This window comes from Neolewinella aquimaris, from assembly GCF_014197245.1.
GTDB lineage: Bacteria > Bacteroidota > Bacteroidia > Chitinophagales > Saprospiraceae > Neolewinella > Neolewinella aquimaris.
The window spans coordinates 689,643-804,985 of record NZ_JACIFF010000001.1; the positions used below are offsets into that span (position 1 = coordinate 689,643).

Consider the following 115,343-nt stretch of genomic DNA (forward strand, 5'->3'; position numbering starts at 1 on the left):
CCGGGACACGGACAGTAAATCCGTCCTGATTCAGGGAAAAATGTTGATCGATACCGCAGGTTGGAAAACCATTCACGATGTACTAGCCCTCCCGGACAGTGCGCGACAGTGGCACGTCACCGACGGTAAGCGGATCGACCTGCGCGACTATTACACCTGGGTGAAGTTTCGGCTGAAAAATGACGGACCCACCCCCAAGAACGTCCTATTGCGGCTTCACCACGATGCCGATAGCATTGGACTGTATCGGGTGGTAGGGGAAGCGATAACGGAGTCGAAGCAGTGGACGCGGGGCGACTGGTCGCACCGACCCTACGTCACCTTCGCACCCAACGTGTTTTCGGTGGGACTGGGCGGGGGAGAAGAAATTGATCTGTACGTCCGGCTATTTGAAGCCTACGGCTGGCCGGCGGACGATGTGGCTTCAGCCCGGCTCATACCCGAACGGGCCGCCGTGAACGCACACATCCGTTCGGTCGCCTGGCATTCTATCTACATCGGTCTTATGCTTGCGATTGCCGCCCTGGGGGTAGTGACCTACGGACTATTCCGGGAGCGGGCGTTCTTGTGGTTTGCGATGCTCACCGTCTGTTTTGCCTTTTACTTCGCCGACGAGAACCAGGTTACCTCCCTGATCGGAATCGGCAGCCCCACCGGTAACGGGTTCGGGTTGATTCAGTATACGATATCGGGGCTGATCATTTCGCTCACCTTCTTTCTGATCGCCTTTACCGACCTGAGAAATTTCTGGCCGCGGTACACCAATTTTTTACTGGTGATCGTCGCGGCGGCGGTAGCAGCCCAGTTTCTGTTTGATGTTAGTCGTTTGCACATTGCCACCTCCGTCCTTATCGCCAACGGGATGACCCTGGTGTGGATCGTGTTTACCGCAGCCCCGGTGTTCTTGCTTGCCCGCCGCGGATCTCATCCCGCCGGACGACTGCTGATGGGAACGGCCATGCTGCTGGTCCCCGCGGTGATCTACGTTGGGCAGCTCCTGATCTACGGTAAGTATTCCCCCTGGGCGCAGATCATTTTTGAAATAGGGACGCTGGGCTTTTCCACTCTCCTGTTTTTCGGGCTTTACAGTAAGGTGAACGACATTCGTATCAGGGCACAAACACTCACCGAGCAAAGTCAACTAAAATCACGTTTTTTTGCCAATATTTCTCACGAGTTCCGGACGCCGCTTACCCTAATCATGGGGCCGCTCGAGCAGCTGCTCAAGCAGTTTAGCGCACCTTCACCCGAACATAAGCTCCTGAAACTGGCCCTGCGAAATGCCCAGCGGCAACTGCGCCTGGTGAATCGCATCCTGGAGCTTTCGCGTCTTGAAGCGACCGAGGACAACGTTGACGTTGAGGTCATCGACCTCTGCAAGCTGGTGCGACAAACCACCAACTCCTTCAGTCACCTGGCCGAACAGCAAGGGATCGACCTACACTTCGTGGGCAAGGGGCAGCAGTTGTTGATGAGTGTCGACAAACAGAAACTTGAGGATGCAGTCAATAATCTCCTCTCCAATGCTCTGAAATTTACCGGTGCAGGGGGCCGGGTGACCGTGACGGTTAAGGAAGCGGGGGGAGAAGCGATCATTGAAGTGGTCGACACCGGCGTCGGCATTCCTAAAGAGATGGTCGGTGGAGTATTTAATCGCTTCTTTCAGGGCGCCGCCAGCCTGCACACCACCGTAGAAGGGAGTGGCATCGGGCTTTCACTTGTACGTGAGACGGTGCGCCTTCACGGCGGAAAAGTTGCCGTCGAGAGCGAATACGGTCGGGGTTCAACCTTTACCATTTCACTGCCCTTCACGCCGAACCAGCAGGGAGTAATTAAAGTCACTCAATCGAGTGAAGGGAAAGGCAGGGCAGGAGAGGCAGATGCGGAAATCACAGCGCTCGCATCTCCTCCCGACGGACCACGTGTACTCCTGGTCGAAGACAACGAAGAGCTCCGGCAGCTGATACGCTTCGTCCTGGCCGATACCTACCGGGTCGCAGAGGCGGCAAACGGAGCCGACGGCATTGCCAAGGCGATTGACTGGCAGCCCGACCTGATCATTACCGACGTGATGATGCCCGTTATGGATGGCTACGAGCTTTGTAAAACCCTAAAGTCTACCCTGGCAACCAGTCACATTCCAATCATCGTGCTCACCGCCCGGGCGTCTTCTACCGCCCGCATTGACGGCTATGAGACCGGGGCCGACGATTTTCTTACCAAGCCCTTCAACAATCGGGAACTGCTGGTGAGGGTGAATAACCTGATCCAGTCCAGGATCATGCTTCGGCAGCGGTTTGCCACCGCCATCGAGCTGAAACCCAGGGAGGTTGCCACCAGTCCGGTCGATTCAGAATTTTTGGAACGCGCCACCACCATTCTTGAGCAACACATATCCGACGAAGCCTTCAAGGTGCCCGATTTTGCCCGGGTCATTGGTATGAGCAGCACCAGCCTGAACCGTAAACTTCGCGGGTTGCTGGGACAGTCGACCAATCAATTCATGCAAATGTACCGCCTCCAGCGGGCTGCCGATATGCTGCGGGTGGGCGACCAGACCGTAGCGGAAATTGCTATTCAGACCGGATTCAGCAGCAGCACGTACTTCGTGAAACTGTTCAAGGATAAGTTCGGGGTGACGCCGGGGAGTTTTGAGAAGTCGGCCAATCGGTCGGATGGGGTTCCGGGTTGGGAGGAGGGGTGAAGGGGGAAGGGAATGAGGGAATGAGGGGGTGAAGGGAATGAAGGATTAAGGGGGTTAAGGATTGAGGGATTGAGGGGGTGAAGGATTGTTCACGATCTATGATGGGTCAGTAGGGGTCGAAGTTATGGGGAGTGGGTTGACAGTTTTTACAAGTGTGTCTATAAAGGTTTGGATGTTTGGCGAAAACGAATAAAGGCTATAACGTGAATTCTAGAAAATTTCTGTTGGAAATTGGCTTAGCGTTTTTACTAAGTTTGATCACAGGATTATTGTTAGTCCGCTGGGTAAGTTTCAAATCAAACGCCCAATACACTTATGGTAAAGTTGTTGAATGGAAAAGCGACGAAGTGTTCGTTCAGTATCCCGACACTGACGGGGACTCTATCATTTCCTCTCTTGATTTGCCCTATAACAAGCAGAAGAACATTTTAAAGGAAATGGCTCGCGTTCCGGTTGTGTACGATGCAAATCAGCCTCATTTCTTTGAAATTCCGGGCGTTTATCGCCACTCTCCGTTTGGAATCATAGTGCTGTTTATATTCACCACAATAGGCGTCATTCTTTGGTTTGTAAACCTAAAACGTGAAAGTGGATAATTGAGCTAATTCTTCGGTCCAAAAGAAAATACCAGCAATAGCGGTCTCAATTTAAAAAGGCGATCCATTAATCCATAAACAGCCCTGGCAGGAATAGGGATAATTCCGGAATCAGCGTCACCAACGCCAGTACCACTAGGCTTACCAATAAAAAGGGGAAGCCCGCCCGGCTTACCGCTCCGATCGACACTTTTCCGATACCGGCCGCTACGAACAAGCAGACCCCGAGGGGTGGGGTAGTGAGGCCAATCATCAGATTGAGCAGTGCGATGACCGAGAAGTGAATGGGGTCTACGCCGACCGCCAGGGCCACTTTCAGCAGAATGGGAAAGAGGATGAGCAGGGCGGCGATCGTCTCCATAAAGGTGCCGACGAAGATCAGCAGCAGGTTGATCAGCAGCAGCACCACGTAGCGGTTGTCGGAGAAGCCGAGGATTTGGGAAGAAACGATCTGCGGAAGTTGCTCGGTAATGAGGATGTAGCCGAACAAGTTGGCAAAGCCGATGAGTACCATCAAGGCCGCCGAGGTTTTCATGGAGTCGAGGAAGACCACTATGGCCCGCCGCGGGGTCAGCTTCCGGTACACGAATAGGCCGATGATGAGGGCGTATAAGACGGCAACGATCGAAGCTTCCGTAGGAGTGAACAGACCGCCAATAATGCCGTAGAGGATGATCACGGTCATCAGCAGGGCCCAAAAGGTGTCGATAAAGCCCCGGCCGATTTGCCGGAAGCTACTGCGGGGGTGCTTTGGATATTGCCGCTTCCGCGAGATGTAGTACGTATACCCCAGTAAACTCAGGCCGAGGAGGAAACCCGGGATGGCCCCCGCCAGGAAAAGTTTTCCCACCGAAAGACCCGTCAGTGTAGCGGCGATGATCATCGAAACGCTTGGTGGAATGATCGGTCCCACCGTAGATGAGGAAGCCGTGACCGCGCAGGCGAAGTCGGCATCGTAGCCTTCCTTCTTCATGGCCGGGATCATGACCGAACCGATGCTGGCGGTATCGGAAATGGCCGTACCCGAAATGCCGGCAAAGAGCATGGAGGAAGCGATGTTGGCAAGCGCCAGTCCGCCGCGAATGTGGCCCACCAGGTGGTTGCAGAAGGCGATGATCTTTTCCGTCAGTCCGCCGTGGTTCATCAGGTTGCCGGCCATGATGAAGCCGGGTATGCTCAGCAGCACGAAGACATCGATGCCCGAATACATCTTCATCGGCATGACAATCAGCGGCGTTCCCTCCACCAGCAGAAAAACTAGGCAAGACAGGCCCAGGGAAAAGGCGATGGGGAAGCGCAACAGGATACAGACGGCGAAGGTGACGAGCAGCAGTGCGATCATTTGCCAGGAGAATTGGTCGTGAAGTGCCGGCGGAGGCGGTGTACCGCGTACAGCAGCAGCGATAGGCCGAGCAGGAGCATTCCCGCGAATGGAATGGCCATCGGGAACTTTAGGCTGGGGGAGCGTTCCGCCCAGCCCATGATCGTAAACCCGACGGCGTAGTAAGTGAAGATGGCGAAGAGGACGACGGTGAACAAGTCGATCGCGAAGCTTAGCCGCCGTTGCCAGGCCGGAGACATCCGCTGGTAGAAAAAGTCGAAGTTGACGTACTCGCCGCTCCGCAGGGCCAGCCCCGCCGAGCAGCCGATGGCGATAACGAAGAAAACGCGGGCGGCTTCCTCCGTCCACGACGGGGCCGTCGCCAGGAATAGACGGGCAAAGATCTGGATCAGGATTACCAGAACGAAGCCTGACGTACTGATGAAGGTCCCGTACTTCAGGCCTAGTCCGACCACTTTGATGAAGCGACTCACTGCACGGTATCCTTTAGGGAGCGGTATACCGCCTGCATTTCGGGTGAGAGGGTACGGTAGATGGCGTTGCCGTGCTTTTGCTTGAAGGCTTCCCGGTCGACCTCGACGAAGGTCATCCCGCTGGCTTCGAGGGCGAGGCGGGTTTTGTTGTCGTTGTCCAGGAAGAGTTGGCGCTCGAAGGCCTGCATCTCCCGTGCGCAGTCGAGAAAGATCTCCTGTAGATCGGCCGGCATGCGGTCGAACTGCTTTTCTCCGATGACGGGGTAGGTCCAGCCGAACACGTGGCTGGTCAGGTTGACGTATTCCTGCACTTCGTACAGCGCAAGCATTTTGGTCAGCGGCAGGGGGTTCTCCTGGGCATTGATCACGCCCTGCTGTAGGGAGGTAAACACTTCGGAAAAAGCGATGGGGGTGGTTTTCGCTCCGAGCGCGTCCCAGGCCGTTACGAAGGCCGGCACGCTGGGGATGCGAATGACCAAGCCCTGCAGGTCGTCTGGGTGGCGCACGGGCCGGTTGGAGGTCAGGTGACGGGGGCCGGCCTGAAAGTAGCCGACGGGCCGCAGGCCGGTCTTAGTGACCATCTCATCGCGAATACGTGCACCTACGGGCCCGGTGAGCATCGCATCGACCTCTTCCATACTGTCCATCAGGAAGGGCATTTCGCAGAAAGTCATGATCTCCGTCCAATTGCTGAGCAGCGCGCTGGTGGTGGTCATATCGATCACCCCCGCCTGGATCATGCGGATGGCTTCGATCTCCTTGGCCAGCTGTTCGGAGGGGTACGTTTGGAGGTGGATGCGTCCTCCCGAACGTTCGTCGAGCAATTCACCGAAGTGCTGGAAGGCGCGGAACCAGGTGTGGTCTTCGGCGACCAGCAGACTGGCCCGGAGCAGGAATTCGGGTCGGGTGGGGGAATGGCAGGACCACGACCCCGTCAGGGTGAGCAGGACCAGAAGGTAGGCGGGTAGTCGCATGGAGGGGCGGCGCTTGTGGGGGTAAAGTACTAAGTGCTGCTGGGATACGGCGATCGTCAAAGGCCGGGCTCAACTAAATGAGGCGATTTTTCGCGGAGCTTGTATCTGAATAGTTAAAAGGTGAGAGCTGATATTAATGAGCAAAAGTTACTCATTCAAGAATTTCCTAACATATAAATAATGCATCTAACATAGTAACCCACTGAGAGAAAAAGGGTAGAAGTGGGAGGAGCCAATGGACAGTTGGCCGAGTGATAGCAAACGGGTGAAAGCGAGTTTAGCATTGGTACGGTGGGTACAGACGATTGCTGGATCGGTGCTGGTAAGTGTGGAATTGATGAGATGTCTTGAGTGTCGTGGTCGAGGAAGGATATGCACAAGTTTTTTCCTATAATTTATATTATGTTAAGTAGAGTTTCGGAAGGCTCTCCCGCTAGCCTCTGGAAATCAGGTATTCGGCTGCTGAAAGGACGGGGAGTTTTGCGGGAACAAAATCCCTTTGGTTACGCGTAATGATTACCTCCGTGCCGCTCTCCAAAGCGGAATAGTACTGCAGGGCATCCTCGAAATCGCTGAAGGCGTCGTCGTTGAGCGCGAGCCGCACTACCCTTCCGCTCAGATCGACCAGGCGTTCCACCAGCGGGGTGCAGGCGGGTGCCGCTCCCCTACCCTCCGGCTCGGTCAGTGATGCCAGATACTGCTCGATCATACGAGATAAACTGGTCTCCCGCTCACGCGCATACTGCTTGGCACGGTCGATGACCGCGGCGTTGAGGCTTAGGGTGAGCTTTCGGTCCATGAGTACTGATTTGTACGTACAAGTATGCCATTGCTATACGTAAAAGTTTACTGGGGTTCTGTGCGCCGCGTGGTGTCCAACCATCGGGAGTTCAGTTTGGCGGGCGCACGCCTACAAGTTCCGGGTCCGGCTGACTGATGCAAAGAGCAAGTGTCGTCGAACATCAAATCCAGCGGACGGTTTCGCCTACAATTGCCATCCATCGTTCGATCAAGATACCCTATGAAAAACCTACAAGAACTCCTCGAGCACCAATTGAAGGACCTGTACTCTGCGGAGGGACAGTATGCGGAAGTGCTGCCGAAAATGGTCGCTGCCGCCACCGATTCCAAATTAAAAGCCATGTTCACCGACCACCTGAAGCAGACCAAGTCGCAGCAGGATCGGGTACGCAAAGTTCTGGAGGATATCAACGTCAAACCGGGAGGCGTAAAATGTGAAGCCATGGCTGGCCTCATTAAGGAGTGCGAAGGAATGATCGAGGAGGATGCCACGGATGCCGTTAAGGACGCCGGGCTAATCGCCGAGGCCCAACGCTGTGAGCATTATGAGATTTCCGGCTACGGTACCGCTACGCAGTACGCGATGACCCTGGGCCACGATAAGATGGTCAAGGTTCTCGACGCTATTCTGGACGAGGAATCCAGGTTCAATGAGGAGCTGAATGATCTGGCCATCCAGGAGATCAACAAGAAGGCGGTGTAGGTTTGCCGGGCTAATTCAACTTTATTTGCCCAGGCAGATTCCACACTAGGACTTGACCGTTTAGTTGGGTAAAAGGCAGCATCCCCACCTTTTTCTTGAACAGGGTACCGAACGACTGCGGGTGCTCGATGCCCAGGTCGTAGGCGATGGCACTGACCGGCTCGTCGGACGCCAGCAGAATGTTCTTCGCCCGCTCGATCAAGTGGTAGTGGATGTGCTCCTGGGTGTTCTTGCCCGTCTCTTTCTTCAGCAGGTCGCTGAGGTAGCCTCCACCCGCTCCACCACGTCGGCCTGGTGGAGGCTGCGCGTGCAAAATTGCCTTTCGTAGAAGCGATTGCAGGGTGCAGCAGCAGTTCCAGGTTAGCTACGATGACGGTCTGGCTGTGCTGATCGATGTGTTGCTCGCATTCGTCTTCGATGGCTTCGATGCAGCGCGTGATCTTCGCTTTCTCCCGCTCGGAAAGATGCAGTGCCTCGTTGAAGGCGTTGTAGAAGAATCCGTAGGACTTGATCTTGGTGCCTAGGGAATGAGTAAAACCAAGTCCCTAAACCGGGAAGAGCGGATGTCCTTCCTGGAGGCCACCCGCCGGCACGAACAGAAAACTAAATTCTGGTGCCGGTTGCCCGCACGCTCGACCTCAAAACCTTCCGCAAGGACAAGAAATATTTTCTGTTAGATTTCTGGGGGAGCTGGTGCCGACCCTGCATCGAGGCCTTTCCGAAACTCCGTGATTTTCGCACTAATTACCAGGATTGGGTAGACCTGATCGGCATCAATGTCGGTGACACGGAGGAAACCTTTACTGAATGGGAAAGCCGCCTGGCCATCGACCGGCCCGCTTACCGCATAGCTGAAACCGCTGAACGTCAGCGGGTTTCCAACCTATCTGCTGTTTAACCAAGCCGGGCAATTGCTGGCCAACTCCCATGACTTAGATGAGATCGTTGAGGTGATGGTAAGTGAGAAATAAATGAGATGTTGATCGGCTCATCCCAATATAAATTCTTCCTATTTGAAGGATTGAAGATTGCCACTCAGAAATCGTCTCCTGCGTCAGCCCAATGTAGTACCGCCAGGTCGCCCCGATAATCCCAGGTCTTGCGCCTGCTAGCGTTCTGCGAAACAATTCCGTAGGTCGAGAAGGCTTTCCATATCCACCTGTTGGCGGCAGCCACCGAGATCGCCTTCTCGCGGTTGCCGTCACTCCGCTGACCAGGCCGGGGTATTCGGCGGAGGTCTGCAGCGCCCCCCCTACCCGACGGGCCAGCTTCAGGAAGTTGCCGTGGACGTCGACCGTTCTTTCTTTCCCGGTCTTACCTCCCTTAATGAGGAACTGATCCGCCTGGATCTGATCCCAGCGCAGTTGGAGGATATCCCAGATGCGAAGGCCAAGGTAGATGCCGGCACCGATCAACAGGGCGCTGTTGTAGCGGTGGTTACCTGAGCCAGTTGAACTTTGAAAAGCAACTATCATAATAATCAGCAACGAAGCCCTTACCCGTGGCGGGCCTTGACGTGGTATGAACCGTTTTCTACGCCCAAGCCCCCCGGTCTCCTACGGGGGCTTGTCCTAAGAAAACTCCCGCTGCGGTTAACGATCCGACTTAGCAAGACTCCTATTCAAATCTGTCCCAAATTACCCGACCACCTCCCTATGTCTCTTTATGGACCAAGTAGTGGTGCTTGCCTAATCAGTTACAATTTGTAGAAGTCTCCCCCTGGCCGGTGGGGGGGGCCGCATTCAGGGTAAAATGCAGTTTGTCCAATTGTGCCTTTTTTTCCCGATAGGCTATGTCAATGGTGTTGTAGCCATCCTGTAGGGAATAGGAATTGGATGTTACTTGCTTCCAGGCCCAGGTGGGAGCATCTATCCCATTCCATGTAACCCAATCTCCATCATTAATGCGTATCCAGAAGGAGTCCTCATCTACTCTCTGCGCCAAGACCCTTCCATATAGGGTATATACGCCTGCCCGGGCGTCGGTAACTGAAAAGCGGACTCGATTTTCCGGCACGTCGCCCTGAGAGGTAGAAGTGGAAGATGGTCCATAATAAACCACATACCTGCCTCCGGATGCGAGGGTATCGACTTCAATCGAGAAACCGCTACCTACTTCGGCGCATTCACTTTCTAGCCAAAAAGACTCAGTCAGGGCTATGGGAGTGTTGCACTCATACAGACTAGGATCACCGGCACCGGGTGGTGGGGTACCGGAAATGGCAAGGTGTAGTTTAGCAAGCTGAGTATTGGGCTCGCGGTACGCGAAGTCGATAGTGTTGTCCCCTTCTGTAAGGGTGAAGGGCCCTCCACTGACCTCCTTCCACTCAAAGACAGGGGCTTGTAATCCCTGCCACCACCGGATCCAAGCCCCCCCATTGACGCGCACCCAGTAGGAATCGGCACTTGAATCTGGAGCTCGCACGCGGGCAGAGAGTATATAATCTCCAGCCTGTGCCTGCTCGATCTGGAACCGGACGTAATTTTCAGGGACATCGGCCGGTGGATCACTGTTAGAATTTGCACCCTCGTATACAACATATTGTTCACCCGTGCCGCTGTCGGTACGAGTGACCCAGTTGCTGCCTACCTCGGCACATGCTACGGCCGCGTGGAATTCTTCTAGTAATGCTTCGCTTTCGTCGTCACACGGATCACCTATACCGTCGCCATCGGAATCGAGTTGATTGGGGTTGTAGAAGTAAGGACAATTGTCCGTCTTGTCCTCTACATACCGGTTGGGGGCAGTGGCGGCGTACGCGCCCGTAGCGGGATCACCGAAGCCGTCTCCGTCAAAGTCGGCGTAAAAGTAGTTTGGTCCGAACTCGTAGGCCCCGATGTCGCGCCTCGCGTTGTAGACTCTCCGCCCTAATTGATCGAGAGCATCGTTATCTGGATCACCTGCATCTATGGCTGGGCTGGTAGACTTGGGCTCGTGAATGAAAGCGTTGGTCACCGGCTCACTTAAAGGGTGTAGCCCAGGGTCGACATCGCGCAAATCCGATTGACGTTGCAGAAATGCATACTGGGGGTCTGGCCCTACGATGTTGAAGCCACCTGAGTTAGTATTATGTCCATTTGCAAGCATGATAAACTCACCCGTTGTCTTGTCGGCAACGTTTTGTGCAATGATCGAATTTTTGAATTCCACGGTTGCTTCACTTGTCTGACCAGCGTACCCCCCCCCTTGATACGTCTGATTGTTAACAATAGTACAATCGTAAAAAAGTGCATCTCCGACGTGTTGGTGGATGGCTCCCCCATAGCGTACGGCTGTGTTGCCTGAAATGGTCGAACTGTAGAACTCATATTTACCATCTGCATACATACTAATGCCCCCCCCGCGGGCATTGACATCCAGGGTGGTATTGTGTATAAAGGTCGAGTGTTTCACCACCGCGGAGTCACAGAGTAACAATTCCAAGCCGCCTCCGTACGCCGCTCCACGACTGCGTAGAACCAAGTTATTCCGAAAAAGGACGTTATCGATTACCACCTCCTTTGTGCCGTGAAAGTAAGCGCCGCCACCACAGTTGCCGGACTTATTGTTCTGTATGACGCCATTTACAAGACGAACTTTTCTTCCGTATGCCGTGAGCCCCCCTCCACAGTCCTGAGATTGATTGCCTTCTATTATAAATTCTTCTAAGTGAAGATTCGATGAATCATTTACAATAAATGCAGCACCGCGGCCGGATGCATTGGTCACGTTTGGAGCATAGCCGTCGAATACGGATAATCGTCGCACTATTATATCACTTCCGCTGACAATATTAAATACACGGGTCTTGTTTTGTCCGCTGATCAGGGTCGCATCTACCCCATTTCCTATAATTTTAATAGCCAGACCAGTTATCTTGAGCGTTGAATCCACCTTAATCATCTGTCCGTTCGTGCTGGCGTCAAAGCGAATAACATCGCCATCCGCCGCATCCTGTATGGCCTGTCTTAAAGTACCCGGGCCGCTATCCGCCGTTGAGGTAACGTATATATCCGCCGCGGCTGCCCGGTCGGCAAACACGAGAAAAAAAAATATCGTGGCGGCAAATAATTTCTTTGGTAAGTTCTTCATAAAACGTCAGGCTTAAAGAATAAATTAGGTAAGCTGAATAGAAGCAACCTGTAGTAGGTCACCATTATCGCTCCGCAATTCAACGTAGTAAAGCATGCCACGTTGCTGATTGGAAAGGTCGAGAGTGATGACTTGGTACGCCGCGAAAGTTTGTGGCTGCCCAACTAATTGCCCCGTCTGATTGCGGACAGTAACGGTTACCGCCTCCGCATCGTCACAACCCGATGGCCGGGGAATGGAAAAGTATCCATGTGTGGGGATGGGGAATGATTGGATACAGCCGTCGATAATATCGGGGAGGCAGTCGCCTTCCGAAAACGCTTGCGCCTCCTGCAAGACGGCCTGTATGGGACTGGTGAGCGTGAATGTAGGGATTGATGCCCCTTCGGATTGGAGGTAGATGGTGTGATCGGTTCCGGCGCTATTTTGCCAATTTGACTGGATGAGACAGTCCTGATCAAATCGTTTTGAGATACCACCTACTAAGGTCTGTAATTCGACCGATCCATCAGAAAGCCGACTATTTGCGTAAACAAGGTGGTTCTTATCGGCTGATGGTGCGACCACACTGCCACTCACGGACACTCCGCTTGCGGATTTGACTTCAGTTGCCGAAAACGCAAACTCCCAAGCCGGTGAACGGTAGAACGCTACGGTCTTGCCCAAAAATGACTTGCCCTGGGTGGTGCTACCGGTGAAGTAAGCAACAACGTTGGTGCTTAGCACTTCGGTCGTTACGGCATCAAAACGGGCGATGGTGCCGGGGGCATCGATTTTATGACTTCCCTGTAGGGTGACGGTATTGTTGTCCTTCGTAAAAAGCCATATTCGCGGCAACCTATCTCCCTGACTAGTGGAGCCATGTCCAAGCACTATATACCTGCCGTCGGAGGTCTGAGCAACGCGCTCAAAACTATGGGCATCCCCACTATACCGGTAGTGCGCTGAAAGGCTCCCATTGGAATTCAACAAAAAGATACTGGCTCCTTCGGTACCACGAATATTCCCGAAGACAACGATCTGGCCCAGTTCGTCAACAAAGAGATCGATGGCTTGGAAGGACCCGCTGGATGTTGCATCGGTCACGGTGCGCTCGAGCTCACCCACGGCACTAACTATGCCCGCACTAGTTACCTTAAGCAATAAGGGTATAGCATCCCCATAACTATTTACATTCAACCGGCGGCTTAGAAAATAGGCGGCCTTACCGTCGGTAGTCGCGGCTAAATGCTCGAAACCGGGGTAATTATACCGTTTGGTCCAGGTCGTGCTACCGTCGAAGCCTATTTTGTAAAGCGTTCCAGCATCTGCCTCGAAACCATAAGAAGTAAAACCGCCCGTCGATGTCGACGCACCGGAACCCGAAGAAGGGTCCCCGAGAGTCTGTGGCGGAGGTGGAAGCACTCCGCCGGTCACAACAAAACCATCCGTAAGCCTGGCAAAGGAACTAAATATCATATTGGACTCGGATTGCTTTCGCCAAACTACGCGTCCCCATTCGTCTAGCTTGGTAAACAGCCCGTACGTATTATTATCAGACGAGCTGAACAGGTTGCTGAGCAAGTAAGTAAACCGTCCATGTTCGGCGATTTGTACGACCCGCTCGTCTCCGCTTTCGCCGACGAGGCTGAGTAGCGACTGGCAGCAGGCCTCCGGGACGTAACGACGCAAGGGGGGACTGGCCGATGCCGCTGCGGCCGCCGAGGCGGCGAGGTTGCTACCGGAGGCAACCTCCTGGCCTGATAACGAGACCGTGCAAATAGCGCAAAGGAAAAGGGTTGATAACAGTGGGTGCATAAATTAAAATTGTTGCATTGTATTTAGCCGACAAAGGCCGCTTACGTACTATTTGCAGTATTCCCAAACAAGACTTCTTTCCTATGCGGTAGTAAACTATTGCCTGGCTACCATACATACTAGAACCTTGAACGTGCCCAGTAAGTGATTAAATTTAGTGTACTCCCTGATCATCAAGGAATGTACCTATCCGGGAATTAGTCACGCACAATAGTAGTTTTAAATAATTAAAGTAGAAGCATGGATAAAATAAATTTACTTGACAGTAAAGCCAAATCCAATCACATTTTTGTGCCGCCCAATAACCGCGCCACGTCAATCCCGCATCAAAGCGGCCCGGCGTGGCGCTACTCATTGGGCGGAAAAATTAACTTTTGATTACTCTTGATACAGACCGCAAGTAGCCTTCAAACACATCTAGCAAAGCCTGTCGTGCCCCCGCTTCAGAATTAGGATACTTTTGAAGAATGTAAGCCCACCAACTCGCACTAAAGCTGTGGTCCATCTCTCGACTCAACCATTCGCTGATTGTTGGAGCCTTTTGTTCATAATCAGGAATATTTAGCAAGGACATTTCGTACCCATTAATATAATTAATAAGACTTGATAGGCTCTCATGATCTTTTAAAATCATGTGCGGCTTCTCCTTTAACAGTTGCATTAAACTAGATATCATGTTAATCTCCATCAGGAAGTTCTGTTTTTTTAAGATAATCCCAATCAAGGAAGAGTTCTTTGTAGCTATCTGCATCTAAACCTTCTGAACCAGTTAATCCATCATAGAATTTCCCATCCTTAAATACGGCAAAGTGCTCTTTCCACGTATTGCCGGTAACAATTGTCTGACCTGACTGGTCTACGACATCGCCAATACCAGCTCGTCCAGGAAAAACTGCATTTTCTATTTTTACTATGATGCCCCCAATTTCTTCTTTTATCACTTGTGCGCAGGCTTTACACTGCCCTCCATCTGCTAGTAATTCTGATTTAGTAGCTAAATTTTTTGCAAAAGGCCACCATGCTGGACCTACCCTTGCACCAGCATATACTCCACTCCCTCCTGGAAGGGAAAGCATCACTCCGACTCCTGAAGCAGTATTTGATACTAACTTCTCCGTCAAGGATGGTTCAGCCTGAGCTTCCGTATATGTCAGCTCGAAATTGCCATAAGAATTACGACCAGCATGGTAGGTACGATATGGAGGTAAATCTTCATCATCAGTCCATAAGGCCTTTGTACCTCTCCAAACATTGTGAGCTAGTTGGCGAACGTTGACAACCAAAGATGGAATAATTTCATCCGCTATTGAGGGAGTTCTAAGCACACCATCGTCGCCTACACAGCAAGATTCACTTTTAGGTAAAAGTCCTTTTTTATCTATAAAAGAAATTGGATTATTGCTCGCGAACGAATATGGAGAAGATTGGGGGATTGCCGCAGATAACGGGTCTAAAGATAGGAACCTAGCTATCCCCGGGTTGTAGATCCTGAACCCGTAATCATAAGCCGTGGTGCCAGTTCCCCATTCTCCGCTATCGTCTTTCTCCTTCCCGTTAAAGGCGTAACGATAGCTACCTAACCCCATCCCCCGTTCCCGTTCCAGGCTAAGTCCGAACGCCAGGTAATCCTGGTGACTTTTCAGATCTGGCATCGCAGCCGTCCCCTCATCGTAAGCGACTAATCCTTCACCGAAGGTCGTGACCACGTTACCCAGATGGTTCGTCAGTTCGTAGGTCCGGGCCCCGAAAGTGAGGGTACGCTCGGTGAGTCCGCGGTCGAGAGTGACTTCGCCCAGTCGGCTGGAGCCGAAGAGATATTGCTGTTTCCACTTCAACTCCGCCCCGATAGCTATCGAGGCGTTCCCGCCCAACTCGTAGGTAGCCAGAGTATTTCCCTGAGCGTCGCGAACGTAGTAGGTCGCTTCCTCCAGCTCGTCGTCGTCAGGATTATCGGTGGCCCCGGCTCGATAGCGCAGCTTGGCCCACCTTTGCTGATCCGGCCCGTAGCCGAAGTCCGACCGGTAGGGGGCGGGGTCAAAGCCGTTGCGGTCGTGGGTCACGTCGGTTACTTTACCATAGGGGTTCCAGGTGATGGCTTTCCTGCCTGCGGGACTTGTTTCTTCGATCAAGTTACCGCTTTTATCGTAGTTATACGCATGTTCACCCACTAGGAAGGCAAACGGGCGCCAGGAATCGCTGCCCCCCGCCCGCGCGGTGACTGCTTCCAGCAGATTGGTCCTCGCTATGTAGGTATACTGCAGTCGGTTATGCCCGGTATTGGCCTCCGTGCCGAAGAAGCGGTCCAGGTGGCGGATATTGCCGTTGCCGTCGAAGGTCGGGGCCTCCACCGCCCGAAGTAAATGGGTACCCTCCGGCGTGGCGACCTGGCCGGGGCGTGTATCCTGACCGTAGAACTCTTGGCGTCCGTAGCGTAGGCGGTTGAGCTGATCGTACTCCCCCACCAGGGCGGCGGTGCGGAATTTGTCGGCGGCCGTCGACTTGTAGTGACGGACGATGTTCCCATTGAACAGCTCGTAGTCCGGTGGCAGTACATTGTCGAAGGGATTCGCAACGTTGGCATTGATCGGAGTATAGTCCTGGTGGAAATACTGGTTGGCGTAGCGGTAGAGATCGATGTTACCGACCTGACCGATGAGGTGGCTGCCGGTTGCGTCGCGGCCGTCCATATTCATATCCGGGGCCGCTACATCGGCGTAGTCGTCACCCAGGGAACCGTTGACCCCCTTGATCCACCCCTGTAGCGTGTAAGCGTAGTCCAACCCCTGCAGACCGTCCTGGCCCAGCACGGTGCGCTTCAGGGGGCCGTGGTCGTAGTATGTATAGGAGGCGTCGCGCTTCCAGATATTCGAGCGGGAATGCTCGGTTTCAATTTCGGAACTGAAAACCTCGCTCAGTCGATTGAGTTTGTCGTACTTATAATGGTAGGAAAATTGGTCGGGTTGTCCTAGCTGGTAGTGCAGGTAGTGGACGTTTCCGGAAATCAGATCGTAAGTATAGGCCAGGGTTTTGTACCGCTGTCCGTAAGTCCCGAGATCGGGAAAATCTTGTACCAACTTATCGACATTACCGGCGATATCGTAGTGGTAATGGCTGGCAAAGTCGTAGGTCTGATAGTCGTACCCGCTCCCTTGCGGAGCCTCGGGGTCGGGTTCGGCACGATAGGTGGTGGCCACGACCCGGTTCCGGCGAACGAAGGGGTCGTCGTTTTGAAACTGGTAAGAAAGCCCTGAGTTGGTATACCAGGTTTTGGTGACGTGGAAGCGGTCGGCACGGTCCGCCATCGCATTCTCCAGCTTATCGTCCCTGGCCTCGATAAGCAAGGCATCAAACTGTTGATCGTTTACCGGAAGTTCACCGACCTCCTCGGGGCGGCCCAAGTTGTCGTAGAGGGTGTAGCTCAGTAGACCGAGGGTCTGTTGTCGTCCGTCCATCGATAGCACGGGGCGTCCCAAACGATCGTACCAGGTACGGGCGGGGTCTTTGTCGGGGGCATCGCTGAGGGTGACTTCGTTGAAGCTGTTATACCGGTAGTGGGTCAGCATTCCATGCCCTGGCAGGGTGGGAGCCGGCAGTGCACTGTTACCGTATTCGTGTAAGTCGGGAAGGTAGTCGCGGTAGGTCTTAACGTCGGTGTGCTTGCTTTCGGGCAACGGCTCTACGCCGTCCGGGGGAACGGTCATGGCCAGGTTACCGGCCTGGTCGTAATAGTACAGGGTGTAGTGATATTCGCGCTCGGGATACCGTAGGTCGAGCCGGTCGTTTACGTTTCCGAGGCAGTGGTCGCGATAGCCCCGCTCAAAATCCGTACGGCGGCGGTCGAGGTAACGACTGTGCTGGGCCAGGGCGTCTTGCCGGGCGCGTTCGCGGGTCTCTTCCTCGCAATTAAGGGGCTGGTCTTCAGGATCGGCTGTAGCGGGGGGCTCAGCGCAAATCATACAACTCGAAGCCTCTGCACCGAGTACCGTAGCGTATTCTTCCCAGCTTCGGTTGTAGCCTAACCGGGCGTTGAGATGGTCGGCCCGTCGATCGTTGTTCCACGCGTCGGTAGAATCGGCACAAGTAACAGTGGCTGCCTGATCGTAGGATTGCAGGACAGACTTATAGGCGCAAAAATTGCCACCTGGATTGAATTCGGCGGGCAGCAAGAGGTCCTCAATAGTGGCGAACAGCTGATCCGGATCGGTGGAGGGATCCAGAAATTGTTCGATCATCGTAAGGGTATAATTGAGATCGGTGACCGTCATCCGGTTCAGCCGTGCCATATTTTCGATCACTTCCGTAGAGAGGCTCGTGCCAAGACTTTTCTCCGGCACGTCGCAGGTAGTGCATGCGCAACCGTCCAGCAAAAAATCCAGCCGAGACTGGAGAAACCCTCGGTTGAGAAACAGGAAAACCGGCACCTGTTCTGCTGGAATCCGGGCAGTTCCGCCATAAAAGTCCTGTCCGGCGGGCGGGGGGAAGCTAATCAGGTTACTACCGCAATTGCCGGGTAAGTTACAGGCATCGGACCCAGTATTATGCTTGTCGATATAATATGCCAGGACTTCTTGAAAGGTTGCCCCTCCAATACCTGGGGTAAACACTACGTTGGCGGGCACCGTGGAGCTACCGAAGGGCTCGCCCCCGACACAGCCGGCGGTGCAAATTGCACGTAGTTCGGCAATCATGGCGGCGAGATCCGCCGCGGGGAGGTTAGCCAAGACCGGACACTGGTTTATTTGGGCGCGCCAGCTTGCTTCGTACTGGGCACAGCGATCCTGGCAATCGGATTCGTAATTATCCGAGACGTCGGATATTTGCCGGCCGAAAGGTTTATCAGGGTCGAGGAGATCTTCTTCAGTTTTGGGAAGGTCTCCGGCAAGGATGTCGACTGCCAAAAAGTTGGTGACGCGGGCCTGATAATAGCCCATTAGTGGTTCGGTATTACAGGCACCGTCGTAGTTGCAATTGAATTCCTGACACAGCGGCTGCGGCAGACAAATCCACTTTAAGTTATCCCATGCTCGGGAAGCCGCTCCCAAGTTGTCGGCTAATCGCTCTCCCGCAACGAAGGTGCTTTTCCGCCCCAGGTATAAATCGCGTACGATCCTCCAGGCAATATCCTTCTGGTAATCTTTCAGTCCGGCCCACGTCCAGCTACCGTCGGTACCTCCGAATAATTCCGTCAGCCTGAGAGTGGCGATCGCGGCAATTCCGGTTTCAGCATCGTTGACTGTCGGATCACCAAGAAATGCGTCTCGACGCCCATTGAGATCCGCTAACATAAATGGATCCTTGTTGGCGATCGCCACTACAAAATTGTAGATCGCGGTCCCCTTAAGATCGGCGGAGCTTCCGTAATCACCACTTGCTGTCGCATAAGTCTGCACGGATCGCATCGTCTCGTCGAAATCGTGACTACCGACTACGGCGTCGTCACCGGAGTCGATATTATTGATGCACCAATCGTAAAGCTGATTTTCGGGATGGAGGGGTAACAGTGCCTTTACCCATTTTTCATCGAAATTGTCGATGAAATCGGACAGCGAGACGTCCGCTAAATCTTCCTTCGTTTCACCGTTGATTTTTATCTCTATACCGGACCAATCGAGGGATTCATCCTGGTATACCCGTAGATTGGGGTTGTCTGGATGGAGGTTCAGAATGGAAAATGTATATGTCTGCGCATTGTCTTCTTCGTCTACCGGATCGGGCGTCAGAACGTAATTTCCGTTCGGATACGCTTCGGTATACTCAATTCTGAATCGGGCGTACTGCCCCTGGCCGGGAGTCAGGTCACCCTCCATCACGGCATACAGGGACTCGCAGGGCGTAGGGAGTTCGGCACATAGATCGTCGCACGCTTGTGATCGGTCCGGGTCACTGCAATCACACGGCTGGCATCCCGATACGTCTGCACCGGCCACGTAATTATCTACATACGTATCCTGTGGAATGACGCAGACGGCGGTAGCCATGTATTCTTCTATTGCTGCCTCCACCGCCGGCTCGTGTAAAGTGACCGTTTTGGTAATGATGTATTCCCCCTGTGGAAGTTCTATGCCTGTCAGGTCGATCTCACCGCCGGCAAAGCAATCTTCGGTATTTCCCGACAGTTGTTTGTTAACCAGTTTAAGCGGCGCGGGGGCGGTAAAAGCCCCTGCGTCGCAAAGACTGACCGGCGCTATCGCAATTTCAATATCGTAGTAGCATTCGAAGCAGTCATCGATGTAGTTGGTGGTTGTCTGGCTGGCGAATGTCCCGGAACCAGCGGACGTAGGAGACTCCGGATGGGGAAATTCGGGATCCGGCTGTTCCTCTGGCGGATTAGGGTCTTCAATCCTGGGGCAGCAACCGCTCTCGTAGGTTGCTTCCTTAAGGGCATAACACAGGTCATAGAAGTCAGTCTGTGGCACGAGTAGGGCAAAGGTGGTCACGACCCGGTCGTCATAGACGACATTATTTGTAATATCTGTGGTGACGTAATTCGGTGTGCTCCCGGTTGCCGTACCACCATCAACGGTGGGAGTCATGACATTTTCCTCTCCGATGCCCAGGGGGCTGCGGTCCAGACTGCCTAGTTGGTATAGCTCTTCCCCGTAGACGGTACCGGCCAGGCCGCCATTCTCGCCACCGTTCTCCTCCAGCCAGTTGTCGCCATCGATTTGGCTACCGATGAGGATTTCGTATGCTTTCCCGTTCTCTACCGAGAAAGGCGCGGATTGATGGTATGCGGGACGATAACTCCAGTAGCGGCTGTTGAAAAAAGCGCGGGCAAAGGCTAGATTCCCTTCCCCGGACTCCAGTGAAGCAAAAAAGCTGACGGCATCCGTTGAGTTTTGGGGTAGATAGGCCACCAGGTTGATTCCGGGGTATAGGGTAGGTTGGAAGGCCGAGTCGATGGGAATACCCTCGACGGCAAAGTCCATATCCTCACTTACTCCGATCATGTATCCTCGTCCCGGCTCCATATGCGTTAAGACGTTTTCTTCCTCCGTTAGACGCGGGTTGAAGAGCGCAAGGCCACCCAGACTATCCCGCCCCTGTACGTAAATGAGTTTGTCCTGGGCGATCAGTTCCGCGAAGATCGCCGTGATGCGGTTATCGGCCGGTGCAACATCCAGGCTGGCCATATTAAAGCCTTGGGTCAAGTGCAGGGTATCAGATCGAACTTCCGGTGCAATCGCAACAGAAACATATTGACAGGTCGACTCTCTTCCCGTCGGACCGGCGGCCTCCAGACAGACCACGTAGGTACCAAGCTGTGGAAAAGTGAAAGATGGGTTTTCGTCGATTGAGGTGCCTAGATCCGCAAAGTTCCACTCATAGCTGTCGGCTGCCTGGCTGGAATTCTCAAAACTGACGGTTAGTGAGTCCGTAGGGTCTATTCTATAGCCGAAATTGGCCTCGACCTGACTAATGGGAATTAGGTTTGCGGGTGATTGCCCGGCGAGTGCAGTTGCTACCGTACGGCCTTTGGCATCGAGGTAGCTGATGGTGGCTTGCCCGTTAGGGTCGACGACCATTGTTTTCTGATAGTGGCTGGCTGACCCGACATTGACACCAAACAAGCGGTCTAATTCACGCTGGGCAGGTTTTCCGTAGTAATATTTCGTATCGTGGGCGCCAATTTGGAGCCGAGGCCCAACCCCTCCCTGGCGTCGGATACGACCGGTATTGTCGGGAGTGTAACGGGTAACGGCAAACGGATAGCCGTGTGCATCGGGGACATATGCATTTTCACCCTCACTCTTTTCATTACTTGAGCTAAAGAATTTCCCCGCTCCGGCATCCGTGCCCATGACTTCGGAACCGCACTCCCCTGCCGCCTCGACCTGGGCGGTACCGTAAATATGGAAAGGAATGTTGTCTGCGGTTTGCCCTACTGGTTTCGCAAGTGTCTTCGGATCAAAGCGCAAAGGGTGTGCCGCGTTGGCATTAGGGTAAACCGGAGCCGGTAGTATCGAAGCCGCCGGACGGCCCATCGCATCGTAGACTGTTTGCTGGCCGATTGCGAACTCGGTATTGGGATTTGGCTCGCCGTTTTTTTCGCCGTACTGGAGCACGAGGTTCTGCCGGGCACGCATCGTGCCATCGAGGTAACTGATACTGGGCAATTGCTTGGCCTCTTCGGCGAAATTGGTCGTCGCTTGCCAGTTAAAGCCCGTCTGGTGTCCTACTCGAAGGATTCCGAAGTCCGCGTGCGTCGTAGGGTCGGAAGGAATATTCACTCCAGAGGTACTCCAACGAGTATAAGTCCTCAAATCTCCCTCACCGTACTGTACGGCGCGGTAGCGTACAACTAGGTAGCCGTCCCGAAACAGGTTAAAAAGCCGAAAATTATTATCCGCGGAGGTAAGTCGTGTGCTATTGTTACGGAATAGGTCGTCGATCGGGATGTCGTTCCCGTTTCCATTGGATAAATTCCGTCCGCTTTTACTATTTTCATCATAGAAGACATACTCTAAATCGTACTCAGTTGCACAGCCCACACTCGGTACGGTAGCGACGATTTTACCTTCTACATCCTCCGAGGTGGCAAAAACTTTCGGGTCTAGTGACTGTGATAAATCTAATGGGCAAGGGGTTGCATTTTCCGATATTTCACCCATTAAAATCATCTTAGGAGATTCCGAACCTACCGGACCATCATTACGGGTTACGGAGATCACGTGTACATCCATCCGCCACTTGTTTTGTATTACATCGGCGGCTATGAGATGCGTCCCACCTGCGGGGGTAGCGTCAATAATAAATTCAAATAAGTGGGTTTCCGGATCTTCAAATCGGTCCGGCAGGGCCTGACGCGTAGTGACTTCTACCAAAACGGTGTAATCACCATCCGGAACGGGCTGGGTACCTACCTGAGCTAAAGAAAATAATAGGCGATTTCGTGATCCTCGAAACTGCCTGTAAGTTGGAATACTATTAGGGTCATTGTTCTCCTCAAGTAGATCGTTTATTTCTACCCTGAACTCCTGATCGGCCACTAAGGGTTCCCCTTCGATTTGGTTCACAAATGTGCCCGATTGTCCCGTTAAACCTCCGGCGGTACATAGAATAAAAAAGGCTATAAATAGGCGAACTGACATACGGAGAGGATAAGCTGGGGTAGAAATATTATTAGAGGCTATTGCGGGGACGCGGGTGCAAGGTTGGTGTGTTGCTCGGTAATCGTCATTACGCCGCGTTCCGTCTCCCGCTTCTGGCGGACAAGCATCCCCTCATCGTCGTATTCGTAGAAAACGGCGTAGCCGCGGTCATCGATTTGGGCCATCAACCGAAGGGTGCTGTTGTCGTAGACATAAGCTGTCATCTCTGATTCGTACGGGCGCACCCTTACGTCGTCGAAGTAAAAGGTCTCTCCGCTCGAAAGTGAAGATGGTGGGTCGACGCTAAAGACAATATCGCTGGCATCCTGGGGCACGGTGAATTCCAATTGTATTTGTTGCCAACCTTCTACTACCGGACCGGTAGGATGGGCCTGCCCCAGCAATTGTACCGTGCCGCCGTCCTGGATATAATTGACGGTAAGTGTCGACTCGTATTGTGCCCCCCCGCTCGTTACCGAAAGCCTGGGCTGCTGGCCGTAGGCGAGGCTCGAAGTGCTGGCCACCCAAATGCTCGCTAAATAAGTTTCGTTAGGGGTCGGACGGAAACCATTCACGCAACTGCCACATCCCTCTTCATCGGGACAGTATACCTCGGTGGAATCACAACGAAGGGTGGCGAAGGATTGGTTCAGCCCTAAGGAAGCATCGCTGGTATGGAAAGAATAGCGACCGGTGTGTGCAGCGGCGTCCGTAATGGTTGGGTAATCATTCCGCGTCAAGATCTCCCGGTCCAGCATGGCGAAATGTCTCAACCAATCGCCATTGTTACTACCGCGCTCGTAAAGATAATCCTCAAAATTATCAAAGCCGATATCGGTATGACGGGCATTTTGGGCTACGGATACGGGAAGGTTCTGCAGAAAACCGTACTGCGCACCGCTAAAAATATTGAGGGCATCTTTGGTTTCAAGTTCGTGTCCGTGCTCGTCAAATCGGTTCACCCGGTTTACCGCAATGTGATGTTCGCCTACTACCGTCTCCGTTTCACTAAACCAGAAAGGATAGTATTCTTCTAGCGTTCCTGCTTCGTGGAGAAGAGGTTGGGAATAATTATTGTCGCGCTCATCAGTAATGGGGGGATCAGCTTCTACGGCAGCGAAGCTTCGGTTAGTCTGATCGGGAATGTAGGTTGCTTTGACGCGCCAGTTGCCACGTCGGCCGTCGAGATAGGGGTTTATACCGGCGTCGGGGTGCCAGGGAAAACAGGAAGTAGTATCTTGAAAACCACTTGTCAATCTTACGGTAGGGGTCGCAATATAACTGCTCATAGCCATGCCTGAGGATTCAGGTTCATCGCAAAGCATCCTATTGTCAGGGGGGTATAATTGACAAGTAGACTCTCCCTGATTGATCTGACCGATGCGGACATATCCACCCCCAAAAATATCATGGGGGTCATTAATAACTTCAACGAATGCGCAATTCGCAATTAATGCTCGTTGATCGTCAGTCTGTGGAGTAACTTTTAAGTAGTCCCCGATCTGTTCACACTCGCCGTAAGCGCTTAAATTGCTGATAAAGCCCTGGCTGCTGTAAACATCGAACAAATCCTGGCAGGCTCCACAGTCTTTGATATCCTCGATCTGTGCTAGCCAATTTTCTCCTTGCATCGCAAATTTTTCACCCCCACAATACTCTATATATATAGGTGAATTATTTATTCTACTCATCAGCTCATCACAATCGCCTGCACAGGGTGGGCTGGTGCAAGGCTCATCTGGACATTGCAAACATTCCGGACACTCGCTGCAATCGATGCATTCAGCACAATTGTCGGTTGGAGTATATGGAGCAATTGGTGTACAAAGATTGCCCCAATCCTCGGAATATACCGAAGAAGAAGTAGCGATGACTGAAGAAGATGCCCCGGGTAGTTGGTTCTGGGCGTAATAAAGTCCCCCCGTACCATCTGGCTTTATCAAAGCCGTGGTTTGCTCTGATAGGGCATTCAAAACGTTGCGGAAGCCACTGCGAACCAATCGCAGATTAAACAGTACACCACTTGGTGTATCTACCAAATTTCCAGCATCGTCAATCAGGCGGATGTGATCATAGTATTTGACGGCGAAAACACGTAGCCGCTGAGCTTGCCCCAAATCCGCGGGGCTTGCTTCGTAAGCAATAAGTTCATCTCCCGGGACAAGAACTCCGTCCTCGTCTACATCTGTGCCCTGGAGACGACCATTTAGTATCGTGATCGCTTGAACGCGAAATTGTTGCTGCCGGTATGCAGGCCCCATTCCTTCGTGCCCCTTCATCCAGTATGCGGGACTGGCGAGTTGATAAACAGGTTGACCGAATTCATTTTGGGTGCTGGTTAAAACGGGGGCTCCTGTCAGCGCGTCAAAGCGATGATTAGTTGTTGTAAGGGTGGAGCCATTATTCATCACTAACACCTCTTCAAGGATACCGGTCCTATGGATATACTTCGTTACAGCCGCCGTTTGAAGGCTGGAAACGGAACTGTTAATATTTGGGTAGGGCGTCAGTGCGAACAAAAAGGGGAAGGATATATCGGCGTTCGCCTGGATACCTCCACCGTAACTGGTTGTCCTGTCGTGTGTTATTTCCATCCACACATTTGCCCGAAGACCTAAATAATCTTCTGTTAAGGCTACCGTATTTGATCCAGAGGGGAGGCCTGCCCCGGATTCGACTACGCTCACGCTATTGTTCAAATAATCATCTCCGGCATTTGGATCTGTAGAATAGTTGTACCTGGTAGAACTAATCGCTTCGGGTGCCACTCCGTATTCGAAGACTCCCTTCATTTTGCCATGCATATCGTTTGTCTCAATCGTAAAGCCCTGAGACAATGCAAGACGACTCTGATATAATGAGACGAAGGGAAGTAGCGATGGAGGAGTCGCTACTTTCGCCCGATCCAATTCGGTCAGATGCACTTTCACCGGGTAATCACGGGCGGTATAAAACTCATGAACGGTCCTTCCGGGAATGCTTTGGGCATATTTTTCATCAAGATCAGTCTGTACCGTCACCATACTATAACCGACGTTAGCGGCGGGAAAAAACGACAGGCCGGCAGGATTTTCCATGTAGGAAAAGCGGTTTGCCCCAAGAAACCGTGGATGGGGAGTTTTTCCAACATTGACGTAAAGCATTTCCTCTTTGCCGTGCATTGGTTCATTGGCTGCTACGCCTGTGCTTATCGATTGGCCGGATATCGGGTGTTGAGTTTGGTAGCTGTACGTCTTGGCATAAGTCATTCCGGGTTCAGCGACTTCATTTTCATTGGCCAACCAGTTATCCTGTAGTACTACTTTATTCACCCGGGAGCCCCCACCTATTTTTTTGTAATGCGGATCGCTCAGCCGTACATAACTGGCTTCGGGTTTAAAGAATTGTGCATCCGCGATATCTCGATTCAATCTCCACTTATAAAAGTTTTGCATCGACTTTCCAAGCCCCTTTGAGCGCGGGATAAGCGATTCGGGGTGCCGGCCCACATCTGCTTCTTCATAATCCCCGTACAAGAGCCTAGGCAGTTCGTACTGCATTTTATCTAGTGATGCAAAGGTTATAGGATTAATCGACCGCTCATTACCGGTATCGCTGTTTCTTTTAGTTAATCCAGTGAGCTTTAAAACGAGATAATAATCCTCACCACTTTTAAAAACTCTAGAAAAGTCTTTATCAAACCCGGCATATCCGGTAATTCTTTCGTAGGTACTGATGCCTTTTTGTAGACGAACTAAAGCACTGAAGTACAATTGATCAACGGACGATAGAAGTAAATCTTTGATTTTACCGTGGCTTAAATTATCCGGATCTTGCTCAGTTGGAATATCCCCGACTTTGATATACGCATATAATTTAGCATCTCCCAATCCTCCATCAGGCACGTAGAGCTGATCCCTTGTTTGAGGCAGCTGTGGAGCTATGTTATCAAATTCATTAGTGATAGCCGCCAACGTATACATTTTGCCAGCCCGGAAATTTTGTACGTAAGCATAATCGTCTGGTTCGTACTCAACTTCAATACTGGCTCCGGTAGGCAAATCGATCTTGATCAAGTTTCCTATATCGCAGTGCTCATCGGCTTTGCTAGCATCTTGTACAGCGTAGGGATACCTGATGGGGTCGAGATCGGCGACGTCGGAATTCATTTTCCGCGTTCCCCACCGATCCAACATAAACGGCCGGTAGGCCACTTTTTCTAGATCACCTTTAGCGTTCTCCGCTTCAACCTTGTACGTGAATTGATACTTATTAAGGGCTCCTCTATCGTTGTCCGCATAAGTAAAATGAACGGCCCGCAATGTAAGCTTTCCTTTTTCTCCTAATGAATTAGGCAAACCAGTACTTATCTGCTCTTGGCTACCGTGATCTGCATATTCGAAATGAATTTCTTTGATCGGTATCGGAGGAGTACCAGTGCTTTCGGCTCGGTTCAACTCAGCAAGTGTGAAAAGACTTATGTAATCCAGTTTTTGTAGTCTTTTGCTTTCGTTTTCAAGCCGTCCATCTTCATCGACAGGTATAGCATCCACCCGTGGGCTTGTATGAAAGACGGCTCGGTGAGTTTTTGAATCAATATGGTGAACGTAATAAACCTCTTTGGTACCGTAGGTAAAGGAAGCCTTATCATCCGTTGGATCGGCCAGGTTGCCCTCACTCAAGGCAGCTGAATTCTCGGCAGCAGGGGTCCGGTAGCCCAATTGAGCTGGTTGGTTTACATTCGGATCGGGATCAACTACGGTCGTGTAACCCAATTTCACGTAATTACCTAAATCATCTGAGGATATTCCATTACCGGTGACATCCACATAATCTGGCGACAGAACGGAAGTGAGTAGATGGGCTACAGGGTGCGCGGGAGTGACGACTTCATCAAATAAATGATCGTTCCCGCTATTGTTTCCTAACGTGAGCAGTGTTTCGCTACCTTCGTAATCAACTAAACCATAGTTTCCCTCCCCTTGTTTACCCGCTGTCGATGCAATCTGCGCGGCATTAAAGGTAACTTCTTGTTTGTGGTGATTATACACCGGCAGGCCATATTCATAGCGTTGACCGGATGGTCGCAGAACATTTATCTGACTAATGTGGTGCCCCATTCTACCCGTTTTGTCGCCGCGATCGCTCCAACTCTCTAATATCGGCACCAATGAAAAATACTCGCCAGGGGAAGTGAAGGGTTGGTATAGGACATTTGCACTATTGTTTGATATAGCGTTGGCTTCGGCGTGGGTGAGATAATTAACGACCGTGGCGGTGGACTCTTTATATAGTGGTTTGGCCAAATTCGATGAACCAATAGAAAATAGGCGCCCAACGCCCCTATTTTCAGTTTTATAAGCAGTGGTTAGTTTGATATTTGGGAAACTAGAGGCTACGTTGATGTGCACGGGATCAGGCCCACCGATTCGGTCGTATACTGTTTTATCAATGTACGAGGTTTGGTCAGATATATATCTTAGGTAGGATTCCGGATTGTTAACATCGATACCTGACTCGTAACTTTCTGTGAAGGTATTGTGAATGTTATCCCAGCCACTCAGTTCACTGGACAATTTTGAAGCACTATAATTAGCACCGAGATGGATGCCACTGCCTACGCCAATATCCCCGCCACTGCCAACAGAAACAGTGCCGGACCGTGTCTTCGCCGGCCGGAAAGGTGACATCCGGTTTCTAATAACTTCTATTTGACCTGACATACTCGGGCCGGTTACCGCGTAGACATCGGGGGTGCCAAACGGAACAGGGAGTCTTGTAGCATCTTGATTTAACAATCCACCTGTCTCGACATTGTAATCCATGATGGCTTCAGGATCGTCAATCGCTCCGTCTAAATACAAATAACCATAGGCCCTCTCTTTCAGTACATTTGTTGCCAATGATTGGGTCATACTGTGACCGCGGTAAACCGCATGCGCGGAAAGCGGCCAAACAGGAACACCACCTGCTTTCACGGTAAAGGTCCGAGCCGACAATCGCTTGGGAAGATTACTGGTTGGGGTATAGGTTATGCCGGCAGTACTATAAGTAACTCCGAAATTATGCATTCTCCTCTTGAGATTTGAACTCCAGGATATAGACTGGAGCCCGGCGCGCGAGGTAAAATTTGCGGATAGAAAGTGCACGGCTTTGTCTTGCTCAATTTGCCAGGGCCACTTGAGTCGAAAACCGGTTTTTCCGGAACTAGCAGTTTTTTCTGGTTTCTTGCCAAAATCGTCCGAGAGCAGCATCATAAGATTTATCGACGGAGAGTAATCTTGAGAAAAACTGAACCCGCTATAATTATTATAATTAAAATTTAAGGCCGCGTTCAAACCAAATGTCCCGAATATTTCCAAATCCGTCCCCAGGGATATGCCGGTCGTAACGTTTTCCTTTGAAGAATTCCGATGAATGACTTCCTCCCCGTTGAAATCATCGGGCAAACCACGCACTTGTCGAGAAATAGCTCCAGGATTCAGGGTCCAACCGAAGCCGACCCAGCTGGCCTCTTCTTCCTGACCTCCATCGGAAGAATAACTTAGGTTGATCGGATATCCGCCGACTTCAAACAGGGGTATTGAATACTGAAAATTACCGGTAAATAAATCAACCATATCATCAGATCCTACTACGGAAGGCTGTCCGAATTCTGGTTGCGTAGGCCCCCCCGACAATCCATATATAGGAGTACTGATTAATGACTGGAAGAGAACTAACAAGGATAGGAGAAGGCTTGTCCAGGAGGACGGAGAGGATGAACGCGTTAGCATGAGAGAACTATAAATTGTGGCAAAATATTAAGCTAAGGCCGATTGACTACCCTTTAGGGAAATACTTAAATTGCAGATAATACGACTGCTTATGCGGCGTGGCAATTGCTAATCTATAAACTCTGCCGGGCAATAGCCCTAATTTGTCCGTCGGGATGTCAATGGTGTTTAAACCGGGTCCTAAATCACTGATTACCGGCAAATTAGACAATTTCCGAGCATTCACGGAAATCCCATTAATCGTATAGGAAAGCTTTTCAATCCCTTCATTGTTATCAAATCCAAAATGGATATTCTTACCGAACCGGTACACTCGGCTATCAATTGCAGTGGAAACCATAGGATATGAAGGCTTGTCTGCAGTCACTGACTTAGCACTATTTTGGGCGACGGTAAAACTCCAGGGTTGGGAAACCAGGATCTCATCCTGGCCTTGAAGCACTCTCACCATCCAAGCATATGTGCTACCGGCCTCTAGTGGAGGCAACCCAACTGGATACTTAAGCATATTGCGTGTCAACCCCCTCCGGAAAAGCAGATTAACATTCGTTTCCAATGCTTGGGCGGTGGTTTGCCCTGGTTGCTGTTCACATAGCTGTATCGTATAGGTAATATTTCCGGTTCTCAAACCGTACTGTGACACATTTTCCCATACCAAATTTGGATATGCTTGCCGAATAGTTGACTGATCAGCGGGATGGACCAGAGCAAAATTGATGTCTAACTTTGCTTTCTTTTCTCCGCATAGCTTAGCGATTATTCCATTGGTTTGTAGGCTCTCAAAGGAATGACAAAGTACAAAGTCACCATTGTCCAATCGGCCCTGCCGACGAAGTTTATTTGCCAATTCTCCCGTTCCATACTGGATGGCGGTAGTCCAGGATACTGTATTGGCTGAAATTACTTGCCCTGGAGCTAGAGACAAGGGGAACGACTCTAAACGCACGATTTGGTTTAAATTGCCATCAAACAACTCAGCAATCAGCGTACCCCTGACCGTTTCTTTTTTGGTGCTATGTAAGTTTACCATCGTTAGCCGCTGAACATTTAGAGGACCGACCGTAGGTGACAAGTCTGTCAAAATCACCCCCCCCTGGGCGTTGCTGACAACTCCAAGCGCTAAAGAAAACATACATATTAGGAGAAAACGTATAATCATACTAGAATTTTGAGAACCAATTTTGTTGGCTGACAATGCTTGGTGCGCTATATTCACTCTGTGAGGTGTCTTGACCAGGTTGATACAGGAAACTCAGGTGTGCTGATGCCCACTTGCCTATTGCCACAGTTATGTCTAGTTCACCACTCCACGAAGGAACATTACTATAGAAAAGGGTGCCATAGCGAATTCCCCCACCAACTCGACGGTTTTTCCCCAATGATGCATTCAGTGCATACGTGAAACGGTTGTCAAGTGGTCGTGTAGCATCGTATAGTATGGTCTGCTGCACATCCGTTGAAAAAGATAGCGCCTCAGATACTGCAAGTGTTCCACTCAGTGTGCCTACGAGATTAGTAGAAGCAGAAGTTGAATCCGCCCACGTAATCCCCTGATTTAAATTAGTGATTCCGGCCTGTATATCCCAGGGATGATTATTGATATAACCAATTTGATTGTAAATTAATTGAAATATGCTACTTTCCGTTAGACCTTCCTGGCCAGTCACTTCGTAGCGGTACAAATTAGGCGAGGCCATAGCCAACAGATGCCCATTCTGGGCCACGCTTAGTCGAATCTGCCCTTGAGCGCGCAGTCGAAACTGATTTAAGGTTGCGGGAGTGGTTCCGTATCCTCCAGCCAAACTGAAGCTGCCATCAAGTGAGCCACGCGGTGAGGTAATTTTTAGGTTCGCTTCTAGGCCTTGATAGTCGTTGTAAAGGTAGGGATTGGCCAAGCTTTGGTATGCGAATCCGGTACGAAATCCACTTATTTCCGCCCTAATGAATTCGGTCTCATAACTCAAACCCGCGCTAGCCGATATTTCCGCCGCCAAGTCCTCACCCTCAACAACATCCGGTAGTAAGGAAGTATTTCCATCACGAGATTGGGAATGACTGATTTCCGAAACCAATCCGAATTTTTCCCCAAATGGTGTGCTTCCGTAAAAAGTTAGAACGCGGTTTTTTTTCGGTATAGATAATCGCCGACTCGAATCCTTTGGATCTTGTCGCCTCGTTTCCCTAGCGGAAAGTATCGACAATTTGTAATTCCCAAGATTGTTAAAGTGATAACCTACAGCTATGCGCCCTACCATAAAATCACGAAGGAAATCGTGGTATGCTATACCATCACGTGGCACGAACCGTCGACTGGCCACCCGCTTACCAATTTGTATATCTGCGGTGATTCCACCTTTGTCATACGCGTAGCTCAAACCTCGAATGGGAAGACCGATCGAAGTACTGCCGTCGTAAGGGAGCCGCGTATTGCCAACAGAAAAATCTTTTGTTGCCAGAAGAAAGCGCCGCCAGCCGGTCAGTTCCCCTCTTTCTGACAGTTTTCGGCGCGTCGCCTCTACTGGGTCTTCGTTGGGGATAAACCTGCGAAGTGAGTCCAATAAATGCTTGCCATGCATACGTTGAGCAGCTGGCAAAGACGAAACTTCCTCCCAAATACCGTCGTAAAACCTAGACAGCGAATCCAAGAGTCGTTTCTTGCGGACCAACTCCAACGAGGCCGGGTCGAACTCATCCTCAACGTACCCCTTGAGCGAATCAGCTACATGAGTTGCCTCAACATAAATACTTCGATAGGATTCGCTATTTACAAAATCGAGGTACGAGCGAAGACACTCGTATTTGTAGGCACTTAGAACTGAGGGGTCCAAGTTCGTGGATCTTTTGAGGAAGTCCGCACCATTCTGCGCGGCAGCAAAATCGGGCTTGATCTGTTCAATTAAGTCTCGTCGATCGAATGCAAACGTGACACCGGAACGATCAAGATCAGGCGAGCCGTCCTCAAGAGAAACCGTACCTCCAAGGGTAAATTCTACTCCAAAGATTGTTTGCCGCCGATTTATGGATGCTACCATATGATGCCTTATACTAGCCGATGAATCAGTGGACTCAAATGACTGGTAATAATTATCAATCGAAACTTCCGTATTAGCTGAGTGAACCTGCAAGCTGTCGAGTGAGTGTAGAGACAATGCTGACAATTCGGGTTGCGGGAGCAAAAAACTTACGGATTGCTGTGCCCAGCGCATTGAATCAAGAGGGATAGATTGGCTGTGGGCGAATTGTACCTTGACAAAGCTTACTACTACCACAAGTACCACCAACCGTAGCTGGTAGCGTCTGATATTTCTATGCAAGTGTGAAATCTGAGGCAAAACACAAGTGAGTATAGAACATCATTTCGTCGTTGACAATAGTAAACTTAGATGATGCGACGACAAGGTATAGAAAAAATCTTAATTTTAAATTTAACCGAGCAAATATTTTTGAGCTAGTATGACAACCAGCTTCTTCAAAATCCAAAGCTAGTCGAATATTTTTGAGGAAGAACCCAATTTTGTTGGTGATTGTATTTCACTGTTAAACTTTTTGTTCTAAGGGAGTCGTTCAAGAATACTACATAACCTTTCAGTCGTTGACTGTTAGGTGAGGAGATAAGGATTATGACCTGTCGCGCTAACGCTGGAAATGGGTGGACTTGAATATGTATTGAAGGTGCTCAAATAAATAGACAGTGACTTCGGCCTGGAAGGTTTGGTATATTTCAAATCTTCAACCCGACATCATGTCCAAACTACGAAAATGATTCACTTGGGAGGAGCGCCTGGAACTGGTAAAACAAAGCTTCAAACCGGATGCGGTGATCACTCATGTTGCCGATAAGTTCGGTATCGCGGCCACTACCTTAACCCGCTGGCGACAAGAGTTCGGCTTGGAAAACCAGGTAGAGCCATCCGGTCAGGGGATTAAGACCATGACCGACGAGGAGCGTCAGATTGCCCGGCTGAAAATGCAGTTACGCGAAGCCGAACTGGAACGCGACAACCGACGGTACAAGCAGATGGAGAACGTCGAACGGCGGGATGACCGCCTAGATGGACTGTTCCATCGCTCGTTTGAAACCAGCCGGGGAACTTACGGTAGTCCCCTGATCTGGCATGACTTGGCCAGGCAGGGCATCCGCGTCTTCCGGGCTACCGTAGGCCGACGCATACGGCGTAAAGGCCTTAGCCCCAAACGTAAGAAACGCTAGATTACTACAACGGACTCTGCGCACGATTCGCCCGTAGCTGGTAATCCTTAGATCGCAACTTCACCGCGGACCGGCCGGCCACTAGATGGGTCAGCGACATCACCTACTTCGAGATCGATCACCAATGGTACTAATTTAATATTGTATTGGACCTGGCGGATCGAGCGATCGTTAGCTGGGTGATCAGTGACGAGATGACCGCTGAGACCACGTCGGTGGCCGCCCTTAAACAGGCGGTAGCCAAGCATAAGCCGCAGGACGATTTGATCTTCCACTCCGACCGCGGCTCCCAGTATTCTTGTGGCAGCTTCCGGGAAGAACTAGCCTGCGCCGGGGCGACCCAGAGCATGTCTCGTAAAGGAAACTGCTGGGACAACGCCGTAGCGCAGTCCTTTTTCAAAAACGATCAAGACCGAATGCATCGACTTCCAGGAGTTTGCTAGCCGCCAACAAGCCTGGTGCGTCATCTTCGACTACATCGAAGGGTGGTACAACACAAACCGAATACACACGTCCCTTCAGGGGTTAACGGTACGACAAGCCTAGGAAAAGAAAACACAACAGACTAACTGACAAGCTTTCAGCGAAGTTGCTGTCCACTATTATGAGCACCTCCAGTTTTGAGTGTCCGGTACGTGATCCTGCCCAGCGGGGTTTTGTAGTCGAAGCTCAGCTTTGGGTGGTCGAAAGGACCTTCGGCTGGTCCAATCGGTACCGCAGAATCATCAAGGATTACGAGCGAACGGAAGAAAATTCCACCGGATTCGTTCTCCTAGCCAACATGCAGCTGGTTCTACTGTCGATCGCTAATTTGAGTCCCTAAAAATTTTCAGACATGCGCTTAAGTGGCTTTAGTCGTTCTTAATAAAGTACCCTTCATTCGACACGGCCGCATCACTCACGGTAATATTTGCCTCCTTAAACCAGACCTCGGCGTAGTTACCGCTTTCGTACTGCTTTTGCAGATCACCGCCGAAGGTTTCCGCGCCGGAACACCAGTTCCTGTTTACTTCGGGAGATTTGCCGTTGGTCTGGTTATAGCAACCCAATTTGAAAAAGAGGTATTCATCAGCGTAGGCCTCCTCGCGCTCCAGGCCGTCCTGACCGATGGGCACGAACAGCTGCTGGGTTTGCTCGGGGATGTCGGCCGCAGAGGTGTACTCCGAGTCCACCAGCGATTTGGTGAACTCCTTGGTCTCGTGTCCTTCACTCATGAACTTCACCCGCATCAGGCCGTCCTTTACCTCGATCTCGTAACCGAACGTTTCCCCCAGGGCAATGCCATCGGCCGGCTCCTCCGGGTAAGTATTTTCCTCACTGCCGACCACGGAGAAGTCGTGGCCCCACACGGCGGTCGAGTAATCCCACCTGCCCGCATTATCGGGGCCCGCCGTATTGATCTCGTAGTGCCAGAACACGGAACCTTTGGTATGACCGGGAAACTTCTTGTAAAATATCTTCAGCGGCTCGTTCTCGTGGCCATCCGCACTGTGAATCTGCCCGACAACGACGGAGTACGATGCCGCAACCCGCGCATCGCCCGTTGCCGATACATTCATGACTTTGAGCTGGGCGGACAGTTTTGCGGGGGTATCCGGAGACCATTTTTTCGTCTGCGCCAGTTCCGTGCGCGTGTTGTTGGACGTGCCGTGGGTGTCTCCGGCATTCGGCGATTTAAAGACGACCCAGTCACTTTCGGCCACGTAAAAGAAGTCCGGATGCTCGAAATCATTTGGATGACCTACGTTGGAACCATCTCCCAGGATCAGATTCCAGCGATCGGAAAATGAAAGGACGTCGCTGGCATAGACCTCAGCTGCTGCTTCCGATTCCTTCGGTTGGTTATTTCCGTCCGCGCAGCCGGCTATTAGGAGCAGCGCGCAGCAGATCGAGGGGAATGTTACGTTCATGGTGTCTTTTTTATGCGAATCTCAGCGGGCTGGGCTACGTATTGTAGGCCCCGCCATTAATATCCAGCGTAGCTCCGGTGATGAAGCCATCGTATTCGGAAGCCAGGTAGGCAACAGCCCGGGCGACATCATCGGCGTTCCCCGCCCGGTTGATGGGAATACCTTCAACGGTTTTCGCGGCCGACTCAGCGGTGGTGTGGGTGTTGTGAAATGCCGTACCGAGGATCAGACCGGGGGCCACTGCGTTGACCCTCACGCCGTGCGGTCCCAGCTCCGAAGCAAGGGCGCGTGTGAAGGTCAGAATGGCTCCTTTGCTCGTCGAGTAAGCCAGCGATCCGGCGTGGCCTCCCTTTCTTCCGGCTAACGAGGCCAGATTCACGATACTGCTGTGCTCATTCTTAATGAGGTGGGGCATGGCCGCTTTGGTGACGTACATCATGGAAGTAAGGTTGATGTCCATCACCTTGGTCCAGAACGTACCGTCCATCTCTTCGAGCTTCCTGCGGGCAACCAGGGAACCCGCATTGTTGACCAGGATGTCCAGCCCCCCCAGGACTTCGACCGTTTTCTCGACTACGGCCCGCGCATCGGCTTCCATGGTCAGGTCGCCCCGCGCAGCTACTGCTTTTTGCCCTTTGCCTACGGCGTAGTCTACCAGTTTTTCCGCGGTCTCCGCACTGGAAAAGTAATGGATCGCGACGTTCGCTCCGCTATCGATGAATAATTTGGTAATCGCCTCGCCGATCCCCTGGGCGCCGGCGGTGATGAGTACGTTCTTGTTGCGCAGTTTATCCGCCATGTTCGTTGATTGCTGGTTTCTCGGCACGGAATTGTTTAGAGGCTGGTCGTGAGCGTTTCTACCCTTATCCCGTGTAGTTTATTTTGGTTAAAGGTATATACATTCTCATTGTAGTTCTTAAGTGCGGCCGCCTGGGTGACTTTGAGTTCAGTCGGTGACTTCGTTCTTGTTCACTATTAAGGGTGAATTATAGCGATAACTCGCGGGTCAGGTAGTCCGTTACGGCCCACCAGCAGGGCCGAAACACAATTCTTTTGGGCTCTGGCTTCGCCCAATGAGGCCCGCTGTGTGGGAGTTAGTCAGGAAGGGCTGATCGTGGGATCCGTCGTTCGCGTCGCTCCCGGGTTTGGATACGTAGTAGTCCCGGGCCGAAAGCGTCAGGGAGCAGAGCAACTAAAGAAATGAGGCAAGGTGTCTTTGCATGGGTCGATTGATTAAACAGTTGACCCAATACTAGCGCGGGCGGGAAGCGTCTGACGGATAGTTGATCATATGTGGTAGCCCCGGAACCGTCAGAAGAAATGATTACCGTGCGGGCGGCGGACCTTGCCCCCGCGGCCATTCACGCCGCGGTATCCCGCGAAAACCATCCGTACTTATGAATCCTTTTCCCCCTTCAGCCCCGACCGGAAAAAGCCGCTTGTTGCGTACGGTCAATCTGCTGCTCGTCGGCCTGCTGCTCGTATCCTCCGGTTCGGCGGCCCAGCCGGAGGAGAATACATCTCGGGGGCGAATCTGTTTTGCCCTCTATACGGTCCACGAGAACACGCTGAAGCTGACGGCGCAATTTTATCCGATTCAGAACTACGAGCCTTTTTCCGCCAGCCTGCAGCTGCTGGAAGACGGCGCGTGGCGTACGGTACAGGATGCACGCATCACCTATCCGGGCTACACCGCCCACTTCCGGATCGAGGACTGGGACGACACCCGGGAGAAGAGTTACCGCGTTGCCTACGCCGAGCGGGATTACTACACGGGCACCGTACGCAAGAACCCCGTAAACCGCGAAGAAATCGTAGTAGCCGCTTTTTCGTGCTGGTCGAACGTGATCGAGCACGGGGGCCAGCTGCCGATGAACGATATCGTCGATAATATGGAACGCCTGCAGCCCGACCTACTCTTCTTTGCCGGCGATCAGGTGTACGACCATAGCAATCACCTGGACAACTGGCTGGCCTTTGGTGAGGCCTTTGGCGATATTATCCGCAACACCCCTACGATCACCATCCCGGACGACCACGACATCGGTCAGGGCAACCTCTGGGGCGACGGCGGCAGGCGCAGCGAAGACCGCAACGGGCAGTCCGGCGGATACTATATGCCGGTGGAATACATCCGGGAAGTGGAGCGCGCACAGACAAGCCACTTACCCGACCCCTACGACCCCACACCGGTCGAGCGGGGCATTGGCGTTTACTACACCAGTCTGACGTGGGGCGGAATCAGCTTCGCCATCGTGGAGGACCGCAAGTTCAAGTCGGGGCCGCAACGGGTGCTGACCGGGAAACCGTACCGGGATACCCGCGAGATGGATGTACCGGAAGCGCAACTACTCGGACGGCGCCAACTGGACTTCCTCGAGCACTGGACCACCGACTGGAAAGACGCCGAAATGAAGGCGGTCCTCTCAGCGACTATTTTCGCGAACTTGACTACCCATACCCCCACGCTGGAAAACAGGACTGCGTTCAGCTACGATTCCAACGGCTGGCCACAGTCCGGCAGAAACAGGGCGCTGTCCGTTATTCGCAAAAGCTTTGCCTGCATGATCGCCGGCGACCAGCACCTGGGCTCCGTCATCCGCCACGGCATCACGGACTGGAACGATGCGGGCTACTCCTTTGCCGTACCGGCGGTGGCCAACTTCTGGATGCGCTGGTGGCTGCCGGATGAACCCGGTCGGCACCGGCAGCCGGGAGCCCGGGAGTACACCGGCGAGTACGAAGACGGCTTTCATAACAAAATTACGGTGCACGCGGTGGCCAATCCCAGCGACACCAACAACACCGTAGGGGAGGACCCCCTCCACGGCCGGGCGGCCGGTTACGGCGTCATTCGCTTCAGCAAAGCGGCGCGGGAGATCACTTACGAATGCTGGCCGCGCGCCGTAGACATGTTCGCCCCCGGCAGCCGTCCGTACCCGGGCTGGCCGGTGACCTTTAGCCAGACCGACAACTTCGCGATCTTCGCCGGTTACGAATTGCCCACGCTCCAATTTACGGAGCCGGGAGAGGTGGAAACTATTCAGGATGAACACACGGGCGAGGTGATTTCCTCCCTGCGCATCAGGGGCACTTCCTGGCAGGCCCGGGTACCCCAGCCGGGCACCTACCGGGCCGCGGTAGGCGAGGGCGAAACGCTCCGGTACGTGTACGGCCTGCGGGCGGAACGGGAAAATACGCAAACCATCACCGTACGCTAATCGAAAAGTCCTCCAGTCACGCCCGTATCCTTACCGCAATGTTCACGCTTCTGCCCATTGCTCCCACCCCAGGTCAAGCAAAACAGATAATTGCGTATTGCTTTGAGGGCGGCGGCGCGCAGGAGCAAAGTTCCTCAATTCAGCTGCCGAAACCGGCTCGGCGGCATCCCCACCTTCTTCTTGAACAACGTACCGAACGACTGCGGGTGCTCGAAACCTAAATCGTAGGCGATGGCACTGACCGGCTCGTCGGACGCCAGCAGAGCATTCTTCGCCCGCTCGATGTGATAGTGAATGTGCTCCTGGGTGTTCTTGCCAGTTTCTTTCTTCAGCAGGTCGCTGAGGTAGTTGGGAGACAGATTGACGTGCTCGGCGCAGAACTTTACCGTGGGAATGCCGTGACGCAGTCCTTTATCGGAGTTGAAATAGTCCAGCAGCAGGGCCACTACCCTTTCCACCACGTCGCCCTGGTGGGGACTGCGCGTATAAAATTGCCGGTCGTAGAAGCGATTGCAGTAGTGCAACAGCAGCTCCAGATTGGCTACGATGACGGTCTGGCTGCGCTGATCGATGTGTTGCTGGCATTCGTCCTCAATGGCTTCGATGCAGCGGGTGATCTTCGCTTTCTCTCGCTCGGAAAGGTGGAGCGCTTCATTGAAGGTGTAGGAGAAAAATCCGTAGGACTTGATCTTCGTACCCAGGTCCGATTTACGGAGCAGATCAGGATGGAAGTAAAGTGCCCAGCTGTGTTCGCTGACCGCGCTGGGCTGATTCGTAGCCTCAAAGGCCTGCCCCGGTGCGGTGAAGATCAATGAGCCCTCGGCGAAATCGTAGTACTGCCGCCCGTAGTGCAGCACGCAATCTTCGAACTTCAGGGAGATCATGTAAAAATCCCAGACGTACCGGTGATTGAATAGCTTCTCCGACAGAATAACGTCCCTGGTGTGGACCAGGGAGATGGCGGGGTGAAGGGGTTTACCCAGGCCGAGCATCTCGTGGAGTTCCGTGATGGAGTTGATCTTTTCAATATTGGTCATGGTAGGAGAATTACTACACCTGCATTAGCTGTTCGTGATACTCGATCACCCGCGCATTCGCGTTGCTATCGATCAGCATCGTCACGGCCATCAGCGCGATGGTCGTAATGCCGATCGCCCGCCACAGCGGAGCGTCGACGAATACCGTCAATAAAGCCGCGACGACGATGATCACTGGAATAATCTTAAATATCGCCAATTCATATTCCCCCATGACCTTTTCCGCGCGGGCCACCTCCGTCCGGACAAAGGCAGTGGGGTTGGCCTCATACTGGGCGGGGAAGTTGGTCACCCGACCCTGATTGGTGAAAAAGAGGCCCAGCCCAGCGGCCAACAGCAAGGTCGCCGCCACCAAACTGGGGAAAATGTAGGCCCGGGCAATCTCCGTCTTACCAAGTTGCCAGAAGCCGATTCCGGCGGCCACGAAGGCCAGACCGAAAACGATGAAGAAAACGGAGGAAAAGACTTCGGCGCGCGCCCAGTCGACGGCGGCTTTCAGGATGTCCATGCGATTAAGAAGTTACGGTTACTGCATTAAGGTTCCACTTACATACTGCATTAAGGTTCCACTTACATTTGGTTGCCTGCTCACTCACGTCCCACAATTTAGCGGCTACCTTCCAATCCTGGGCGTGGGACTCCGGCGTGACCCTACCGACGGGGCCGCTCATGTTCATCATACCTGTCGGACCGTAGTAAGCCAGCGGATCCAGATCGGGCTCCGTGGCACACATCACCTCCGGGTAGGCTCCCCGTTCGGCCGACTGCACCAGGGGCGATCGCCGCATCAGTGACCAGGTGATGCGCGTCATCAGGGGGCTGTCCTTACGAATTAGGGAAGTACTGGAAGCCCCGGGGTGGCAGACGTAGACCGAAACGTTTCTACCGGCGGCCCCGCCCCGGCGCTGCAGTTCGTAGGCAAACAGCATCTGTGCAAGTTTACTCTGGCTGTAGACGGTATTGGGGCTGTAGTTTTCGTTGAAATTCAGGTCGTCGAACTGGATCGTCCTTAACCCCATTTTATATCCCTCACTGGCGACAACCACGATGCGACCGGCCGTTGCGACAATGCGATCGTAGAGCAGATTGACCAGCAGAAAGTGACCGTAGTGGTTGATGCCCAGCTGGCTCTCGAAGCCGTCCTTGGTAAACTCCTGGCTGGCCACTTGCGCCACGGCGGCGTTGCAGATTAGGGCGTCGATGCGGGGAGTGGTGGCGAGTACCTCCTCGGCGGCCGTGCGCACGGAGGAAAGATCGCCCAGGTCCATGAGGATGTAGCGGACGTTAGCACCTGCCCCGAGTTCCTGCTTCACGTCGTTTATCGCGGCCTGAGATCGTTCCGCACTGCGGTTGAGCATGACGACCTCCGCGCCCTTCTTGAGGAGAATTTTTGCCGCTTCGAAGCCGGTCCCGGCGTTGGCGCCGGTGATAAGGTAGGTTCTGCCGTTGAGATTGTGGAGGCGCTCGGGCGTCCAGCCCTGTTTGCCGAATTTGGTGGTAGACATAGCAAGAAATACGTTTAGTGGTTTGACATAGCAAAGTTGCGGATCTCCGGAGGGCGCTACCTAAGCGAATCACAGATTGTCTAAGGCGTTTTACCGAAGTGGCACCTACGCCGCCGCAGTGATTTCGCTCACCTCCAATCGCTTCTCAGACCGCGGATGAATCACCACGTGCCCCAGTTCGGTGGTGGTCGTTACCAAGTCCATTCGCTTTAGCAGCGGGAACAGTGGGCGGGTATGCAGGTACAGTACCCGGTACAGTGTGGTGCGCGATTTGATGCAGCGCTCCGGCAGGATCACACCGGGCCGAAAGGCACAGGCATCCCGGAAGCCCAGGTTTAGGACCGGGTTTAATTGCCTCTTCACCTGATATAACTAGGTAAAAAGCACCGCCTTGTGCACCATGCCCTGTTTCCACTGGTGCCCTCCCTTTCCATCAACTTCGAACTACTACCTAGTCGTCCCTGAAAAACATATTCCGCGGTCCGGTTTGGGGCTAAATCGCTCCCATAGCTGTTCTGCGATGGTATGCCGTCGACAGGTTTACCCGATGTAGCAGTTCAACGCAGGCGTAAAAGATGACAACTGCCAGCTGGATCAGCACCAGCATGACCATCACTGGCAGCATTTTCAACTGATTCAGGCGCTTGACCAGGTTGAAGGCCGCCCCAGCCAGCAGGCAGTTGACTGCATCACCTAATTCTCCGCTCAGAAAGTTGCGCCGCATTCGGTGATCATCCTTGAGGTGACCGATGACGGGCTCTATCCCCGCCCGGCGCCGGAAGCGCTTACGCTGCTTTTGTTTTTCGTAGTACGTCTGCTCTTTGGTTCCCCGGTCGGGGATGAGTACGTCGGTGCCGCTTAGGTGCTTACGGCCCCGGTAGCCGCGGTCCACCACGGCGGTAGTTGGTCGATCTCCCCCAACATTCTCCCGTATACGCTCCACTTGGTTTAGCGCGGGAGCCAGTGTATCGCCATCGTAAGGATTGCCGACGAAGCTCTTCATACCGACGATAACACCGGATAAGGCTGTACGGGCCACTGATACCTTACAGCCGAACTCGTACTTCCGGTGGACTTTACCCTTGGCGATACACCACACCGCCGGCTCGTGCAGACTGTAGCGCTTGTTCTTCGTGCTGCGGCGCTGCGCCAGCACCTGCTCGAACAGGTTCAGCGTATCGCCGTAGTAGGCCAGCGCTTCGTCCGGCAGTTTACGCCGTAGGTCCCGCACCAAGCGCCCGGCGATGGTTCGCAGTTTGCGCTGAGCACGGTGGGCCGCCCGCCCGCCGCCGCGGATGGCCGCCGTCGTAGGTCGCCAGGCGCAACCGCTTCACTACAAAGCGGTAGGACTGACGCCACCGGACGCCTTCCTGCTCTCCGTAGCTCCAGCAGTACTTGATGATCTTTACGGCCAGTTTGGTGTCGGTGGGGTAGGTCACATTCTTTTCCTGCACGGTGGTGTCCACCAGTACCTCCTCTTCCACCTCACTTCCGCAGTGCAGGCGCACCGACAGGCTCAAAATCTTTTCCATACCGTCCTCCCCGACCCGCTTGCGGAAGTAGACGAAGTCCGTCGGATCGAAGGGTGGGCGGTGCTGGAAGTAGGTCTCGCCGGTGAAGTACTGCCAGTAAGGATTTTCCACCCAGCGCGCCAGTACCGACTCATCGCTCTGATCGTACATCCGCTTCAGCAACAGCATACCCACCATGGTACGGACCGGAATGCTGGGGCGTCCCTCGCGCGCATAGTAGCCGTCCAGCTCCGCATCGATCCACTGCCAGTCGATCTCCCCGGCCAGACGGCAGAGTTCGTGGTCCAGACTGATGATCGAGGTCAGGCGATTACGGAAAAGGTCGGTTTGATCCTGATTGGGGAGGGAGCCCTTCATTTTTCGCAAGGTTTTGGCCCGGTTTGGCCGGTTTCTGGCGAAAAGTTAATATCAAATCCGCATTTATCATAGATATGATCCCGCTGGTTTTCAATACTTTGCAGCCTGTGAGAATACTTTTTCAGGGACAACTACCTAAATCGGCACAAAAATTACCATGAGTGCCCATGAAATAAAGAACACCAGGAAGGGCACAATTAAGTACCCCATCACATCCCGTGCTTGTATCTTGATACCTAATCCCATGATGGGAAGAATAATCAGTAAATAGAAAGGTTGCAGGCAATTGGTCAACGTTTCACCAAATGCAATGGCTAAGGACGCTCGAGCAATCATGTGGGTTACTTCTTGTTCTGGCAAGCCCATTCCAATTTCTTTGACGGCATTGATAATACTGGGGCCTATTACCGCAAATTCACCGCCTGCGGAAGGAATGGCAAAGTTGACCACCCCCCCCGCTGAGAAATGCTAGGATTGGATAAGTATCAATTGTTGCAACAGAAACCATCCAGGTCGCCAGTTCATTTCCTAATCCCGTATGGATCATTATGCCCATTATCCCCGCATAGAAGGGGTACTGAAACAGAATTCCTGAAATATTCATACTGGACCGTTTCATGGCTATACTGTATCGCATGGGTGTCCGGTGCAAAAACAAACCCAGTATGATAAAAACAAAGATCATGATATTTAAATTAATATCCATGCCTTTAGTGCTGAAGTGAAATACGATATAGGCAAGTCCCATGAGGCCAACCATTCCCTGTAGTATTGAGCTACTATTCAGCCTATCCGAAACTGCATTTGCCCTATGGTTCATGCTATCCGCTTCCGCTTCGATAGTCGTCTCCATAATCGCATTGCCAGCCGCTAACATATCTACAAGTTCTTGTTCCTTTTTGGGAATTAGCACCAAAAAAAGCAATGGCCCAACTATTAGTGAAAAGATCATAATGGATATATTCAAAAAGGAACTGAGCGTATAGGAAGTTGAAATTGTGCTCGATAAAATTCCGGCTTCAATCAGGTAATTGTTTTCCGTATTAAGCAATAGTGGTATAGAACTAGAAAGACCGGTTACCCAAAACAAGCTCGAGAAATATACACAGGCAATGAGGTATGGATAATTGATTCCTTTAATACGCAACGCAAACTCCCTCGCCAAAATGGCATTTATCACCACCCAACCCCAACTTATCGCACTTAGCAGCATCCCCATTACGATTATAAATGGGTATACATGCTTAGGTGTATGAATGAATTGGGTCAACTTGGAAATACCCTTCTTTACTAAAGGCGACAGCGCGATGGAAAACCCTGTAACCAGTATGAGAATCATTTGCATGCCGAATTCAAGAAGCATCCAAAATCCGGTATACCATGCTTGAATAATATCCATTGCGGAATCCCCTGTCCATGCAAAAGCCATACATACGACGGCAATAGTTAAAATCAGCGCAAAGACAAACGCATTCGGCATATACCGTTTGAATAAATTCGTAAATTTTTCACCTAGCTGCCTGATCATATTCTTTGTATTTATGTTTTTTAGATTCTCATACAAGCTGGATTCGTATGGATAATTTCTAAATCTGCAATTCGGTCTTCAGACTGTTTAATATGTCTCACGTCTGATTGAGCCGTTTAAAATGTCACAACCATTTACAGTTTCGGTAAATGACACCGAATAAGCGTATATCCTGGTATACCCAAAACCAAACTCAAGGATTACAGGGCTTTGAAGCGTCGTGCCAGAGCGCTTCATCAGTAAGGTAGGTCCCAGAAATCCAATGTGGAAGCTTCGGGAGCCGACAACGCTCGGTGAGGCGCTGAATCCATGGCTGTCAGCGTACGGCGGTGCGCTGGCACAGAATCTGTGCGGAGGTGTTGTAGTCTGATCCCGCAAACGACGGCGCATTGTTGCGGCGGAGCGCGGGAGCGATGTTAAATCCTGCCAACTAATTTTGCCCTCAACAAATCAGCATTAAGCGGGGCTCTCCGGCCTTTTCATCCGGCGCGCGGTGAATGCAAGGCGGCACCTTACACTCCGGGTGGTCGATCGCCAGCCTCCACAGGTTACCCCGACCCAGGCGGATGGGATGGGCGTCAAGTTTAGGACGATAATGGAGGTCAAAGAAATACTCGCTTAGGAAGTACTCGAAGCCATCCTCCGGGCCATCGAAGAGTTTCCTTAGCGCCTCGCGTATCTCGGGGACCAGTACCTTCTGTTCCGCCTGGGCGTTTGGCAGGATCTCACTGGACTCGCCGTGATAGGTACACAAAAAGGTGTCGGTCGGAATGGGGGAACGATCCACGTGGAAGGAATAGACGTCGGTCGGAAAGAAAGGGAAGCTGTCATCCCGCTCGTAGCAACGGATAAGATTGAGCGTGGGAGATGCTCCGTAAGTTTCCAGTGCCTTTAGATCTAAGATCAGAGTCTTGCGGGCAAGTTGCCCGGCGTCACTTAACTCCAGTGTACAAAGTTCCTCCCGACTGACCGTCGCCATATTCTCCTTCAGATCAATCTTTTGCACGATCTCGGAAAAGTCACCCGCCAGATCACGCGTCCAGCACATCGCATTCACTTCTCCCCCAAACGGGGTGGAAACCAACCTCTGGAAGGTCGGTACGTAGCGGATGTGCTCTTCAACATGGACGGAGGATTCTTCCATAGCAAATCCAAGATAAATGATCCGGTTTGATCCAGTTTTAACCATTATTGATCCAATTTTACGGTCCTCTATCATTGCTAGACTGCTTGCTATTATGCAACAGGACTCATTGTAGCATGTGTATTGTAACCGCGCTAGTCTGATTGTTGTACGGGTCATAATCATCCGACGGATAATCGCGTATGAAGTATCATGTAAAAGGCCTGCCTATATCCTCAATGCCACGCGTCATGTTCTGTTATCCAAAGTTTTCCTCGCTTTTATTAAATACTCTTTGAATATCTTTATGCGACTTTCATAACCACTATACTGATTTCCAAGTTGTTTATCCAACTCAATTGACAAGGACTCTATATAACTCAGTATTGCCCATTTATCTCGATAATTTAATTGTTCAAATTCAAGGCACTTTGGCAATTTTTCATTATATCCCATTCTATGGATGTTAGTAGTGTATTTTACATCTCGCTCCTGCATCCGGAGTACTAAATATTCGCTCAGTAATTGTAACAATAAATGCAAACCAATTAAATTATCATTCCTCATAAATTTCTTAATACATTCAAACAGCACAAACCATATTCGATTAATCCTTTCCAAGTTTTCACCATTGCGGCCCCCTTTAGATAGCGTTTCGTTTCTTTTTATACTCTTTGGGATGGATTTCCCATAAAGCAATTTACTTTGAGTAGTAGTTTGACTTTCGGTATTTATCCAGCCTTCATAAGTGATTATTTTCAAATCTATCTTCTCGATCAAGTTATTAAATGATACTACCAACCTTTGAATTATGTTGTCCTTTGTTCGATACTCTTCTTTTCCAACTATTTCGCCTATCCCCAATACTACTTTTTCTATTTGTTCTTTCTCTATTGCCTCTCCACGTTTCAAAACTACTATCAAATCTGTATCTGACCAAAAATCACTTTTTGAATCCTCCAATTTTGAGCCAACAAGAATTATCGAATTGATCTTGACATATTCATTTTTGCTGAATAATCGAACTGTTTTTTCCACAATCTGATCCATTATCATTGTTGTTTTTCAGAGTTCGCTGGGTACCGAAAGCAGCGTACAAAACGTCAAGATTGTCTGTACAATACTTTTATCTTAGGATAATATGGCGTTAACGACCTTCGTCCGCGGCGATTAAGATAAATCAGTTTGGTACAGAATCATCGTGCTTCCCCGGTGCCCTATTGGGCACTGTCGCCCAACAACTCAGGCGCAGTGCGCCTGAGTTGCTGCTACGCCATGCGCAGTGCAGTGGAGCCATGGCGTAGCAACGGGGGCGCCCACGCAGCCGGGGCTTAAATAATATGAAATGACCAACTCTATCCTCACCAACGAGCGGGGGCGGCGCGGCGGCATGGACTGAAACCGACCAGCGGAAGCTTTCGGGCCAGTGGCGGCGTGACGAACCTGCGGGCCTTCGGGTAACCAAATCAACATTCCCTTCCCGCAGCCCCGGTTGACACTGGGCGCAATGTTCGCCGCATTAAGATTTTGGCTTATTGCATCTTTTCCTCTAATTTAGTTAAGTCCACGTATTGCGTATTAAATCGTACTTACCTAAATAAACAAGTTAGTGGTCAATAGATGAAAAAAATAAAAATTCTATGTTAAAATTTTTTCGGAGAATAAGACGGAAATTAATTAATGATGGAAATCTAAAAAGGTATGCGATATATGCTGTTGGAGAAATTATTCTAGTAGTAATAGGAATTTTAATTGCTTTACAAATTAACAATTGGAATGAAAATCAGAAGACAAAAGCTGTTGAATCAAAAATTCTGTTAGAAATAGAAAAAAATCTTCATATGGGTCTCTCGGTATTAGATGAATCCTTTCACTGGGACTCTCTTTGTACCCAATCAGGTTTGATTGTTTTAAAGCATTTAGAGAAAAAACTAGCATACCATGACTCCCTTGACGAACATTTCGATTTGTTTCCCAATATTGGATTAGGAGATGTTCCATCTTCTGGATATGATGCCCTTAAATCTGTAGGCTTAACGGTTTTGGCAAACGACTCTATTCGGATTGGTCTAAGCAACTTATATGAAATCAGTTTACCTAAACTTAAGCAGACTTTTGAATATGATGTATTTGAAAGAAGAACAGAGTTTTATAATTCAGAACTTTATGAACATTTCTATATGAAGGACAAAATATTTCAAGATTCTGCAGTAGGCCGACATCCAATTAATTATAAAGAGTTATTAGACGATAGAAGATTTATAAATATGACTAGGAGTTTACTGGACAATAGAAAATGGTTTAATAGTGAGAAGGTAATGAGAAGGAATGAAATATTGCACATAATTCAAATGATTAACAAAGAGCTTTATGAATAAAACGGACCACCAACAAGATCTACAACGATCATAGCAACTAACCGCCGCTACACCGTGTAGCTACACGTTGCTACGCCATACTCCGCTACGCTCCGCATGGCTATGAAATAACCAAATTTGCTAATTATATCTTTTTTTGGATTAAAGACTACGTTGCTAATTCTATCATGCTTAACCATTGCGGCGAACGTTTAGGCCAATCGGCCTAGCGGCAAGTAATCACATACACTCTCCTATCTCAGCTCCACTTACAAATAACAAACTTCATACAATTCATTCATTCTCCTATCCGAGCTGCCACTATGATCGTATTGAGCCATTGTTGCAGTCAGTTTTTATTTCACCAATCGCAGTAATTTTAAGTCTCTGGTTTTGTAGATATCTGCAATGATAATTCCTATTGATTGCGCAGCATAAACCTTTGAATTTTGCCACTCGGTGTTTTAGGCAGTTCTTCTACAAATTCTATCTCCCGAGGATAAACGTGTGCAGATAGTCTTTCCTTTACCAAGTGACGCATTTCTTCAGCAAGAGATTCGGAAGGTGTGAATCCAGCTTTCAGAACTACAAACGCTTTCACAATCTCCCCTCGAAGTTGATTGGGTATGCCAACCACTGCTACTTCTCCGACGGCCTCCTGCCCCATCAATATATTTTCGATTTCATAAGGCCCTATGCGGTAACCTGAACTGGTGATTACGTCATCGTTTCTACCTGAAAGAAAAATATATCCTTCTGCATCTTGACTGCCAGCATCACCGGTAAGATAATATCTACCATTGTTGGTAAAGCGCTCCTTGGTTTTTTTCGGATTTTTGTAGTAACCGTTAAAAGCAAACGATGGCGAATTATGGGTATCAATAGCTAATTCTCCTTCATTCCCAGGCGCAAGTTCATCGCCCAAATCATTAACGATAACCGCCCTGAAACCGGGCATCGAAGGCCCTGCGGAACCTGGCTTGAGTGGGCGTTGTAGTTCAGGAGATTGAAGATTCGTCACTACCATCCCCAATTCGGTCTGACCATACTGATCACGAATAGAAACACCTAAATATTCTTGTCCCCAAGAAAGGATCTCTGGATTGAGTGGTTCTCCTGCACATGAGGCAACACGTAAACTGAGTTGATTTTCCCCGCTCTCAGATCTATCAACTTTAGATTTCATCACCCTAAAAACCGTTGGAGAAGTGGCAAGGTTACTTACTTTGAGGTTCTTCAACACATATAAAGCATTGTCAACATCAAATGGCGCATTAAATAGTATGGTGGAGTGCCCTATGAGTAAAGGACCAACGATTGCATAAAAGAGACCGTATGCCCAACCCGGATCGGCCATATTCCAATATACATCTTCCTTTCGCAGATCCAATCCAAACCGCATGTACACTTCTATTTGAGCTAGTGATTTGGCTAATATCTCAACGCCCTTGGGCTCTCCGGTAGTGCCGGAAGTATATATTAATATAAAGGGATCCTCTGCTGCAACTTTCACTACCTGAAATTCCTTAGTTGCCCTTTCCAACGATGCCCAAAAAGGTATATCGCCTGATTGTCCCTTATAATTATTGGCCCCTTCAACTTCAATAATATTAGAAAGATGAGTAAGTTTGCTTTCAACTTTGTTTCGGTTGTTATTATCGGTAATGAGAATAGATGTCTCACTATTTCTTAGGCGGTAATCGATAGCTTCTGGTCCAAAAGCAGTAAAAAGAGGAACATGAACGGCACCAAGCCGCCAGATTGATAAAGCGGCAATAACCAATTCCAATGATTTAGGCAATAAAGTAGCCACTCGATCCCCCTTTCGAACTCCTAAATCGGAGAGGACTGCTGCAAACTTTGTTGAATACGCTCTGAGATCTGCGTAGGTATAACTGATTTCACTATCAACACTTTCCTTATAGATCAGGGCTGACTTTTCAGCTGAGTCTATATGTTGATCACAGAGCAAGTATCCCAAATCGACATTCGTTCCTTCATACTTATTTAGTATCTCGATGATTTTCTTATCTGTTTCTTTTGAGGAACCAGCCCCAGCTTGGCGTTTTTCAGTCATTATAATGGTTGTTTAAAGTTGTGTATAAACATTTTTAAGTTGGCTGCAACGGGGGCGCCACCGCAGGCCGGCTTCCCCGACCAACTAACGGATCAGTAGGCTTCTTTCCTGGCCAAATAAACATACTCGACACCCAAAACCATCACCGCCGGCTTGTCGATCGCGCGGTGTTCGGCGAATTATTCTCTTAATTCGTCTATGGTATTTTCCACCCCAATGGTTTCATCTATATATTTCCAAAATCTCCATCCATTTGCTGTTACATCATCGCTACCCTTTACAATTGATTTGGCTTTCATCGCTGCCCCAGAGACGGTATATTCACTACCTTCAAAAAGCACCTTTTGTGTTTGTGGATTAAATGTTGCTTCAAATCGTGTACCTAAATATGTCCTATAAATTTTCATGCGTGAGCTTCCCTGTTTGGATGGCTCTTGATAAAATTTCTTTATAGTTACATCCTTTTTACTGAAGACAAGTTCATCTAGCTCATCGTATATTGCCTTACTTCGCTCTTCAACGAAGTCCTTGTAAAAGTCATCGTACAACCCCGATTTGAGATCTACTGGTAATGAATGCCGCTTCAAACTAGATTCAAGATTACCATTTTTAGCTTCTAGTTCTTTTAGGTATTCACTTGGTTTCTTTTTCCCTACTTTAATGTTTAATATTTTCGGGATAAGAGTTCTATTCACTACGGAGTCCCGTAACGACAATGCATCCTCATCATCCTTGTAATAGTTGTTAATATAGCCTTTGGGGAAAACATGGTGATCTTCAAGGTTGTGGCTATTGTAATCTAGCGCATTTGTATTCTCCCAACCTATTAATCCGCCATTAATATATGCTATAAAGTTCAATGTGCCTTTGTATATTCCGCTCCTCTTCGAATTATAGTTTTGTAGATCATCCGGATTGGTTACTTGATATTTAATTAGACGATTAAAGAAGCTTCTGTCCTTTATTTTGCCAATTTTAGCAAGTTGCTTTAATGCATTACTGTCCTGAACTATTACCTCGTTAGAAGATCGTGAATACCTAGTAGAGTATATTGATGACCAATACCAGAATTCCAACATTTCAGCTTGATCTTCGCTGACTGTGGAAAAATTCTTTTTTCCATTTTCAAAAGAAAAGATCATCAGTGGAATAACCATATTTTCATATGGAATCCACGATTGGCTTGTGACAAATTTATTATTGTATAGATAATTAAGCGCGTTCTTGTAACATATCAGTAGATCGTTCCAATACGTATTGAAGTGTTCATGGTTAAGGGTTTTCAATATGTATGATCGTTCAACGTCTCTACCATTACTTACTAAATATGAGATTGCTCTGACCATAACCTCCTGCATAAGAGGTTTAAATTTTTGGCTTGAACTTTCAAATTCTTCAATCTCTTTTCTAAGCTTGAAACCAACATACAATTTGGCTGAAAGCACGTCAATAAAGTTCAGTCTTATACCTAGGCTATTAGACCTTTCAAAAAACAAAGCAAATTTTTCTAGGCTCATGTCAAGCATATAATAATTAAATAGCTTATTATCTTTAAAAAGGTCTTCTAATTTTCCTTTATAACTTAAGTAAAGCGTAAACGTATCTTCGTCTTCTTCTGGCTCTATACTGCTAGTGTAAAGTAAGCTGTCATAATATTTTGTTTTTATGGCAGCTTCTCTAATCGAACTGTCCATTGTTTCAAATACATCCGAAAGCAAAATTGACAGTCTATCTGGAGATTCGTTTGCTGAAAATTCATAGAGCACGTCTTCGAGGTCTCTATCTTTTATTTCAAGATCGATTATCTCATCTTCTAATTCATTTTCATTCTTAAGAATCATCCATACTTTATCAACTCCCTTGAGAGATCTATAAATGGACGTACACCTCTGCTGACCATCAAGAATTAGCCGGAAATTATTTATTTCTGATTGCTGCTTCGCTTTTTCGGCGGAGATTGAAACTTCTTCTAGTTTTCTTCGACTTCCTTTCCCCCTTCTGGGTCTATCATCAATCTCCCTAGTCGTAATTTCAAAAGAAGGCTTACCATAAATAATTGCACCAATAAATATATCCTTTACTAGACTATCATATAGATCTAGTGTCCTATCTATTCCCCAAACGAAATTCCTTTGAAATTCTGGTAGGACAATATTCTTTTTGACTATGTTATCAAAAAGGCTTTTAATTGATTCAGAATTTTCTACATTTTTCATGGCCTGAATATAGCTAATATCTAGATAGTATAGCCTTTATTTCGCCGAACGGGTGCGCCCACGCAACCGGGGCTTCAATGATAAGACGTAAAGCACTTACCCCCACCGAAGAGCGGGGGCGGCGCGGCGGCATGGACCGAAACCGACCAGCGGGAGCTTTCGGGCCATTGTCCGACGTGACGGACTCGCGGGACAAATAGAAACTAACCGGCACTGCCTTCCCTTAGCCCCGGTTGACGCTGGGCGCAGTGTTCTGTGCATATTATTTTCACTTAATTTCTAGCGAAAGCTTCTTATTAAATCCAGCTTCAATAATCTTTTTTAGCGTCATTACTTCAATGTCTGATTTATTATTTTCTAACCGAGAAATGTAGTGTTTGCTCGTACCGCTTTTTTTGGCTAACTCCTCTTGAGTTAAACCTAATTGAAGGCGTAAAGACTTAATCTTTTCTCCAATATCTATTTTTCTATCTTCATCTACCGTTCCCGCTTTAAAAAGTAAAATAGGATCGATATCGTAGGAGTAAAACACTGATTCACCATTTTGGTCTTTACTATAAATCCCAATTCCTGGCCATCCTATAGTTGTGTCCATTACTTCTACGGAATCAAATATTTCCTGATTACTTAATATCTGCTCCCTCAATTCCTTGCGCCCAGAGGGGCTATCTCTGAAAAACTGTTCAATATCAATTATTCTGGATTGTCCATTGTTAAACAATAAAGATAGCTTGAAGCCATCAATTTTGTTAATCTTTAAAACTCTAGGGATACTTCGCAGGCCTTTCATATTATTGTTTGTTAAATTCTTTCCATTTAAAGTTCAAATAATCCTGACTTTTCTCTGCCCAGTCTATCACTGACTGGTACTGCTTTTTAGGCAATGAACCGTGCAATGTTTTAAGGGTCTTGATTTCAATTTGTATTTCATATTCATTGTAGATGGCATGAAAATGAGGAGGAGCATGGTCGTCGAAGTACATGTATACCTTGATTGAGTTGATTTGGGCTATAGTGGGCATCAGATTTCAAGTCTCCTTCAAAGATAATGCTTGTTGCTTAATTAGGCAACTTTTGTTTAGGTTCTCCTCAGCCCTGCGGTCTATTGCACAGAACACCAAAGTCAACACATTGCGTATAAAAGCCTTATAGGTACTCAATAATTGCCGTGTATACAACACCCATCTGGCCAGATCACGCAGCTCCGCGTACCCCTGGCCGGATGAGGAGCGCACACAAAGGGGCTGTGCCTTGCTTTCCAAACCAGCTCAAGCTATTCCGATCCAAGGACTGCCGGACACACCCGACCACACCAAAAGCCACCGTACGACCGCGGTCGTACGGTGGCTTGTCAGGCTAACACTTCCCGAAACGGGTCGGGCTTGCAACTCTGCTCGTATTCCACGTTTAACGGGGCATTATTCTTTAATGAAATCCCCTGCAGGATTGAGCGTGTACCCATTCTTCTCAACCAAGCTCTGCAGCTTGTGAGTGGCTTCGGGGTATTCTTCCAGGTGTGCTTGGAGCTTTGTGCCGATCGCCTGCTGATTCGCCGGCTCAGTGGGGGCCGCAGCGACTTCAGCTAATCGCCGGGCTCCTCCGGCGGGATCCTCCTTTAGGAAGATTGGACGCAGGGAATATTTCCAGACGGTTGGGGACAGTTCGTTCCCCGTTTGTTGAGGATGGTAACCTCGACCCAGGTCCACGGACCATCAGGTAGCTGCCAGGTCACGGCTGCGCGTGATGGAATCCTTACACCATCCAGCATTGCTGTAGATTCCACGTCAATGACCCAACAAATGCGCTTGGCAGTGAGCCTGGACTCATAGTAAAGCTGCGCAAATCCCAATTCGTAAACTTGCATGGCAGTCGGAAGGATTGCCCGCGTAGCGGTCCCGCTTCCTCTGCACCCGCGCGCCGCCGCATATTGGGGTGATGTCGAATCAAAGAACCCCCGCACGGAATTTATTCCGTGCGGGGGTTCTTTTTTCGGCCTATTCCGGCCGTAGCACCGAGTCTAGCGGTGCTATATCGTGATCACTGCACTATTCGATCGTAACCGATCCGATGGGCTTAAGAATGATCTCCCGTCCGGCGATGTCAATGCCGGCAGTGTGGGTTTCTTCGTCGGTAGTGGTATCGTCGCCGTCGGGGTTTACGCCCATAGCGCCCCGGGGCAGGTCGTACCGTTCGCCGACCATGGCAGCGCCGTAGCCCAGGTCACGCATGGACCCGGCGGTAATGCGGCTCAGGGGATTTTCGCCCAGGTTGAGGAAACCGGTCATCAACTCGTTCCGCAGCACAGACTCCCGCCAGTGACCCAGTCGGGTACCACGACCACCCCTATCTTCTACGGGCAATTCATGCGTGCCGCCCTCCGCATTCCAGAAGACGTTAGCCTTGCGACCGGCGAAGTAAGGATTCGTGTCTTCCTGGCGTACGAGGTCGCGGTCGGGGAATTCCCACAGCGTGCCTATACCCAGCACGTGACCCATTTCGTGTACGATAACCTCTTCGAAGAGGTCCACCTCGTCGAGTAAGTCAAGATCGGCGACGTCGAACTGCATGAGACCCGCCAGGGGCAGTCCATCGGATGTGCGCAGGTAGGTTGGACCCGCTCGACCCAGGATACCAAGGGGTCCGTCGATAGGAGAAATGACTACCTCGATCACGATATCGTCCAGGGTCCCGTCAACAACAGGGGGAAACCCCGGAAAGGCGGAGGGAAGTGTGACGGTAATGGAAGGTACGTCCTTGATAATGATGCGCTCCCAACGGGCCGCGGCGGCCTCGAAGACAGCGACTTGTTCATCGGTCACCGGGACGAGAAACTTCAGATCGATGTTGAATCTGCCGCGATCTACACCGGCGGCGCGGGTTGCACGGCCGTTCTTGGCTTTCGATTCGAATTCTTCGCCCGCGCTTCCCTTGATGATAACCCAGCTGGAGGGGGCGGGAGCGGGTTCAATGATCTGCTGCGGAACGGTCTCCGCTGGTGGAGTAGACATCTCGTCCAGCTCCTCGGCACAGGCCGTAAACAGTAGAGAAAAAAGTAGTAAGGCGGGTAGTGCCCGGAGCATCCGGCACGTAGTAGAGGGTACTGCTTTGTTTAGCATAGAGTATTCGCTTTGGTAGTTAGGTGACTAGAATGGTTCATGGAGCTTCCCAACGGCCCTGTGCTAGACTCACAATACCCTTGCAAAAACAACCTTTCAGGAAACAACATACCACTTTTGAACAGATTATTCTTGCCCACTGGCAAATTAGATTTGGTAAACCTGGTTTTTTGTCGGCTTACCCTACCCTTCCGGACCGTAGTGCTACACCGTTACCCAGCACCCAGCAGCGCGATGATCGCGGGGTAGCTCTCGGACAGAGGTTGACTACGGTTTTCCTTCACAAACTGCGTGAGGAATGCCCGATTGAAGTCAAGGAAACGTGGAAAGTCCCGCCGGACCATCAGCTGTTCCCTGCGGTCGATGACCAGCTCGGCTACTTCCGCTGGGTAGGTCTCCCGTACGTAAAGACAAAACAGGGCGTGGGTCACGTACTCGTTGAAGGTGTCACCGGGCGAATCGTAGTATCCTGACCCGGCGCGGTTATTCCAGTCAGTGAGGGTGCCCATCGCGGCCCTGACCGCGTCGTAGTGCTCACTCGTCATCGGGTTCACGTAGTTGTGGTCGATCTCGGTAAAAACAATGCCGGATTGCAGCGCCTCCCGGGTAAGTGAGTCGTAGGAACTAGGCAGCAGTTCATCCGGGCCGCTGACGAACATGATGCTTTCGTGAAAGCTGTAACGCTGATCGAACGGATTTTCCTGAAAGCGCTGCGTAGAGTGGGATCCGCCAATGAGGGGAGAAAAAACGATTGCGTAGTGATCCATCCGCTCCGGGAACTCGCGTTCCAGCCAGTCCCACATGCCGCGCACGGGCATTAATCGTTGTTGGCGCTCGATCTGCTCCGCGTACTCCCCTGCATGGTCTCGGTAAAATTGACGAAATCCGGATTGCAGTGCAAAGTCCTGGACCAGATAGAGGAGGTCGGCAAAGCCCATACCGGTGAAAGGAGCCAGGCCGGAGGAGTAGTCGATGCTCACCGGCAGGTGATAGGGCACGGGGGTCAGCCGGTCCCACTCGTCGAAGGTAAAGCCATAGCTGTTGTCCCGGAAGCTGTAGTACAGGCTAAAGCCGGCAGCGTCGGAGGCGGCATGCTTGTCGAGTAACCGCACCAGCGCGTGGCGGCGGAAGGGGGCAAAGTGCGCCGCGACGGCATCCGTATACGCCGTTCCCGTAGGGTGATTACCGGTGCTGTCGCTCAGGGCACTTAGGTAGAGGATGACGTTAGCCAGCTCAAACGCCTCCGGAATGGCGAAGGTCGTGGCGCCCCGGTGGGCGGCTTGGTAGTCTGACGGGTGCGGTTGTGGGGTGCCATTGAAGCGGAGGCGGTAAAGAAAAGTATCCGTGCGGCCTACGATGGGGATCAGCAGGTGCTGATCGTGAAAGGTGTTGACGGGTGCGACCGAAAGGGTGTCCAAAGTGGTACGTACTTCCATACGCCGACCGGGTTGACCGTCCGTCCCCCACGAACCCAGGTCGTTGAGGCTGATCCGTCCTTCATTCTGTAGGCTAGAGAAATAAACGCTCATACTGTCGTCCGGTGCGCGCAGGGTATCCGGATACACCATCTCCGACGGCAAGGTTTGGGCGCGGACGCAGGTGCAAGCGAATATCGGCAACAGCAGGGCGCTGAGGTAGGTAACGAATGGTTTCATATCCGAAAAATACGTGCCCGTTGCTTAAAAATTCTACGGTATTTAAATTATTACCCTTGGATAGGCATGGACATCCGACAGCGATCGAGAAAGCGTGCGGTTTCTGAATCGTTTTTGAAAATTAGCACCCGTTTGGTCTCACTGAGTTCAGTAAGCTTCCGGAGCATTGCCGTCCTCCGAAAAAGATTGTAGGTCGCTACGTAGTGATAAAATTTAGCATCGAAACGTTCGGGGCATCCCGCCGGCATATCGGGCCTGACCCGCCAGTGGTACCGGACGATACGCCTGGTGATGCGCCAGAGGCAGGTGATGGTGCGGTAGTCTAAATAAACTATTGTGTCCGCTCTCTCAATCCGCAAATCCAGAGTGCCGGCGAAGTTACCGTCCATGATCCAGGTGGGTTTGCTCGCGAGCGCACGTACTTTTTCGGTCCACTCCGCCTTCTCCGTCTCCTGCCAGCCGGCCTTCCAGTAATTTTCGTCAAGATGAATCACCTCCAGCCCCGTAACGTCACTGAGCTTACGGGCCAGGGTTGATTTCCCCGCACCGCAGCATCCGGTGATAAGTACGCGCTGCATGGTCATAGGTGATGAAGATAATAGTTCGATCGGTAGGCTGCCATGGAAGGACTTGCTCGAATTTACCTACGTTGCTCCTGCGCCCCGCCGCCCGGAGATTACCTTGTTACCCTACCCCGAGATATGTTCTTGCAATACAATATCGAGAGTTTAGTAGATGACTTTTGGGGACGTTTATTTATACATCTCAGGATTTCGGGTATTTGATAGTTGCGGAAAGCGCAGACATAATAAAAAGAAAATTTTGGATGAGTAATTTATCATGTACTGATCGTAGCTGGCGATCCGCTTTTCCCTACTTCCCGCGTGACCCAGCAATGCCTAAAGTTTTACCAACAACCTCAGCGAGTTTATGGGGTGCCGAAACCAGCACTCCCCCCTCCCCTAGCCCCGGTTGCCGGAAGCGCTGAGTGCTGTTACTAGGAGTTGACTTCCGTCAATTTCAAGGTAATTTCTATTTTATTGGATTATCGCGAAGGAATTTTCCTACGGCCCGATTAAATTCTACTGGGTTTTCACCTTGCAGCCCATGTGAGGCTTTCGACAGTACCTTGAGCTCACTGTTTGGCAGGATCGCATTCAACGAATCGGTAACCAAACGGAAAATCGCTGGGGAATATTCGCCTTCGATGAGCAAAGATGGTATATTTAATTGAGCAATATCCTTTCGTGCAAGTGATGCCATATCCTGGGTCTCTGCAATACATATTCCTTCTACCAGGTTTTGCAACCATTTATCGCGCCAAGCTTGAGGCACTGCGTCGTAGCTTTCATCCGAGCCGAACACCATTTTTATAAAGGTTCGCATGGCTGCTTCGTCTCTCCCCGCCTCATAATGACTGACGGCAAGATTGGCGCTAATTCTCGTGTCAGCAATTACGGAATCTCCAATATGGGTGCCAGATATTAAGGATTCAACAACCGGCTCTCCCAACACCAATGAATTAACTAATTCTGGATGGTCAATAGCTGTCCGCAGAGCAATCATCGCCCCGTACGAATGTCCGATTAAATGCGCCGATGGTATATCAAGTGCCTCCATAAAGGCAGCCAAATCATTAGAGTGCAGGGCGACCGTACAATCAAAGGAATCATCGCGATTTGGCTGCTGGTTTGGCCAGGCATACCGCCGGCTGATCGCGATTGCCCTGTGGGTGAGTGCTAAAGCGTCAATTTGTTGCCCCCACGCAGTGTAATCACCGATTGCCCCATGAATTAAAATCACGGGTTCGCCACTGCCTTTTTCGATGTAATGCATGGTATTACCGCGAACAGTGACCGATTTCGGCCGGTCTATCGCCGCAGTTTCAATTTCGGATACCTCACCTACGGCTAGATTTTGAACTTTGCAACCTGCCAATCCAAGTACAATCAGGAATAATACAATTAATGTCGATTTCATTGTTTGCCCATTTGGTACTTCTAATTTTCGTTTTGTCTTCACCCAACCGATATCAATTTATAACCTCTAGACTATTAAAGCCAGACAACCATCGCATTCCCAAATTGCGTAGGTACGACGTATAAATTACTGGTATTTAACCGTTTTTGCAAGCCGGTTGCCTTAGTGGGTGGATGGCATCTCAGTAGTTCTCATTCTCGGCAGGTTTAGCCAGCGATGTATAGGCTGTTGGTAGAGTAACCAGAGAAGTTATGAGGTTCTATCTATATCATGGCAACCAATCTGACCTACAGTAACGTCAGCTGATTTGGTTATCTGCCGCCCCGCCATGATAAATTCCACTACGTCAGCCACATTAACAGTTTTGCGGCATTAACAAACACAATGAAAGTAAGCGGATGCACGTATTTACCGGGCAGCATTTGCCGCCACTCTTCGCACAACACCACACTAGTATGAAATCTCATCTATTATTCGCTCTCCTGCTCCTTACCCTCACGCTGGCCGCCCAGGACCGGGAAGGCAATGTTTACCTCAGCGGCAACACCGGGCTAGAATACTCAAAGCTGGGCAGCAAGGATGCATCCATCTACGGGTACCCGACTAATTTGTTACAGCGATTTGCGGGGATACGGGCGCACTCCTTCCGCAGCGGATACTTCCTTAGCAATCGTTTTTTGTTGGGAGCCCGGGTGGACTACATAAACCCAACCGCAGATCCGACCTATCGGTACGACTACGAAGGCGCCCTGCGGGTAAAGCCCTTCCTGCGGTACTACTTCCTGGACCATAAGTCGGCGCCACTCTCTTTCTTCGGCGAACTCGGCTTCTCTACCCTGGGCCTTGGGAATGCCACCCGATTCGAAACCGATTTTCACCTCGGGCTAGGTGCCGAGCTGGTCGTGGGCCCCGGTGTACTAGGCACCGCCAACTTAAACTACGACGCCAACGCCGACGGGGTGAACTATACAAATCTCGTAGTGGGCCTCAACGCCCTGACCGGACAACTGCAGGGGGCACCGACGGTGGCATCCGTGCGCAAAGGAACCTTCTCTTCCCACGGACCGTACGGCCGCATCGCCTACGGGCGCAATCAGAGCGGCATTAACCTGACCGCCAATTTCAGCCTCGCGCTGACCCCCCGCATCGGCTACTTCTTGCTCGACGGCCTGATGGTGGAAGCAGCCATTGACCTGTTGCATAATCAATATAGAGTGGAAAGAGACCGCGCAAATTTTAACCAGGGCGACCTGTCGTTAACCGATACCGAACTCGGGGTGCTCCTTCACTACTATCCACTTCGTCAGGGTAAAGTACTGCCCTACGTTAATGCGGGTTGGGGGTACCTTGAGCTGCGGCAAAAAGTCGAAGGAATCAACGGACGGTTTGACGAAACGGTGTCCTCCCCGGTCTGGCAAGCGGGTGTCGGAGCGTTGTACTTCCTATCCTCCCAGTTGGCCCTCGACCTTGCGCTAAACTACAACACGGGCAACGCCAGCTTTAAGGACGGTACTCCCTTCGTCGACGGCATTCAGCAGCGGCAATTTCGCGGCGCAGTGGGCCTCCGCTTCTACTTGCCGGCACGGTAGGGTGTTCCGGCACATCCTTCGGCGCGTTCCGTATTTTTTTTTGGCGGGGGCGCAGGAGCGATGAATATTCCAATGAGCTATGCTCCAATGCGGTACCCGGCACCCATGGGGCACTGTCCTGCACGGAGGTGCTGAAGTGGTACGCATTAGCTGCCCTTGGTGAATCGTTGCTCCTGCGTTCCCGCCCAATGTGTGGTTGGCAAAGCCAGAAGAACGCAACGGCCCCTGGAGACTTACCTTGAGCCGATGAAGGAGTTTCTCTTTGTTTGTTTGGCCATGCTGGTCCTGGGCTGCGATAATGCGCCTGTGCAACCAGACGCCATGCCCGGTGCGAAAACGCCTGAATCCCGTCCGACGGTCAGTTTTACCTTCGACGATGGGAGCACCCGGCCGATCTTGGACTACCCGGCGGAGGAGTGGAACGAAATGATTTTGCGGAGCCTGGACGGGGCGGGCTTGAAGTCAATCCTCTTTGCAACGGGCCGGGATAAAAACAACGCCCGGGGAAGGGCGCTCCTCGATTCCTGGGCAAGCCGGGGTCACCTCATCGGTAACCATACGTACACCCACCCCTATCTGAATGACGCGCGCGTAACGGTCCAAGATTTTACCCGCGAATTGCTGCGTACCGATTCCCTGATCGCCGAATCTCCCGGGTACGTGAAGCTTTTTCGGTTTCCTTACCTAAAGGAGGGCGGAGATTCCAGCAGGGTTGCGGCTTTTCGCGGGGTGCTCGAAGCGCACGGGTATAAAAACGGCTACGTGAGCATCGATGCATCGGATTGGTACGTCAATGATCAATTAATCGAGCACCTAACGCGCGACCCGGGAGATACCGTCGCGATCAATCGCTACCGGGAGTATTACCTGGACCATATCCTCGACCGGGCGGCCTTCTATGACAGTCTGGCTTTCGAGCTGACGGGTAGGCATATTCCCCACACCCTGCTGCTCCACCACAACCTCACCTCGGCCCTGTTCCTTGACGACCTGATCGAACGCTTTAGACAGTACGACTGGATCCTGACCGATGCAGCGACCGCCTTTCGGGATAGTATATACCGCACGACCGTTCCCGCATCGGCCGCCGGTGAAAGTATCGTGTACGCCCTGGCTAAGGCAAGCGGTAACTATACCGGTTCTCTTCGCTACCCTGCGGAGGACAGTCGCTACGAAATACCTGTGATGCGACGGTATGGGTTAATTGACGCAGCGGAGGAGTAGTTACAGCCGCACGGACGTTCGCCGTGGGCTGCTATAATCCTACGAGACACTTCGCTAGAGGTCCTTTTGTATCATGCCAACTAGTCGTCCCAGTGCCGGCGGATAATTTCGCGGACCTCCGGGTTGTCGGCGTCCGTGTCGCCTAGTTCATCGCGTAGGGCAAGGATTTCCTCCTTCATCCGTTCGATGATGTCCCGGTAGCGGGGGTCGTCGTAGGCGTTGCGCAGCTCGTGGGGGTCTTCCTCCAAATCGTACAAATCCCAGTACTGGGTGGGATCCTCCCCGGGGCCATACTCATTTACGGCCAGCCCGTTGCCGTAGAAGAAAGCCAGCTTGTAGCGCTGGCCCCGAATGCCAAAGTGACCGGGTCGGTCGCGGGAGTGGTCCCAGTAGCGGTAGTAGGAGTAGTCCCGCCAGTCGTCCGGGGTGTTGCCCCGCAGGTTCTCCCGGAAGCTGCGGCCCTGCATGTCGGGGGGGTAATCGATGCCCGCATAGTCGGCGAAGAGGGCCGAGAAGTCGACGTTCTCGATCAGGTCGCGGTTGCGGGCGCCCGCCCGCACCTCACCGGGGAAACGAATGACGAAGGGCATGTGAATGGATTCCTCGAAGATGAGTCGTTTGTCGAACCAGCCGTGCTCCCCGAGAAAGTAGCCCTGGTCGGCGGTGTAGATCACCACAGTATTTTCGGCCAGACCAGACGCTTCTAAATAATCGAGGATCTTGCCGATGTTGTCGTCAGCGGCGGCGCCACACCGTAGGAAGTCCTTGACGTACTTCTGGTAGGTCTTCGCGCGGGCTTCGTCTGGTGTAAGACCTTCCACCGAAAAGGGAAGCTCGGGGTAGTTCATGAAATCTTTGCGTAGGGTGGAATCGGCGGTAGCGGCCAGATAGCGCATGGTCAGGTTATCGATGGACTGCCCGACGAACGAGCGTCCGGTGGTCTCGGGCCCGCGGTCGTAGAGGGTGGCGGGAAGGGGCAGTTCTACGTCCCGGTACAGGTGGCTGAACCGTTCCGGATAGTCGAAGGGCTCGTGGGTGGCCTTGAAGTGAGTCATGGCCATAAAGGGCCGAGTGGTGTCGCGCTGCTCGATCCAGTCGATGGTCATGTCGGCAATGATGTCGGAACTGAAGCCCGTGTAGGGTCTCCCCCCTTTGGAGTAATCCTGCCAGTTCTCCGCGGTTTTCATCACCGGGTTCCAGTATTCGCCCTGGCCGGGCAGTACGCAGTAGTAATCGAAGCCGGCGGGCTCCTGCTTCAGGTGCCACTTGCCGATCACCGAGGTCTGGTAGCCCCCGCGTTGCAGTTCCTTAGCAATGTTGTTGTACTGCGGAGCCAGCCCCGCCCCCAGGGTGGTCACGCCGTTAACGTGGCTGTACTGGCCGGTCAGGATGGTGGCGCGGCTCGGCGTACAGATGGAGTTCGACACCAGGCAATGCTCCAGCACGGTGCCCTCCGCGGCCAGCCGCTTGATGTTCGGGGTGTGAGCAATGTCTTCGAGAATGCCGCCGTAGATGCCCCAGGCCTGGGCCGTGTGGTCGTCGGAAATAATGAAGAGGATGTTCGGCCGCTCGCGGTCCTGGCCGTGTAGTGTGGCACTACCGATGCAAACCGTTGTCAGCAGTATGAGGGCCGCCAGTCGGGGGAGGCCGTAGATGGTGCGGGGCGTGTGGGGGCGAGTGTTCAAAAATTAAGATTTTAGGATTTCTAAAAGCCCTGCGAGGGATAAGGTGGCAGCTACACATTAGCGCTGTCCGCAGCCGGGGCAAGTAGGGAGGACCAAAATAAGACAAGTACGAAAGAAGACGGGGAAGGGCGGAGGTATTCGCGCATCAACTGCTCCCGTAATGTTTCGGTATGGACCCAAGCGAGCAGCTGACTTCCTCGGAATAAAATTGGATTGCACAAGAAAGAAGATTAGGGGCCGAAGCGGCGGAAAAGTCGACGGAAACGATTAATTTATCATAGCCGGGTGATTTTGCGGCGGTTACCGTGGTCATCGATGAAAAAGATCAACCCGCGGTATGATTTGCGTCACCCCCAATTAAATCACGGACTCCCACCTTCGGAAGTAACCAAATCATCGTACGCATGAAAACGATCGAATCAATCCTCGTTCCCACCGATTTTTCCGAGGTGGCCCTATCCGCCTACTGCTACGCCCTCCGGCTGGCCGATGCCCTGGACGCCAGCGTCGAGCTGATGTACAGCATTCCACCTACCACGTCGACGCCCGGCTACGGTACCTTTATCAACACCCTGACCTCGGTGATCAACGAAGAAGCGAGAAACAACCTGAACGCCTTCCTGCAGCGGGGCATCGGCCGGGTTAACGACAAGCTTCATCACGTACCCCGCGTATCGACGTTCATCAAGGTCGGTGACCTGCGCTTCTCCATTCGTCGCCACGTCGAGCAGGAGAACAATCAGCTCATCGTGATGGGCACGAAGGGTCGCCACGATGCCTGGGACGATTTCCTGGGCACCAACGCTTCCTATCTGGCCGGTCGCGCGCCCTGTCCCGTGCTGATCATTCCGCCCAATACGGAATACCGGAATATCGAATCGATTTGCTTTGCCACCGACCTCAACGACGTAGGCACCTTCCAGGCCGGTGAGGTACTGCGGGCCCTGCGCCCCTTCGAACCCAAGCTGGAATTCTTGCACGTTCATACCAACGACAAGGATGTGACGGACTTCAACATCAACCTGTTACGTGAGGTATTCGACCGGCCCGAAACGGGAATGCGCGCCAGCTTCACCAATCGCAAAGCCGAGGACGTGACCGGCGCAATTTTCGCTTTCGCCTTTGAGCAAAACTGTGACCTGGTGGTAATGCACCGCCCGGACCGGCCTTGGTTCGTCCGGCTCCTGCGCAAGAGCAACACCCGGGAGGCCGTTCAACGCGCCCGCCTCCCGCTACTGATTATTACCGCCCGGGATCTCGCCGCTTCCGACCTCCCCACCGAGCGTAACACGACCGAACAACAAAGCGCTTAAGGGACCGTGCTTTGCTACGGCTAACCGCCCAGTATCATTGATGCATACTGGTGTGCAGTAATGTGCAGTTTACCGGCATGATCGTCACCCGGGGGGTCGAACCGGTGATGTTGTCGCAGTTCGGCGAACGAGGGGGTGAAGGTGGAAATCACTATACTTTGATCAAATGTATTGCTTGTAATCCCATAACTTAAGTCTGAGAACAATATGTAGAACAACCACCACACCGACCCACCCACTATGCCCCCAGAATTCACCCTCTCCATTCGTGGCACCCGCACCACGTCCACAGAATTTCGGTCGGAAGTTTTTGACGAGTTGTTTGAGGTACGGGAGACGTTTGACCTGGCCACGGTCCGCGGAGGCGTCACCCAGTACGACCGGAGGTTGACCGACGAGATCGTCGGCCTGGTCGCTGAGGGAGACGTGGAATGGTTCGGCTACGCGGATGACCTGCCCGACGTATATGGGGAGGAGGTGCAAATATTCAGGAGCGGCCAGGCCGGTTTTATGGTGCCTACCACCCTGACCTCGCCGCAATCCGCCCAACGTTCAGTTATCGATCGGGTCAAGGTTAAACTACTTAAGATCATTAAGGGGAGGGCAGTCTCCAACGGACTGGCCGAGGTTACGGCGCGTACCCTGGCCCGGCGCATTGATGAATCCAACACGAAAAAACGCGGCTTACTCAGCGTGGATCGCACCGGCGGCTTGCGCGAATTGCCCGCTGATGCTTCGTTTGCAAAGGCACTCATCTTTATCCATGGCACGGCCTCTAACTTTGAAGGCGGCTTCGGTAACATCGATCCGGAGTACTGGCAGCGCATCCACGATCAATACCCGGGGCAGGTGTATGCCTTTAACCACCCTACCCTCTCCGCTTCGCCCGTACGCAACGCCCTGGACCTGCTTGAGGCCCTGCCGGCCGGGGCGAACTTCGACCTCATTACCCACTCGCGGGGCGGATTGGTCGGCGACGTGCTTGCCCGCTGCGACAGCCGCCTGGAGGTAAGGGGGTACACCGAGGCTGAGATCGCACTCGTTAGCAAGGATTACGAAGGAGAAGGAGCGAGTCAGGATTCGTCCATCCCACAAGAAATGCGGGATCTCGCCGGTATCGCTCAGGAGAAGGGTGTTTTCGTCCACCGCATCGTGCGGGTAGCCTGTCCGGCTCAGGGCACCACCCTGTTGTCCGACCGATTAGATCACTACCTGAACGCCATACTCGGGCTGTTGGGTAAGGCAGTCGGTGGCCGCGCCAATCCATTTTATTCTCTCTTCAAGACCTTTTTACTCAAGGTCGTCGAGGAACGGGAGGATCCCGCGAGTTTTCCCGGCCTCTACGCCATGGTTCCTGACCTGGCCTTCATCAAGGTGAACAACAATCCGAGCTTTGAACTCAAGACCGAGCTCATCAGCATTGCGGGCGATGCAGACATCGGCGGGGGTGCCTTGCAGTCCCTCAAGGTCATTCTGTCGAATCTCTATTACTGGCAGGAGAACGACCTGGTCGTTAATACGTCGAGCATGTCGGAAGGCATCGCGCGCCGACCCAGCAACTTGGTGTGTACCATCGCCAACGGGAAAGTAGATCACTTTTCCTACTTCGACGAACGCGAACACATGGCAATCGTCACGGCCATCCTGACCCGCGGCACCCTCCCCGCCGGCGCGGCATTGATCGCGCGGGAAGACCTGCCCTCGGCACGCCCGCAGCTACTCGGGCAGCTGCAGCCCGATGAAATTCACCCTAGGCAACCTTCCGGAATGCGTCCGATCGCAGTCCTGCTGCCCGGGATCATGGGGTCTAACCTCTACGCCAAGGACGAGCGGCAGTGGATGGATCTACGGGCCCTTCACGCGGGAGGATTCGTCAAACACCTGAGCGACACCTCTGCGGGAGTTCGGGCGTTGAGTCTGATCAAGACCTACTACGGCAAGTTCGTAGAAAAGCTGAATAAAAGAAACTACGATGTACGCGTTTTTCCCTACGATTGGAGAATGTCCTTAACGGAAGCCGCAAAAAAGCTCCGCGACGTACTCCAGGAACTCAACAAAACTGAGCAGCCCGTCCGACTGGTAGCGCACTCAATGGGGGGACTGGTCGTACGGCAGCTCATGATCGATCATCGGGAAGCGTGGGAAGTGTACCGCGACCGCCCGGGGGCACGGGTTGTGCTACTGGGAACACCGTGGCGCGGCTCCTACCTGATTACCCAGGTGCTGACGGGTCACGCGCGCAGTGTCCGCCAACTCGCCGTGCTCGACTTTTACCACAATGAATATGACCTCGTAAGTTGCCTTGGTCGCTTTCCCGGCATATACGAATTGTTGCCGCTAGACGATGCATCCCTCGCGGATCCAGCTACCTGGAAACAGCTACGAAACGCCCGGAATGCCAAAAAAATGGCCGCCATTCCGCAATCTATGCTGGATGCATTTCTCGAGTACCGCGACAACACGGAAAAAGGCATCTCGGCATTTACGGACCTCGATTGGGCAGTACTGTATTACGTCGCTGGAAACCACGCTGAAACGGTGGACGGCTATAAATTGCGGTCGTCGATGTTTCGGCAAGGTGACCGTCTCCGGTACCTCACGACTTCGGAAGGCGACGGTAGCGTCACCTGGAAACGGGGTATTCCGACCCGCCTGCCCACCAAGCAGGTCTTTTATACTAATACCCAGCACGGTCAATTGGCAAACGATCCTTCCCTGTTTGCCGGGATAATCGACGTGCTCGAAAAGGGTGATACTACGGACGTTGCGTTCAGTAAACTTCCGAAGCGACGTGGACTGCGCGGTGCCCCCCAGAGAGTCCGCAGCGCGCCTCCAACCCGTAGTGTCGCAATCACGGATCAGTCCGCAATCGATAACCTGTTCGGCTTATATCCTAGCGAGGAAATTTTCAGCCCTACAGGGACTAAGATCCACGTAGAGGTATTCAATGGAGATCTCAAATGGGCGCGTCATCCCGTGATGGTCGGCCACTTTGCCCACGACGGAATTGTGAGTGCCGAGCGAACGTTAGACAACTACCTGGACAATGTGCTCTCCGAGCGACTCTCCATGGGATTTTATCCGGCCCAAGTGGGGGACCAGGACGTGGTCATCGACTACGCCAACCGACCCCGCGGAGCCATCATCGTCGGCCTGGGCGACAAGGAGGAACTTACCGGTTACAACCTGGCGCGAACGGTGGAAAAAGGAGTCCTGAAGTACGCGGTCTTTAATCGCGACAATCAGAGCCACCCGGATGCGGCAAGGAACAGTCACGCTATCAGTACCCTCCTGATCGGAAGCAACTACGGAGAATTGCCGCTGCGGGAATGCATTCAAAGCATCGTTCTCGGTGTAATGCAGGCCAACAAGGTCATCGAGAGCTTCGACCAGCGCGGCAAACGGCTGCACCCCATACACTTTATTCAGTTCGTGGACTACTACGAGGACCGCGCATACGAATGTTACAAAACCCTGCTCGATATCGAAGAGGGAGATTCGTCCCTACCAGTAAGTTTGAACCGCCAGATCAAGTTTGGGATGGGTCGCAGAAAACGCTTCCTGCGCGAAGACAGCCGCAGTTGGTGGCAAACCTTCACCACCAGTGTGCAGAAGGAAACCGTACCCTGCGATGAGGACGGAGGGCGCGAATACCTGGACTTTACCACCTACAACCGCGGCTCCTCCATCAGTCAGGACAATGTCCACAGCAACCTGGAACTCGCCCGCTTCCTGGCTGAGGAACTTTCTACCGAGCAGCGGTGGGATCCAAGCGACGCGAAGGTCATCTTCGAACTCCTGGTTCCTAACCGCTACAAGGACTTTATCCGCAACCACCGTAACATTGCCTGGCGCATGGATACCGGCAGCGCTGCCTTCCCCTGGGAGATGTTCCACGATCCACTCTACGACAGCAGCCCAACCTTCACCAAATCCGGTCTGGTGCGGCAACTGATTTCCACCTCGGCGAATATCCGCCCGGCGCTGGTACGGGAAGCAACGGCCATGGTAATTGCCAATCCGACCTTTACCCGCGAAGACCTGCCCCCCCTACCCGGTGCGGAGGCGGAAGGCAGAGAAGTACTGAAACTACTGCAGCAGGCCAAGTTTAGGACTGCGAGTAAGATTTATCAGGATCCAGTAGAAATTACCAAAGCGCTCTTCGGGCAACGTCAGAAGATCGTCCACGTCGCCTCCCACGGAGAGTTCGACCCCGAGCGGGGACGGGTAGGCATTGCCATCGGCGGTGGGCAACTGTTGACGCCGGGCACCCTGCGACAGTTTAGTGCCATCCCGGAACTGGTATTCGTGAACTGCTGCTTCGTCGGACAGATCGACCCTAAACTCGAAGCGTACCGGCGCGGGCGCCACAAACTGGCTGCGAATATCGGTACTCAATTGATCGAGGTAGGCGTAAAGGCCGTAGTGGTAGCCGGCTGGGCGGTTGACGACGACGCTGCCAAAACCTTTGCGATCACGTTCTACGAAGCCATGCTGGACGGCTCCTATTTCGGGGAGGCCGTGCTACGGGCACGCAGCAATTGTTACCAGCGGCACGGAGATGTTAACACCTGGGGTGCCTACCAGTGTTACGGTGACCCGCATTACCGCTGCATCGAAGTTGTTGCGGGTGAAGCAGGCGGCGGTAAATCCACCCTGAAGCAGGAGATCATCCTTGAGTTTGATAACTTGATTTCCCGCTCAATGAGCCTGGAAGTGAACGGCAGTATCCACGGCCACATCGAAGAATTGCACGAACTGGCCGATACCTACAGCAACACCGCCCGCGAGTTGGGGATCGATTCTTGCGATCTCCAGCGGAGGCAGGCCAGGTTCTACATGTACATGGCCGATTACGTACGCGCAACCACCGCGTTCCGGCGACTCTTCGAGGCGGGCACCGGCAAATACTACGAGCTGGACCGCTTCGCATTCGAGAACATACAGGCCAAACAATTGGTCCGCAATCACCGCAGTGGACTGACCGATTCCGAAGAGGTGAAACTTGCAATCGGGCAAATTATCGAGCGGCTGACCGCGGCTGGGTGCGACCATCTTGGACCGGAACTATCCGCTACGGTAGGGAGCACGTATAAGCGTGCGGCACTTCTCTGCAATAAATCGCTCGCCCGTGACTATCTCGAGAAAGGTGCCACCTGCTACCTTAAGGCAGCTCGCCAGATCGGCATCAACGAACGTAACAGCATCTACTTTGCTACCCGCTTCCTAACCCTGGCTACCTTTACCAACCGGGGTCTAAAGGCCCCGCGGATCAACATCAAAGACGAATTCGGTGAAGAGCCGTTGAAGTACGTGGAAAAGACCCTTTTGCAACTCGACGGTCTACCCGATGCATACGATTCCGTTTATTCACAATTGGCCGAGATTCAACTGCGACTCTGTAAACTCGTGACCGGATCTGTAACCGGGCAGTTGAGCAAGCAGCAATCCAAGCACGAAACCGAGAGGCTCGTCAAGCTCTACCGCGAACAGCTATCGGAGTGCATTAACATCCGGGAATTTCACAGTGAGATCGAGCACCTCGAGTTTTTGCTAAGCATGTGTACGCTATTTAATATCCCCGCAGTAGCGCTCTCTACTTACCTAAATTCCGTACTGGAGCCACTGAGGCTTGTTCTGCGGTAAGGCCATATTATACTGCACCTGCGGGCCCGCCCACGTGTACGCACGCTGAACGAAATGCAATTTGACAAACTGACATGAACGGCGGGAACGCAGGAGCAATGTTCTGGTCAAAATAAGCCCTTCCCGATCTCTTTAGCGCCTGGGCCGGCCTGGCCGGGTCACCGTACCTGACTACCAACGGGGATCAGCCGACCAATGGAATACATTGGTTTCTCCAAAGGAACACGGCACCTGCGACCCCGCGCCGAATCAAAGAAGGCGTTTATCGCCGAGTCTGGCTGATCGAATAATGTCATCGCCGGGCACTTGCGGATTATCTCGTTTAGCGCACTTAACTCAGGAAATTACAAATCACGCGTACGAAGGCCCAGAATATTATTTTGCCTTCCGGCAGCGACATTCCGTCCCCTTAAATAGTGATTACCACCAGTAATATTATTAAATAATGGAAAAGATGAACAATATTTTTTATCTGCCGGGAAAGTAATGTATGTTTAGTGCATCCTTTAGTTAATTAGTTACGAGACACTCACACACAAGAACACCAAATACACTTTTTTTCGCGGAACCTTAGCAACCCGTACTTATACGTGTAATTCACGATAATGCGAGTTACCCCTTCCACCGGGCAATCTGCCCAGCTGTGGATAAGGTACCGTAATGCCCATAAAATATTGATGAGTACGAATCACCGTAATACGGGTAACCCGACGTAATGCGCGTAATTCACGTTTTATACAAGTTGTGACACCAATTTAATTTTATATAGTACTGGACTAACACACTACACTATGACCACACCATTACTTACGCCGGTAGGCAGGATATCCTCATGCCTATCAACTCCGATAATTCAGTGTATTATAATTGCTTTCCTGATACTTTTTGTGCACGGTCTTCCCGCGCAAAGTTTCGGCGAAAGCAGTCTGAATTTTGCCGGTAAAGGGGGCGTTTCCTCCGCTACTTCACTGATGTACGGGCCGGACAGTCGACTCTACGTACTCAGTTCAAACGGAACGATCGACATTTTCTCCGTGCAGCGAAATGGGGACAACGACTACGTCGTCACTGATGCGGAAGAATTACTGCACGTTAAAAATATTCCCAACCACAACGACGACGGAAGCTCGTCCGCCAATACCAACCGCCAGGCAACCGGACTGACGGTTGCCGGTACCGCGGCGGAACCGGTGATCTACGTCACTTCGAGCGACCCGCAGGTAGGCGGTCCTGGCGGCGACAAGGATCTCGACACCAACTCCGGGGTTATTACCCGACTGGCCTGGAAGAACGGGTCCTGGGAAGTGGTCGATATCGTGCGAGGCCTATCCCGCTCGGAGGAAAATCACGCGACGAACGGCCTGGAATTCGTCACCATCAACGGCAGCGACTACCTCATCGTCTGCTCGGGTGGTCACACCAATGCCGGATCGCCCTCGGACAATTTTGCCTGGACGACCGAATACGCCCTGTCCGCAGCGGTCCTGTCGATCAACCTCACCCAGTTGGAAGCCATGCCCGTGCAGACGGATGCTACTTCCGGGAGGAAATACATTTACGACTTACCCACGCTGGACGACCCCACCCGGTCAAACGTGAACGGGATTACCGATCCCGACTCACCGAACTACACCGGCGTTGACGTCGGTGACCCCTGGGGGGGTAATGACGGGTTGAATCAGGCGATGATCGTGGCCGGAGGACCCGTCCAGATCTTTTCGGCCGGCTACCGGAATTCCTACGACCTGGCCGTTACCGCGGACGGCAAGGTGTTCGTTACCGACAATGGGGCCAACGGAGGATGGGGCGGACTGCCCGTCAATGAGGGAAATGACGGCACGGTCACCAACGACTACGTCTCCTCCGAACCCGGCAGCTCCAGCTCGATCGGCGGTGAACAGGTGAATAATGCCGACCACCTGACGATGGTTACGGCCAATATTCAGAACTACACTTTCGGGAGCTTCTACGGCGGACATCCCGCGCCCATACGGGCGAATCCCGCCGGTGCCGGACTTTTCACCAACCCGACAGCCAACGCCAACAGCAATTCCGTTTTCCGCACCCTGATCTACGACCCCGACGGCTCCCGCGGTGCCGGTTACACTACCAACCCGAACATCGCGCTGCCCGCCAATTGGCCCCCGGTGCCCCTCGCTCAGGCCGATCCACGCGAAGGCGACTGGCGTGGTCCGGGAATCTCTAATCCCGACGGGGACGATGACGTACTGGTAACCACTTGGGGTACCAACACCAACGGAATCGACGAGTACACGGCCTCCAACTTCGGCGGTGCCATGCAGGGCGATTTGATCGCGGGGAAAAACGGAGGGGTGCTGCGCCGGGTGCAATTGAATTCCGACGGCAGCCTACTACAGTTGACCAATTCGTTTATATCCAACCTGAGCGGCAATGCCCTCGGGGTAACCTGCAATAGCGATAACGACCCTTTCCCGGGTACCATCTGGGTGGCTACCTACAACAGCTCCATTAAGGTGCTGGAGCCCCAGGACTTTGTAAACTGCATTCTACCCGGCGAAGCGGGCTATTCCGCAACGGCAGACAACGACAGCGACGGCTACACCAATCAGGATGAGATCGATAACAAATCAGCCGCCCAGACCACGGAAGATGTGATCTGTAATGGTGGTAACCAGCCGAATGATTTTGATAAGTCGGCGGGGGGATCCCTCGTCTCCGACCTAAACGATCCGGACGACGACAACGACAACATCCCCGACGCCAACGATCCCTTTCAGTTGGGCGACCCGACGGATGGCGGTAGTGATGCCTTCGATCTACCGGTACTCAACGACTTACTTTCCGATAATCCGGAATTGAAGGGCTACCTGGGGCTTGGCTTTACCGGGCTGATGAACAACGGCGCCGCCAATCCCAACTGGCTGAACTGGCTCGACCGCCGCGATGATCCCAATGACCCCCACCCCAATGACATTCTCGGAGGTGCCGTCGGCGCCATGACCATGCAGATGACCTCCGGCACGGCCCTCGGCAGCACCAACACCCAGGAAAAGGCCTTTCAGTACGGCGTGAATGTCGACGAGAACGCCGGCACCTTCACCGTCGAAGGTCGCCTGTTCAACTTCACCTCGACCCACCAGCTTTACGATCCCCTGATCCCCGATAACAGTGAACTGGGGCTATTCATGGGAGATGGAACCCAGAGCAACTACATCAAGCTCGTCCTGACGGCGGGAGGGCAGCTTCAGGCCCTGCAGGAGATCAACGACGTGCCGCAAACACCCGTTAGCGCCAACGTCACGGCATCCGATGATATCATCATGTACTTCCAGGTCAACGCCTCCTCCGGAGTCGTCACCCTCCAGTATGCGGTAGACGGCGGGGGCATCCAGACCCTGGGAACCATTACGGCTACGGGAAGCATTCTGACCGCCATCAAGAACAGCGGTACGCCCCTGGCCGTAGGCCTGATCGGCACCTCCTACGAGGCGGGCAAGGAAGTGGAGGGCACCTGGGATTACCTGTACGTACAGAGTACCCAGCCCTACGCAGAACAAAGCCTGCCGAACATCGACGTACTAATTGGCAGCGCCACTCAAACCATCAGTTTGGGCGACTACTTCGGTGACGACAACGGCGACGGAAATCTGACCTACACCGTCCAGACCAATACCAATACGGCCGTTGGGGCGAGTATCGCAGGCAGCACGCTCTCGATCGCCATCCCCAACGCGGCCGCCGTGGCGGAGATCACCATTCGCGCGACCGATGCCGGGGGGCTTTTCGTAGAACAGTCCTTTACCATCAGCGTATCCGACGAGCCGGAACCCATCCTGCGCATTCGGGCCAACGGGGCTACCATTACCGCTACCGATGCCCCCTATCCCGATTGGCAGGGCATCACGGCCACCGGTGCCCAGAGTGGTAGTTACAATAGCATTGCGTATGCCGTAAACACCGGGACGCATTCTACACATAACATGACGGGCCGCCATTCCTCCGTGCCCGATTACGTACCGCAGGATCTCTTCGCCAACGAACGCTGGGACGGTTCCGCCGCGCCGGAAATGGAGTGGACCTTCGGTCTGCCCAACGGCCAGTACATCGTGCGCTTATACATGGGCAATGGATACGGCGGAACATCCGCCGTGGGGGAGCGGGTATTCGACATTACCATTGAAGACCAGCTGGTACAGGACGATCTCGATCTCGTCGCCACCTTCGGCCACCAGAACGGTGGCATGCTGGAGTATCCCGTTACCCTGAATGACGGCAACCTGAATATTCTCTTCGAGCACAACATAGAGAACCCGTTGATCAATGGTATCGAAATACTGGGCGTAACCGGGCAGTCCGATCCGCCCATCACGGTCACCCCGATCCCGAATCAGACCAACCAGGAAGGTGATCTGATCAACATAACCGTAGCGGCTTCCGGCGGGGACGCTAACGCCAACTTTACCTACAGTGCCACGGGCTTACCCTCAGGCATCCAGATCGAGCCCACGACGGGATTGATCTTCGGCAATATCGCCACCGGGGCAGCGGCCGGAAGCGTCTACAGTTCCGTGGTCACGGTGAGCAAGCCCGGTAGTACCGCCGTTAATGTTCCCTTTACGTGGACGGTCACCGGTCCGGTCAGCAACGCAAGCTGGAACGACCAGAGCGACGACGAAAACTTCACCGCTCGCCACGAATGCTCTTTCGTACAGGCCGGAGACAAATTTTACCTCTTCGGCGGGCGGGAAAATTCCTCCACCCTCGACGTTTACAATTACCAATCCAAAACCTGGAGCCAGATCTCCGACTCCGCACCCGCTGAATTCAATCACTTCCAGGCGGTGGAGTACCAGGGATTGATCTGGGTGATCGGTGCGTTCAAGAACAACTCGTACCCCAACGAAGCGCCCGCAGATTACGTCTGGGCGTATAATCCCGCCACCGACGAGTGGATCCAGGGACCGGCGATTCCGGATGGCCGCAAACGGGGCTCGGCCGGATTAGTCGTGCACGACGACAAGTTCTACATCATTGCCGGCAACACCATTGGTCATAATGGCGGTTACGTGTCCTGGTTCGACGAATTTGACCCGGCCACCGGAGAGTGGACCGTTCTGAACGACTCACCACGCCCCCGCGACCATTACCACGCGGCCGTGATCGGTGACAAGCTATACCTGGCGGGCGGCCGCCTGTCGGGTGGCCCGGGAGGCACCTTCTCCCCCCTGATCGCCGAAGTCGACGTCTACGACTTTACTACCCAGTCCTGGTCCTCCGCACCCGTGTTGCCTACACCCCGGGCGGCTGCTTCCGTGGGAGTCTTCCAGAATGAACTGTACGTCATCGGCGGAGAGATTGAAACCGACCTGCAGGGCAATACGATCAATGACGCCGTGAAGACCACGGAAGCCTACAATCCCGTTACGGAAAACTGGTCGACGAAGGCAAACCTGCTGACCGAACGGCACGGTACCCAGGCCATCGTTTCCGGCGGTGGCATCCACGTAGTGGCCGGATCAAGTAGCAAGGGCGGCGGCGGAACGATGAAAAATATGGAGTTTTTCGGTACGGACAATCCGTCCGGCTCCACTCTTACCGCCAGCCAGCTGCAGGTGCCGTCAAGCGTCAGCGTTAGCACGAGTGGCTCTACGAACGTCACGGTAAGCAGTACCGGTGGGAACACCGGCCTCATCATCACCAACGTAGCGATCACCGGTCCGGATGCCGCCTCCTTCTCCCTAGATGCCCCCGTGGCGTTCGCCCTGTTGGAGCCGGGCGCCAGCCTGGACCTCGCCGTAGGTTTCGGCGGCACCGAGAGCGGTAAAACGGCAGTGCTCGAGATCGAGTACGGCAATGCCGGTATCGCCGTTGTCGCGCTGAATAGTACCGCGCAGACGCCCGGAACGGTCCTGTACCGGATCAATACGGGAGGCACGCTTACCGCTAGCAACGATTCCAACCCAACCGACTGGTCCGCGGATCAGGCGACCTCGACGGCCAACGGTGCCGCTACAACGGGTACCCCTTCGCCCTACTATAATACGACACCACCTGCCCAGGACCTTACCTACGGGGTTGCGTTCACGGGAACCAACAACACGGGCTATCCCGATGCACTGTTCTCCACGGAACGGTACAGCGCGGCACTAAATCCGAATAATATGCAGTGGGATTTTCCGGTGGCCAACGGGGACTACACCGTGAACCTCCTCTTCGCGGAGGTCTGGACCGGCGCCCAGACGCCCGGCACCCGGGTCTTCGACGTAACGATTGAAGGGGTTCCGGTACTGCAAAACTTCGACCAAACGGTGGCGTACGGCTGGAATACGGCCGGGGTAGAATCAATTCCGGTAACCGTCACGGACGGAAATCTGGATATCGACTTTCTGAAGATAACGCAGAACCCTAACATCAAGGGCATCGAAATCGTCAGTAGTGGAACGATCTCCGATAACGACCCCCCGGTTGTCACTAGTCCCGGGCCGCAATTCGGCACGGAGGGCGACAACGTATCCCTGCAGATTGCCGCTACCGATACCGACCCCTGTAGCGGACTGACCTACACGGCTACGGGGCTCCCGCCCAGCCTTTCCATCGACCCTACCTCGGGTATCATTTCCGGCACCCTCGACGTAGGCAGCGGAAGTAGTGTACCGGCGGGCGCGTTTATCGAGGACGGTGGAATCGTGGTCATTGAAATGGAATCGGCCGAAACTCTGCCGGGCTCCTGGAAGGATGCTTCGAACTACAGTACTACATTTTCTCCAAGTGTCAATAATCCGGCCGGGGCCAGCGACAGCGATTTCATCATCTGGCAGGGACCTCAGTACACGGGCTCGCCCAATAACGGATTGATTACTTACCCGGTAGTTATATCCACGCCCGGCGTGTACAAGTTTCAGTGGCGCAATCAGGTCGGCAACGGCACCAATGCTACGGAGCACAACGATACCTGGGTGAAGATCGAGTCCGACGCCTTTTACGGGCAGAAGACCGGAAGCACCGTCTGCCCCAAGGGGTCGAACCCGGCGGAGAACGATTGTACCGGTAGTGCACCCAACGGTTCCGGCTCGGGCGGTTGGTTCAAGGTCTACTCGAGCGGAGCGACCAACTGGAGCTGGAGCACGAGAACCAGCGACAACGACGCTCACGATATCTACGCCCGCTTCGACGCCCCCGGGGTGTACAACATTATGATCTCGGCCCGCTCCTCGTCGCACGTGATCGACCGGATGGTGCTGGCACACTCCAGTTACTCCGGCAACCCGCAGAGCCTCAGCTTACCGGAATCCGCCCGCACTACGGGCGGCACCGTCGGCGCCGCGGAAAACAGCCCTTACAACGTCATCGTAACCGTCACCGACGGTTGCTCCCCCGCATCCAGTTCGGCTACGGCCTTCACCTGGAATGTCGTGGACCAGCAGTCGGGCGGCAGTCTGGCGCTGACGGCTACCAGCCAGGGCCGCAGTGATCACGGTGGCGATCACACCGTCGAGTTGTACACATTAGGTAACCTGACCACGCCCGCCTACACCTACACGCCTACCGCCAACGCGGCGGGGCAGATGACAGTATCGGGCTTTGCCCCCGGCACCTATAAGGTCCTGGTGAAACGCAGTGGGTTCTTGCAGAGGGTGCAGCAACTGTCGCTGAGCAGCGGAAACTCGACCGCCAACTTCGCCGAACTCAAGGCGGGAAATCTGAATGCGGACAACAGCGTCAACATACTGGACTTCTCGCTGCTGGCGAATGATTTTGGGCAGTCCAGCCAGAGCTCCGACTTCAACGGAGACGGCGTGACCAACATCCTGGACTTCTCCCTCCTGGCTTCCAATTTCGGTCAGAGCGGAGATCCCCTAATCAATAACGACTAGTAAGCTCATTGCCGGGATAGGGGTGCCTCGCTCCTATCCCGGTACAATTAAAGTATCCCGCCTTCCGGCGATCAAATATTGCATATGAATACTGTACTACCTCTCTCGCCCCGTGTACTTACTTGGTTAAATAGCCGCTTGCATATTTGCCTTATGCTATGCTTGCTGCTGCCCGGCTACCTGTTGCAGGCGCAGGCCGACTTAGTATTATCCCCGGCTGCGCCGACCCTGAACGTGGGCGACAATCTAACGCTCACCCTACAGGTCGTTGCGGGGAGTCAGGAACTCGACGGTGTTGCCGCGCATCTGGACTTTGATCCCGCCTTCATAACCGTCAATTCGGTCGTATATAACGCAAGCTCCGAATTACCCACGGTCATTGTAGATCCCACCGACTTCAAGCCGTCGGGAATGATCGACGCGGCTACCGGCTTGCTGGGTGGCACCTTCGTTAACGGAACCTTCGATTACCTGACCATCAACCTGACGGCCATCGCCGAAGGCACGACGTCCATCGACTTCTCGTTTGACTCCGGACCTCCCGACCGCAAAACCCAGATCTCCAGAATTGGTGTCCCCGTTTTCGGCACCGCCACGGGCACCAGCCTTACGATCACCAGCCCCAATGCCCCACCTACGGTAAGCATCACCTCACCCACCAATGGCGCGGTGTTCAGCCAGGGTGACGACGTGGTCATTACGGCCTCGGCAAATGACTCCGATGGTACGGTGAGCAGCGTCGCCTTTTTTGACGGGAGCACTCCGCTAGGCGTAGACAACGATGCGCCGTATTTCGTGACGCTGCCGAATATATCGTCGGGCGCCCATACCCTGACCGCTGTGGCGACGGATGACAATGGAGCTACAACTACCTCTTCGGCGATAAATGTCACTGCCAACGATCCTGCGCCTTTTCAACTCTGTATCGCTTCCGGTTCTGCAGGCCTCGAAGCTTTCGGCCGGGTTTTCGAAGCTGATAACAGTTCTGCGGGTGGACATCCCACACGTACCAACGGTAAGAAGTATGCGGGATATAATGGTGCTATTGCAGGAACAAATAATTCGGCAGAGCTACTCTTATTTCAAGAGGAAATATACGGTGGAAAAACAGGTCTAGCAGGTACTGACCCCGCCTTCACTTACGACGTTCCCGTAGCAAACGGCTTTTATGCGGTTGACCTTTATTTCGCTGAGGTTTATCACCCATCCTCCGGTGGACGTATTTTTGACGTTTTCCTCGAAGAAAATCTAATTCTCGATGAATACGATCTGGTTGACCCGGTTAAGGATGGAATAAGCTCGAACCAAACAGCTATTACCCGTACCTACTTTGTACAGGTCGCCGATGGTGAACTCAGTGTGCAAATCGGACCGGCCACGGTTGATAACGGCAAACTTTCCGGTCTCTGTATTACCCGAGTACCGAGTGCTAATTTAATGCCATCCACATCCTTTGCCGCTTTGGAAGCCGAAGCGCTTATGCCGGCAGATATTGATCTCGGCATCTCCGACCCGGAAGGCGATAATCTTACTATTTTGCTGAGCCCATCTCTTCCCGCAGGTCTCACGCTTGACCTGACAAATTTGAAAATTACAGGTACCCCCGAAATTGCCACGGTTGGGACCTACACCATCAACGCGATTATTTCGGATGGCACCAGCGCCCCGATTACTCGGGAATACACTTTAGAAATTTCCGAACCGGGGCCTAATGATCCTCCAACTATCGGCGCAATTGCGGATGTTGCCGTAAACGAAGGCGATGCAATCTCAGTGAATGTAATCGTAACGGATGATAATTTACCAGCCGCAACCCTCCAGATCTTTGATAAGAGCGATGGGGGAACCAACCCCTTTATGCCGGCTACCGCGATATCTGGATATACTTTCACGGACAACGGTAATGGAAACTACACCCTTAATTGGACCCCTTCGGCCGGTGAAGGTCGATCGTATTATGCGGTCGTTGTCGCGGACGATGGTATTAATCCAGAGGTCAAGCAGTCATTTACCATCGATGTGGCCCAGCAAATTCCGGGTACGATCTTGTCCCGGACATTTAACAATCCTCTTCCATGGTACGGCAGTTCAACACCGGGAGCAGGGTTTTCCGTTGCAATAGAAACCAATGCCGCCAAAAATATTGGCTATATCGACAATGGTGATTTTGTTGAGTATTGGGTAAATATTCCTGCCGCCGGTGACTATAAATGGCGATTTAGCGGAGCTAAGGGCAATAACGGAACCACGACGGTCACTTTGTCCGAAGACGATGGTGGTTTCAGCGCAATCGGCACCGTCGCTGTTCCGAATACCGGATGGCAGACATACAATGATTACTTAGCGGACGTCACTTTTTCCAATCCGGGATTGCAGAAGATCAGGCTGGATTTCAACGGTGGATGCAACACCAATGAATTTGAGTTTACCCTGATTACAGCTGCCGACAACACCCCGCCCGTGATTGCCCTTCTTGGCGACAATCCTTTGGAATTAACCGTAGGTGATGCCTACACCGAATTAGGCGCTACAGCTTCTGACGAAACGGATGGCGACATCTCGGCAAACATCATTATCGATGCCTCCGCGGTTGATGTGAATACGATTGGTTCTTACAATGTAACCTATAATGTAAGCGATGCTGCCAACAATGCAGCCACTGAAGTGATTCGCGTGGTGAACGTTAATTCACTGACCAACACAGCGCCGATCGTTACGATTGGCAACCCAATTGACGGCTCCACCGTAACACGAGGTACCTCCGTCACCCTGACGGGTACGGTGACCGACGCGGAAGAGCCCGGCTTAGGAAGCAGTCTGGCCTGGACCGCTACGGATTCCCAATTCTCTACCACTCCGTCGAATGGCGTGGGCGCAAGTATTACCGGCCAACTGGTGACTCCCGGATCTCAGACCGTCACCGCCTCCGTAACGGATGGCGGAGGCCTCACTGATTCCGATGCCGTCACCGTCACGGTTTCCGCTCCCGGGGTCGCGATCACGGCACCTACGGCTAATGCCACCCTTACGAGTACCGGAGTACAATTGCAGTGGACCGCGACGGATATGCTCTACGGCCTACAGGAGCATTTCCACCTCTACGTCAACCCCCCGGACCCCAATAATATTGATACCGACACCCGGATATCGACCGCCTCCGCAAACGGGCAAACCTCCTGGAATCTGACGGAACTGGACGGCATCACCAGCGGCGCTAATACGGTCATCATTCGGGCAGCCAACCAGTTTCACGAGGAGTTTTTGTCCGACCCGAACGACGCGACCAGTTTTGTACAGGACGCGGTCTCCTTCACGGTGGACCTGTCCGGTCCGGTGGAGTTGCCCGATCCGTGCGAAAACACCCTTTACCGCATAAATGTCGGCGGTCCGGCGGTTGCCTCCGCCGACGCCACCCTGCTAGGCTGGAGCCCGGATACGGGTAATTTCGGTGATGCCGGTAACTCTCCGTATCTGGTTGCCAACTCCTCGGGGAACAGCACATTCAGCGGGAATTCCGGCGCTGCCCATTCCGGCCCGATCATTATGACCGATCCAACCGTGCCCACCTCCGCCTCCGCTGAAATATTCAATACGGAGCGCTATGATGCCGGTTCTAACCCGGAAATGAAGTGGGAATTCCCCGTGATCCCGAATACCGAAGTGCAGGTGACGCTGCTCTTCGCGGAACTCTACAATGGGATTACCGCTGCCGGTCAGCGGGTATTCGACGTGGCCATCGAAGGCAACGTGCTTCCCGCATTCGACAACCTCGATCCCTTCGCTATAGCGGGGCCCAAAGGTGCGTTCACCCGCTCCGCCACCCTCGTGGTAACGGATGACGTGTTGACTATTGAATTCATCCACGTAACGGAAAATCCAGCGCTGAAGGGCATTCAAATTTGCAACCTCTCCGGCACGGTGGATAACGCACCGCCCGTAATTGCTCTACTTGGTGATAACCCCCTTAATCTGACGGTCGGCGACGCCTATTCCGATCCGGGAGCTACCGCTTCCGATAACGTAGACGGCGACCTGACCACGGCAATCGTTGTGGGTGGTGACCCCGTCAATACCAGTGTGGCCGGTACGTACGAGGTTACCTACAACGTATCCGACGCGGCCGGCAACCCAGCACAGGAAGTTCTCCGCACGGTAAACGTCAACTTGCCCGACGAAGCTTGCGCCTACGTGGCCATCAATCCGACCGGCACCAATATTCTGACGGCAAGTACGTACTCGAACGGATTTATCATCACCAACAACTCTCAGGGCAGTCTCCAGATCGCCTCGGTGAGCTTCGATCTCAGTACCGCGATCTACCCCAATATGGTCTTTGATCCGGTCGGGACGGCCGGCGATGCCACGGCAAAGTGTCTGACCGTAGTGAGCGAGTCGGGCGGTAACGGTAGCGTCGGCCTGACCATTCCCGGCAACGGCGGGTTGGGCAGTGACCCCGATTGCACCACGCCCTTCCTCGGAGAAACGGAGGTAGGCAACGGCGGCTATTCGGTCCTGAACGTCGCGTTCAACGACTTCGAACCGGGTGAGTCCATCAACTTCGCCATCGACATCGACCCCACCAGCATCGAAGGCTTTAATAGTGCGGGGAACGCAGGAGCAATCAGCGGCCTGGAATTAGCCGGCACTACGGTGACCGTAGAATTCACCAACGGGCAAACCGTCACTACCTCCACCGGCGAACTGTATCGCATCCAGCCGAGCAGTATGGTGGGCGTAGAGAATTACTTCTACCCGGGGAGCGAATCCACCGCTCCGGACCTCACGGTGCTGGGGGTAAGCGGTGCCAGCACCGAACCGGGCTTCCTTGATGCCACCGTCGGCGGTGAAAGTCAGACCGTGCAAATCAGTGGTGCCCCGGGTCAAGCAGTGTCCCTGCTCATCCTGGAGAGTACGATCGAAGACGTCGGCCCCGGAATCACCCCCGGTACGTACGAAGCCAATAAACTACAGGTTATTCAGGAACTGGACGCCGTAATTGGCGGTGGGGGCACGGTAGATATTCCCATCACCCTGGCCGACAATGCCAGCGGTGACATCTATCACCTTGTTGCCGTCAAGACCCGGACGGACGATGGTATCTGCGGCATCGGAACGACCAACACTTCCGACGTCTGGCGCCTGAAGGTCGATCCTGTCTTCGGCGAACCCAGCGTGCTGTTCGAGATCAATCCAGGCCAGGGTCTCAATGCGTCCACCTACGGTGGCAACAGCAACTTCCAGATCACCAATCAGTCCACGGGCACGCTCCAGGTTACGGGAGTATCGCTCGATCTCTCAACGGGCATCCTACCGGATATGGTCTTCGACCCCACGGGTACCGGTGGTGACGCTACGGCGCAGTGCTTCACGCCCGGCGGTAGTGCCGCAACGGTGGGTCTGGTCGCTCCGACCGCCCCCTGCGCAAGTCCTTTCTCCGGCGTTCGTAACGGTGGGTTTGATATACTGTCGACCACCTACACCGACTTCGACCCAGGAGAGACCTTCACCTTCTCGGTGGATATTGATCCCAATAGCATTCAGGGAGTAGCCGGTGCGGGTAATGCGGGCGCTGTGTCGGGCTATGAGCTCGTGGGCGCGACACTCACCGTTACCTTCAATGACGGGTCTACCCTGGTCAGCAGCCTTTACGAAGACGGTAGCCTCGGCGGTAGCCAAGCGGTCGTCGCGGCAGGCGCGCCAGTAGCTCCGTCCATTGCGGTGGCGGGTCTTCCCTCCACCCCGGCAACGGTAAGCGATCCAAACCAGAGCATCACGGTAACGGGAACGCCCGGTGATCACGTATCCCTGCTACTGATGGACTCGCGACTGTTCATCGCCTCCGGCGATCCCCCCTTCGGAGTAGCGGACGAGACCTACTACGCTAACGAAGCCATGTCCGGCAAGACCCTGTATACGGGTGTAATCGGCGGCGGCGGTACGGTCGACATCCCCGTGACCTTACTCCAGACAGTGAGTGGTAACACCACTCCGGATGGCGGGCTAAATCAACTGGTTGCCGTTACTTCCGCTGCCCCCTACGCGGTAGACCAGCCCGTCAGCCAAACCTCCAATGTGGTCACGTTACTGTACGATCCATCCGCGGGTATTCCCGACCTAACCGTTTCGGTCACCCGTCAGGGAATGACGGACCACAGCGGAGACTATACCGTGAAGTTGTACGCCGTCAACGAAGCAACGCCGGTTTACGACCTGACCGCGACCGCCGACCCTACTGGCCAGATGACCGTCGATGGACTTGCTCCCGGCACTTACGAACTGGCCGTGAAGTACCCCAACTGCCTGCAGCGGGTTGACGTCATTACCATTACCGGGAATGGAGACGCCCACAATGTTGGTGAACTGAGAACCGGGGATATCAACAACAACAACCACGTCAATATCCTGGATTTTTCGGTCATGGTCAATTCATTCAATAAGGACATCAATGATGCTGGCTACAACGCTAGCGCTAACCTCAACGAAGTCAGTAAAGTGACCATCCAGGACTTCTCCCTTATGGTATCCAACTTCAATCAATTGGGAGAAATGCCTAGCGGACTGGTCCCCTAAGTTCTGCACGAATGCGCGCACAGTAGAATAGTACAGCGCCCTACAATGATCATAAACTATATACTAATGAAACACCACTTCTCCGCCCCACGGTGGGCCCTTTTCGCCGGGGACTTACATCTCATTAAGAATAGAATTCTCTTCCTGAGCATGTTCCTACTACTCGGCTCCTTGAGTGTTGCCGGGCAGGACCTAATTATCACGCCGGCAAGCTCCTCCATTACGGATGCGCTGCCCACGACTTTCACACTGACCGTTGAAGTGTCGGAAAGCCCTATTCCTATCGATGCAGTTTCCATGCACCTGCAATACGACCCTACACTTCTGCAAGTGGTGAGTACGCAGGCTATAGGGGGGTTTGTTCAAATCGTACCCCCAGCCATTGACAATGCCTCGGGAACGATTCAATACGACATCGGGCGCTTTTCGGACTTTCCCAGTGGTAGCTTTTCAATTGCTGCCATCACTTTTCAGGCGATTGCGCCGGGGAATGCCAGTATCGATTTCGTCACTTCCGGCAACGCCCCCTCCATGGTCGTTAATACCGGGATTGACTACTTAGTAAATGCTACGGGTGCCACGGTAACCATTGGCCCACCCGATATCGAATGCACGGTCGCCGCGAATGCAGACGGTTTACCCAAGCAACTAGATTGTGGTACTGGGAGTGTAAGCTTGAGTGGCCAGACCTCCACGGGTACCTATAGCTGGAGCGGCCCCAACGCGTTCACCTCCAATGCCCAGAACCCGACCGTGACCGTGGCGGGAAAGTATACGCTGACAACTACTACTGACGGTTGCGAACTTACCAGCGAAGTAACGGTCCAGGCGGCCGATCCGCCCCTGATGTACTACGCGGACGTGGACGGTGATACTTACGGAGACGATTCCAATACCATCACCGCCTGTGACCCTCAGGCAGGCTACGTGACCCGGGGCGGCGACTGCGACGATAGCAACCCGTCGGCCTATCCCGGCGGACCAATCCCCTGTAACGGCGAAGTTGCGGGCGCGGACTTGATTATCACACCGGCGACCTCTTCCATGACGGATCCACTACCCGAAAATTTCACCCTGACTGTTGAAGTGTCGGAGAGTACCGTTCCCATCGATGCGGCTACAATCCACCTGGAGTTCGACCCGGCACTGGTGCAGGTAACGAGTGCGGATCCCTTAAGTGGGTTCGTTCAGATTGTACCACCTGCCATTGACAATATTTCTGGCAACATAGCTTACGACGTGGGACGATTCTCAGACTTCCCCAGCGGCAGCTTCCCACTTGCGAATATAACCTTTCAGGCAACTGCTTCAGGGGTCGCCAGCATTGACTTCGTAACTTCCGGAAACGCCCCCTCCGCGCTCACCCGAGCTGGGACGGACGTACTGAAGAACACGACGGGTGCCACGGTGACCATCGGCCCACCCGATATCGAATGCATGGTCGACGCAAATGCCGACGGCCTACCGAAGCAATTGGATTGTAATACCGGAAGCGTTAGCCTCAGCGGCCAGACTTCCACCGGAACCTACAGCTGGAGTGGACCGAATGCCTTCACTTCCAACCAGCAGAACCCAACCGTGACAGCAGCCGGGAAGTACACGCTCACTACTACAACCTATGGATGTGCCCTCACCAGTGAGGTGACCGTTCAGCCGGCCAAAGCCCTGCAACTATTCTATGCAGATCGGGATGGAGACGGCTACGGTGACGTAAATACTACCACCTTAACGTGCGACCAGATGCCCGGCTACGTATCCCGTGCCGGCGACTGCGACGACGAGGACGCAAACGTGAACCCGGATGCTTCGGAACTCTGCGACGGAATCGACAACAACTGTGACGGGAACGTAGACGAGAACACCACCACCTCCACCTATTACGCAGATAATGATGGTGACGGTCTAGGAGACCCGAACAACGCGACCGAAGACTGCGCGCAGCCCGCGGGCTACGTAAACAACGCCCTGGACTGCAACGATAGCGATGCAAGCATTGGCGGTGCCATCATCTACTACGTCGATTTTGACGGTGACGGATACGGCGATGCAAGCTTCACAGTATCGGAGTGTTCACCTCAGCCCGGCTTTTCAACCCTGGACGGCGACTGCGACAACTTTAACAACCAAGTCTTTCCCGGCGCTCCGGAACTCTGCGACGGAATCGACAACAACTGTGACGGGAAGGTGGACGAAAACATTACCAATTCAACCTTCTACGCCGACACCGACGGCGACGGACTTGGAGACCCGAACAGCACAATTGAAGGCTGCTCCCTGCCCACGGGCTACGTCATCAACGACCGGGACTGCGACGATACTAACGCGACAATCGGGGCGGCTACCACGTACTACGCCGATGCGGACGGCGACGGCTACGGTAACGCAACGACATCCATAACAGCCTGTACCGCCCCGGCCGGTTACGTGTCGGACGCGACCGACTGTAACGACGCCAACCAGGACATCTACCCTGGCGCCCCGGAGCTCTGCGACGGTCTCGACAACGACTGCGACGGTAACGTGGACAACGGAGTAAGTTGTAATGGAACGGCCACTACCTTCTGGCTGGAGGCCGAGTGCGCGACCGTAGGTGGTGCCTGGACAACGGTTGCTAACACTGGTGCCTCCAACGGCAGCTACGTGACCCTGCTACAGGGTGGCAACGCCGGCAGTACGCCCCCGGGCGATGTACCGTCCAACCGGGTTCGCTTCTCGGTGAGCGGTGCCGAAGCCGGTGCGTACAAGCTGTTCGCCCGCATCGGTGCCCCCTCGGGCAACAACGATTCCTACTGGGTTCGGGTCAACGGCGGTACCTGGTACAAGTGGTCTGGCGGGATAACCCGTACCAGTGGTACTGGATTCGCCTGGAACGCATACCCGGGAGGTCAGCCTACGCTCTCAACGGGTAGCAATACCATCGACTTCGCCTACCGTGAAGACGGTACGCTGCTGGACAAGATCTACCTAACCAAGACGGGTACCCTGCCCACGGGCACGGGAGGTCCGGCCTCGAACTGTGCGCCCACCAACCAGCTGCCCATCGCCAGGGCCAGTGCTACGCCGACTTCGGGTACTTCGCCGCTTAACGTTCGGTTCAGCAGTACCGGTTCCTCCGACCCCGACGGCACCATCGCCAGCTACGCCTGGACATGGTCCGGTGGTTCCGCCGCCGGCCCCAACCCGACGGCAACCTTCGCCACTGGTGCCTACGCCGTAACCCTTACGGTGACCGACGATAAGGGCGCCCAGGCAACTGATGTCGTGACCATCAACGTGACCGACCCACCGGTAGCTGACAAGTCTACCTTCTGGTTGGAAGCCGAGTGCGCGACCGTAGGCGGTGCCTGGACGACGGTTGCCAATGCTGGTGCCTCCAACGACAGCTACGTGACCCTGCTACAGGGTGGCAACGCCGGCAGTACGCCCCCGGGCGATGTACCGTCCAACCGGGTTCGCTTCTCGGTGAGTGGTGCCGAAGCCGGTGCGTATAAGCTGTTCGCCCGTATCGGTGCCCCCTCGGGCAACAACGATTCCTACTGGGTTCGGGTCAACGGCGGTACTTGGTACAAGTGGTCTGGCGGGATAACCCGTACCAGTGGTACTGGATTCGCCTGGAACGCATACCCGGGAGGTCAGCCTACGCTCTCAACGGGTAGCAATACCATCGACTTCGCCTACCGTGAAGACGGTACGCTGCTGGACAAGATCTACCTGACCAAGACGGGTACCCTGCCCACGGGCACGGGAGGTCAGGCCTCGAACTGTACGCCCACCAATCAGCTGCCCATCGCCAGGGCAAGTGCTACGCCGACTTCGGGTACTTCGCCGCTCAACGTTCAGTTCAGCAGTACCGGTTCCTCCGACCCCGACGGCACCATCGCCAGCTATGCATGGGCCTGGAACGGCGGCTCCACCACGGGCGCCAGTCCGACCGCAACCTTTACCACCGGCACCTACGAAGTTACCCTTACCGTAACGGACAATATGGGAGCTCAGGCACAGGATATGGTGACCATCAATGTAACCGACCCACCCGCGGAACGGGCCACCTTCTGGCTGGAAGCTGAATGTGCTACCGTCGGAAGTGCCTGGTCTACGCTCCCCGATGGGGCCGCCGCGAACGGTGAATATGTCGTAACCATTACCGAAGAGAGCAAGGCCAGTCCACCAGCCGATATTCCCGCAAATCGAGTACGGTTTACCGTGCAGGGGGCTAAGGCAGGCAGCTACCATCTCTTCGCCCGCATTGAGGCACCGAGTGCCAATAACGATTCGTACTGGGTACGGATTAATGGTGGCGACTGGTACCGCTGGTGGTCCGGTATAACGATCAACGCAGGATTCCAGTGGAATAAGTACTCCGGCGGTCTGCTGGCCCTGAGCGCAGGTACCAATACCATCGACTTTGCGTACCGTGAAGTCGGCACGAAGCTCGACAAGCTCCACCTGAACCTTACCGGTGTTCAACCCACTGGTTTGGGGCAGCAAGCAACCAACTGCGGCCCGACCTCACCGGATAGTGACGGCGACGGAGTCGCGGATAGCCAGGACAACTGTCCCACTGTACCAAATGCGGACCAGATCATCCCCCGCTACTACGCTGACTTTGACGGCGACGGCTACGGCGATCCCAACGACTTCGTGGACCAGTGCACCCAACCGATCGACTTCGTTACCAACCAGCTCGATAACTGCCCATCGATCAATACCGATAACCTGAACGACAGCGACGGTGATGGAATTGGCGATGCCTGTGACACCCCCGATCCGACCGTAGCTAGTTACTGGGTAGAAGCTGAATGTGCCGTCGTTGGCGCTGGCTGGGGAACCGTCTCCAACTCGTCCGCTTCCGGTACCCAACAGGTGATCTTCTCCGGAGAAAAGCGCACGACTGCACCACCCATCAACGAGCCCGCCCAGGAAGTTCGCTTCGATGTATCCCTGGCGCAAGCCGGCACGTACCAACTTTATCTACGGCTCAACGCACCCGATGAGAGTCGCAACTCCCTATGGGTCCGCGTCGACCAGGGTCCCTGGATGAAGATGTGGAAGGCCGTCGGTGGTGCCTCGCTGATCACTAATGGCCTCGAGTGGCGGAAAGCCAACGACGACGGTGCAGACCGGAGCTTCCAGCTTACCGCCGGCAACCACACCATCACCGTAGCAAACCGCGAGCCGGGAACCGTACTTGATAAGGTGTACCTCACCTCCACGCCCACGGTGCCGACCGGGCTGGGTGAAGCCGCTACCAACTGTGGGGGAACCAGCATCCGCTCTGTAGATTCCTTCGAATTTGCTAAGGAGACTCCACCGGCAGTTACCCCAGAACTGAGCCTTTACCCCAACCCCGTCGCCAATCAGCTGAACTTCTCCCTGCAGAGTGACTACCGGGGATCGGTTGATGTACTGCTCACCGACGCCACCGGACGCACCATCAACACGCTGAAGGTTGACAAGGGCAGCGACGAACTGCGGTACGAACTGCACTTGTCCACCCTACCCTCCGGAGTGTACCGCCTGCGGGTGATCGAAGGCGATCGCCAGATCATCAAACCGTTCATCAAGCTGTAACCGCATCGGTATTCTTGATCACCAGAATGGGGTCGCGTCGGAATGACGCGGCCCCATTTTTTATTGGTCATCTACCGATTTATTGTGGTAGAACAGGTTGTCGCCAGGTCGCCTTGCTACGCCTGGCCACCGTTTACTGCTCCTGCGGCCCCGCCGGTTCGTGGCATCTTGCCGCGGCCTCCCCGGTTCGTGGCATCTTGCCGCGGCCTCCCCGGTTCGTGGCATCTTGCCGCGGCCTCCCCGGTTCGTGGCATCCTGCCGCGGTTTCTACCAAAGCCTCCTCCAGCATCAGCCCCGGCAAGATGCCGGGAACCGACCTGCCGCGGTTCCTAACATGCCTCCTCGAGCACCAGCCCCGGCAAGATGCCGGGAACCAATATGCCGCGGTCACCTTCCTAAGCCTCCTCAAGCACCAGCCCCGGCAAGATGCCGGGAACCAACCTGCCACGTATGTTCCAACCTCCCGAACATATGGACTCTCGGCACCGAAAGTGGACGTAGACCGACACGAGTAGGGGTAGGTTGGTATATTTTACCTTCCTTTCCATTATTGCCCCCACACCATGTTCCGATTCTTTAGCTTGTTATTTTTTATTGCACTATCGACTGGGGCATTCGGGCAGGGCGTTTCGGTGTATGGCCAGGTCGTAGATATTATGGACGGCACCCCCCTCATCGGCAGCTACGTGGTGCTTAATCAAGGAGCGGAGTCTACTTCTTACCAAACGATCACCGACTACGACGGTAACTTTATCCTCACCGGGGTAACCGCAGGGAGATACACTCTCCTGGTGACCTACCTGGGATATGCCAACTACACCCTCGACTTTACGGTAGCTAACGAAAGCATCGAGGTGGGCGCACTAAAACTCAGTCAGGGGGTAGAACTGGCCCAGATTGAAGTGGTGGAAAAAGTCGTCCCCATCAGACAGCGGGGCGATACGACACAGCTCAATGCAGCTGCCTACAAAACCTTGCCCGATGCATCCGCGGAGGAGTTGGTGCAGAAAATGCCGACGATTGCTATTGCGGACGGTAAGTTGAGCGCGCAGGGGGAGGAAGTCCGGCGGGTGATCGTCGACGGCAAGCCATTCTTCGGAGACGATGCGCTGGCTACCCTACGTAACCTGCCAGCCAAAATTATTGAGAGCATCGAGATATTCGACGAACAGAGCGAAGAGGCCAAGGCCTCCGGCTTCGACGACGGGAATGCCGCAAAAACGATCAACATCGTCACCAAAAAGAACATGCGCAACGGCACTTTCGGTAGGCTTTACGCCGGATACGGCTCCGACGATCGGTACGATGCCGGTGGCAACGTGAGTAATTTCCAGGGTGCGCGTAGGCTGTCCATTGTCTTGATGACGAACAATGTCAATCGGCAAAACTTTTCGAACGACGCCATGGGCACCGATCCAACGGAGAACGGCAATAATTCCGGCACGTCCGGCAACTTCGCGGTCAGGCCACAAAACGGTATCGTAAGCACCAATGCCCTGGGGGCAAACCTGAGCGAAGAGTGGGGAGAACGCATCAAGGTGAGTGCCAGCTACTTTGTTAACGCGGCCAAGGGAATCGTGAGTCGCACTCGCAACCGACAGTACTTTGACGAAGAAGGACTTACGGAGCGCTACCGCGAAAAAGGGGACGAACGAAGTAAAACCAGCAACCATCGCTTCGACGGCCGCTTTGATTACCGAATAAACGACCGGAATACGTTCCTGTGGCGCCCGAAACTTTCCTGGCGGGGAAATACCGGCGAGGAAGTGACCCGGGGTACCACCCTGCTCGACACGCAGGCGATCGACAGCAGCCGCAATGAATTCAACGGCCGGTTCACATCGCTCAACGTAACCAATAATCTTCTCTGGAGGCACCACTTTCCCACTTCGCGCAGAAAGCTTACGATTAACCTTTACCATGCCTACCAACCCAACCAGGGCGATAACCAACTGCGGTACGCGGAATCGGGCAGTGGCGGTAGTCAGCGCAATATCGACCAACGGTCGCGGCAGGAACGAGATCGGAATTACGGCTCCCTTAACATTCAATTGGCCCAACCCGTAAGTCGGCACGCGTCATTACTGGTGAGTGGGAGGACCAGCGTGAGGGACGAAAGCAGCGAGCAGGTGACCTACGAAAGGGATCCCCTGACCGATGCATACGATATATCGCTCGCTGAGCAAAGCGGCACCCTCTCCAGCAAGTATTTCAGTCAGGATTTCGGTGGTGGGCTTAACGTATATAAGGGCGGATTGCGGCTCACCGCCCGCGCCGTCGTGCAGTATGCCAGTCTGGTAAACAACCAATTGATTCCTCCCCTGCCCCCGAACGAAAGCACCTTCTGGAGCGTCCTGCCCACCCTATCCCTCAAGTTCAAAAATGACCACGCTGGTTACCTGAGCTTAGTTTACCGGAGTCAGCCCAGACTTCCCTCGGCTGCCCAGTTGCAGGAGGTAATAGACAACGATAATCCCAGATTGCTCCGGGCGGGGAATCCTGGTTTACGTCAAGAGATTCGGCACAACCTGTACTTCCGCTACAACTCCACCAAGGCATCCGCCGGAACGGTTTTCTTCGCCATGCTCGGGGGCGGCATCACCGCACAAGATATATCGAACAGCACCTATGTGGCGAACAGTGACGTGGGTCGGGCGTATGCGGTACCCGAAGGATCGCGAATAATCCTACCTGTGAATCTGAACGGCAGTTGGCACCTCCGAGCACGCTCTACGCTTGGTTTTCCGGTCGATTTGATCGGGTCGAACGTGAACCTCGATCTTTCGGCAAGCACCGGAAGCCTTCCCGGACTGATCAACGGAAAGCTCAACAGCACCAAGCGATCCAACACCGGCGTCGGCATCACCTTTTCCAGTAACGTAAGCGACCGCGTCGATTTCTCCCTTTCCGCCGAAGGAAGCATGAATTGGTCCGTAAACGAGCTGCAACCGGCCAGCAACAATCAATTTTTCAATCAGACTTCTCGCTTTAAACTGAACTGGATCGTTGGACCGGGAATCGTGTTTCGCAACGACATTCTACACCGATTCTATCGCGGCCTCGATGCCGGCGAGGATATGGATTACGTGCTCTGGAATATGAGCATCGGCAAACAACTCCTAAAGAACAACCGGGGAGAACTCAATCTGTCCGTATTCGACCTGCTGGGCCAGAACGTCAGTTTGCGTCGCCGAGTGACCAGCAACTTCACTGAAGACATTCGCACCGACGTACTTACCCGTTACATTAAGCTCAACTTTAAGTACGAGCTGCGGAAGTTTGGACCGTGATGTGTGCGACAGGGGTTGGATAAGTAGGTCTTTGATCGGTTTATTTAATGGCAATTGAATGGGGCGGGGACGCGGGAGCAATGAATTTTAGGGGGAAGCAAATCTCCGGTCGGTAATTAGGGCGCGGTCGGAGACCGCATTGTGCTTTCGCCCCGATAGCTATCGGGGAGGACCGCATTATACTGTGCGCCTACCTTGGTGCGGATGTTGGGCCTTTGTCCCCTTTTACCTCTTTAGGGAAGGTACAGCTTACTGTTTGCCGTCTGCGCTGCGTTCTCTGGTAAAGAATTTGGACTGATCCCGGTAGATATCCTGCCGTTCCATATCCAGCCGGTCGTACTTCGTATCCAATAACCAGCGGGGGCGGGAGAGGCCCATTTCCCAGGCGAAGAGCACTTTGAACAGCTCGCGTACGCGCTCCGGTTCGGCGATGGCCAGGTCATTTCGTTCGCTGATGTCGTCGGGCAAGTAGAACAATTCAGCGGGGCGATCGGCGTAGCGGATCAGTTTCCAGTCTCCGTCGCGCACGGCGGCCCTTACCCCCCGCTTCCAGAAAAGTCGCTCGTGGGGACGGGACTGGTTTGCACCATTCAGGTAGGGCACCAAATTTACCCCGTCCAGATGGGACAATGAGCTCACTACTCCCCCACCGGCCAATACGAAGGTGGGCAGTAGGTCAAGGGCACTTACGGGTTGCTCATACACTTGCTCGGCTCTCAATTGTCTCGGCCAACTCATGACGAAAGGCACGCGGATCCCGCCTTCGAGATAGGTGGACTTAGTGCCACTAAGGGGATAGTTGCTGGAAGCGTTATTATCCGTGGGTCCGCCATTGTCGTTGGTAAATACGATGATGGTGTTCTCCGTCAGGCCCAAATGCTCTAGCTTGTCCAACACGACGCCGCAGGCCCGGTCGAGGGCAAGGGTCATGGCCGCAACTTTTTGCCGGTGTCCCGCTAAACCGGGGAATCGTTCCACGTCTTCGGGTCTGGCGTCCATCGGCGAATGGACCGCGTTGAAGGCGAGGAGGGCGAAGAAGGGTCTATCCTTATTGCGTTCGATGAACTCTGCCGTCTCATCTCCCAGCACATCAGTTAAGTAACCATCGTGTTCCGCAAAATTACCGATCCCCCTTTCCAGCCGGTTCTGTGGGTCCGTAGGCATGTTTTCGTAGGAAAAGTAATCGCGCGCGCCGCCCCGGAACCCGTAGAATTCGTCGAAGCCCCGATTCAACGGGTGGAATCGATCGGCGCCCCCCTGGTGCCACTTGCCGAAATAAGCGGTGCGGTACCCGAGGGCCTGCAGGTAGTCGCCCATGGTCTGCTCCTCCACGGGCAGACCCATTTCCTCCCCGTCGACGGCAGAGACGGGACTCATGTAGCCCGGCACGTTATTCTCCTCGTACCCGAAACGGTGCGGGTACTTTCCGGTCAGGATACCGGCACGTGACGGACCGCAGGTGGGATGCGACACGTACCCCTGAGTGAAACGCACGCCCCGGGCCACGAGCCGGTCGAGATTAGGGGTGATCATCGTTTTACTACCCTGAAAACCGAAGTCGGCGTACCCGGCGTCGTCGGCAAGGAGGAATACGATGTTCGGCCGGTCCTGACCGAATGCTATACTCGAAACAAATACGCACAGAAGTACAACGGGAAGGAATTTCATAGGTATGTAATTTGAAAGGAGCGGGCGGGGCCGCGGGTGCAGAGCGTATACCGAGGTACAGCGATCCGACGAGTAAACGGCTAGTAAACTATTGATTGACATACTTAATGAAAACTCTGGATGAGTAACCTATCATGGCTTTGGATTGCTACAAATTTTGACTCCGTGTTTATTGTATGACTGAAGCCATCGTCAGCACAGCTTCGTAGTATTAAGTCGGCTCCTGCGCTCCGCCGCCCGAGTGTTGCGGCAGCTGCGCACGTACGCGCCGCAAATGATCCTTTAAACTTGAGTAATCCCCGGCGGCAATGAGGTCACTCCTGAGCAGGGAACTGCCCATTCCTACGCCGTACACTCCGGCCGCAAAGAAGGACGCGATGTTTTCCAGTGATACGCCACCGGTGGGTACCAGTTTGATTTGCGGCAGGGGACCATGTATGTCCTTGAGATACTCAACCCCAAGCTGACTGGCGGGGAAGACCTTGACCGCGGTGGCACCCAGATTCCAGGCCCGGTAGATCTCCGTCGGGGTATAAGCTCCGGGAAAGACGGGAATGCGGTCGGTCACGCACCTCGTGATTACCTCCTCGTCCAGAATGGGCGTAACGACAAAGGACGCTCCGGCCGTAAGTGCTTCGTCCAGTTGGTCCGGAGTGCAGACCGTACCGGCACCGACGTTGAGGGAAGGAAACTGCCGGGAGAGGTGACTGATAATTTGGCCTACGTCCGGCGTATTTATGGTAACCTCAAGGGTGGTGAATCCGGTTTCGGAGAGTGCTTCCGCTACCCGCTCACACGCTTCGGCGGACAGGCCCCTTAGGATGGCCACCACGGGCGCCGAGTGAAAGAAAGTCCAATTAAATTTGGAGAAATCAGCCATGGGTGGCAAGGATTTGACACTGTCCCCGCAACAGGGCGCGTTCGATGAGTTGATCGTCTAGCACGACTAGGTGATCCGCTCCGCAAAGTTCCTGGAGTGCGGCACGGTACAGGATGCGCAGGGAACCGGAAGCGGCCAACCAGAGTGGTTGCTCCACTTCGACTGCGACATCGTGTAGTTCCGCCCCGATGAGGAGTCCGCTGAGGCGGTAATAATTATCGACGGGATCGGTGTCGCGTAGGACGTGTCCCGCACGGATGGCAAACAAATGGGCCGTGGCACCCTCCCGGCATCCAGTTTGTACCGCGCTGAGAAAAGCGGACTGGGTGCGGGTATTCCACACACCGTCCCGCACGGAATTGGCCAGGATGCTACGGGAAGTGAGGAACTCGAACAGCTCTCCCGTCATGTAACTCTGGAAATCGGTAAACCGTCCCTGCCGGTACCGCAGGTGTTTGCTGTGGGTGCCGGGGAGAAGAAGCACTCCTTCCGCCTGCGGATCCAGCTCGTCAAGTAGTCCGAGCGCCTGCGTTTCCTCGCCCCGCATGATGCCGGTTTCGCTGTGTACACCCGATACCAGCACGAGTGCCTGGCCGCTGCGAAACTCACGGACTTCACTGACCAGATTGCGTGCTTGCCGGCCGATGGGAAGCTTACCGTACGGCAGTTCCTGCATGCCAATATTGGCCGATGCCATGCCACTCACCACGATCGGGAAGGTAGGCCGGGCTTCTGGCAACAGATCAACTTGCTCCCGCAAGTAAGCGGCAAAGTGTCTGTAGCGATCAGAGCGGTCGCCGGACAGGAACTGCTCGTTCATCCGCTGGATGCCCTGACCGGTGGCCCGCTGCGCGAGCACGTCCAGCGTTGCGGCTTCCACCACCCGCAACCGAAAGTTGCTGGTGCCCCAATCGCAGCTAATGAAGTAGGGGTGATCAGTCATGGTGTAGCAGTTTCCGAATAAATAATTCTCATTGTCCTAAACGCAGCAAGACGTGCAATCTAAAGTAAGGATGCTGCTGGTGTAGACTACTCATTGCGTAAAGGTTACCACCCATGGTTAAATGTGGGTGGTAGGTTTTTATGATTGCAAGTACGGTCCCTAGTATTAGGCATGCTTGAAGCGATCATTCCGCTACGGTCCGGCAATCTACCTATTTTACTTGCCAGACACCCACCTCGATTACTTCACCAATCCATAAGATGAAGGACCTTACGATTACCAAAGTGGAACTGTTTCGGGTTCCCCCCCGCTGGTTATTCCTCAAACTCACTACCGCCTGCGGCATCGTAGGCTGGGGCGAACCGGTGGTCGAAGGCCGGGCCGCTACCGTGGAAGCCTGCATCCGGGAAATCGAAGTTCACCTTATCGGCCACCCGGCGAATAAGATCGAAGACTTCTGGCAGATGATCTACCGCGGCGGATTCTACCGCGGCGGACCGGTGCTCATGAGCGCCCTCTCCGGCATCGATCAAGCGATGTGGGACATTAAGGGAAAGGCACTTGAGGTTCCCGTGTACGAGTTGCTGGGCGGTGCGGTACGTGACCGGGTGCGCATCTACGGTTGGATCAACGAGGAGACCCCGGAGCAACTCGCCGCCGCCGCCCGCCGCAGGATTTTGGACGGCTTTACGGCCCTCAAAATGAACGCCTGCGAACGCATGGAGTGGATCGACAGTCCCGCCAAGGTGGAAGAGGCTGCCGCCAAAATGGCCGCCGTTCGGGAAGCCGTCGGCAACGAGGTGCTGATTGGACTCGACCTGCACGGGCGCGTACACAAGGGACAGGCCAAGGCGATCATCCGGGCCCTCGAGCCCTACTCGCCCTACTTCTTCGAAGAGCTGGTGCTGGCCGAGAACAACGACGCCCTCAAGTCACTGCGCGATTTCACTCACGTACCCATCGCAACCGGAGAGCGGATGTACTCTCGCTGGGACTTCAAGCGGGTGCTCGAGCAGCAGGCGGTCGATATCGTACAACCCGATCTCAGTCACGCCGGCGGCATCACAGAGGTCAAAAAGATCGCCACCATGGCCGAAGCTTATGACGTAGCCATCGCACCCCACTGTCCGCTCGGACCGATCAGTCTGGCCGCTGCCCTCCAGATCGACTTCAACTGCATCAATGCCCTCATCCAGGAAACAAGTCTGGGCATCCACTACAACGTCGGCACCGATCTGGTCGATTACCTCGTTGACCCCGACGGATTCGGGCTGCGCGACGGCCACGTCCCGTTGATGACCAAACCCGGGCTCGGCATCGAGATCAACGAGGACAAAGTGCGGGAAGCCGCCGAAGTGGGCCACGATTGGAAAAATCCCATCTGGCGCAATCCGGACGGATCGGTAACCGAGTGGTAGCATGATCCCTTCGACTATACCAACCAAGAAACGCTACAACATCCTGGCGCTCATTTTCGTGACCGTAGTGATCAACTACATGGATCGAAGCAACATCTCCGTGGCCGCCGCCGCCATTAGCGAGGAATTGGAGCTCACGAAAGTGCAACTGGGACTGATCTTTTCCGCCTTCGGGCTTACCTACTCGCTACTTCAAATTCCGGGTGGCATTCTGGCCGACTACGCCCGACCGCGGATCCTGTACCCAATCTTGCTGGTCCTATGGTCGCTGGCGACACTGCTGCAGGGACTGGTCAGTTCACTCGCGGCCCTGATCGGACTGCGGGCCTCCATCGGCGTTTTTGAAGCCCCCTCCTACCCCACCAACAATAAGATCGTGACCAGCTGGTTTCCGGAGCGGGAGCGGGCCTCTGCCATCGCGGTATATACTTCAGGGCAGTTCATCGGACTGGCCTTCCTGACACCGGTGCTAGTGACCATCCAGGCCTACTTCGGCTGGCGGGGACTGTTCATCATTTCCGGATTGGTGGGCATCGTGTGGGCCGCGATCTGGTGGTTTGCCTACCGGGATCCGCGGGAACACGAAAGTGTTAGTCAAGAAGAACTGGACCTCATTGAAAGTGGTGGCGGCATTTTGGGCGAACGGACCGATGCGAAGGATGAGGGGAAAAAATCATTCAAGCCTTCGGAGCTCCGGGAAGTATTCGTTCACCGCAAACTGTGGGGAATTTATCTCGGTCAGTTCTGTCTAGGCTCGCTGTTCATCTTCTTCCTGACGTGGTTTCCGACCTACCTGGTAGAGTTCCGGGGGCTGGACTTCATCAAATCCGGTTTCCTGGCGTCCATCCCCTTCCTGGCGGCCTTCTTCGGGGTGTTGCTGGCGGGGTTCATGTCTGATTTCCTCGTCCGGCGGGGGGTGAGCAAGGAAGCCTCCCGCAAGGGGCCGATCCTCATTGGCATGCTCTTGTCCACCTCGGTCATCGGAGCGAACTATACGGACAGTACGGCCTGGATTATTTTCTTCCTGGCGCTGGCCTTCTTTGGCAACGGGCTGGCTTCCATTTCGTGGGTGTTCGTCTCGCTCCTCGCGCCCCGCCGCCTGATCGGTCTGGCCGGCGGCGTATTCAACTTCATCGGCGGACTGGCCGCCGTGGTCACCCCCACCGTGATCGGCTACCTGGTGCAGGATGGCGACTTCGCCCCCGCCCTCTTGTTTGTGGGTGGGATGGCTTTTCTTGGATTCTGTAGCTACCTGTTCCTGGTCGGAAAGATCGTTCGCGTCGGGGAAGACGAAAATTCATTGCTCCTATAATTACGTAGCTCCTGCGCTACGCCGCCCAAATAATTTGTTGCCCTATGTTGCGAAACGCACTACTCCCCCTCCTCCTTATTCTGCTATTTGGCTGCACAGACCGGGAAACCTCCGAACCCAACTCCAACGCGGATCGGGTTACCGGCGGCTTTCCCTTCGTCCTTCCGGACACCCTGCCCGATCGCCCGCTGAGTGCTGCGCTTAAACGGAACTACACGGCCTACCCGGCTCCGCGCCCCGAGGAAAACGAGCTGTACTCCCAGTTCAAGTACACCGAGCTTAAAGGCTTCGATTACAACGGAGGCGACGGGACGATCTCGCGCCGCGACCCCTCGAAGGTGATCTTCGCGAACGGGAAGTACTACGTCTGGTATACCCACCGGCACACGCCTACCCCACCCCAGGGTGCGGAGAAGTCGACCGAAACGATCCCCTCCAGCGACTGGGACCTGGCCGATATCTGGTACGCCACGAGCGAGGACGGGTTCACCTGGACCGAACAGGGGGTAGCCGTACCCCGACCACCGAAGCCGCAGGTAGGCTGGCGATCCGTGACTACGACCGACATCCTTGAATGGGCAGGCAAGTATTACCTGTACTATCAGGGCTTTATGGAAGCGAGCGGCAAGCGGGGCGACGACTGTCCGGTAGCCGTCTCCTATGCGGATTCCCCCGACGGTCCCTGGACGGCCCACGGCGAAGTGGTGATCCCGAACGGGGCCGCGGGCGAGTGGGACCAGTACTCCATTCACGATCCCTACCCGCTGGTGCACGACGGTAAGATTTACATCTACTACAAATCCGACTTCGGCGGCGAGGGCAAGAAGCTGGTACGTATGCACGGACTGGCCACCGCCGATGATCCCCTGGGGCCGTTCACCAAACACCCACTGAACCCGGTACTGAACTCCGGGCACGAAACCACCCTGTTCCCGTGGAAAGAGGGCATCGCTGCGCTGGTCATCAAGGACGGCAACGAGCACTTCACGGTGCAGTACGCGGAAGACGGCGTCAACTTCGAGATCGCCGCCATTACGGACCTCATGCCGACGGCGGCGGGGCCCTTCATCCCCGATGCCTTTACGGATACCAAGGACGGACGCGGCATCACCTGGGGCATCGCCCACCTCACGAACGCGACCACCTGGGCGCACAACCACGCGGTGCTGCTGCGCTTCGATTGCGACCTTAGCCAGGACGTGCACGACCCCGACATGAAGAACCACAATTACTACTACAAGCCGGACTTCTACTACCAGCACGGGCTAACCGTCAAAGAACGGGAGCGCATCGAGGAGGCGAACGCCGCCTTGCGTGGCCGGTAACTATTTCGGATTGAAAGGAGGGGCCGCTAAGTAGGTACATACCTTTACCTTAGTCTCAATGAACTACACTACCGATCTCAACGTCAAATTGTACTTGCTTACCCTGCTGACCGGTCTGCTGCTGTGTGGCTGTCCGTCCTGCAACAATAACACGGCCGGGGGAGCGACCAACGAAAGTGAGCGGCGCCCGCCCAACATCCTCTTTGCCATTGCCGACGATGCCTCCTGGAAGCACTTCGGTGCCTACGGTTGCGACTGGGTGGAGACGCCCGCCTTCGACCGGGTGGCAGCCGCGGGCCTCCTGTTTGCCAATGCCTACACGCCAAACGCCAAGTGTGCCCCCTCCCGCTCCTGTATTCTCACCGGCCGCAACCCCTGGCAGCTGGAAGAGGCCGCCAACCATTCCCCCCATTTTCCCGCCAAGTTTACCACCTACGTCGAAGCGCTCGGCGCGCACGGCTACTGGACGGGCGCCACGGGCAAGGGGTGGGCGCCGGGCAATCCGGGGATGCGCGACGGCAAGGCGCGAGAGCTGGCCGGACCGAAGTTCGACGCGTTCACCACAAGACCACCGGCCAGGTTCATGTCCAACAACGATTACGCCCAAAACTTCGCCACCTTTCTCGAAGCGCGTCCGGCGGGACAGCCTTTCTGCTTCTGGTACGGCAGCACCGAGCCCCACCGGGCCTACGAGTTCGGTGCCGGAGTGGCTCACGGTAAGGAACTCTCCGATATCGACGAAGTACCCCCTTTCTGGCCCGACGTGGATAGCGTACGGACCGACATGCTGGATTATGCCTTCGAGATCGAGTACTTCGACCACCACCTGCAGCGCATGCTCGCACTGCTGGAGGAAGCCGGCGAATTGGACAACACGATCGTAGTGGTCACCGCCGACAACGGCATGCCCTTTCCGCGCATCAAGGGGCAGGTCTACGAATACTCCAACCACCTCCCGCTGGCCGTTATGTGGCCCGACGGCATCCAAAACCCCGGCCGGACCGTAACTGAATTCGTCAACTTCATCGACTTCGCCCCCACCTTCCTGGCAGCTGCAGATCTAACGGTAAAAGCATCTGGCATGCAGGATATTACGGGAAACAGTTTGCTGGATATTTTTACCGGGGAAGGGGGGAAGGACATCGCAAGTAACCGCGACCATGTACTGGTAGGAAAGGAACGTCACGATGTCGGCCGGCCCAACGACGCGGGCTACCCGGTCCGGGGACTTATTCAGGATGGCTTTCTCTACCTGCACAACTTTAAACCCGACCGCTGGCCCGTCGGTAACCCCATCACCGGTTACCTCAATACGGACGGCAGTCCCACAAAATCGTATCTCCTCAACACCCACCGCTACGGCAACGAGCGAGAGTGGTGGGCACTGAACTTCGGTAAGCGGGTCGAGGAAGAACTATACGACATCCGGGCCGATCCGTACTGCATGACAAATCTGGCCAACGACGCCCGCTACACCGAACGCAAACAATCCATGTCTGCCTCCATGACCGTAGAGCTTATGGCACAGAACGATCCACGCATCCTCGGCAACGGCGACGTATTTGACCAGTACCCCTACTCCGGCGCGGTGCAGGACCTGTACAACCGCTTCATCGCCGGCGAACGAGTGCCCACCGGTTGGGTGAACGACAGCGACTACGAGGCTGCGGATCCGGAGTAAGCGGCCGCCCTAATGCACTTGCCCCGGCAGCTGCTCCGGCCCCAGCCCGTTGGTGAGGTCGCCGCCGCACTTGTCCAGGAGGATGGCTTTTAATTCGGAAACCCGTTGCTCCTGCGTCCCCGCCAAATCGTGTTGTTCGGAGTAGTCGTCCGGCAGGCAGTACAGCTGATACAGGTCGTGGGCGCGCACGTAGCGGAGCTTCCAGCCCTCGTGGGTGACGATGGCCGGGCCCATCATGGAAGAGGTGACGGTGTAAGTGCGCGGGACGGACTCCCGGCCGAAGAGGGTACCCGCGTAGGAAACCCCATCCTTATTTTCCACGGGTGGCTGCCCGATGATCTCCGCCAGGGTATTGAGGAAGTCGTAGTTGCTGACCATTTGCTCGCTCACTGAATGTGGTGCGATGTGACCCTTCCAGTACCAAAACAGAGGCACCCGCGTGCCGCCCTCCCAGTTGGAGCGCTTGTGGCCCGACATGCCGTCGTTGCCGTCAAAAACGTCCCCGATGGCGGCCGTGGTGAAACGCGTCTTCACCTGGTCGAATCGGTTGCCGGCCAGGTCGGTTTTGCCCTTCGAGGTGCGCCCCTCGGCGGCGTAGTAGATCTCGTGGCCGTTGTCGGAGGTGAAGACGATAATGGTATTATCGAGTTCGTTCATCTCCTCCAGTTTTTGGTGGATGCGGCCGACGTCGTCGTCGAGCATTTTCACCATACTGGCGTACTCTTTTTCCAGCTCAGTCAGTTCGGGGTGGTCGCGAAAGTCGGGATGTACCTCGGGCACCATGATTGGGCCGTGGGGCAGCTGGGTAGGAAAGAAAACGAAGAAGGGCTTGCCGGTTTTCCGCGGGTGGTGATCATCGAGAAAGCCCAGCATCTTGTCCACGATCAGGTGCTCGGAGTAGACGGCCTTGCCCGTCATATCCCAGCGGTCGCGGTAGGCTTCGGGGGAGTTGCTCTCCTTCGTTTTTGCGCAGTCCACATGGGTGTTGCCGGGGATTTCGACTTTCTCGCCGTTCTCGAAGAGGAAGGGCGGGTAGAAGCCGTGGCAGCGCTCGTGGTCGTAGTAGCCGAAGTGGTGGTCCCAGCCGTGGCGCTCCAGTCGGGCGGGGGTAGTTGCGAAGCCCCACTCCAGCTTGCCGAACTGGGCGGTAACGTAGCCCGCTTGCTGGGCGACCTGACCGAGAAACACCTCGTCGGCAGGGGCCGGGGCAACGGTGGCTTCCACCCGCTCCACGATCTGGTCCAGCGAGAGCTTACGGTCTAGTTCCTTGAAGATGCCAGCTTTCGTGACCCGTTGCCAGGGCAGGTTGCGGACGTCGTGGCGGCCGGTGAGCAGACTCATGCGGGCGGGTGCGCAATAGGTAGCCCCGTACGCCCGCTCGAAGCGCATGCCTGCCCGGGCCAGCCGGTCGATGTGGGGGGTGCTGATGATTCGCTGTCCGTAGGTGCCCAGCAGGCCCCGGCCGAGGTCGTCGGCGTAGATGAGGATCACGTTGGGTTGTTGTGCGCGCACGAGCGACGGTGCGAGAACGAGGATCGCGGCGAGGAGGTATAGGGTCCGTTTATACATGGTCAGCGGGTTGTAGCGGGGGATTCCCAAGCTACCCAAATGGTGTGGCGGCTAAAGCGCATTCCGTGTCATTGGGGCGAAGATGAATCGCTCGACACCCCTTTTTGATACGGAGACCCGCCTGCCTACGTCACCGAATCCGCCGTTCCATCCTAGTTGTCCGAAAACACGTAAAACCCAACCCCGTAGGCCGGCAATTCCACCGCACCGGCCGCTGCGGGCTTCCCGGTTATTTCCGGCAACTGATCGTTCGCCGTAAGCGTCAGTTCTTCCCCGTTGAGGTAAACGGTCTTGCTCCGGAGGTCGTCGGAAGTGAGGACGAAGGCGCGTGACGCGGCGGGCAGGTCGACGGTGATCGGAGCGTCAGTCGGATTGATCAGCAGCAGGGTTTTGCCGTCGGGGTTGTCCCGGTGGCTGTGCAGGTAAACTCCCAGGCGGCCGCCGTCTACACCGGGATCGTACACTCGCGTGCCCATCAGCTGACGCCACAGCAGGGCCGCCCAGTAGTTGGGGCGGGGCGTGTGGGTCGCCTGGTCGAGGATTCCGTACTCACTGGCCGTGAGGGTATTGTGCATGATGATCTTGACGTCCTCCCGGGCCAGCAGTCCCATCTGGGAGAGGTAGCGGAAGACGTCGATGTATTCGGCCGCCCAGGGATTGCCGCCACAGGCCGCCTCGGCGGTCTCGGTGAGCCAGATGGGCGTTTCGGGCAGGTGGCGATCGTGCTCCTTCTTGTAGAATGCGTAGGTGCCCAGGGTTTTATGGAGCCAGTTATCGGTCAGGGCACTGTCGACCGGCGAGTGCATGGGGGGTGCCTGGGCGCACCGCAGCGACACGCCGCCATAGTGGTGGTAAGCGAAAATGTCGAAATCGGGTTTGGGCGAAGCCGACAGCAGGGCGTCGGTCGACAGCGGCATATTCATTCCGGCGGGCATCAGGCCGCCCTCTCCTACTGCATCCGGACCGGCAATCGGTACATCGGGTAGCGCTTCGTGGATGAAGTCGGTAAAGACGGCTACGTCCTGGGCAAAATCCTGGGCGGTGTACCCCTTCGGGGCACCGGCGTATTCCGGCATATTGGGCTCGTTGAAAAACTGTACGGCCTCGATCGTTCCGCCGGCTTGTTTGGTGAAGTCGAGGAGTAGTCGCGCCTGTTCGGGCGTCCAGCGTCCGTCTTCATCCCGTGTGCCGGGACTAATTGCGAAGGAAGTCATGAGATCGGCCCCGGTAGCTTCCGCAAAGTCGAGCACCCCACGCCATTCCTCGCGCGTCAGCACGTTCTTGAAGCCTTCGGGTGCTTTCTCTAGTTTTGCGGAATCGTTGTCCTGAAAGTACACGTAGTTGGCCCACGAACCGCTCACGCGCATAAAGGCCGGGGAGAGGGCCTCGGCCAGCGTGCGCAGGCGTAGGTTGCTCAGGTCGACGGGTGACCGGTAGCGGTAGCGGTTCTTGTTCTCCCCTACCTCCCCCGCCGCCGTGATATCGGACGTTTGCGTGGTATCCATCTGGTCGTAGGGGATCCAGAAATCGCCCCCTACGACCTCGGCCATTTCCACGTTGTAGGAGGAAAAGCGCTCGTCGATCTCGGCCACCTGCTCGCGGTCGTCGATGGTGATGGTTACGGGAGTTTGGCTCCAGAGCGGTCCCGCTAGGCTCAGGAGGGCTAGAAAAAGTATTGTGCGTAGGTGTATTCGCATGGTGTTGTTGTAGTGTCCGGTTTATCTGTCCACTATAATACTTCATATTTCCCACGCGTGGCTGTATCACGTGATTGCCCCCGCCCCCCTACGAAGCGCGGGGGGCAAAATTGTGGCCACTTCCCTGTCGCGAATGCTACCTACCTTACCCTATCCAAACCATTACCCAATGTCTGACAAGGATAAGAAAAAGCCAACGCCCGCCCGCCCCGCTCCCGTAAACAAGCCCAAGCCGCGCAATACCCCTCCCGGCAGACCCAACTCTCCGCCACCCGCCAGACCACAGCGACCGGCCGGACCGAAGCGGTAAACAAACCGATTAGAAGCCGTAGCGCACCACGCCCCGCAGGGACAAGGGCGCCCCCGGAGTAAAGTGGATCTCCTCAACGGCGGCGGGTTCCTCGAACAAGCGGGACGTCGTGGCAAACTGGGTTTCGAGCCAGTCGGCGTCCAGTAGGTTTTCCACGATTAAGCCGATGGTAACGGGACCGAAGCGGTAGTTCGCATTCGCATCGATCAGGGTGTATCCATCGGCAACAATGGAGTTGTCCTCGTTGGCCGGCCGGTCGCGGATGTAGCGGTACCGAATCCCTCCGGACAGCCGGCTGCGGAGTACTGTCACGCCGCCCGTGCTCGTCAGATCGGGCGCCAGGGGGATGTAGTTCGCTCCTTCCGGATCGTTGACGCTACGGGCAAAGGCGTAGTTGATATCGGCATCGGCAAAGAGCCAGTCGGTAAATTGGTAGCGGAGGCCCAGGTCGACTCCCATGCGGCGACTCTCCCCACTCGGCTCAACGATACCCGCATCTCCGACGTACACGAACTCCTGTTCCAGAAAGAGGTACCAGAGCGCGGCATTCAGGAAGAGTCGACCGGTAGGCCGGTAAATTCCGCCCAGATCGGCGCCGTAGGCAGCGGGCAGAATTTTATCGGCCGTCTGATCGATGACCACCCGCGTATCGTTGGCGTGGAAACCCATCCCGGTTTTCAGGTACAGTTGCAGGTCACTGCTCGCCGTGTACAGAAAATTTAGCTTCGGGCTCACGGCAAGCTTGCGCTGCTCCTGCCGGTCGTAGGTGGGCTGTAACATGTCGACGTAATCGAAGGTAAAATGGTCCAGACGTACGGCCGGATTAATGAGCCACCGGCCAAACTCCAGGTCGGCCCCGACGTAGGAGAATAGATTGGTCTCGTCGGTATCCCCGAGCTGTAGTCGCTCGAGTACTTCCCGCCGGTTCTTGGTGCGGCTCAGTTCGCTACCATCGATGTTGTCGTACCGCAGCCCGATGCCGGCCTTTAGGCGGCTCTCCTCGCCACCAAAATTGAAGCTTTTGTTAAGTTCCGACGTCAGGCCGAAGGTTTGCCGGTCCTCGAGCTGGCGAATTTGGTCGCCGTTCACCGGGTCCTCCAGGAAGAAGGTGAAATTGGAATACAACTCGAAGTCGTAGCGGCTGTAGTATGCGTTTGTCTTGACGTAGGTCCTTCGATCCACGACCCGCGTAAACTCCGCGATCAGATTGCTCCGACTGGTGAAGCCCCCCTCCGTATCGTCGATGGCCCCAAACCGTCCGATGCGTCCGCTCTCGACGGCCCGCAGGGGGATTTGACCGGACGCGTCCCACTTGCTGGCGAAGTGGGAAGCCAGGAGGGACACTTTACTACCGTTTTCCAGCTCCGCAGTGTACCGTCCCATCAGGTTAAGGCGACTGAAGTGTTGACTGGATTCAAAGGGGCCGTCCGACAACGTATACTCCGTGGCGAAATAGGCATTGCTGCGTTCCCGGTTCAGCAGGTCGAAGAGGCCTACGGTGCGCAGGGTGTTGAAGGAACCCATTTCCGCGGTTACCAGCGACTGATCAAGCTTCTCCTTGAGGGAGAAATCTACGAATCCGGCCGTAGCGAAATTGCCCCGGTCGGCGTAGTACGGCCCCTTGCCGTAATCGATTTCTTCAATAGTCTCGGGAATGAGGAAGTGCAGGTCGGCGTATCCCTGTCCGTGGGCGTGGCTAACGTTGTTCACCGGCATCCCCTCGACGCTGATGGCCACGTCCGTACCGTGGTCGATGTCGAACCCCCGCAGAAATATTTGCTCGGCCTTTCCCCCGCCGGCGTGCTGGCCGATCAGCAGGCCCGGTACCCGCCGCAGCACCTCCTGTGCCGAATTTACCGGCCGTAGGCGGGCGTCGATATCCGCCACCACATCGAGGGAAGCGAGGGAGGGACGCACCGTGACAGCAGCCAGGTTAAAAAAGGATTCTTGGAGTATGACTTTCACCTCCTGATCAGTGCTCGTAACACCGATTATGGCGGTTTTAAACCCCAGGTAAGAGACCTGCAGGGAATCACCTGTCCGCACGCTATCCAGTCGGAATTGCCCCAGTTCATTCGTGTGAGTGTGGTGCTCCGACCCGAGCCGCAGGACGTATGCTCCGACGGCGGGACTCCGGTCGTCGGTCACCACGCGACCGTGTACGGTCTGGGCAGTGAGGATTGAGCAAGAAAGCAAAGCGAAGAACAGAAAGTAGAGTTGCTTCATGGGGTCATTTACGGAAAGCCGGGGCTTCTGGGTTGTAGGGTAGGCCAAATTTAGGCCTACAAATTGACTTGCCTGCGGGCTCAGCAAGCGGCAGCGGATGGAATAGACATCATCAAGGAGGCGGCCAGTAGCGACGGCTTCAGCCGTCAAGCTGTCAGACTTACTCCCCTAAAGACCCCACATTTGACGAGCGCTTTCTTCGAAGGGCACCCCACCATCATTTACGGATAAAACCTAAATGCAACTGAACGAAACGTTTTGCATACTGCCTTTTTTCCCTCAACTTTTCTCTGCTGACGTATTTCTTAATAACATTCAGAAAGTTGAGCCGGGGATCAAGCTGAATTAACATTCTTGGAAGTAATGGGCTCCGCGAGTAAGACCCGTTAAACCACTGGGTATAGGAATTTCTTTGCTTCCTACTGGATATGATATAGCTTAATGCCTGTAAAACATTAAATGGCGGAGCAAATATACGACTATTGGATTCCTCGATATTACCACTATAGAAGAGATCCCCGAGCGTAGCGGCCACTTCTGGGGTAGCATCCTCCAACATCTCGATGAGTATGGGGGTAATCGCTGCATAATTGGTCTCAACGCTAGGATAGGCAACTAAGGATTGACTAAGCGTACGGGAAAAAGTCCGGATACCCTTTTTATAGTCATCCAACCCCCATTCCTCCAAATGTACAGAAGGGGCTTTTAGTACTGCCTCGAATTGTCCGGTATCATTTTTTTGGTAACGTAGCGTTGTCCCATGTTCACACTGCAAAATCATTTCAAGAATGGGCCCACTTCCAGCCCTAGTGGACGGAAACATATAGGCTGGCACTTTTCTATTTTCTGGAGAAGTATATGCACTATAATAGGTTACCGCCAAATAGTAGGATGTCAGTTTGAAATCAGGTTTTTTACTTTTTAGAATCCTGAATATAGCATCCTGGAGCGTTCCCCTCCACCCTATATCAATAAAACCAATACGTTCGTCCCGTAGAAGCCCTTCCTGCTCGAAATAGCCAACGACAGCCTCGCGGTAATTTTTTGCCGCTGACTCGACCTTGGCCTTGAGGGTAGTATTACCCAGCAGTTCGTTTTGTAAATGCTGTACTAATGTATTGGTGAGTCGATTATCCAATCCGTTGCTGACAAGGGATTGCCTTAAATCTTCATCAAGATAATTCATCAGTACACTTGCTTCTAAATGCAAACGTTTTGCGACAACGTTAAACGTGATCACATTATCCATCTCCTGGAATATCCAGTGAAAGCTACTCTTTGTCAGGCAAAATATCGACGCGAAATAAGTCGACTGTCTAGAGGTATATAAATAGCGAATTTCAATGTTGTAATTATAACAGGCTATAATTTCTTCCGCAATAATTTTCAACAGATAGCCATCACGCGCCAGGAAGTAGAGCCGTTTAATCCCCTCGTTAACGGCCTGTTTTAGCGAATCGTGGACGAAGCCATAAAACATAGGTCCCATGAAACTTGCCCCGAGCCGGTAAGACGGTTTTAAATCATAGCCCTGCAGCCGTGTTTGCTTGCTGGCACCGACAAAAAGTTGCAGGAATAAATTCTGTTCTTCCCTGAAGTAACTTTTTTCAATTTTACTCAATAAGGAGTCCTGGTAAAATTGATAATTCACCCCTGTTCGTTTAGCCATCACACAGTCGCTGGTGAAATTATCACCAGTATGGATAAGCGACGAGGGCTGAATTTTCCGGTCATTGCAGACATGGCTAAACAAAGTTCCGTCGGATTTGCGCATCTTCAGTGTAGAAGACAAATACAGGGGTAGGGAACACAAGCGAGAGTCAGCCCTTTTGAGCATCTTCATAATAACGACCTCACTGAGATACATATCCGAAATCAGCAGGACGTTGTGTCCAGAATCGATGATATCCATCACTCTGGAAATATTCTCCGGTATGGGACAACAAATTTCAATCTCGATAGCCTCTTCCAATGCTTGAAGCAGTTCGAGGTGCTCGGTCCTAAACTGGGGAAAATTTGATCCCAAAGCCGTATATATCTCGCTAAGCGTGATCTCAGGATAAGCAGATGTCTTGTTAGCTACTTTTTGCGCATGTATCCTCAGGTTGACGAATTCGTCAATAAAGTAATTAGGGAATTCCAATTCCGTCACTCCCCTGAGTTTCTCTCTCATTGCAACAAAAACACCCTTATCATTGGCTAATTTCCGCGAAATTAATGTGTCAAAAATATCAAAAGAGTAGGTGTGCATCATATCTTGTATTTAAAACAGCAAGCAAAAGAAGGGAGGATATCGGATACAAATACACCCTTCCTCCAAGCCGTTACTACGGAGGAATAATGACTCCCGTTTTTCGTCGACCCATTCCGCATCGGCGTACCGGGTTGGATGTCGATCACCCTTTCCGTGTAGGTGGACAATGGACCATACAGGGAGCCGGTAGGCGTGGCAAACAGGCCTGAATAACAGGTACGTGCACAAACATTCATTTGGGGTGGCTGATCGGTGGTGGGGCTTTAGGTAAAATTGCAAAAGCAATTTTGTTGTGAACGTTTTACCAAGGGTGGTAAATTATGTGAGGTTATAGTTTTATGGTTTAGTCGGCGGTCGTGCGAAGGCTGGAAGCGCTCTTCAGGATGACCACACTCAACTTTCATACGTCGCTGGATACACCAAGGTTCGGTACGCTCCGGCAAGGACCGCGACCGATCCACTGTTCTATAGCGGGCATGAGCCTCGCTTAGCCTTGAACGGCCATTGCACCTGCGTTCCCGCAAAAAAGGCGAGGGCGGCGGCGCGCGGGAGCAGGGCAAAACGGACAACGAGCAAACATTTGCTTCTTTCTAGTTGGAGCCCTCTCCATAATCCAAGGTTGAGGCTTTCTAAGCCGACCCAGTACTGCTTGAGTTCCAGGGTCGCCCTAGAAGGGCTCATCCTAACTTAAGGTTGAGGCTTTCTAAGCCGACCCTGCACTGCCCATGTTTCAGGGTCGCCCTTGAAGGGCTCATCCTTTTCTCTTTCCGAGCCCACCCTGCACTGCCCGTCTACCTAGGTCGCCATACAAGGGGGAATGCAAGGTTGAGGCTTTCTAAGCCGACCCTGCACTGCCCATGTTTCAGGGTCGCCCTAGAAGGGCTCATCCTTTTCTTTTTCCGAGCCCACCCTGCACTGCCCGTCTACCAGGGTCGCCCTAGAAGGGCTCATCCTTTCCTTGCTGCGCCTTGCGCCGATGAGGCCCTGCACCCGCGTCCCCGCAAAAAGAAAATGGGCGACGATGCGGTCAGTAGCGACGGCTTCAGCCGTCCCGCTGCAACGATGTTAATGAAATATAAGCGATCATACATCCCGTAATGCAGGGTCCTCCCCTACGAAAACTATCCCCCCACGATCAGTACACGCACCGTTCCCCCGACCCGGCTACTTCCACCCCGAATCCGTAAAAAGTACACGCCGGGGGATAATCCGGCAGTATTGATGGACGTAGTGGACCCAATGAAATTACCGGATTGCACCGCCCGACCGTCGGAACTGAGTAGCTGATAGCGGTAGCGGTCCGTGGCGGGCAATTCAATTTGCAGCGGTCTTCCGGACGCAATAGGATTGGGATACAGGGAGATCGGGAGCTTGTCGGGTCTGGTTTCAACTACGGCGGTGGGCTTGCCCTGGGAATGCTGGCCGAAATCCAGCACATACACTTCCCGACCGTAGATCGAACCACCGCTGATGTATACGAAGCGGTTTCCGGCCCGGACGATAGCGGAAACTTCGTATTTTGAGAGGTACGGTTGAAGGACATCGCCGGTATGCACATTCACAACTTGAGGCCGATTCCTTACACCGCTTTCTTGAAGAATAAAAACCAGGCTGTCGAGTACGGTGAGATTCGATTTCGGAAACACGATCTCTCGGTCGAGGCCACCAATCAACCGGGTTACCTCACCGGTAGGAAGATGAACCCTCCACAGGGAAGCTCCATAATTGAAAGTGGTAAAGATTAGTGTGGTATCGTCTACCGTGGTCAGTTCCTGGATCCCTTTTCCGGTCATTTCTACGAACGGTTGGGCCGTACGGCTTCCCGTTGGAACCCGGAAGAGCGTATCCCGATCCGTGTAGTAAGTCGTGCCGGCGATGTGAACGGGCGAGAACCAAAACCACGATGAATTGGTATTTATCGGCAGCATGTCCTCCCCCTCCCGGATATAGTAACTACCCGCAATTTCTGCGGCGCGGTCGGCGTCGGCCAACCGAAAGGACACGACGCCGACCGAGCCCGTCATTTCGTACGGAAACAAATTTGGTCCTATACCCGAGAAATCCGCATAGTAGTTCGTACCGGCGGACGAGCCGTCACTTCGCCAGATTTCCCAATTGCCCTGATTATAGCAGGGGAAATAGAGCGCCGTCCCCGTCGAAGCGATAATGGGTTTGAGGTAGTACCCGTGGGGTATCCGCCCCGGACCACCGTCCACACTTATCACTTCCGTCGCCTCCCCGGTTTGTCCGTCTAGCCGGATCAGCCGGAAGCGTCCCGGTAGGTTACCACTTCCGTCTTCACCGCTGAGGTAGTAAAAATGATCGCCAAAGGTCTGCAGCGGAGATTTAGCCGGATATGCCAGTGGAGGAAGCTTGCGCGTTCCGGCCTTCGTACCATCCGTGAAGTAGTAAGCTTTGTTATTGCGACTGCCATAGACCACCGATCGATCGGTACCCTCCAAGGAACTCACACGCAGAGAGGCATCTCCGGCGAAAAGCGGCTCGTACTGACAACCCGTCGCCGACCCATACACCACCTCTCCGTGAACAAAGTAGGCGGCGTCTCCCCCGGCGCGAAGTCCATCGACGGTGGCACTTCCAGTGTGGGGGTACAGGTCCTGATAAATTTGCGTTTCCCCGTTTAGGAGATTAAAACTCAGGATAGCTTCTCCCACCGCCTCGTCGACGCCTATACCGTACAACCGGTCACCGGATTGTACGAATGCCCCGGTCTCCAGCGAGGGCCAGCCGGTATCGGCGGTTGCTGACTGGAAGGTGGGGTAAATACGAACGGAATTTTTATAATAAACAATAGCTACGTCTTCATTTATTCCCCCGAATTTCCCTGCAGCGGTCACCACAATGCCTTCATCCAGTTTTATGCTACCGGTCAGTTGAGTAAATGGAGCGAGCATATCGAGCTTTTCCGTACCCCGGCGATGCACGTAAAGCCCCTTATCGGATCGCCGATTGATTACGAACAGTTGGGTGGCGGTCGGTAGGTAAGTCGGAGCATTGCCACTTTTATCAATCGGTACGTCGATACGTTCCAGCTCTCCCGTCGGGCTAAGAAAATAGAAGGAATCGTCCTTGTAGCTTTCGTTGGTAGAAAAGTACAGGCTACCGTCCTCCAACTGAGCGATGTGCTGCACCCCCCACTTGTCGTAGCTTATCTCCCGCCCCGTTAGATCTACGAGCAGCTGCGTGCCGAGTGAGTCTCCCGTACTACTCCATAGTTGCGGCGAGTCGGGCGATCCGGCACGGAAAATTAGGAAGGAGTCCGTGCTGATCGATTGTACCGGATTAGCTGCAGCAAGGGCATACGTTCCCTCCGGTGTACCGTCGGTGCGCCAGAGTTCCCGTTCCCCGTTCGCCAGAAAAGCATTAAATAATAGAGCCCCCCGGACTACGTATAGTTTCGTCCCGGTGAAGTAGGGTCTCCGCTCTTCCGGTAGGTGGTCAAAACTGATTTGACGGGTTCCGTCCACGGTTCCGTCACTTACGTAAAGCTCTCGGTTATAATTGGCGAAATAGATTCTTTCGCCGGAGGGGATAAGTTGGGTTAGGTTATTCCTGTCTTCGTACAGAAGTCGGGTTCCGTCGGACGTACCGTCAGTGATGGCAAGTCCGCCCAGGGTAACATACACAAAACTGTCCCCCAACGTGGTGTAAAGGGGGCTGCCGGCGCCCATCCCGCGGGGTAATTCCCGCAGGCTGGACGGGTCGTTCCCGATAGCGAACAGGCGCATTCGGTCCTCCAGCAATTTCCGGCCGTCGGCGAAGGTGTGGAGGTGCTGCAACCTTCCCTCGACCAACCGCGTGGTATCGAAGGTAGTCGGATCGAGGTGGTAGGTAAACTCCGTGTTCCAGGTGCCCTCGCCGCGATAAAGCATCAGACCACCGGCGTACCTCCCGGAGATGCGGCCGTTGAGGCCGGCGTCCGCCACGACGGTATCCAACTGTCGGCCATCAAAGTAGAAGATGCCATTGGGATCGAAATCACGGAAGCTGTAGTAGAAGCTTCCGGGAGCGTCTCCCGGATAGAAGTTCGGCACCCCGAAATGGGCCCTCAACCGGGGACGCTGGTTCATGTCAATCACCCCATCCGTAAAGGCGGGAAATTGACCGTACAAAAAGGTGAAGAGGGCAACAAACAAGAACGTAAGACAACTACGAGCACAAAC

66 protein-coding genes and 1 pseudogene (1 of these 67 only partly in view) are annotated in these 115,343 nt (G+C 53.7%); 24 read left to right on the top strand and 43 right to left on the bottom strand.

Going from position 1 to position 115,343, the window contains the following annotated elements; translation table 11 throughout:
• Both GGR28_RS02820 and GGR28_RS02825 read left to right on the top strand, forming a co-directional pair.
• Nucleotides 1-2,704, top strand: the 3' portion of a protein-coding gene (locus GGR28_RS02820; RefSeq protein ID WP_183494194.1) for an ATP-binding protein. It extends 110 nt beyond the left edge of the window; the window shows 2,704 of its 2,814 coding nt (coding positions 111-2,814); its start codon lies beyond the left edge, outside the window; it ends in the stop codon at nt 2,702-2,704.
• Nucleotides 2,705-2,907: 203 nt separating this feature from the next.
• Nucleotides 2,908-3,300: a hypothetical protein gene (locus GGR28_RS02825; RefSeq protein ID WP_183494195.1), complete on the top strand. Its 393-nt coding sequence runs from the start codon at nt 2,908-2,910 to the stop codon at nt 3,298-3,300.
• 67 nt (nt 3,301-3,367) lie between these two features.
• Here the strand turns inward: GGR28_RS02825 and GGR28_RS02830 are convergent, their stop codons facing one another.
• The 4 genes from GGR28_RS02830 to GGR28_RS02845 all read right to left on the bottom strand — a co-directional run bounded on the left by GGR28_RS02830 (nt 3,368) and on the right by GGR28_RS02845 (nt 6,888).
• Nucleotides 3,368-4,642, bottom strand: coding sequence for a TRAP transporter large permease (locus GGR28_RS02830; protein ID WP_183494196.1), 1,275 nt, complete (start codon nt 4,640-4,642; stop codon nt 3,368-3,370).
• Complete coding sequence (locus tag GGR28_RS02835; protein WP_183494197.1) at nt 4,639-5,115, bottom strand: TRAP transporter small permease; 477 nt, start codon at nt 5,113-5,115, stop codon at nt 4,639-4,641. The genes GGR28_RS02830 and GGR28_RS02835 overlap by 4 nt, the downstream gene beginning before the upstream one ends.
• On the bottom strand, nt 5,112-6,089 hold the full coding sequence (locus GGR28_RS02840; protein WP_183494198.1) for a TRAP transporter substrate-binding protein: 978 nt from the start codon (nt 6,087-6,089) through the stop codon (nt 5,112-5,114). Before GGR28_RS02840 ends, GGR28_RS02835 begins: the two co-directional genes overlap by 4 nt.
• A 433-nt stretch (nt 6,090-6,522) precedes the next feature.
• Nucleotides 6,523-6,888, bottom strand: coding sequence for a DUF6364 family protein (locus tag GGR28_RS02845; RefSeq protein ID WP_183494199.1), 366 nt, complete (start codon nt 6,886-6,888; stop codon nt 6,523-6,525).
• A gap of 222 nt (nt 6,889-7,110) precedes the next feature.
• Here GGR28_RS02845 and GGR28_RS02850 point away from each other — a divergent pair, with 222 nt between their 5' ends.
• Nucleotides 7,111-7,593: a YciE/YciF ferroxidase family protein gene (locus tag GGR28_RS02850; RefSeq protein WP_183494200.1), complete on the top strand. Its 483-nt coding sequence runs from the start codon at nt 7,111-7,113 to the stop codon at nt 7,591-7,593.
• Between the two features lie 10 nt (nt 7,594-7,603).
• Here GGR28_RS02850 and GGR28_RS02855 read toward each other — a convergent pair whose 3' ends face one another.
• Nucleotides 7,604-7,906 carry a helix-turn-helix domain-containing protein gene (locus tag GGR28_RS02855; RefSeq protein ID WP_183494201.1) on the bottom strand — a complete coding sequence of 101 codons (303 nt, stop codon included), beginning with the start codon at nt 7,904-7,906 and terminating at the stop codon, nt 7,604-7,606.
• A gap of 28 nt (nt 7,907-7,934) precedes the next feature.
• Between GGR28_RS02855 and GGR28_RS02860 the strand changes: the two genes are divergently transcribed.
• Nucleotides 7,935-8,117, top strand: coding sequence for a hypothetical protein (locus tag GGR28_RS02860; protein ID WP_183494202.1), 183 nt, complete (start codon nt 7,935-7,937; stop codon nt 8,115-8,117).
• An 89-nt stretch (nt 8,118-8,206) separates the two neighbouring features.
• A complete protein-coding gene (locus tag GGR28_RS02865) occupies nt 8,207-8,491 on the top strand; it encodes a TlpA family protein disulfide reductase (RefSeq protein ID WP_183494203.1) in 285 nt (94 codons plus the stop codon).
• 34 nt (nt 8,492-8,525) lie between these two features.
• Here GGR28_RS02865 and GGR28_RS02870 read toward each other — a convergent pair whose 3' ends face one another.
• From GGR28_RS02870 to GGR28_RS02905, 8 genes are all read right to left on the bottom strand, one after another.
• Nucleotides 8,526-9,068, bottom strand: coding sequence for a site-specific integrase (locus tag GGR28_RS02870; RefSeq protein WP_183494204.1), 543 nt, complete (start codon nt 9,066-9,068; stop codon nt 8,526-8,528).
• Nucleotides 9,069-9,285: 217 nt separating this feature from the next.
• Complete coding sequence (locus GGR28_RS02875) at nt 9,286-11,664, bottom strand: choice-of-anchor Q domain-containing protein (RefSeq protein ID WP_183494205.1); 2,379 nt, start codon at nt 11,662-11,664, stop codon at nt 9,286-9,288.
• Between the two features lie 24 nt (nt 11,665-11,688).
• Complete coding sequence (locus GGR28_RS02880) at nt 11,689-13,461, bottom strand: T9SS type A sorting domain-containing protein (protein WP_183494206.1); 1,773 nt, start codon at nt 13,459-13,461, stop codon at nt 11,689-11,691.
• Nucleotides 13,462-13,828: 367 nt separating this feature from the next.
• Nucleotides 13,829-14,122 (bottom strand): hypothetical protein, encoded by a 294-nt coding sequence (locus tag GGR28_RS02885; protein WP_183494207.1) that lies wholly within the window; start codon nt 14,120-14,122, stop codon nt 13,829-13,831.
• 16 nt (nt 14,123-14,138) lie between these two features.
• Nucleotides 14,139-22,553, bottom strand: coding sequence for an RHS repeat-associated core domain-containing protein (locus GGR28_RS02890; protein ID WP_183494208.1), 8,415 nt, complete (start codon nt 22,551-22,553; stop codon nt 14,139-14,141).
• 38 nt (nt 22,554-22,591) lie between these two features.
• Complete coding sequence (locus tag GGR28_RS02895) at nt 22,592-29,152, bottom strand: carbohydrate binding domain-containing protein (protein WP_183494209.1); 6,561 nt, start codon at nt 29,150-29,152, stop codon at nt 22,592-22,594.
• Nucleotides 29,153-29,354: 202 nt separating this feature from the next.
• Nucleotides 29,355-30,467: a hypothetical protein gene (locus GGR28_RS02900; protein WP_183494210.1), complete on the bottom strand. Its 1,113-nt coding sequence runs from the start codon at nt 30,465-30,467 to the stop codon at nt 29,355-29,357.
• A 1-nt stretch (nt 30,468) separates the two neighbouring features.
• A complete protein-coding gene (locus GGR28_RS02905; protein WP_183494211.1) occupies nt 30,469-32,340 on the bottom strand; it encodes a hypothetical protein in 1,872 nt (623 codons plus the stop codon).
• Between the two features lie 743 nt (nt 32,341-33,083).
• On the opposite strand from GGR28_RS02905, the pseudogene GGR28_RS19285 reads away from it, so the two are divergent.
• The 5 genes and pseudogenes from GGR28_RS19285 to GGR28_RS02925 form a co-directional block, all read left to right on the top strand.
• A pseudogene (locus GGR28_RS19285) lies at nt 33,084-33,272 on the top strand (transposase); the annotation flags it as partial.
• A 54-nt stretch (nt 33,273-33,326) separates the two neighbouring features.
• Nucleotides 33,327-33,518 carry an IS3 family transposase gene (locus GGR28_RS19290; RefSeq protein WP_319936702.1) on the top strand — a complete coding sequence of 64 codons (192 nt, stop codon included), beginning with the start codon at nt 33,327-33,329 and terminating at the stop codon, nt 33,516-33,518.
• Nucleotides 33,519-33,664: 146 nt separating this feature from the next.
• Nucleotides 33,665-33,961: a DDE-type integrase/transposase/recombinase gene (locus tag GGR28_RS19420; protein WP_183494213.1), complete on the top strand. Its 297-nt coding sequence runs from the start codon at nt 33,665-33,667 to the stop codon at nt 33,959-33,961.
• A complete protein-coding gene (locus GGR28_RS19425; RefSeq protein ID WP_183494534.1) occupies nt 33,924-34,064 on the top strand; it encodes an IS3 family transposase in 141 nt (46 codons plus the stop codon). The genes GGR28_RS19420 and GGR28_RS19425 overlap by 38 nt, the downstream gene beginning before the upstream one ends.
• A gap of 43 nt (nt 34,065-34,107) precedes the next feature.
• On the top strand, nt 34,108-34,341 hold the full coding sequence (locus GGR28_RS02925; RefSeq protein ID WP_183494214.1) for a transposase: 234 nt from the start codon (nt 34,108-34,110) through the stop codon (nt 34,339-34,341).
• A gap of 28 nt (nt 34,342-34,369) precedes the next feature.
• Here the strand turns inward: GGR28_RS02925 and GGR28_RS02930 are convergent, their stop codons facing one another.
• Both GGR28_RS02930 and GGR28_RS02935 read right to left on the bottom strand, forming a co-directional pair.
• A complete protein-coding gene (locus tag GGR28_RS02930) occupies nt 34,370-35,428 on the bottom strand; it encodes a polysaccharide lyase family 7 protein (protein WP_183494215.1) in 1,059 nt (352 codons plus the stop codon).
• Between the two features lie 34 nt (nt 35,429-35,462).
• On the bottom strand, nt 35,463-36,227 hold the full coding sequence (locus GGR28_RS02935; RefSeq protein WP_183494216.1) for an SDR family NAD(P)-dependent oxidoreductase: 765 nt from the start codon (nt 36,225-36,227) through the stop codon (nt 35,463-35,465).
• 598 nt (nt 36,228-36,825) lie between these two features.
• Between GGR28_RS02935 and GGR28_RS02940 the strand changes: the two genes are divergently transcribed.
• Nucleotides 36,826-38,649 (top strand): alkaline phosphatase D family protein, encoded by a 1,824-nt coding sequence (locus GGR28_RS02940; protein ID WP_183494217.1) that lies wholly within the window; start codon nt 36,826-36,828, stop codon nt 38,647-38,649.
• 134 nt (nt 38,650-38,783) lie between these two features.
• Here GGR28_RS02940 and GGR28_RS02945 read toward each other — a convergent pair whose 3' ends face one another.
• From GGR28_RS02945 to GGR28_RS02985, 10 genes are all read right to left on the bottom strand, one after another.
• Nucleotides 38,784-39,686 carry a helix-turn-helix domain-containing protein gene (locus tag GGR28_RS02945; protein ID WP_183494218.1) on the bottom strand — a complete coding sequence of 301 codons (903 nt, stop codon included), beginning with the start codon at nt 39,684-39,686 and terminating at the stop codon, nt 38,784-38,786.
• 13 nt (nt 39,687-39,699) lie between these two features.
• The gene (locus tag GGR28_RS02950) at nt 39,700-40,194 is read right to left on the bottom strand and encodes a hypothetical protein (protein ID WP_183494219.1); all 495 of its coding nucleotides are present in this window, start codon (nt 40,192-40,194) and stop codon (nt 39,700-39,702) included.
• Between the two features lie 4 nt (nt 40,195-40,198).
• On the bottom strand, nt 40,199-41,191 hold the full coding sequence (locus GGR28_RS02955; protein ID WP_183494220.1) for an SDR family oxidoreductase: 993 nt from the start codon (nt 41,189-41,191) through the stop codon (nt 40,199-40,201).
• 105 nt (nt 41,192-41,296) lie between these two features.
• Nucleotides 41,297-41,554, bottom strand: coding sequence for a hypothetical protein (locus GGR28_RS02960; protein ID WP_183494221.1), 258 nt, complete (start codon nt 41,552-41,554; stop codon nt 41,297-41,299).
• A gap of 130 nt (nt 41,555-41,684) precedes the next feature.
• On the bottom strand, nt 41,685-42,422 hold the full coding sequence (locus tag GGR28_RS02965) for a transposase (protein ID WP_319936703.1): 738 nt from the start codon (nt 42,420-42,422) through the stop codon (nt 41,685-41,687).
• Complete coding sequence (locus GGR28_RS02970) at nt 42,403-43,080, bottom strand: transposase (RefSeq protein ID WP_183494223.1); 678 nt, start codon at nt 43,078-43,080, stop codon at nt 42,403-42,405. Before GGR28_RS02970 ends, GGR28_RS02965 begins: the two co-directional genes overlap by 20 nt.
• 135 nt (nt 43,081-43,215) lie before the next feature.
• Nucleotides 43,216-43,530: a TIGR00366 family protein gene (locus GGR28_RS18860; RefSeq protein WP_319936692.1), complete on the bottom strand. Its 315-nt coding sequence runs from the start codon at nt 43,528-43,530 to the stop codon at nt 43,216-43,218.
• Nucleotides 43,496-44,608, bottom strand: coding sequence for a TIGR00366 family protein (locus GGR28_RS02975; protein ID WP_221233777.1), 1,113 nt, complete (start codon nt 44,606-44,608; stop codon nt 43,496-43,498). The genes GGR28_RS18860 and GGR28_RS02975 overlap by 35 nt, the downstream gene beginning before the upstream one ends.
• 442 nt (nt 44,609-45,050) lie before the next feature.
• On the bottom strand, nt 45,051-45,752 hold the full coding sequence (locus tag GGR28_RS02980; RefSeq protein ID WP_183494224.1) for a hypothetical protein: 702 nt from the start codon (nt 45,750-45,752) through the stop codon (nt 45,051-45,053).
• A gap of 228 nt (nt 45,753-45,980) precedes the next feature.
• On the bottom strand, nt 45,981-46,781 hold the full coding sequence (locus GGR28_RS02985; RefSeq protein WP_183494225.1) for a hypothetical protein: 801 nt from the start codon (nt 46,779-46,781) through the stop codon (nt 45,981-45,983).
• A 590-nt stretch (nt 46,782-47,371) separates the two neighbouring features.
• On the opposite strand from GGR28_RS02985, the gene GGR28_RS02990 reads away from it, so the two are divergent.
• A complete protein-coding gene (locus GGR28_RS02990; protein WP_183494226.1) occupies nt 47,372-48,109 on the top strand; it encodes a DUF6090 family protein in 738 nt (245 codons plus the stop codon).
• 397 nt (nt 48,110-48,506) lie between these two features.
• Here GGR28_RS02990 and GGR28_RS02995 read toward each other — a convergent pair whose 3' ends face one another.
• The 9 genes from GGR28_RS02995 to GGR28_RS03030 all read right to left on the bottom strand — a co-directional run bounded on the left by GGR28_RS02995 (nt 48,507) and on the right by GGR28_RS03030 (nt 59,174).
• Nucleotides 48,507-50,165 carry an AMP-binding protein gene (locus GGR28_RS02995; RefSeq protein WP_183494227.1) on the bottom strand — a complete coding sequence of 553 codons (1,659 nt, stop codon included), beginning with the start codon at nt 50,163-50,165 and terminating at the stop codon, nt 48,507-48,509.
• A 179-nt stretch (nt 50,166-50,344) separates the two neighbouring features.
• Nucleotides 50,345-52,381 (bottom strand): GmrSD restriction endonuclease domain-containing protein, encoded by a 2,037-nt coding sequence (locus tag GGR28_RS03000; RefSeq protein ID WP_183494228.1) that lies wholly within the window; start codon nt 52,379-52,381, stop codon nt 50,345-50,347.
• A 268-nt stretch (nt 52,382-52,649) separates the two neighbouring features.
• Nucleotides 52,650-53,171 (bottom strand): helix-turn-helix domain-containing protein, encoded by a 522-nt coding sequence (locus tag GGR28_RS18865; RefSeq protein WP_221233778.1) that lies wholly within the window; start codon nt 53,169-53,171, stop codon nt 52,650-52,652.
• A 1-nt stretch (nt 53,172) separates the two neighbouring features.
• Complete coding sequence (locus tag GGR28_RS03010; protein WP_183494229.1) at nt 53,173-53,403, bottom strand: DUF4160 domain-containing protein; 231 nt, start codon at nt 53,401-53,403, stop codon at nt 53,173-53,175.
• A gap of 593 nt (nt 53,404-53,996) precedes the next feature.
• Nucleotides 53,997-54,245 carry a DUF6544 family protein gene (locus GGR28_RS19430; RefSeq protein ID WP_406603750.1) on the bottom strand — a complete coding sequence of 83 codons (249 nt, stop codon included), beginning with the start codon at nt 54,243-54,245 and terminating at the stop codon, nt 53,997-53,999.
• Nucleotides 54,246-54,426: 181 nt separating this feature from the next.
• The gene (locus tag GGR28_RS03015; protein WP_183494230.1) at nt 54,427-55,497 is read right to left on the bottom strand and encodes a leishmanolysin-related zinc metalloendopeptidase; all 1,071 of its coding nucleotides are present in this window, start codon (nt 55,495-55,497) and stop codon (nt 54,427-54,429) included.
• Between the two features lie 212 nt (nt 55,498-55,709).
• The gene (locus GGR28_RS03020; protein WP_183494231.1) at nt 55,710-57,152 is read right to left on the bottom strand and encodes a DUF4932 domain-containing protein; all 1,443 of its coding nucleotides are present in this window, start codon (nt 57,150-57,152) and stop codon (nt 55,710-55,712) included.
• A 50-nt stretch (nt 57,153-57,202) separates the two neighbouring features.
• Entirely contained in the window at nt 57,203-57,730 is a 528-nt protein-coding gene (locus GGR28_RS03025; RefSeq protein ID WP_183494232.1) for a P-loop NTPase family protein, read from the bottom strand.
• A gap of 454 nt (nt 57,731-58,184) precedes the next feature.
• Complete coding sequence (locus tag GGR28_RS03030) at nt 58,185-59,174, bottom strand: alpha/beta fold hydrolase (protein WP_183494233.1); 990 nt, start codon at nt 59,172-59,174, stop codon at nt 58,185-58,187.
• A gap of 413 nt (nt 59,175-59,587) precedes the next feature.
• Between GGR28_RS03030 and GGR28_RS03035 the strand changes: the two genes are divergently transcribed.
• Nucleotides 59,588-60,721: an outer membrane protein gene (locus tag GGR28_RS03035; RefSeq protein WP_183494234.1), complete on the top strand. Its 1,134-nt coding sequence runs from the start codon at nt 59,588-59,590 to the stop codon at nt 60,719-60,721.
• Between the two features lie 246 nt (nt 60,722-60,967).
• The gene (locus GGR28_RS03040; protein ID WP_183494235.1) at nt 60,968-61,945 is read left to right on the top strand and encodes a polysaccharide deacetylase family protein; all 978 of its coding nucleotides are present in this window, start codon (nt 60,968-60,970) and stop codon (nt 61,943-61,945) included.
• An 80-nt stretch (nt 61,946-62,025) separates the two neighbouring features.
• On the opposite strand, the gene GGR28_RS03045 is transcribed toward GGR28_RS03040, so the two are convergent.
• Nucleotides 62,026-63,630: a sulfatase family protein gene (locus GGR28_RS03045; RefSeq protein WP_221233779.1), complete on the bottom strand. Its 1,605-nt coding sequence runs from the start codon at nt 63,628-63,630 to the stop codon at nt 62,026-62,028.
• 404 nt (nt 63,631-64,034) lie between these two features.
• Here GGR28_RS03045 and GGR28_RS03050 point away from each other — a divergent pair, with 404 nt between their 5' ends.
• The 6 genes from GGR28_RS03050 (at nt 64,035) to GGR28_RS03075 (ending at nt 93,876) form a co-directional block, all read left to right on the top strand.
• Nucleotides 64,035-64,943, top strand: a complete 909-nt coding sequence (locus GGR28_RS03050) for a universal stress protein (RefSeq protein ID WP_183494236.1) — start codon at nt 64,035-64,037, stop codon at nt 64,941-64,943.
• A gap of 240 nt (nt 64,944-65,183) precedes the next feature.
• Nucleotides 65,184-70,589 carry a DUF7379 domain-containing protein gene (locus GGR28_RS03055; RefSeq protein WP_183494237.1) on the top strand — a complete coding sequence of 1,802 codons (5,406 nt, stop codon included), beginning with the start codon at nt 65,184-65,186 and terminating at the stop codon, nt 70,587-70,589.
• 887 nt (nt 70,590-71,476) lie between these two features.
• Nucleotides 71,477-78,445 (top strand): Kelch repeat-containing protein, encoded by a 6,969-nt coding sequence (locus GGR28_RS18970; RefSeq protein ID WP_319936693.1) that lies wholly within the window; start codon nt 71,477-71,479, stop codon nt 78,443-78,445.
• A 153-nt stretch (nt 78,446-78,598) separates the two neighbouring features.
• The gene (locus tag GGR28_RS03065) at nt 78,599-85,015 is read left to right on the top strand and encodes a malectin domain-containing carbohydrate-binding protein (protein ID WP_183494239.1); all 6,417 of its coding nucleotides are present in this window, start codon (nt 78,599-78,601) and stop codon (nt 85,013-85,015) included.
• 675 nt (nt 85,016-85,690) lie between these two features.
• Entirely contained in the window at nt 85,691-90,586 is a 4,896-nt protein-coding gene (locus GGR28_RS03070) for a MopE-related protein (RefSeq protein ID WP_183494240.1), read from the top strand.
• Between the two features lie 563 nt (nt 90,587-91,149).
• Nucleotides 91,150-93,876: an outer membrane beta-barrel protein gene (locus GGR28_RS03075; RefSeq protein WP_183494241.1), complete on the top strand. Its 2,727-nt coding sequence runs from the start codon at nt 91,150-91,152 to the stop codon at nt 93,874-93,876.
• Between the two features lie 249 nt (nt 93,877-94,125).
• Here GGR28_RS03075 and GGR28_RS03080 read toward each other — a convergent pair whose 3' ends face one another.
• The 3 genes from GGR28_RS03080 to GGR28_RS03090 all read right to left on the bottom strand — a co-directional run bounded on the left by GGR28_RS03080 (nt 94,126) and on the right by GGR28_RS03090 (nt 97,367).
• Nucleotides 94,126-95,544 carry a sulfatase gene (locus GGR28_RS03080; protein WP_183494242.1) on the bottom strand — a complete coding sequence of 473 codons (1,419 nt, stop codon included), beginning with the start codon at nt 95,542-95,544 and terminating at the stop codon, nt 94,126-94,128.
• 211 nt (nt 95,545-95,755) lie between these two features.
• A complete protein-coding gene (locus GGR28_RS03085; RefSeq protein WP_183494243.1) occupies nt 95,756-96,424 on the bottom strand; it encodes a bifunctional 4-hydroxy-2-oxoglutarate aldolase/2-dehydro-3-deoxy-phosphogluconate aldolase in 669 nt (222 codons plus the stop codon).
• A complete protein-coding gene (locus GGR28_RS03090; protein WP_183494244.1) occupies nt 96,417-97,367 on the bottom strand; it encodes a 2-dehydro-3-deoxygalactonokinase in 951 nt (316 codons plus the stop codon). The genes GGR28_RS03085 and GGR28_RS03090 overlap by 8 nt, the downstream gene beginning before the upstream one ends.
• 260 nt (nt 97,368-97,627) lie before the next feature.
• Between GGR28_RS03090 and dgoD the strand changes: the two genes are divergently transcribed.
• The 4 genes from dgoD to GGR28_RS03110 are packed head-to-tail and all read left to right on the top strand — an operon-like array spanning nt 97,628 to nt 103,103.
• Nucleotides 97,628-98,785: a galactonate dehydratase gene (dgoD, locus tag GGR28_RS03095; protein WP_183494245.1), complete on the top strand. Its 1,158-nt coding sequence runs from the start codon at nt 97,628-97,630 to the stop codon at nt 98,783-98,785.
• Between the two features lies 1 nt (nt 98,786).
• Entirely contained in the window at nt 98,787-100,097 is a 1,311-nt protein-coding gene (locus tag GGR28_RS03100) for an MFS transporter (protein WP_183494246.1), read from the top strand.
• Between the two features lie 44 nt (nt 100,098-100,141).
• A complete protein-coding gene (locus GGR28_RS03105; protein WP_183494247.1) occupies nt 100,142-101,422 on the top strand; it encodes a glycoside hydrolase family 117 protein in 1,281 nt (426 codons plus the stop codon).
• A 58-nt stretch (nt 101,423-101,480) separates the two neighbouring features.
• Complete coding sequence (locus tag GGR28_RS03110; RefSeq protein ID WP_183494248.1) at nt 101,481-103,103, top strand: sulfatase family protein; 1,623 nt, start codon at nt 101,481-101,483, stop codon at nt 103,101-103,103.
• Between the two features lie 9 nt (nt 103,104-103,112).
• On the opposite strand, the gene GGR28_RS03115 is transcribed toward GGR28_RS03110, so the two are convergent.
• From GGR28_RS03115 to GGR28_RS03135, 5 genes are all read right to left on the bottom strand, one after another.
• Nucleotides 103,113-104,672 carry a sulfatase-like hydrolase/transferase gene (locus GGR28_RS03115; protein ID WP_183494249.1) on the bottom strand — a complete coding sequence of 520 codons (1,560 nt, stop codon included), beginning with the start codon at nt 104,670-104,672 and terminating at the stop codon, nt 103,113-103,115.
• Between the two features lie 152 nt (nt 104,673-104,824).
• Nucleotides 104,825-106,369 carry a hypothetical protein gene (locus tag GGR28_RS03120; protein ID WP_183494250.1) on the bottom strand — a complete coding sequence of 515 codons (1,545 nt, stop codon included), beginning with the start codon at nt 106,367-106,369 and terminating at the stop codon, nt 104,825-104,827.
• Between the two features lie 319 nt (nt 106,370-106,688).
• Nucleotides 106,689-108,905, bottom strand: coding sequence for a TonB-dependent receptor (locus GGR28_RS03125; protein ID WP_183494251.1), 2,217 nt, complete (start codon nt 108,903-108,905; stop codon nt 106,689-106,691).
• A gap of 217 nt (nt 108,906-109,122) precedes the next feature.
• Nucleotides 109,123-111,159: an HAD family hydrolase gene (locus GGR28_RS03130; RefSeq protein ID WP_183494252.1), complete on the bottom strand. Its 2,037-nt coding sequence runs from the start codon at nt 111,157-111,159 to the stop codon at nt 109,123-109,125.
• A gap of 1,121 nt (nt 111,160-112,280) precedes the next feature.
• Nucleotides 112,281-115,316, bottom strand: a complete 3,036-nt coding sequence (locus GGR28_RS03135; protein WP_183494253.1) for a T9SS type A sorting domain-containing protein — start codon at nt 115,314-115,316, stop codon at nt 112,281-112,283.
• Nucleotides 115,317-115,343 lie beyond the last annotated feature (27 nt).

Coding starts and splice junctions, on each gene's coding strand:
- GGR28_RS02900 (WP_183494210.1), bottom strand. CDS start 30,467: ATGATTATACGTTTTCTCCTAATATGTATGTTTTCTTTAGCGCTTGGA.
- GGR28_RS03110 (WP_183494248.1), top strand. CDS start 101,481: ATGAACTACACTACCGATCTCAACGTCAAATTGTACTTGCTTACCCTG.
- GGR28_RS02940 (WP_183494217.1), top strand. CDS start 36,826: ATGAATCCTTTTCCCCCTTCAGCCCCGACCGGAAAAAGCCGCTTGTTG.
- GGR28_RS03075 (WP_183494241.1), top strand. CDS start 91,150: ATGTTCCGATTCTTTAGCTTGTTATTTTTTATTGCACTATCGACTGGG.
- GGR28_RS02895 (WP_183494209.1), bottom strand. CDS start 29,152: ATGGTTGATTTATTTACCGGTAATTTTCAGTATTCAATACCCCTGTTT.
- GGR28_RS02975 (WP_221233777.1), bottom strand. CDS start 44,608: ATGATCAGGCAGCTAGGTGAAAAATTTACGAATTTATTCAAACGGTAT.
- GGR28_RS02875 (WP_183494205.1), bottom strand. CDS start 11,664: ATGAAGAACTTACCAAAGAAATTATTTGCCGCCACGATATTTTTTTTT.
- GGR28_RS02840 (WP_183494198.1), bottom strand. CDS start 6,089: ATGCGACTACCCGCCTACCTTCTGGTCCTGCTCACCCTGACGGGGTCG.
- GGR28_RS02935 (WP_183494216.1), bottom strand. CDS start 36,227: ATGGCGGATAAACTGCGCAACAAGAACGTACTCATCACCGCCGGCGCC.
- GGR28_RS02995 (WP_183494227.1), bottom strand. CDS start 50,165: ATGACTGAAAAACGCCAAGCTGGGGCTGGTTCCTCAAAAGAAACAGAT.
- GGR28_RS02985 (WP_183494225.1), bottom strand. CDS start 46,781: ATGGATCAGATTGTGGAAAAAACAGTTCGATTATTCAGCAAAAATGAA.
- GGR28_RS03120 (WP_183494250.1), bottom strand. CDS start 106,369: ATGCGAATACACCTACGCACAATACTTTTTCTAGCCCTCCTGAGCCTA.
- GGR28_RS03025 (WP_183494232.1), bottom strand. CDS start 57,730: ATGCAGCGCGTACTTATCACCGGATGCTGCGGTGCGGGGAAATCAACC.
- GGR28_RS03115 (WP_183494249.1), bottom strand. CDS start 104,672: ATGTATAAACGGACCCTATACCTCCTCGCCGCGATCCTCGTTCTCGCA.
- GGR28_RS03090 (WP_183494244.1), bottom strand. CDS start 97,367: ATGACTGATCACCCCTACTTCATTAGCTGCGATTGGGGCACCAGCAAC.
- GGR28_RS02905 (WP_183494211.1), bottom strand. CDS start 32,340: ATGGTAGCATCCATAAATCGGCGGCAAACAATCTTTGGAGTAGAATTT.
- GGR28_RS03100 (WP_183494246.1), top strand. CDS start 98,787: ATGATCCCTTCGACTATACCAACCAAGAAACGCTACAACATCCTGGCG.
- GGR28_RS03055 (WP_183494237.1), top strand. CDS start 65,184: ATGCCCCCAGAATTCACCCTCTCCATTCGTGGCACCCGCACCACGTCC.
- GGR28_RS03015 (WP_183494230.1), bottom strand. CDS start 55,497: ATGCTAAACAAAGCAGTACCCTCTACTACGTGCCGGATGCTCCGGGCA.
- GGR28_RS02955 (WP_183494220.1), bottom strand. CDS start 41,191: ATGTCTACCACCAAATTCGGCAAACAGGGCTGGACGCCCGAGCGCCTC.
- GGR28_RS02830 (WP_183494196.1), bottom strand. CDS start 4,642: ATGATCGCACTGCTGCTCGTCACCTTCGCCGTCTGTATCCTGTTGCGC.
- GGR28_RS19290 (WP_319936702.1), top strand. CDS start 33,327: ATGGAGAACGTCGAACGGCGGGATGACCGCCTAGATGGACTGTTCCAT.
- GGR28_RS02945 (WP_183494218.1), bottom strand. CDS start 39,686: ATGACCAATATTGAAAAGATCAACTCCATCACGGAACTCCACGAGATG.
- GGR28_RS03020 (WP_183494231.1), bottom strand. CDS start 57,152: ATGAAACCATTCGTTACCTACCTCAGCGCCCTGCTGTTGCCGATATTC.
- GGR28_RS03105 (WP_183494247.1), top strand. CDS start 100,142: ATGTTGCGAAACGCACTACTCCCCCTCCTCCTTATTCTGCTATTTGGC.
- GGR28_RS03130 (WP_183494252.1), bottom strand. CDS start 111,159: ATGATGCACACCTACTCTTTTGATATTTTTGACACATTAATTTCGCGG.
- GGR28_RS19430 (WP_406603750.1), bottom strand. CDS start 54,245: ATGCAAGTTTACGAATTGGGATTTGCGCAGCTTTACTATGAGTCCAGG.
- GGR28_RS02970 (WP_183494223.1), bottom strand. CDS start 43,080: ATGAAGGGCTCCCTCCCCAATCAGGATCAAACCGACCTTTTCCGTAAT.
- GGR28_RS02870 (WP_183494204.1), bottom strand. CDS start 9,068: ATGATAGTTGCTTTTCAAAGTTCAACTGGCTCAGGTAACCACCGCTAC.
- GGR28_RS18865 (WP_221233778.1), bottom strand. CDS start 53,171: ATGAAAGGCCTGCGAAGTATCCCTAGAGTTTTAAAGATTAACAAAATT.
- GGR28_RS02845 (WP_183494199.1), bottom strand. CDS start 6,888: ATGGACCGAAAGCTCACCCTAAGCCTCAACGCCGCGGTCATCGACCGT.
- GGR28_RS03065 (WP_183494239.1), top strand. CDS start 78,599: ATGCTATGCTTGCTGCTGCCCGGCTACCTGTTGCAGGCGCAGGCCGAC.
- GGR28_RS03050 (WP_183494236.1), top strand. CDS start 64,035: ATGAAAACGATCGAATCAATCCTCGTTCCCACCGATTTTTCCGAGGTG.
- GGR28_RS02890 (WP_183494208.1), bottom strand. CDS start 22,553: ATGTCAGTTCGCCTATTTATAGCCTTTTTTATTCTATGTACCGCCGGA.
- GGR28_RS02880 (WP_183494206.1), bottom strand. CDS start 13,461: ATGCACCCACTGTTATCAACCCTTTTCCTTTGCGCTATTTGCACGGTC.
- GGR28_RS03035 (WP_183494234.1), top strand. CDS start 59,588: ATGAAATCTCATCTATTATTCGCTCTCCTGCTCCTTACCCTCACGCTG.
- GGR28_RS03040 (WP_183494235.1), top strand. CDS start 60,968: ATGAAGGAGTTTCTCTTTGTTTGTTTGGCCATGCTGGTCCTGGGCTGC.
- GGR28_RS03125 (WP_183494251.1), bottom strand. CDS start 108,905: ATGAAGCAACTCTACTTTCTGTTCTTCGCTTTGCTTTCTTGCTCAATC.
- GGR28_RS02885 (WP_183494207.1), bottom strand. CDS start 14,122: ATGCAACTGTTAAAGGAGAAGCCGCACATGATTTTAAAAGATCATGAG.
- GGR28_RS03010 (WP_183494229.1), bottom strand. CDS start 53,403: ATGCCCACTATAGCCCAAATCAACTCAATCAAGGTATACATGTACTTC.
- GGR28_RS03080 (WP_183494242.1), bottom strand. CDS start 95,544: ATGAAATTCCTTCCCGTTGTACTTCTGTGCGTATTTGTTTCGAGTATA.
- GGR28_RS03000 (WP_183494228.1), bottom strand. CDS start 52,381: ATGAAAAATGTAGAAAATTCTGAATCAATTAAAAGCCTTTTTGATAAC.
- dgoD (WP_183494245.1), top strand. CDS start 97,628: ATGAAGGACCTTACGATTACCAAAGTGGAACTGTTTCGGGTTCCCCCC.
- GGR28_RS02980 (WP_183494224.1), bottom strand. CDS start 45,752: ATGGAAGAATCCTCCGTCCATGTTGAAGAGCACATCCGCTACGTACCG.
- GGR28_RS02850 (WP_183494200.1), top strand. CDS start 7,111: ATGAAAAACCTACAAGAACTCCTCGAGCACCAATTGAAGGACCTGTAC.
- GGR28_RS03085 (WP_183494243.1), bottom strand. CDS start 96,424: ATGGCTGATTTCTCCAAATTTAATTGGACTTTCTTTCACTCGGCGCCC.
- GGR28_RS02930 (WP_183494215.1), bottom strand. CDS start 35,428: ATGAACGTAACATTCCCCTCGATCTGCTGCGCGCTGCTCCTAATAGCC.
- GGR28_RS02990 (WP_183494226.1), top strand. CDS start 47,372: ATGTTAAAATTTTTTCGGAGAATAAGACGGAAATTAATTAATGATGGA.
- GGR28_RS02950 (WP_183494219.1), bottom strand. CDS start 40,194: ATGGACATCCTGAAAGCCGCCGTCGACTGGGCGCGCGCCGAAGTCTTT.